The sequence below is a fragment of the Bacillus sp. AR4-2 genome (genome assembly GCF_008274865.1).
GTDB lineage: Bacteria > Bacillota > Bacilli > Bacillales > Bacillaceae_G > Bacillus_A > Bacillus_A cereus.
On sequence record NZ_CP031062.1, the window covers coordinates 4,991,029 to 5,106,371 of the forward strand.

Genomic DNA, 115,343 nt, shown 5'->3' on the forward strand with positions numbered 1-115,343 from the left:
AGAGTTTATAATAGTTTTGTTGGAACAATGAGTGAGAGAGATGAATATCAAAAACAAGAAATCAATAAAGAATTATCTGTAGCTGGAATTGGTTTATGGTGGCTAAATATGTTGGTAATGCTTATTATGTTACTTGTTGATACTATGAACCACACAATATCTATAGGAACAATATTCATTTTTCTATCTAATATGATTTATGCTAATTATTTAGTCTTTAAATTCAAGAAAAAAGGTTTAAGTGATACTGAATGTGCAACAAAAGAAGAATATTTACAACACAAGAAAAAATTAAGAAAAGCTGGCTTAAAAGCAGGTGTGCTTTGGGGCTTTCAAATGTTTGTTTTTATGAATTATATCCTTCCCTATGTAGGTTCAGAAGAAATCTCTATTTCTTTATTTAAGGTTGTAATTTTCATCTGTGGCGGTGGATTTTTCGGTCTAACTATGTACGTGATTGGTTTATTAAATCTAAAAAAATTATATTAAGTAACAAAAACCTTTTACACATTAAACTCCAATTTTACATACTGTTTGTTTTTTCTAAATAAAAATATAAAAGCTATCCAATATAACAATTGGATAGCTTTTTCAAATAAAATATTATACTACTTTAGAAGATTTTCTCTCATGTCCCATTTGAACAATCAGTAAGAATATTGTTGATAAAATACCGCCTGCTAACAGTAACATGAAGCAACCATCCCAGCCAGAACGATCAACAATAATACCAATTGCTGCGTTAGCTACGAAACTACCTCCAACATAACCGAACAGACCACACATACCAACTGTTGTACCTACTGCAAACTTAGGTACTAATTCCATTGCACTTAAACCGATTAAGAACTGTGGTACATAAATTAAACAACCAATTACAGAAACTGCAATACTTACAACAAGTATACTAGTTGCTTGCCAATATACAATCGTACCAACAACAACCCCAGCCATACTCATAACACATAATGGCATACGTTTTCCTTTGAATAATTTATCACTTAAAAAACCGACAATTAAAGAACTTGGAATCGCTGCTGCTTCAAATATTGAATATGCTGCATGTGCTTCTGTTTTCGTAAAACCTTTAACTGTTGTTAAGTAAATCGGTACCCAGTTAATAACACCGAAACGAATTAAATAAACAAATGCATTTGCAATACATAAGAACCAAACAAATTTATTCTTCACTACATACTTCATTAAAATTTCTTTTGGTGACATCTTATTAGCATTATCTGCTTTTTCAAGATTTTCATAGTCATTACGATACTCGTCAATTGGCGGAAGACCTTCAGATTCTGGCGTATCTTTCGCATTAATCCAAACAAGAACTGCAATTACCATTGCGATAATCGCTGGGAAAATAAATACGCCACCTTGCCAATGACTTTCACCGAAGATACCTACACCAATTCCAATGAATGGTGGAACAAGTAATCCACCAACGTTATGTGAAATATTCCAAAGACCTGTTTTCGTCCCACGTTCTTTCTTTGAAAACCATTTCGTCATAACAATACTACAAGGTGGTGCTCCCATACCTTGTACAATACCGTTTAGAACAAGTAATGTTAAAATCATCCCAAAGGAAGATGCATAACCGAAACAAATATTAACAAGCCCAGATAAAAATAAACCTACTGCAATAAATCGTTGAGCAAATGCCTTATCCGATAAATTACCCATAAAGAATTTACTAAGTCCGTAAACAACAGCCATTACTGCACCTAATAATCCGATTTGTGTAGTGCTAAATCCGAACTCGTCTACTAAATACGTAGTAGATAAATTAAAGTTACTACGAACTAAATAATAAGCAGCATATCCAACTGAAATGCCGATTAACACACGAATACGTAGTAATCGATATACACGGTCGATCATATCCGCTGGCAATCTTTCAATTGCAGGTGCTGGCTTGAGCCATTTAAACATATATTTTCGTCTCCTTTTCTCACTTCAGAGAGAGACGCTGTCTATTCCATATCTCGATTATTCCGCTATTTGATATATTTTGGTTTGTTCTTCTAACCGGCTGTCCTTCTATTTCTTTCTCATTCTTCGCAAACATCGTTGGTACGCCAAACGACACTTTTTCTAAAATATGCCCCGCTTCTTCTGATAAACAATAATCAATAAATAAATCCGCAATAATACCACTCGGTGCACGTTTTAGTTTCGAAATCGCATTAACAGATAACCCTGTTTGCTCAGGTTCGTTACTTAAAATCGGAAAACCTTGTTTTTGAAGCATTCTCTGATCTCCCATAAAGTTGATGCCTATCATATATTCACCGCTCGCAACAAGTTCTGCTGGGATGTAACCATTCACTGTTACTTCTCCAACTTGTTCCGCCAGATTCTTCACATATTCCTTCGCTTCCTCTTCACCTAACGTATCAATCAGTGATTGAAAAAACGTATATGCTGTACCTGAAACATTTGGATCGGGCATGACAATCTTTCCTTTATATACTGGATTCAATAAATCTTTCCATCTTAACGGATACGAGAGACCGAGCGGCGCTATTTCCTCGTTCCACCGCTCTTTATTAATCGCAATTGCCAGCTTCTCCACTTCATAACCGTACCAATAACCATCTTTATCTTTAACAGTTTTTGAAATACGATTTGCATGTTGGCTTATCACAGGAATAGAAAGATTTTTTTGCTTCATCATTTGATGCGCATCTACTGTACCGCCAATAATAATATCCGCCTTCGGATTTCCGGCTTCTTCTTCCACTCTACGAAGAAGTTCTTCTGTTGAAAGACGAATAAATTCATACGTACATCCGCGCGGCTTACAAAATGATGAAAGTAACGCTTCACCAACTTCCTCACGAGCCGCTACATACGCAACAATATGACGATCATCCAAAATAGGGAGACCATTTTTACTATATTTAATAGAGGTTGTATCTCGAGAGCAACTAGACATCGCTCCTCCAATTACTAGCAAAAAGAAGAAAAAGGCTATCTTTCTCATGACGCATTCTCCTTTACGAATAACTCTGCTAGAGAGCTTTTCATATACATGACATTTCCGTTATTATCACCGAGATATTGCACAACAAAGTACGATGGATACACAGAAATCGTAAGAATATCTTCACGATCATTCTTTACACGCTTACCTGTTTTATAAGCTGTAATATAAGCAATCGGTTCATTCTGCGATTGTAATAACTTCTGAATTTCTCCGTAATCTGTAATTTGCTTTGCGTATCGAATAGAATCAAGTATGTGCGTAAGATTGATAGTACGTACCACATCACCTTGACGTACTACGATATCCTTTGCTGAAGCAAAGAAATCACTAATACGCTCTGGTGTGTAATACAGGCTTAATAAATACGTTTGAAGTGCTGAAATCATCGGATCCATGCCATTCTTTCCGTATACATTTTCCCCATACTGGAACAAGTCACCCACTGCAAAAGTACGCTTATGTCCATTCAAGTACGTTACTTCTCCAGTAAATACTTGTTCTTGGCTCTTAACGCCCTCAGGCTCTATTCGAATTCGGTCAAAGAATGAAACAATCGTATGCAAACGAACTTCATCCGTTACAACAATTTCTCCCCACTTTTCATGTCTTACTTTCACTTCAATTGGAAGAGATTCATTCACCCTTTGTAAAACGGCTTGTTTATCATTTACAATGTTGATTCGATTATAGATTTGCTTCTCCATAACATAAAACAAAACAAGAGAAACAATTATACAAATGACAAACATAAGAATTTGAAATGATAGCCTTTTCATTTCTGCCTACCTCCAAGATAAAAAAACGTTGTTTCGAAAATACCGCATAATTGTTTCATAAATGTATCATTTAACCGCTTTCAAGTTTTTTATGTCTTCCATCCTTCTCGGAAGCAAAAATGTAATGAATATTGTAGTACCTATTTCTTCACTACTCTCAATCCGCATGCTTCCGCCCTGCTTACTCATAATCTCCTGACAAATATACAAACCATAACCATTCCCGTAACTAGAAGGAAGTGCCTTTCCTTTCGGAGACTCATTCCACTCTGCAAGCACCACTTCATCTATACCAATCCCATCATCATGAACAAAAACCTTCGCCTCATGCTCATTTACAATTACATTCATACGAATGTGCGAAGCATCACTATACTTAATTGCATTATCAAGCACATTTAAGAAAATTTGCTTCGTCTTATCAAAATCCGCAACAACATGTACATCCGTTAACTCATTTATCACTTCAATTTCAAACTGATTTAGGCGAGGTTTCACAATTGAAATTGCTTCCTCTGCCAATTCCTTTATGTTCACAACTGTAGGTGACACTTCAAACGTACTCGTTCCATATTTCGAGGACTTAAGCAGCTCCTCTACAAGTGATAATAAACGCTCACTTTCCACAGCCACATAACGGAGACTTTCCTGTACATCTTCTTTCGATTGTAACTTCGGAATTAAATCAACATAACCGATAATTGCCGTTAGCGGTGTTTTTAGCTCATGCGTAATGCGGTCTAGGAAATCTTTCTGCTTCTCTTTCTCCTCCTGCAATTGCTTAATATGCAGCTCAATTCCATCGGCCATCGCGTTAAAAGATGCTGAAAGCTGAGCGATTTCTACGTACTCATTTAACTCAATCTTACTCTTATAATCACCATTCGCGAGCCTCTGTGCCATTTGTCTCAATTGATCAATTGGTTTATGAAGAGACTTCGCCAAACGAATCGCAAAGAAAATACCGGTAGCTACTAGGCAAAGAGATGTCATTAAGAACGTCCAGCTCACATTTGTTAAAACTTCCTTCTCACCCGTTAACTCATTTATAAAACGAATACTTCCAATGACATCGTTTCCATAATAAACCGGGCTTGAAAACAAAAGAATAGGAGCTGGATCCGCCTCCTCAAAAACGTAAGACTTCTTCCCCTTCAAAGAACTCTCAATGTCGATGTTACGGTGAAGCAATGCTCCTTTTTGTGTATCTGCAACAACATCGCCATTCTTCCCGATCATCTGCACACGGACATCCATACGCTTCGCTAAATACGACGCAATTAAAAGTGAATTCGGACCAAGCGTATCTACTTCTGCTTCCTTCTCTAAATAATTCATCGTATAAATTTGTGCTTCTACACTTAACTTTTCTAAAGAATCTGCTGCGTTATGATACATATTCTTTTCTAACGTAATATAAACAACTGCATATAAAAGAACAAAAATCGGAATTAACAGCCCAACTATTCCAAACACCATATTTCGTTTTAAAGACATACCATCACCACTTAACAATCCAGTTTATAGCCAACGCCATAAATTGTCTTAATATATTCTCCGCTCGTCCCAAGCTTCTTGCGAAGTCTCTGCACCATAATATCAACTGCTCTCGTATTTCCGATATACTCAAATCCCCATACTTTCTCAAGTAACTCATCCCTCATAAACACACGCTGCGGATTTGAAACAAATAACTGACATAAATTAAACTCTCGGTACGTTAACTGAATCTCTTGTCCACTCACATGTACCTTTCTTTCCTTAGGACAAACCACTATCTCTCCAGCCTCAATTACTTCATGACTTACAGCAGCCTCCGCCTTCTTTACACGCCGCGCCATATTCTTAACCCGAAGAATAAGCTCCGCATAATTAAACGGCTTCGTCACATAATCATCAGCACCAAGCTGCAAGCCAAGCAACTTATCATTCATCTGACTCTTTGCCGTTAACATAAGCACCGGAATATCCCTATCCCTCTCACGGAACAAACGAAGCAACTCATACCCATCCGTATCCGGAAGCATAACATCCAAAATCAATACATCCGGCCCTTCATTCCATCTCTCTAAAGCTTCTCTCCCATCAGCCGCTGCCAATACTTCATAACCTTCCATCTCCAACTGCATCCGAATCAAATTACGAATACTCGATTCATCATCAACCACAAGTATTTTCATCATTCTCCTCCTTCCACCAGGTATTATAGTACAGTTTAGTATAGCAAAAATCCTATAAAAAAAGAGAGGGTATTGTCGAACATATTTTGTCGACGATACCCTCTCCCCTTTTATTATTTAGCTACAAAATAATCCGTTACATATTGTGCCCAAACTTCATGACCTTTAGCAGTTGGGAAACCAAACTCTTCTTTTAAGTATGGTAGGATAGCCTTTGTCGATGCATCCGGCCATGCTCCCCAATGATCAATATATGTATAATTATTTTGCGCCGCAAATTGTTTTAATGCTTCAATTGCTTTCGGATAATTCTTCGCACCATACACTGGATTTGATGGTTGAATCATAATCGTAGCACCCTTTGCACTAGTAGAAAGTGCTTGAACGAACTTCTGTGTATTTGCGACAGAGTTCCCATTACCAGTTTTACCGTTATCAGTAATAAATGGTGGCTCAAATAAAATCACATCTGGATTCTCTTTCGCAATCTCTTTATCACGCTTATTCGCAATTAACTCTTCTGTGCTTTCACCCTTATATTCCTTTACAGTCACATTCCATAAACCTTTACCGTAAGCAGTTTCTAAATTAGACGTTAACTTAGCTGCCCAAGCACCTTTTTCAGATGAAGAACCTTCATCACCAACAATAATAAGGTTTACTGCCTTTTTATCCTGGGCAGCTTTCTTTAACTTCTCTTTCACTGCATCTGGCAAGTTCTTCGCGTATGCCTCATTAAAAGATGACTTCGCATCTTGTTTTTTCTCTTCCTTTTTCTCTTCTTTCTTCGCTCCGCTATCTTTCACTTCAGCCTTTGTTTTCGTTACTTCACTCGTTTGTCCTGTTGCATTTGCAACTTTCTTATTCCAGTACAATTTACCGCCCACAATCGAAGCAACAAACAATACAAAAACAACAAGGACAAGTACTGCTTTCTTATTCATCGATTCACCTCATCTATTAATCTCACAATATATAATACTAATATAAATCCATGCAAAAATAAACCCAACTCCTTCCAAAGGAGTTGGGTTATTACATATTATTTAGTCACTTCAAGATGCGCTCTTAATTTATTCGTTAAATCTTGTTTTGCAGCATCTGGAACATAGTAGTACCAAATACCATCAGCTGCTATGTGACCGTCACCTGAGATTTGGATATCTTCACTATTCTGCAGACAATCTTTATAATTCTTTTGCATATCAAACATTTGATCTTGCGTTAAGTTTGTTTTCACGTTCTTTTGAATTGCTGTTAACACATCACCATAGCTCGATAAAGAAGAGAAGCTTGCACCTTTCTTAATAACAGCCTGCATCACTTGACGTTGACGCATTTGACGACCGAAGTCACCTCGTGGGTCTGCTTTACGCATACGTGTGAATGCTAAAGCTTCATCACCTGTTAAGTGTATATTTCCCTTGACGAAATGGTGCTTATCTTGTGTAAATTCTAAATCATTATTTACATCTACACCTCCAACTGCATCTACAATATCTTTAAACCCTTCCATGTTCACTTCAATATAATAGTTAATAGGAATGTTCAAGAATTTTTCCACTGTCGCTACAGACATGTCTACGCCACCAAATGCATAAGCATGATTAATTTTATCACTTTTCCCTTTTCCAACGATTTCTGTATATGTATCACGAGGGATACTTACTGTTTTCATTGAATTATTTTTAGGGTTTAATGTGATGACCATTAAAGAATCTGAACGTCCTTTGTCTTCACCACGTTCATCCGCCCCTAATAATAGGATTGAAACTGGTGCTGATTTACTGATTTTTTCTTCTTGTTTATTACCTTCATCACGCTTTAATGGTTTATGAACTTCATCTAATGTTTTTGAGACTTTTGAGTACACATTATAAGCATATACTCCACCACCTATAATCATTACCCCTATAATCCCTAGTATCCATAATAGGATTTTCTTTTTCATTGCTATAGACCTCTTCTTTCATTTATTCTGAATAAATGCTCAGATAATACTAAAACTAAATTAGTCTATTATACTAAGAATGGAATTCTATAACTAGTATATTCTCTGCTTAGTAACCAAGCTTTTAATCATGTTACTTTATAATAATCTACATACCAATTAGCAAATTCTTGCAAACCTTTTTCAATAGATGTCTCAGGTTTAAAATCTACAGCTTTCTGCAATAAATCAGTTGATGCATAAGTAGCTGGTACATCTCCGGGTTTAATAGGCTCAAATACTTTTTCAAATACAACTTCTCTTCCTAAAGCTTTCCCTAACGCTTTCTCTAATGTCTCAATAAATACCATTAACTTTTCAGGATTGTTATTCCCTATATTAAACACTTTATGCTCCACATCACCTTTAGGCGGATTACTTAAAAGACGTTGGATTCCTTCAACAATATCATCTATATAAGTAAAATCACGATATAAGTCATTTTCAAAATCACCATTATTAAATATATTAATTGGTTCCCCAGCGAAATATTTATCAGCAAATCCAAAGTACGCCATGTCCGGACGTCCCATAGGACCGTATACCGTAAAGAAGCGAAGTCCGGTAGCTGGAATCTTATACAAGTGACTATATGTATGAGCCATAAGTTCATTTGATTTCTTAGTAGATGCATAAAGTGATACCGGATTGTCTACAAAATCTGTTTCCTCAAATGGAACCTTTTTATTAGCACCATAAACAGAACTTGATGATGCATATACAAGATGATCTACTGGATAATGTCTACACGCTTCTAGGATATTATAAAAACCGATAACATTACTTTGAATATATACATCTGGATTTTCAATAGAATACCTTACACCTGCTTGTGCAGCTAAGTTTACAACAATATTAGGCTTGTACTCTTTAAAAATCTGAGTAATTATATCCTTATCAGAAATATCACCTTTAATAAAAGTAAATTTCTCACATGGCTTAAGTTGCTCTAAACGAGCATATTTAAGATTCACATCATAATAATCATTTACATTATCAATACCTATTACTTTGCAACCTTGTTCTAGCAATCTTTTAGATAAGAAGTATCCTACAAAACCTGCTACTCCAGTAACAAGATATACTTTACCATTATCTAGAGGCTTGTAATTCAATATTATCCGACTCCCTCATACGTTTTCTACTCGTAGCTTTTCTTCCGATAGAATGATACTCTATACCTATTTCTTGCATAGCTTGAACATCATATATGTTTCTTCCATCATAAACTAGAGGTGTTCTCATCAACTTTTTATACATTTCTGGAGTTAATGCCTTAACTTCTCCCCATTCTGTAAAGATAAAGCAAACATTTGCATCTTCTAATGCCTGTTCAATATTTGTAACGTATGTGATATTTCCATTTTTATTTTTTCCCTCTGGGTACACTTTTGCAAAATTATTTGCACCGACTGGATCAAATGCATAAATATCAGCACCTTGCTCTAACAATAGAGGAATATTTTCAAGAGATGCAGCTTCTCTTAAATCATCTGTACCAGGTTTAAATGTTAAACCTAACACTGCTACTTTAAGACCGTTAAAAGTAATTAACCTTCGACTTGCTTTTTTGTATAATAAAGTCTTTTGATCTTTGTTCACATCAATTGCAGCCTTTACTGTTCTTAACTCATAACCATTTTGTCTAGCTAAATATTCTAATGCTTTCGTATCTTTAGGGAAGCATGATCCTCCAAAACCGATACCTGCATTTAAAAACTTACTTCCAATACGCTCATCAAAGCTCATACCCTTTGCAACATCTTGAATATCCGCTCCGACCAATTCACAAAGATTTGCAATATCATTCATGTAAGAAATTTTAAGAGCTAGGAAATCATTAGATGCATATTTAATCATTTCAGCTGAACGTCTGTTTACTGAAACAATAGGTAAATGAAATGGCTTATAAAGATTCGTTAATACCTCTTCTGCCCATTTACTTTCTGTGCCTATAACAATTCTTTCTGCATATAAAGTGTCATGAACAGCAGAACCTTGTGCTAAAAACTCTGGGTTCGATGCCACTTCTACCTTGACATCGTTAACTAAAAAGTCTTGAATAAACTGCTCCACCTTATCATTTGTTCCAATTGGAACAGTTGATTTTACAACAACAAGACAATCTTTTTCCACACTTTCAGCAATTTGTTTTGCTACAGTTGCAATATATGAAAGGTTTGCAGAACCATCATTTTGTTCTGGAGTACCAACCCCAATAAAAATTGCGTCTGCATCTTTGTATGCTGATTTGTAATCTATTGTATAATCAATTCTTCCAGCAGCATAATTTTTCTGCATTAAACCTTCTAAATCCGCCTCGTAAATTGGTGAGATACCAGATTTCATTAGCTCTACCTTTTTTTCATCAATATCAACGCAAGTTACTTGATGTCCAACTTCGGCAAAACATACACCAGCTACTAATCCAACGTATCCTGTTCCAGCTACTGCTATTTTATACATAACTATATCCTCCCTTTTCTTGTTTAGGGATAATTAATCATTAATACATTCCTTATAAGTTCTTTCAATTTATACGCTTATACTGATTCCCTCTAATCTTTCCTAATATACTTCCAAAGGGCCAACAACTAACAGTTAATACTTTCAAAATAATATCTTTTTCAGCTATAACCTTTTTCAGAGGGATTCCTGCCCTTTGAGCGGCATAGGTCATTCTAATTGCACCCAATAATATTTTTTTAGGTGCATACCTAAAGTACCTTATCGTAGTTTGAAGAAGCTTTTCTTCACACAAAAATACTCCTAACGGATGTCTTTCTGTTGTAAAAGGTATACTTAATGAATCCGTACTGTTTAAATAATATGTTCTTAAAGCCTCATTAACATATAAAGTTTTATAATTCTCTGCAATCTGAAACCAAAAATAATTTTCTGAAATAAATTTCACATTTGGAAGATCAACTAGTAAATATTTCTTTAATATATCTGTCTTTAATATCCCCCACTTTTCTCCTTGAACATTATGGACGTACTCTATTTCAATATTATTAGAAATCATCGGTGAATTAGGATATAAATCCCCGACTATATTTCCAGAATTCTCATATTTACACAAACATGATACACCACTAAAAAGAGATCTTTCATTTTTGTTTATACCATCATAATACTTTAAAAATGTCTCAATCGTATTATTTTCAAATTCATCATCACTATCTGCAATTAGAAACAATTCACCGTTCGCGTACTTAACACCCTCTATAAGAGCCGTATGCTTCCCGCCATTTTCTTTCTTATAATAATTAATTTTAAATGCTGCCTCTTCCATATATCCTCTAACTACCTCTTGAGTATTATCAGTTGAGCCATCATCTACTATAATCCATTCAAAACACATAACATTTTGTTTGGATAAACTATTATATACTCTATATAAAGTATGAGCTCTATTATAGGTTGGGGTAAAAACAGTTACTCTTATCATAATCTATTACCTCTCCTTATTTAATTTTCCAGTACTTAAAATAGAGTAATACATTGTAATTACATAAACAATTGCACTGACTATTTGCGCAAAAATCAATCCATTTACTTCGTACATTGGAATTAGAATACCTGAAAAAATTATTAATATTACCCCTGTTATCATAGCCCCGTTTCTTAATAATTTCCCATTCCCTTTAGAACTAATGAGCCTATTAAAATAATCTCCTATTCCCATCATTGTATAATAAAAGACAAGAATATTTGCATATGATATTGCCTTAACATATTTTTCTGAAATAAAAGCATTTAAAATGTTGTTTAAAAAAATATAGTATATAAATAGTACAACACTCGTTATTACTATAGTTACCAACAGTTCTTTCTTATTAATATGATCAGCATTAACATTTTTTTTAAATTGAACCGTTCCCATTGAAGCTGCTACCAAAGTCATTGGTGCTGCAAAACTAACACCTAATGAATAGAATGCATATTCTTCTAATCCACTTAATTCAGCCACTAGTAAACCTAAAAACTGAGCAATAGTGACACTAAATAATGACCCAAAATATAATTGTAAACCAAATTTAGAATTGGCTTGGACCATTTTTTTTAATTCTTTTCTTATATTAAATGTTATTCCTTGTTCAACTAGAAAATAAATTAAAACTACTAGATTAGATAAAATAAAAACGGCTACTGCTAAATTTATTTCAAGCAACTGTTTCTTCATCATTATAATAAGGAAAAAAATCATAATAAATAATTGTGGTAAAACAGTCATAATTGAAAAACTTACTATTCTATTTTCACCCTGTAGTTTTTGTTGAATATAGTATTGAAACATAATAACACCTGTAAATAACGAAGCAACCATAAAGTGATTTGGTAGGTTATTTCCTGTAGCCATATGATAAAATTTAGACATCAATAATACAATAAATAAAGATACCAATGACAACCCAATAATCACCATAATCCCAGTAGAATTTAATCTTTTTTTCTCTTCTCTGGTATCTAACATCGCAAATTGTCGACCTAACGTATAATGAAAACCCAATATTGAAAAGCTTGCAAGCATTAATAGAGAACTAACAAACGCCTTATAAAATCCATATGACGTTGTAATCATAATATTAGTTCCAATTATATTAATAAAAAAACCTAAACCCATAGATAATATATTGGCTCCAAGAACTATAGTGTACTGCTTAGAACTTTTATTTACTAGCTTCACTCCGTTTAACCCTCCGTCTAGTTAAAATATAAGCGATTGACACAAAAATGGTGCCAAACAGCGATGCTCTAGATTGAAAAATTTGTGCATTAGCCGGAAGATATAGCGCCATAATAAATAACTGCGTTAACAATGCTAAACTAAATACATCCTGAAATTTTTTAAACCTTTTTTCAACGCTTGCTAAAACCCATCCATATATCATCATGATAATTGGTAACCCAAAAAATGTTACAGCTGAAGCAAACCAAGTAAATGCTGATGGCCAATATATTCCATTAGGCCATCCATATACCTGCTCAATCATCGCTGGATATGTTTGCGTTTGAAGACTAGTTCCTAAATATTGATCAGCATATTCAATTAAAGCACGTGAAAACCCTAGCCCATAAGTATTATTAAAAGGTAATTCTAACGCATATGCTAATCCTGTATAACCATGTGATACATATACTCCTATTTTATCAATTAATGATGTTATTGCAGTATTTCCAAAAATAGTGTCATAAAAAGTGAAATTCCTAACATCTGCAAAACTACCGTATGGATTAAACGCTTTAGAATAACTAATATTTGTAGCAGAATCACGCATCATTTGTATTATATAAAACATCGAAAAAAACAGCGTAACCGTTAACATTATCTTCCACTTTTTATTAATTTTTCTCAAATGCCCAAAACTATTTAGTCTATATTTTTTCTGAATAAGCATACACAATATAAATACAAGTGTAATATCTCCTATATTTTTACTTATCCCCATATTTAAAGATACTAGTGAATCTACGAGTATTGTAATAAACAGTAATAATTTTCCTCGCCACGTTAACTGTTTAAAGAAATAGAATCCAATGGGATATGCATACAACGTAAGACCCCATAGCAACGTTCGAATTTGCATAGAAAAAACTTTATTATTACCAGTTGAAAAATCTAATCTTTCATAATAGTTCTGACCAATATTTGAAAAAGCATCAAATACATCAAATTTCCCCAGAACCGTTTGTACCCACATTACTTGAAAAAAAATGATAGATATACAACTAACTATGAATAATATGTTAGTATTCTTACTAAATGAAATTTTTTCATATTTATATTTAATGTCCATTTTGTTTCTCGTATTACTATTGACTCTTGGTATTCCCATCTTCAAAATATATCCAATATTTAGCGAAATAATAATTATTATAAAATAAAAGATGAGTTTAGGATCTGATGGAATATTCCAACTGTATCTCCCTGTAAAATAGTATATTATGGTAAATATTAAATATAAATTAACATATTTTAATATCTTATTTCCTTGTATCATTTTATTATTCCTCGCTATTTATTTTAAATCCTCAAAATTTTAAATTACAAGTCTAACATTTTTTTACACATTTCTTCTGCTCCAAAGTTTTTTATTGCGAATTCTCTTCCATTTCTACCTACAATTAAGGCCTTCTCATAGTTCTCAATTACATCTATTATTTTTTGTGCAAAGGCCTCTGTATCATTTGGCTTTACTACAAATGCATTTTGATTATCCTCTAAATATCTGCCTATATCACCAGTATTAGTCACTACTGTAGGTGACCCTGAAAGTAAATATTCCCCCAACTTAATAGGAAATCCAGCTTTAGAGTACTCAGCATCAATACGAGGAAGAAGCATAATCCCTCCCTTTCCTATAATCCCAGGGATTTCATTGGACTCAATAGCTCCTGTCCAATCGATTTCTAAATTTAAATCTCGATCTTTCCCTTTTATTTCCTTTTCTAATTCATCAGATATAAACCTACCTACTATTTTCAATTTCCAATCCTTATGCTGTTTATGCGCAATTGAAAAGGCATCAAGTAATTGATGTAATTCTTGTCGATAATTTAAGGTCCCCACGTAAATTAAAGTTTTATCTTTGGGAAATAACTTAATCCCTTCATACATCCCTTCATCAACGATAATAGGTAGCACATTAATATTTTTATTTTTAAAAAAATCCAACATTTGTTCTCTTAGATACGTAGATATTACAATCATAGATGAAAATAAATTATATATATACCTTTCCTTTATTTTCCAAATTTTACTCTTTGTTCTTTGAGTATCGGAGAAACTAGATTCTGTCTTAATTCCAATACATTTTATGCCTAACAAAGAACATACTATCTGGATCATTAACGTTGAAATAAAATAGTCCGGAGAGTAAAAAAACAACCTATCTATAATTTTTCTATTTTTAAAGAGATATTTTATTCCATTAAATACACCTATTAAATATAACCATTGCCTTACAATTACATTTGGATGTGTATATACTGTCCCACATAAATATTCAAATTCCACATTATTGTGTAATCCTTTAGATTGCGTATTCACCATAGTATTCTTTTCTCTTTGCTCTGAAGGCCTTAATAGTAAAATTGAGGTATTAAAGCCATTCTTTAAAAACCCACTAGCATATTTTCTCAAAATGCTCGAAGCACCAAACCCATTAGGGTATCCAGCTCTTGCAGTCATAATAATAACTTTTTTCATGTTAACTGCCAATCCTTCCGTTATATATAGTAGAAATCACTCCAAATAATTTAAAGTATCTAACAATAAATGTATTATTAATTCTAAACATACATATTTACTATTTATTAATAGACATCCTATCCTATCATCTAAATTCAACGTTAATATACCCTATTTAACTTGTAGCTGGTCCTCATTCAAATATACATCAATGAACGAATTAAATTCACTCCTACATCTAGCATATGTAAAATCCTGTGACCTTTGTAGTGATTTTTCGGCATAATAATTTACCTTATCCTGATTATTTATTAAGTCCAACATTGCCATCGCTAGTATTCTATCACCTTTATCATAAAATGAGCTATCCCAGTTTTCTTCAGATTCCAGTTCTGGAATAAGTACCCCGTAGTCTGCATAAGTAATTTCGTTAATATTACTTATTAAATCTGATTCGCTGATTAATATTTCTCGTGGACCTGACTGACAATCAGCTGCAATAACAGGGCACCCACAAGCCATTGCTTCTACTAAAGCATTTGGGAATCCCTCGAATAATGATGACAATACATATATTTTACTATTTCTTATAAATTTAAAAGGATTTTGATTATATCCGGTTAACAAAACACTTTCCTCAAGTCCCAAAGAAGTAATCATATTTTCTACACTGTTACCTTCATCTCTTCCTACAATAAGAAGTCTTGCTTCACTATCCTTATCATGCACTAATTTAAAGGCCTTCAGCAAATGCCAAAAGCCTTTTTGGTATGATTGACGCCCAACACTTACAAAAATTTTATCTGAAGACATAAAGTCTCTATATTCTTCTTCTATAGGTTCAAGAGATAATTTTTCTATCATTTTAACATCAAACGGGTTATAAATTGTTTTTATGTTCTTCTCATTTACTCTATAACTCTCTATTAGAAATTCTGTAATTTGCTTTGATACTGAAATTACTCCATCTGACTGTTTATACAGTTGTTTCATTATAATATTACTTATCTTAGTAATTCTTGAAGTTTGTTTTTCTTTACCTAAAAAATTTCGTACAGACACAATAGTCTTACAATCCTTATTTTTAGATAATATATTCACAAGATTCGGGCTATCCAGAAAACTTATTACTAAATCTAACTTTTCTTCTTTCTTAATTTTTCTTAGAATCCTCACTCTATTTAGTAACAAACTTATTTTTGAAAAAGCATTTCCCTTATTTGCTCCTACATTCATATTAATAAGTCTGCCACTATACTCATAATTTATGCTACTTGCATCAAAGAGAATAACATGTATGTTATAATCTTCTTTTAAAATAGTCGATAATCTCGATACAACTCTTTCAGCCCCCCCACCATTGAGGTTCGATATCAGAAGTCCAACATTTTTTTTCATCAATCTTTCTTATCTCCATTCTCTATAAAATTTATCCTTTTTATAAAATTTCATCATAAATACTAAACAGTTTCACCATAACCTTTTCAACTGTATAATTTTCTCTTACTTTATGTATGTTCCAATTCGACATTTTTGTTCTTATTTCAATATTTTTTAATTTTTCAATCGCTCGCACCATTCCATGCACATCTCCTACCGAAACAACTACTCCGCCACACTCTTCGATCATATCTGAATTCGCACCAACCCTAGTTGTTATTATCGGAATTCCACGTGCCATTGCTTCAGTGAGTGCCATTGAAAATCCTTCGCTACGTGTTGGAAATAAAAAAACATCTGCTGAATCTAATAAAGCTTGCACATCTTTTTGCTCTATAGCGCCTAATAATTTTACATTTTTGGATACTATTAAACCATCATTATTAGATTTCACTGGCCCTGCAAGAATAAATTGAATGTCTGGGTACATTTTGGAAATTTCAAAAATATCTTCAACACCTTTTGCTGGTTGAACGTGCCCTATAAATATTACCTTTTTAACTTCTTTATTTATTTCCTTCTTATTCTTTAGAATCCAATTTTCTTGGATAAAATTTGGGACTACTTGGCTTTCCACGCAACATGTTTCTTTAACATATTCTTTGGTATCTTTATTTAATACCAATACTTCACTTGCTAGCTTAACTGCTTTATTAAAAAAATGTATAGCTAATTTACTTTTCAATTGGTCTGCTGCATTACAATGTAAATGAAGAATAACTGGTATTTTTTTCTTTCTAATCAAATTAATAACTAGATAATCACGTATAATTCCTAATGAACCACATGAGCTATTAATATGAACAATATCCGCTTTGTTCATTTTTAAGTATCTAAATAGGGCTACAAATATATTCTTCATTCTAAATATTTCATCTAAAAGATTGCGCTTACTATTGATTTTTTTTGCACGTCTACCTGTTAAAGCCGTATTAATAATATCCACGAAGTGGCCACTTTTTTTACAATGTTCATTATATATTTTTGTCCAAGTTGATATCCCACCTTCTGGTGGTGGTAATGATGAAATAAGTAATATTCTCAACTTTATACCTCCTACTGATTCAAATGATTTCTTTGATTTTTCATACTATTCATTTGTATAAACTAAATCATATTCGATTAATCTATTTTCTAAAATATATAAAATTAAAGACTATACAAACTCTAAATTAATTTTAAAACTGCTTAATTAATGCGTAGAACCCATAATTAATATCGGGTTTTATACGTTTTTTGTCAGAATTATAAATTTATAACAAAAGAGAAATAACGGATATTACTTAGCCACCTTAAAATAAAGCATAGACTTAAGAAAATATCCGTTATTTTTGATTTGTCTTCAATTCAAAAGATCAAAAATTTAATATATTATTTGTCCCAAACAACCCTATTAATATAATCTGTATATGAGAGAATTATTCTAAGTACTTTATCTGACACATTTGGCATACTATAATCCCCTACCAGCCTTAATGTGTTTTTCTCTTGGGTTTCTAGTACTTCTAACCCTTGGATTATACGCTCTTTTCCTAAACCAACCATCATAACAGATGCTTCTTCCATTGCTTCTGGTCTTTCATGAGCTTGTCTAATATTGAGCGCCTTAAAGTTAAGAATCGAGGACTCTTCACTAATAGTACCACTATCGCTAAGAACTGTTTTTGATTTGATTTGAAGTTTCACATAATCATTGAATCCTAATGGTTTCAAGGTTCTTACTAACGAATTAAATTTAACTCCTTTCATATCAATCATATTTTTAGTCCTTGGATGTGTACTTACAATTACAGGCATATTATACTTTTCTGCAATTGCATTTAGGCTATCTACTAAATCGAAGAAATTAGTTTCCGAATTGATATTTTCTTCCCTATGAGTAGATACTACAAAATATTTATCCTCTTCTAGTCCTAATCTTTCTAATACATCTGAGTTCTCAATATCATCTTTCCTTGAATTTAAAACTTCAAACATTGGACTTCCTGTTTTAATAATCCTATCTGCTGACATTCCTTCTCGTAATAAATACTCCCTTGCTATATCACTGTATGTTAAATTAATATCTGCCGTGTGATCTACGATTTTTCTATTGGTTTCTTCAGGTACTCTTTGATCAAAACATCTATTCCCAGCTTCCATATGGAAAATTGGAATATGTCTCCTTTTAGCTGCAATAGCACATAAGCAACTATTTGTATCACCTAAAACTAAAAGTGCATCTGGTTTAACTTCCTCCATAATAGGGTCAATCTTCACCAATATATTTCCAATGGTTTCTACAGCAGTCCCAGTTGCCGCATTTAAAAAATAATCAGGTTTCTTTAATTTAAAATCAGTAAAAAACACTTCGTTTAACTCATAATCATAATTTTGTCCTGTATGAACAAGAATATGTTCCACTGCATTCGATTCTTCTAACTTGTTAATGACAGCTGATAATCTTATAATTTCAGGTCTTGTACCAACAACTGTCATAACTTTTAATTTTTTCATCAACTATACCTCCAAAAAATAAGTATCTGGTTTTTCCGGATCAAAACATTCGTTTACCCACATTACTGTAACGAGATCATTTTCTCCTACATTTACAATTGAATGTGTATATCCAACCGGTATATCAACAACTTGTAATTTTTCTCCACTCACTCGATATTCAATAATATCATCTGAGTCTATATTTCTAAATCGAATTAAACCTTCACCACTCACTACTAAAAACTTCTCATTTTTAGTGTGATGCCAATGATTTCCTTTAGTAATTCCTGGTTTTGATATATTTATAGAAACTTGCCCTCGCTCCGGTGTTCTAATAAACTCTGTAAATGACCCTCTATGATCGCTGTGCATTTTTAAATCGTATGCAAATTTATCCTCTGGTAAAAAACTTAAATATGTACTATAAAGTTTTTTAGTTAGGGCATCTCCCATATTTGCAACACTTAAATTCTCTCTACCTTCTTTAAAGCTTTTAATAACATTAGCTAACTCACCAAGTTTAATGTTATGCGTTACAGGCACAAAACAATAATCACCCTGTATAGTTGGGGTATGATTTAAAGCTTTGAAAAATTCCTCTAACACATCATCTATATAGCAAAGATTCAGTTCTACATCTGGATCATTCACTTGAATATCTAACCCTCTAGCAATATTATGACAAAATGTAGCTACCACCGTATTGTAATTAGGTTTACTCCACTTTCCAAATAAGTTAGGAAGTCTATATACATAAGCTGTAGCACCAGTTTCTTTAGAGTAATTGAATACCGCCTCTTCACCAGCTTTTTTACTTTTTCCATAAGGATTATTATTTTCTGCCTGAATAGAAGAAGTAATAAGTACAGACGCCTTATTACCATGCTCTTTTAATAAATTTAGCATTTGAGATGTAAAATCAGCATTTCCTTCCATAAATTCATTTTCATCCTTAGGCCTATTCACACCAGCTAAATGAAAAACAAAATTACATTCTTTTGTATACCTTTCAAGTAATGTAACATCGTCTTCTCTAGAAAATTCGAATATATCTTTATACCCCTGATTTTTAAGTTCAGCAACAAGGTTTTTCCCAAGAAAGCCCTTTGCACCTGTAACAAGAATTCTCATTAGTTATCCCGCCCTCTAATTCATTGAATAAATATTCGTCTTATTCCATTCCTCAAGTTCTTGTTTTACATAATCTAATTCTAATAATTTTTCTTTAATTTGTTCAATATCAAGGACTTGTGTATTATCTGAATTATATTCTCCAACAGTAGTAAGTTTTTGATTTCCTTCTGCAAAATACTTATCATAGTTAAGATCTCTTCGATCCGCAGGAACCCTAAAGAAACCTCCTAAATCTTCCGCTACCACGTATTCTTCCTTCGTTAATAAGGTCTCATAACGCTTCTCTCCGTGGCGTGTACCAATTACTTTAATTTCATTATCAACATTAAATAATTCCTTTACAGCTTGAGCAAGATCACCAATGGTACTTGCAGGAGATTTTTGAACCATAATATCCCCAGCTACAGCATTTTGAAATGCAAATACTACTAATTCTACTGCCTCTTCTAAACTCATTAGGAATCTTGTCATATTAGGATCAGTCACAGTTAAGGGTTGGCCCGCTTTAATTTGCTCTATGAATAGTGGAATAACTGATCCACGTGAAGCCATAACATTACCATATCGAGTACCACAAATAAGTGTGTTCTCTGGAGATACTGTTTTTGATTTTGCCACAAACACTTTTTCCATCATCGCTTTCGAAATACCCATAGCATTGATTGGATAAGCTGCTTTATCTGTAGATAAACAGATAACTTTCTTCACATCATATTCTATAGAAGCCGTCAGTACGTTATCGGTACCTATAATATTAGTCTTTACTGCTTCTAATGGGAAAAATTCGCATGAAGGAACCTGTTTTAATGCAGCTGCATGAAAAACATAGTCTACACCATGCATGGCATTTTTAACGCTTGCTAAATCTCTTACATCCCCTAAGTAAAATTTCAGTTTGTCATTGCTATAAAGTTTTCGCATATCATCCTGTTTTTTTTCATCACGTGAGAAAATACGAATTTCTTTTATATCAGTATCTAAGAATCTTTTCATTACCGCATTACCAAAAGAACCTGTACCACCTGTTATTAATAAAGTTTTATCCTTAAACATATTAGTTGCCTCTTTTCATATTATTTGAAATGATTCATTATTATTTCATATGAGTTTCTTGCTGTATAATTAGCCTCTAAGTATCTCCTAGCATTAATCCCCATAGATTCTCTCGATTCTCTGTTACACATTTGATTTAGCTTTTCATTAAAGCTCTCACTATTACTACTCTCGCACCACAGACCAAATCCACCATCTTCAATAATTTCTCCAATATCCGTATTTATATCAGTTGCTGCTAAAATAGGCATCGAAGCTTGCATATATGATAGAATTCTTGAAGGAAAGTTAGGTATCGTAAATCTTTTATCAAGAAATATTAACCCAACATCACAGGAATTTGCTAGAATATCATACTCATCCTTTGGTAGTTGAGAAAATAATTGTGTATTAGTTAAATTCTCTTTATTAATACATGTTTTTAATTTAGGGAACTCCGTCCCCGCTCCAACTATAACAAAGTGCACTTGATTATTATTCTTATTAGCTTTGAGACACTCTATTAAAAAGTCAATTCCTTGTGGCTTCCCAAGATTTCCTCCGTAAATAAAGACTGTTTTATCAATTGGTATCTTATATTTAGCCTTAATTTCATTACTCTTCCTTATATCCTTTTTTACAATTAAAGGTTCTATGCTATTTGGACATACTTCAACAATATCTGGAGATATTTCTGGATTATTTTGTAATAAGAAATTCACATTAGCTTGTGACATACATCCAATATAGTTTGAGATGCTATACAATTTTTTTTCCTTAGTCCGAAAATATTTATAAAGTAAACTCCCCATCCCTTTTTTCTTTATCATACCTAAATCTACTGCATTTTGAGGGAAAATGTCTTTTAGCAATAAATATGTTTTTGCATTATCTCTTTTTTGTACATATTCAACCGCCTTTTGAAGCGTTATTGGCGGTGTTGAATATAACACTAAGTCAAATTTAACATCTGAAAAGTAATTTTTAATACCTTTTAAAAACTTAGATTCCAAGGTTAAAGTCGAAATACCCTTTTCAATCATGTTAGTTTTTTGAATATTACCGATTTGTAATTTTAATATTTTACAATTTCCCTCATCAATCAAATTTGTTTTTTGTCGTTTTCTCTTTTCAGTCGGAGAAATAATATAGACGTTATTTCCGTTATTTGTAAACTCTCGCATCAAATCAGTGTATATGCCCTTTTCTTTAATTGTTGAAAAATCTAGAAGTGTTAAAAATAAGACATTCATAAATTAAATTCTCCTCACCGGAACCCCTACATAAGTTCTAGATTCAGTTATATCTCTAATTACCACGGCACCTGCACCAATTTTACAGCTATGTGTAATATTTATATTATTACTTACTACACTACCAGCTCCCAACCAAGTACCTCTTCCAACTTTCACTGTCCCAGCTAAATGGGCTCCCGGTGATACATGAACATAGTCTTCAATTACATTGTCATGATCCACCGTGGAAGCAGTATTAATAATGCATCCTTTTCCGATTTTAGTACAACAGTTAATTACCGCTCCTGCCATAACTACAGTTCCTGCTTCCAAATAAACCTGTTCTCCAATAATTGCACTCGGATGAATTAAAACCGGGATACTCGCCTCTTCAGCTTCAAGTTGTCTCTGTATCTTCTCTCGTATAACATTATTACCAATTCCAACGAAAAAATCGTAATCATCTATATACTTTGAGATACTTGCTGATTTATCAATTATTTGTATTCCCATTGAAGATCCTACATTTTCATTATCATCTAAAAAAGCAATGCTCTGCCATTTATTCATTTTCAGTGCGATATCAGCTATGACTCTTCCGTGGCCACTAGCTCCTATTATAAGAAGTTTTTCTTTCATAATTTTATACTTCCTTTTCCATTTCCTTTAAATGGTTCCATCGTAGCAGCAGTTTCTGAATTAATCCCTTCTCTAATAAAAACCTTCTTAATTGTTAAAAGAATAATCTTCCAATCTGTAGTAAAACTTACACGATCTACATACTCTACATCATAATTAAATTTCTCTTCCCAACTAATAGCATTACGCCCATTAACTTGCGCTAACCCTGACAACCCAGGCCTAACTTCGTGGCGACGCTTTTGATGTTCATTATATAATGGTAAATACTGAACTAATAAAGGCCTTGGTCCTATAATTGACATATCACCTTTAAGGATATTGAATAAACCTGGTAACTCATCAAGTGATGTTGAACGTAAAAAATTCCCGAACTTAGTAAGTCTTACACTATCAGGTAGTAGCTCACCTTTTTCATTCTTTTCATCCGTCATAGTTCTAAATTTATACATTTTAAAAATAGTTCCATGCAACCCTGGTCGCTCTTGTTTAAATAATACCGGGCTACCCAATTTAGTTTTTACAAGAAAAGAAACTATAAGAAGTACTGGACTCAGCACTATAATAGCGATTAAAGACAGGATAAAATCCATCGGCCTTTTTATAAACCTACCATAGATACCAACTTTAGAACCCCTCATTACGCTATCCACAACCCTTTAATAATTTTCACAACTTTTTCTAGATCTGCTTCTGTCATCTTCGTATCGCTTGGTAAACATATACCATTCTCAAAAAGTTTTTCTGATACATCTGTACCAACAAAATCATATTTCTCAAAGAACGGCTGCACATGCATTGGCTTCCAAACTGGTCTAGATTCAATATTTTCTTTTTCAAGGGCTTCCATCACGTCAATTGGGCGAATCTTACCGTTCAATGTCATAGAACTTAACCAATAATTCGGCTCATTCCACTCATTACTAGGCATAAATTCAATTCCTTCAAGATTTCCTAATTCTCTCTTATAAAAATCAAATATGTATCTTTTCTTCTGAACTCTTTGATCTAATACTTTAAGTTGCCCTCTACCAATTCCAGCAACTACATTACTCATACGATAGTTAAAACCTAATTCACTATGTTGATAGTGTCTTGCTTGGTCTCTACTTTGAGTAGCCCAAAATCTTACCTTTGAAACTCTTTCTTCATCATTAGAAACAAGCATACCGCCACCAGAAGTAGTAATGATTTTATTACCATTAAAAGAAAAAATACCATACTCTCCAAAACTACCTGTATGTTTACCCTTATAATAAGTTCCCAAAGATTCCGCAGCATCTTCAATTAAAGTAACATCGTATTTTTTACAAAGTTCAATAATCTTATCCATATCCGCGGACAGACCATAAAGGTGAACTACTATAACTGCCTTTACATTGGGATACTTTTTAAAAGCCTCTTCCAATGCTTTAGGACACATATTCCACGTTTCATAATCACTATCTATGAAAACCGGAGTAGCATTTTGATAAATAATAGGATTTGCTGTAGCTGAGAAGGTAAGTGTTTGGCAGAAAACTATATCTCCCTCTCCTACTCCAGCTGATTTTAAAGCCAAATGAATTGCTGCTGTCCCAGAAGATAGTGCCGCAGCTGCTTTAGAGCCCACCTTCACTGCTAGTTCTCTTTCAAATCCATTCACATTTTCCCCAAGTGGTGCAATCCAATTTGTATCAAAAGCTTCCTTAACATACTGCATTTCATAACCTTCATCACTCATATGCGGTGATGACAGCAATATTCTATCTCCCATTATAAAAACTTCCTTCCAAAAATTAATTTTCAATACTAACTTTATTATTAGCAATACCTAATAATCGTTCTCGTATTTCCTCTTTACTCATTTCACCAAAATCATTCATAAACTGTCTTAGAATTACTTGATCTATCAAAACAGCTTTTCCTATGTGAATTTTAGGGAATATTTGTTCCGGATGGATTTCACCTTCATTTAATAACTCTTCATACATTTTTTCACCTGGTCTTAATCCAGTAAATTCAATTCCGATTTCTTCAATAGAAAAACCTGAAAGAGTAATTAAATTTTTTGCTAAATCTACAATCTTCACTGGGTCTCCCATATCGAGAACAAATAATTCCCCACCTCTAGCTAACGTACCAGCTTGAATCACTAATCTAGAAGCTTCTGGTATTGTCATAAAATAACGAATCATATCTGGGTGCGTAACGGTTACGGGTCCACCCTTTTGAATTTGTTTCTTAAACAGAGGAATTACACTTCCCCTACTTCCAAGAACATTACCAAATCTAACCGCAACAAAACGCGTACTAGTACTTACAGATGCCATATGCTGCACAATCATTTCTGCAAATCGTTTTGTAGCCCCCATTACATTTGTCGGATTTACAGCTTTATCTGTAGAAACCATTACAAACGTATTCACTTTAAACGTATCTGCCGCTTCAGCTACATTTTTCGTACCAAAAATGTTATTTTTAACAGCTTCTTCTGGATTACGCTCCATTAAAGGAACATGCTTATGTGCCGCAGCATGATATACGATATATGGTTGATGCCTTTTCATTATTTCAAAGATTTTATGACGATCTTGTACGTCAGCAATTTCTGTTGTTATTTCCACAGAATCTTTATAAGTAACTCTCATTTCCATCTCAATATTATAAATGCTGTTTTCACCATGTCCTAAAAGAACAATTTTAGCTGGTTTGTATTTCATTACTTGACGACAAATTTCTGATCCAATTGATCCACCAGCGCCCGTTACTAAAATTGTTTTACCTGTAATCTTTTCCCCAATTCCAGCATCATCTAGCTTTATTGGTTCTCTCCCTAATAAATCCTCTACTTGCACATCACGGAATTCATTAACAGAGAGTTTTCCATCTAAAAGATCTTCAAGCATCGGTACAATTTGTGTTTTTGCCTTCGTTTTTCTACACTTCTCAAAAATCTCGTTTATTTGACCTCTATTTAATGAAGGGATTGCAATAATAATATGTTCTATATCATTCTCTTCTACAATTTCTTGAATGTGATTTGTTGTACCAACAACCGGCACATTATAAATTTCCAATTTCTGCTTATTTTTATCGTCATCAACAAATGCAATTGGATATAAATCAGCTTCTTTATTATGTTGTAACTGACGTACTACCATTGTCCCTGCTGAACCAGCACCAATAATTAATGTTCGTTTTTTATCAGTAGTTTTTGTAATGTATGTATCACGGAACATGCGCCATATGAAGCGAGAACCACCTATTAATAATAAATGTAACATCCATGCGATTGCTAAAATACGAACATAAATATCGTGATTTATAATCTGTTGAACAATTGCTGTTACTACGATTGATAGCGTAACCGCCTTAAATATTTGCTTTAATTCTCCAATACTTGCATATTCCCACGCCTTGTTATACAACTTATAAATAGCTGCAAAAATATGATGACTACACAATAATGTAATAGAACTAATAACTACTGTTGTAGGAATTTTGCTTAATACATTTGGATGTATAAACCAATAACTTAAATACACGGCAGTTAATACGATAAATGAATCCAATAAAATTAATAATGAGAGCCGTTTTCGATAACTCAATATATCTTTTCCCTTCTTTATATAATTCTTATCTTATTCGTAATAAAAAAGGACATTCTATTATGAATGTACCTCTTCCTTTTTTACAAGTTCCTGCATATACTTCATTAACTCTGCATTTAACTCTTCATTTTGAAGCGCCATCTCAATCGTCGTCTTAATAAACCCAAACTTCTCCCCAACATCATAACGAGTACCTTCAAAATCATAAGCAAATACACGTTGAACTTCATTTAATCGTTGAATTGCATCTGTTAATTGAATTTCCCCACCAGCACCTGTTTGTTGATCTTCAAGGAGCATGAAGATTTCTGGTGTTAATACGTAACGCCCCATAATTGCTAAATTTGATGGTGCCGTTCCTTGAGCTGGCTTCTCCACAAATTGACGTACTTGATAACGGCGATCGCTTTGTTCAATCGGATCGATAATACCGTAACGATGTGTTTCGTTTTCAGGCACTGTTTGTACACCAATAACTGACGACTGTGTATATTCATATTGATCCATTAATTGACGTAAACACGGTGTTTCTGCTTGTACAATATCATCACCAAGTAATACCGCAAATGGTTCATTTCCAATAAATTTACGCGCACACCATACTGCGTGTCCCAGCCCTTTTGGTTCCTTTTGTCTTATGTAATGAATATTAATTTTTGAAGAAGCTTGTACTTTTTCTAGCATCTCATGCTTCCCTTTTTCTAGTAAGCTTTGCTCCAATTCAAAAGAATGATCAAAATGATCTTCAATCGCACGCTTTCCTTTTCCAGTAACAATAATAATATCTTCAATTCCTGATTCTATCGCTTCTTCTACTATGTATTGAATTGTTGGTTTATCAACAATTGGTAACATTTCTTTCGGCATTGCCTTTGTTACCGGCAAAAACCTTGTCCCCAGTCCCGCAGCTGGAATAATTGCTTTTCTTACTTTTTTCAAATCTAGTACCCCCAAATATATCATTATATGCATATGTAACAATAACAAAAACCCTACTTATAGGGTCGTCTTTACAACTCCATAAGTAGAGTTTCTATCATAAATAAATTATGGGCATCTAACCCACCCTCACGTCATACTCCCGACGACAAGCGTCTAAGGTAGGTTCGAAATAAAAATTTCTACCCACAGCACGACCGAGTGCCCCCGTTGATAACGGTTAGGAGGCATCACCAATTCTCTATTTAAAAAATACCAAACAATTTTTTACGACGAATTTGTTCTGGATCTTCCTTATAAATTGCTTTACCGCTAATTAATAAATACGGATTTTCTTTTAGGTCGCTCATAACATTCATTCCGAATTCTTTCTCAATTAATTCATAGCTTTCCGCTAAATGAAATCCTCTTGATGTTATGTTATGTGCATCTGAAGCGACCATATGTGTTAAATTATATTCTACAAGTTGAAGTGAAAACTTTTTAATTTTTTTACCGAATTTCCCTAATAAACTACCTGCCGTTACTTGCGTTAACGCACCTTTATTTACAATGTTATATAACTTATCTGGCCGCTCGATTAACTCGGCATTACGTTCCGGATGAACAATAATTGGGATCATTCCCTTTACACGTAGTTCATATAATAATTGTTCTGCATAACGAGGTACGTGATTAGATGGAAATTCAATGAATATATATTTATTTGTTTCATTTAAAGTAACGATTTTACCAGCTTCATAGTCTTCTAATAAATCGCCATATAACCTGACTTCTTGCCCAGGTAAAATGGTAAGTGGAATATTGCGTTGTTGTAGTTCATCATTTAGTTGTTTTACGTGATGAATAATTGAGGTACGTTCATTTACATATTTTCCATTTTGATGATGCGGCGTTGCGACAATTGTATGTATTCCTTCTGCAACAGCTTGTTGTGCCATTGCTAAACTATCTGTTACTGTCTGTGCACCATCATCGATACCAGGTAAAATGTGACAATGTAAATCTATCATTTGTTTCATCCTCCCTCTCTCCTATAAAGATCTTTTTTCCCTTGAATATGAGATATCGCTCATACTCAAGGGAAAAAAGGAGATATGTTTTTACCATATCTCACTTTAAAACTAGTTTGCACCATAGTAATAATATAAGCCTTGTTCACGTTCACGATCGTTTAAAACAACACCTAACAATTTACCTTTTGCAGACTCCAATAATCCTTTTGCTTTTACTGCTGTTTCTTTCTCTGTTGATTCACTACGAACAACAAGAATAGAAGCATCACATACATTTGCCATAATTTGCGCATCCGTTACAGCTAAAATTGGCGGCATATCAAAAATAACTAGATCGTACATACTATATGCTTGTCCAAGAAGTTCTTTCATTGATTTTGAACCTAACAATTCGGCCGGATTTGGTGGAATTGGACCACAAGCTAAAAAGTGTAGATTGTCTACAGATGTCATTTGTACACATTTTTCTAAACGTTCACTATGTGTTAATACATTCGTTAATCCAAAAATGTTATCTACTTGGAACATTTGATGCATCGCTGGTTTACGCATATCTGCATCAATTAATAATACTTTCTTTCCTTGTTGAGCAAACACAACTGCCATATTGGCTGTCGTTGTCGTTTTCCCTTCACTTGGGTTTGCAGATGTTACCATTAATGAATGTAAATTCGTATCAATAGCTGCAAATTCAATATTCGTTCGAATATTACGATATTGTTCTGAAATTGGTGATTTTGGTTGTTGATGAGCAATTAATTGACGGCGTTGACGATGATTCTTTTTCTTTTTAAATAAATTAAGAGCCAATTGTTTGTCCCCTCACTTTTCTTGATGATGGAGCGTGTGATTTCACGTTCATTGTTTCTTCATCCATACGAGCTACAATTCCTAATACTGGTAATCCAAGTAAATTTTCCACATCTTCTTCTTTTTTCACTGTGTTATCTAAGTACTCTAGTAAGAATGCAAGACCAACTGAAGCCATTAAACCAACAACGAAAGCGATCGCTACATTAAGCATTGGAGCTGGTTTAATTGGAGATTGATTTTCCATAACTTCAGCTTTAGATAATACCGTTACGTTATCGACATTCATAATTTTAGAAACTTCGCCTTTAAATACGTCTGCCGTTACATTCGCAATATCACGAGCTACTTTTGGATCTTTATCCTCAACTGTAATAGAAATAACTTGTGAATCTTTTTCATTCGTAACATTAACCTTCTTTGCTAAAGGTTGTGCTGTCATATTTAAGTTCAATTTTTCATTCACTTGTTCTAAGATTACTGGACTCTTAATAATAACCTTATATGTATTCGTTAATTGAATATTTGATTGAATTTCCCCTAACTGAATTGCTGCCCCTTCTTGCTTCTTCTGATTCACAAGAATTTGCGTCGAAGATTGATAGATTGGTGTCATAAAGAAGAAGCTAATGATAGCACTTACAATAGCTGCACCAAAGGCGATTACGAGGATCATTGCTAAACGTTTTTTTAAGATATGAAATAACTCTTTTAGACTAATTGTTTCTTCCATAGGTTCCTCCAACTTTCTAAAATTTACACATAGGAAAAATTATAACATATAAATCTTACATTTTTTATTTTTAATAATTCATTTTTATATTTGTTCACAAGAAACAAGTTTAATCTTACAAAATTATCTTAAATATGACAACACATTCCAATGATTCCCCAAAAATTTTATCATATCATGCTTTTTACAATGTATAACTTGATAAACAATTTTCAGAAATCAAAAAAAGCCAACAAATTTTTGTTGGCCTTTTCATATTTTAGTAATAACCATACTGCTCTTTTTCTTCTCTTTTATCGTTTAAAACAACTCCAAGTATTTTTCCTGATGCTTTATCTAATATTTGTTTCGCTTTTATGATTTTATCTCTTTCTGTCTTTTCACTTCGTACAACGAGTACGATTCCATCACATTTATTCGCTAGTATTTGTGCATCTGTAACCGCAAGGACAGGTGGTGTGTCGATTAATATAATATCAAACATGTTATATGCTTCGAGCAACGTCTCGTCCATTGCCCGGCTCCCTAATAGTTCTGCTGGGTTTGGCGGAATTGGACCCGCTGCCATTAAGTATACGTTCTCTATATCTGTTTTTTGAATGCATTGCATAAGTTTCGCTTGTCCTGATAATAAGTTCGTTAACCCATTTGAACTATGAATAGCAAATAAGTTTTGTATCGTCGGCTTACGCAAGTCAGCTCCAATTAATAAAACTTTCTTTCCTTGTTGTCCGAAAACAACTGCTAAGTTTGAGATTGTTGTTGTTTTCCCATCACCTGGATCGGCTGAAGTAACAATAATAGAACGAACATGATTATCTACAGATGTAAACTCAATGTTTGTACGAATGTTACGGTATTGTTCTGTAATACGCGATTTAGGCTCTTTATGTGTAATTAATTGTCGTAATGGTTTTCTTTTCTTTCTCCCGAACATATTCATAATCTCCTTTTGTGAAATGCGACATTTCCCTTTTCTCTCTCTTATGCTCGATTTCATACGTCTAATTAATATTCTTGCTGATTTCCCCACATTTCATCATAATCAATAACATTCTACTTTGTCTTATTTAAGTACCTTAACAATATGACAATGCCCTTATTTCTTTATTACCTTTATCACTTATCCTGTTTTCTAGATAAACAATAAAGTAAGTATATGGTAATTACCATCTATTTACAAGGTGTTTTCTGATTATTTTGTATATTATCATCCCATCGTTATATAGCAGAAATTAAAAAATCTCCTTGTCTTTTCACAAGGAGATTTTTTTAGTACTATCTATTCTTTTTTATCACCAATCGCAAATGTAATTTCTGCCTCACATGCAACTTCACCATCTACTGTTGCGATTGCTTTTCCTTTTCCAATTTGGCCGCGTACGCGTGTCATTTCTACTTCTAGACGAAGCTGATCACCTGGGCGTACTTGTTTTTTGAAACGGCAATTGTCGATACCTGCAAAGAAAGCAAGTCTTCCGCGGTTTTCTTCTTTCTTTAATACTGCAACTGCTCCGACTTGTGCTAATGCTTCTACAATAAGTACACCAGGCATAACTGCATAGTCAGGGAAGTGTCCGTTAAAGAATTCTTCGTTTGCGGATACATTTTTAATTCCAACCGCTCTTTTTCCTTCATCTACTTCTAATATTTTATCAACAAGTAAAAATGGATAGCGGTGAGGAATGATTTCTTTAATTTGTTCTATATTTAGCATGTAACAATCGCCCCTTTTGTAATATTGGTCTTACCACTTGGACATATTGCTATTATCCCATTTTGTTTATTGTTTGTCATTACAAAGTAACATTTTATATTTAGCACAACTTCCAAAAAAAAATGCACACACTCTATTCCATTAAAATAGTTGCACATTTTTGCAACTGACACGGAGGTGGAAAGGAGTGCATGCCAAAATTAGGGAAAGGCAATATGTATTGAAACATTATTTGCCTTAATGTCGTATTCGACTCATTATATTATAAACGTTTTCAATTAAGGAAATATTAAATTTAACCATATATATGAATATTTTACCTGTTTCCTTCACATTTCTCTATTTTCCTTCCATTTTCGCAAAAAAACAAAATAAAAAAATACAAAAACGAAAAAAAGAACTAAGGCGTCAGCCTTAGTTCTTTCAAATTATCTCAAAGCACGCTTTGGTAATCTGTCGATATTCTCTAACATAATGCCTGTACCAACCGCAACGCAGTGCATTGGATTTTCAGCAATTAATACTGGTACTTTTAGTTCTTCTGCTAGAAGCATGTCGATACCGTGTAGTAAAGCTCCACCGCCTGTTAGAATAACACCGCGGTCGATGATATCTGCAGATAGTTCTGGTGGTGTGCGCTCTAATACGCCTTTTGCAGCTTGTACAATAACAGCTGCATTTTCTTTTAATGCTTCTGTAATTTCTTCAGAGCATACTGTAATTGTACGTGGTAAGCCTGTTACCATGTCACGTCCGCGAATTTCAAGTTCTTCGCTACGTGCACCTGGGAATACTGTACCAACTTTAATTTTAATATCTTCTGAAGTACGTTCTCCGATTAATAGCTTATACTTACGTTTAATATAGTTTAAGATCTCCATATCAAACTTATCGCCAGCCATTTTGATAGAGGAAGAGGTAACAATATCACCCATAGATAGTACAGCGATATCTGTTGTACCTCCACCAATATCAACAACCATGTTACCGCTTGGTTGGAAGATTTCCATACCAGCACCAACTGCGGCTACTTTTGGTTCTTCTTCTAAAAATACTGTTTTACCACCTGAACGTTCAGCAGCTTCACGAATTGCTTTTTGTTCTACTGATGTAATATTTGTTGGACAACAAATTAAAATACGAGGTTTTGAAAAGAAGCTCTTTACGTCCAATTTGTTAATGAAATACTTTAACATTGCTTCTGTAATTTCGAAATCTGCGATTACACCATCTTTAAGTGGACGAATTGCTACAATATTACCCGGCGTACGTCCCACCATACTTCTTGCTTCTTCACCTACTGCTAATACTTTACCACTATTACGATCAATTGCCACAACAGATGGCTCATTTAATACAATACCCTTACCTTTAACATGAATTAATACGTTAGCCGTACCTAGGTCAATTCCGATATCTCGCGCAAACATTCCCGTTTTTTCCTCCTCGATATTCAAAATCAGGTTACACCCGAATTCTTTTCACCTAATTTCTGATTTTATCATAAATTTAACAGAAACGTAATATTCGCAAAAAGAATTCTTCTGAAAAATATTACCGAATGTGAACGGAATGTTTGCTACTGTAACATTATTGACGTACAGGCTTCTCTACATCTTCTTTTCTATACTTTTGCTTTGTTGCTTCTCCACCTCTTAAATGACGAATAGACTTATGATAATCAAGAATTTCTTTCACTTCATTTGCGAGCTCTGGATTAATTTCTGGTAGACGTTCTGTTAAATCTTTATGGACTGTACTCTTTGATACCCCAAATTCCTTTGCAATGACACGCACTGTCTTTCTTGTCTCCACGATATACTTACCAATCTTGATAGTTCTCTCTTTGATGTAATCGTGCACACCACTCGCCTCCCTAATTTGGATGTGAGAAGGGTGAAATGAGCCTCGCTGCATACGACTAAGAAGTAAGTGTGAGTGCTGTTTGTAAGCGTTAAACATTCTTGGATTTATAATGAAATGATTCACGATTTCTCACCTCAAACACTCTCTTTGCTTTGGTTTATACCATTGTATTGCCCGCACTACTGATATATGCTACATGTTCACTATTTTTGCGGACTAAGTTAAGAAAAATTACGTTTTTTTGTGAGAAATACGTTAACAGTGACTATTTTGGCGAAAAAAATGACACCTTATATGTAAGGCGTCATTCTTCTCTTTCAAACTCTTCTTCTAATAATTGATGGTGGGGAACCTCTTTCTTACCGGCAATATAATAATATAAGGTGAATAAAACAAACAATAAAATAATAGCAGTCGACAGAACAAATAAAAATGACACAGTATCCCCTCCCTTTTGTAATATATATTCGAGAATCTCGTCATTTTTCCTTGTTTTTGCAACTTTTTTCTCGAAATTGAGTATTTTTATATAAAAATAAAAAAATCAGCTCCCCTAGTGGGAACTGATTTTTTCACTTTCTTATTCTTGTGAAGAAGAATCGTTAGATGATTCTGTAGAACCATTTGTTGATTTTTCTTCTTTCTTCGGTTCTTCTTTTTTGTCACTAGTTGAACCGCTTGTTGATTTCTCTTCTTTTTGAGACTTGTCTTCTGTTTTACTTTCAGGTTTCGTGCTCGTTGACTTCTCTTCTTTTTGAGATTTGTCATCAGCTTTTTTACCAGAAGCATTCGTAGCCTTTGCAGCACCTGCATCAGCTTTAATTTCTGTTACTGATTTATTTAAGTAACGTTCAGGGTTCACAGCCACATTGTCTTTACGTACTTCAAAGTGAACGTGAGAACCTGCCTCTTTATTCATTGCACTTAGACCGGATGTTCCTAATACTTCACCTTGTGCAACTCTTGCACCTTTTTCTACTTTCACACTGCCTAAGCTTTGATAAGATACCGCTACACCATTTCCACTATCAACTGTTACAACATAACCAAGAAGTGAATCTTTTTCAGCTTTCGTTACTGTACCACTTAAAGCAGCAGCAACATTGAATTCTTTTCCATTCTTCGCAGCAATGTCAATTCCTTTGTTCGGGGAATATGTGTTGTTATAAAAGACAAGTGCTTTTTCTTGTTCCGCCTCAGTTGCTGCATCTTCATAGAATTTCTTTTGTACGACTACTTCCGCATTCGCGGCAGCTGGCATTTTCACTACTTCTGAAGATTTCGTTACTGGTACTGCTGGATCTTCCGATTGTGTATACGGTGTTGCTTGATCGTGGTTTGGAGTCTTCTTCGGATTAGCTCCTTGGAACCATAGCGCAACCATTAAGATTACCGCTGCACAAGCAATGTATAGTGCCGGAAACACCCATCTTTTTTGAAATAAATGTACTACCTTTTGCGACTTTTTATTATTTCTTCCTCGCATTCCATCATCACCTCAGCAATCATTTTGAACAATATTCACGTATCCTATACAACGTATAACTAATTACTTTTCGACAAAATCTGTAAAAATATGTATAAGAACTGTAAAATTTCCGAGGAAATGATAGAAAAAAGAAAAAACTGAGCGTTTTGGCTCAGTTTTTAGTCTAATTGTTTCTTTTTATATACGATTAAACATACAACGAGCGATATAATAAGCCAAACTGCAACATTTAATACATGCCCACTAATACTACTAAATCCCGCCCCACCTACTAAGCTTTTAAGTGCTTTCACAATATGAGATGTTGGAAGATATCCAATCATCGTCTTAATTACTTTATTTTCAACCATTGGCTCAAACTGTACAGCCAAATACATCGTCATTAATATCGGCATTCCAATTATTGATGTTTGTGGTACAGAAGATGCAAGTAATCCGATCATTGTTCCAAGTACGATAAACAAAATAGTTCCGCATAAGAATATCAATCCTACCAATGGAAGATTAATATTTAACTGATCTAAAATGAATAAATTTGCAATACAAATGACCATCGTCAGACCCGATGTTAATAAACTCTTTCCAAGTAGAACTTCAACCGAAGATGCCGGTGATAGCATTAATACACGCAATGTATGTTTTTCTTTTTCTTCTGCAATTACCATAGATTGAACAAAGCCTGCGACAAATAGGAAGGCCGTTATAGTAGTAATACCTAACATTTCCTTTCCCACTCCAAATCTGCTAAACAAAAATGAAAGTATAATTGGTAAAAATGCCATTAACAACACTTGTGAATTTGTCTTAAAATCTTGTACTTCTTTTCTAAAAATAGCTGATACACGTCTCATTGAAAATGTCATTATAATCCCCTCCCAGTAACTTCAATAAAAATATCGCCTAAAGTTGGTTCGTGTGAATGAATGGATAGTAATTCTCCTTTGTTCATCCATTCTGAAATACGTTTTGCACCTAATTCATCTTTTTGCACTACTTCTTTTTGCTTATCCTTTAATACGACTTGTATATGATCCTTAGCGTATTTTAAGCGCAGGTTCTCTGGCGTATCAAGCGCTACAATTTCTCCGCCACAAAGGAAGGCAATACGGTTACAAAGCGTTTCTGCTTCATCCATGTTGTGAGTCGTTAAGAAAATCGTCGTTCCTTCTTCATTTAAGTCTTTTAAGATTTTATGAATGTTTTGTACGTTTACTGGATCAAGTGCAGATGTTGGTTCATCTAAGAAGAGGATATCTGGTTTATGAAGGATTGCTCTCGCTAGTGTGACGCGCTGCTTCATTCCCTTTGATAATTTTTTTACTGGTGTTTTTTTATCATCTAATAAATTCACTTGTGCTAGTACTTCATCGATTCGTTCTTTTTTACAATCGTATAAGTCACAAAATAATAGTAAGTTATCATAAATGCTAAGTCTTTCATATAAGCCGCTGTTATCTGTTAAAATACCAATTCGTTTATAATCGATGCTACTTGGTCCTGTAATATCTTTCCCTAATACTCTTACTGTTCCAATACTATGAAGCAATTGAGAAGTTAAAATTTTTACTGTTGTCGTCTTACCAGATCCACTCGGTCCGAGGAATCCGAATATCTCTCCTCGCTTCACCTCAATATTTACATTTCGAAGTGCCGTTTTTCCGTCGAAACTTTTCATTACATCTTTCATTTCAATTGCCAATGTCATTTCTTCATCCCCTTTGTTTTTCTTCTTTATAGATGAAAGTCGCTTTAGCGCTTTTCGTTCGTTTGTTTCACTTTTCTTGACTCAATCATATGAAAAACAAAGGGTAGTCGCATTAAAATACCGGTAAAAGGAGTATTTTTACCGGTGAATGAATCGCATGTTGAGCTTATTGGAACACTTTTTATAGCCCAATCACGCCTTTTAATTCATCCATGCGTCCTTTTGAAAGCGGAATTGAACTTTTTCTTTCGTCATCCAAAATTAAACTAAAACTGTTACGAGTCCAAGTAATCACTTCTCGCACTCTTTGTAAATTTACAAGGTACGAGCGATGACATCTAAAGAAACCAAAACCTGTTAACCTTGCTTCTAGTTCGCTTAATGTTAATGTACATACGAAATCCCCTTCACGAACGTGAATATGTGTCACTCCGTTTTGTGTTTCAATGAAATGGATTTCCATCGGATCAAGTAAAATGATTTTATCGTTCACTTTCGCAGGTATTCTTTCTAACTTCATTTGCGGAATTATTTGAACGACCTTCTCTTCATCGACTTCTTCCACTTCCTCTTGTTCAATTTCTACTTTTTTCACACCATCGTTGTTTAATATGTATACATCCTCTGTTAACGAAAGGGCATCCGATAGGAAAGATGACGTAATAAAAATTGCCTTTCCTTGTTCTTTCATTTTCATAATTGCTTTTCGAATAATAACCGTACTCTCTATATCTACATTTTGCTCCGGTTCTTCCAAAATGATTAAATCCGGATTATGAATCATCACTCGCCCAATATGAAGACGACGCTTCTCTGAAAATGATAGTTTTTCTATTTTAACGTTTAGCTTATCTAGGAGACCAACAGACTGCACAACTTCTTCTATACTTATCTTTGATTCATAAAGCCCTATTAAAAACTTAAAGTATTCCTTCACCTTCAAACGATCATATGCTTCATCCTTCAAAAAACAAAAGCCTATGCGGGAATAATTTTTCTTTCCAATTGCTTCCCCTTCAAACAGTACGTTGCCAGTTGAAGCTTCTTCTTGACCAATAATAATGCGGTGTAACACTTTAGCTGTATGATTATTGCATTGCAAAACAATACATTGCCCTTTTTCAACCTTTAGCTCCATTTCCGGTAACTGGTTCGCCTTCCCTAACTGTTTCAACTCTAGTAACGCCATTTCATTTCCCCCAAATGCCTTTTTATCCTATTATATCAAACAGTTAATGGAAAATTATGATATTTTAAACAAAAAAATAGGTGCCAGAGTTCTGACACCTATTTCTTCACCATCAGTTTTCCTTCATAATCATTCATCGTCTTTATTTCAACGCCTTTATAGTAATGAGCGACGATATCTGTATATTTCTTTCCTTCCGCTGCCATGCCGTTCGCCCCGTATTGACTCATACCAACGCCGTGACCGAAGCCTTTCGTTGTAACGATGATTTTATCTCCTTGTTGTTTCCACGTAAAATCAGAAGAACGTAAATCTAACTTTTCACGAACTTCTTTTCCAGTTAATGTTTTTCCTTGAAAAGCTACATCCTTTACGCGCTTTCCTTCCGTAAGGTCTTTAATATTTCCAACCTTCCCGTCTGCTAGCACTTTCACACCGAGACGTTTTTGAAAATCAGCTACTGTAAATGTTTGCTCGCTCGTAAACTTTGGAGAGGCTTGATCCCACGGACTATCTACACTTTTCAAGTACGGATAATCATTTCCCCAATAGTCAGCTGCATTTTCTGTTCGACCATTACTCGTTGAAAAGAAGGATGCTGAAATTGGTTTTCCATCATACGTTAAAACTTGTCCTGCTGTTTTCGAAACGGCTTCTTCGATTTTCTTCAAATTATTTTCGTAGTTATTGCCCCATTGCTTCTTCAATTCATCTTTGCCTTTGTACACTTGATCTTTCACCGTATCTGTCACGTCCGCATTATTTTTCTTTCCTCCGCTTAGCATACGTTGTACTACAAATGTTCTCGCTGCTAATGCCTGCGCCTTTAGTGCCTCTATTTCAAAACTGGCATTCATCTCAGAAGCTACTACACCTGTCACATACTCCTCCACTGGTAATGTTTCTACCTTCTTTTGTTTTTCGCGATATACAGCAACTTGAACAGCTGTATCTACTTTTCCTGGAGCTGGTATGCTTTCTATCGCTGGAGGAGTTTTAGAGGCCGTTTCTTCCCCTACTTTTGCTTTCGCAAATGGAATAACAAGGGCTGCAGGTACAATGATAACGAGCGCTATTAAGAGCGCTACTGTAATAAAAAGTGGCTTTGAAAATTTCATCCTATTTTCCCCCAATATAAAAGCTTTACTCCATTCATTCTTATGGAACAACTCTTTCTTTTAGAACATACTTAAGGGGAAGAGCATAAAACAGAAATTTTCTAAATATTTTTACTGGTACGTGCATAAGTATAGAATTTATTGACTATAACAGTAATAACCCAAAAAAATAGCCCCTATGTCAAAAGACATAGAGACTATTTCAATTAAGCGTGAAGATCAGAAACTTCTTGTTCTTTCACTTCTTCTACTTTTTCGTTTACACGTTCAATAGTTGCACCTAATGCAGCTAATTTCTTATGGAAGTTTACATAGCCACGGTCAAGATGTTTTAACTCAGTTACACGAGTATAACCTTCTGATACTAAACCAGCTAAGATTAATGCAGCTGCAGCACGTAAGTCAGTTGCTGCTACTTCAGCACCTTGTAAGCTGTTTGGACCGTTCATAATAACAGAACGACCTTCAATTTTAATATCAGCATTCATACGACGGAATTCTTCAACGTGCATAAAGCGGTTTTCGAATACCGTTTCTGTAATCATGCTTGTTCCATCAGCTTGTAGTAATAATGCCATCATTTGTGATTGCATGTCTGTTGGGAAACCTGGGTGAGGCATAGTTTTAATATCAACCGCTTTTAACTTATCTGGGCCGATAACACGTACACCTTCGTTTTCCTCAATAATTTTAACACCCATTTCTTCCATTTTCGCTGTAATTGAGCGTAAATGTTCAGGTACAGCATTTTCAATTAAGATGTCTCCACCAGTAATTGCTGCTGCAACCATGAATGTTCCCGCTTCAATACGGTCAGGAATAATAGAGTGGTTTGCACCATATAATTTATCAACGCCTTCGATACGAATCGTTCCAGTTCCAGCTCCGCGTACTTTCGCTCCCATCGCATTTAAGAAGTTAGCTAAGTCAACGATTTCTGGTTCTTTCGCTGCGTTTTCAAGAATTGTTGTCCCTTTTGCTAATGTAGCTGCAGACATAATGTTTTCTGTCGCGCCTACGCTTGGGAAGTCTAAGTAGATTTTAGCTCCTTTTAGTTCTCCCTCAACATATGCCTCAACAAAACCGTTACCAACCTGTACTTTTGCTCCCATTGCTTCGAAGCCTTTTAAATGTTGGTCAATTGGACGTGAACCAATTGCACATCCACCAGGAAGTGCAATACGAGCACGACCGTTACGTGCTAATAATGGTCCCATTACTTGAACAGATGCACGCATTTTACGTACATATTCAAATGGTGCTTCAATATTTAGTTCTTTAGAAGAATCGATTGTTACTTGATTATTTTCAAATACGACTTCAGCATTTAAATGACGTAATACCTCATTAATTGTGTATACATCAGACAAAACTGGTACTTCAGATAGTACATTCTTTCCATCACTCGCTAATAGGGCTGCAGCGATTATAGGTAATACAGCATTTTTTGCGCCCTCAACACGCACTGTGCCGTTTAACCGCTTTCCGCCACGGACGATGATCTTTTCCAAATTATTCCCCTCCGTGTCCTTTTTTCAGTATCTATTCACTCAATACTCAGAAGTTATGATCGGTGTGCCAACCACAATTGTATCTTTGTTGTCTGTAGAACGTATTGCTATTTGCACATTTATTTTCTCTCTATTTGTTGAAAGAGCGTCATCCCACTTTTTATTGTATGCGGAGACTGACACAAATGCTCTTTCTTCTACTTGTTCGATCGCTCTTGCTGAAAGATCTTTCAAAACCTGATTGGTTTTATTTTGCAAAACACCTTCAATCTTATCATTCAGTACACCTTGAACACAAGTGTAAATTATAGGTTTTTCACTAAAAATTTTATTCATGTTTTGAACATACTTCGGGTCCCATTTCGCCCCACTTACTTCAAAGATAATGAAAGTGTTTTCTTTAGTATTTTCTTTACTCCAAGTTACTACTACTCGTTCTTCATAAGAAGAAAGCTTTTTATAGGATGTAGCTTTATATCCATCTGGAGATTGCTCTACTTCCCACTTTTGAATATTTGCCTTTTCCTTCACATCGTTTAACAACTTTTGAAACGTATGTATGTTAGAAATTGTTTTTGTTTCTCTCGCTAACCATGACCATTTTTTTACTTTAGCATCATTTTTCTCTAAAGCCTTGATCATGCTCTCCATTTTCTGTTCATCGCTTATCGGTTTCATCTCTCTATATCCAACCAAAAATAAAACAACACTAAGTGCAACAATAAGAATGGCTTTAAGCTTCAATTTCATCCCCTCCTATCCCCATTGTTAACGGAGATTTGAGGTTCTATACACTTACTTTACTAAATACGTTAAACTCTTCGAATAGCCTAAATAATCAAGGAAAAAGTTACTTACAGATGTCCCAATTGCAATTGTAATTAAGATGAGTAATACTCGCGTCTGCAGCACTTTTCCGGACTTCATTAAACGCTCAATGTGAATGCCTTGTAAGGCCCACCACGTAATGGTAATAAACAATAAATGCGAAACAATGGCAATCAGTGCTTGTTGCCCTAAAAGTTGTGCCAAAAAATCGACCCCTTTTTACTCAGCTACTACTTATGAAAGAATATAAAAACGATACCATAATAAGTAGGAGCTACACTTTTTCAAATGCACATAGACATCTTACATTTTACATCGTGATTTTCTTTCCAAAAACGTATATCTACATTACAAGTTAACACAAAATAAAAAGCGCAGAGTACTGACTCCACACCTTTTATTTTCACTATTGTACCACGTTCCCTAAGAAGAAGAAATCTTTCATTAATGGAAAATATTCATAAAAGAAATTGTACCCAATCATCGGCATAATCCCTAGTATTACAATCGAAATTGCACAAAGACTCATAACAACCTTTATATTTAACGGTAACCGTATTCTCTCTTCTGTCTCTCCGGTGCGGAAAAACATTTGTTGTAAAATACGGAAATAATATACGAATGAAACAACTGTCGTACCCATCATAATCGAAGCTAGTACGTAATGTGCTGGCTCTACATGAAGTGCGCCTAAAAAGATATTAATCTTTCCAATGAAGCCAGCCGTTCCTGGTATCCCAGCCAACGATAAAATAAAAATTGTCATCATTATCGCTGTAAATGGCGACCTTTTATATAAACCTGTGAAAATTGTTATATTTTCCTCATTACTTTGTAAGATTAAGCCGTGGATGATAGCAAATGCCCCTATATTCATAAGCATGTATGCCAGCATATAAAACCACATGCTATCCATCGTAAATGGTGATAATGCCACAAGTGGAACGAGTAAATATCCTGCATGAGCAATGCCCGAATAAGCAAATAAACGCTTTATATTGTATTGTTTTAATGCGACTACATTCCCAACAATCATCGTAATACTTGCTAGCACCGCAATATATATACTCATATGCCCATATAAAGATTGCATATCTCCTTGTATTAATACACTTGCAAAGATCATAAGGAACAAACGAATAATGAGTAGGAACCCGGCAATTTTAGAAATCGTTCCAAGAAAAGCAGTAACAGGTGTAGTCGCTCCTTCATACACATCAGGTGCCCACATATGAAACGGCACTGTGGCAATTTTAAATGAGAGACCAACTAGCAATAAAAGAAATGCGAGAGCTAACAATAACTGAATACCACTAGCGAGCTCCCCAGTGATTACCTTTTGCATATCTACAATGTTAGTTGAACCTGTAATACCGTATAAATAACTCATTCCGAAGAGCGTAATCGCCGTTCCAATTCCTCCGCTAATGACATATTTCATTGCCGCTTCATTTGATGCACGGCTCTTTTTTCGTATTCCTACTAAAATATAAGAAGAAAGTGAAAGTAACTCCAAACCAACGAAAAGGGTAATAAAATCAACACTAGAAGCCATGAACATTGCACCAAGAAGCGCCATTAAAAATAAGTAATAATATTCGCCCTTATCTTCGATTGGATTCTTCTTATCATCGCTCATCGCGGTGCATAAAATGAGGGCTGAGGCGCCTAATAGCAACGTTTTAAACCCTTTTGAAAATCCATCTAACACAAACGATCCATTTAAAATATCTCCTGCCGGTTCGCTATATAGAGTAATTAATGACACGATTGCTAATACGATGGCAGCAATCGCACCAAGAGCTACATATCTATGGTTCAGCTTAAAAAACAAATCACATATGGAAAGAAGGATGGCGGCGCCGAGAATAATAAATTCTGGCACCATTAGATGCCACGATAAGCTAAGTAACGTATTCATATCCATCCTACTTCACCCCCAATGTTTTCAATGTATTTTGAAGCGGATCTCCTAGTATCTCTGGCATAACTCCAATTGCAATAATACAAAAGATAAGTAGTAAAACAGGGACATACTCCCATCCGTGTATATCAGATTTTGCTTCCCACTCTTTCTTTCCAAATGTCACTTGAAGTGTCGCCCTTAATACATACACAGCGGTTAAAATGATGCCAATCACACCGACTGCAGCAATGACGGGCTCTCCTTGAAATAAACCGAGAAAGGCAAGAAATTCACTAACAAACCCAGACATCCCTGGTAATCCAAGCGATGCCATTCCTCCTGCTAAGAAGAAGCCGCTAAGTACTGGGACACTTTTTGCGAGTCCACCAAGCGCTGTAATGTCTGAAGTTCCAAATCGTTGTTCTATAACACCCAGTAGGAAGAAGAGCAAGGCTGCAATTAAACCATGTGATACAACTTGGAATAACGCTCCTTGTGTCCCCGGTGCATTAAGTGCCGCGAGCCCCATTAAAACAATTCCCATATGCGAAATACTAGAGTAAGCCAGTACTTTCCTAAAGTCTGTTTGGATGAGCGCTAAAAAGGCACCGTATAATAAATTAATTACGCCTAATATCGCAATTAGTGTTGCAACATCGTGAAAATATTCTGGGAATAGCCCTTTCCCGAAGCGAATAATACCGTACGCTCCAATCTTCAGCAAAACACCCGCATGAAGCATAACTACAGCTGGATGCGCTTCTATGTGTACATTGACCATCCAGCGGTGCAACGGAAAAACAGGTAGTTTAATTGCAAAAGCAATCATTATGGCAATAAATACACTAAGCTGCAAACTACTTGGGATGACGAGTGCTCCCTCTGCGTTTACGCTTCTTAATATCTCTTTCAGCTCCACAATATTTGTTGTACCTGTTTTCGCGAACAAAATTGAGAAAACAATGAGCAAAATAGCTGAGCCAATACCGTTATATATTAAATAACTATACGCAGCCTTTTCACTCGACAATTTTCCCCACTTTCCAATTAATAAGAACATTGGTGGCAACGTAATTTCAAAGAAGATAAAAAACAACATTAAGTTTTGAGCAGCAAAGACGCCGAGCATTCCTATTTCTAGCATGAGTAACAGCATATAAAATGCTTTTAAATTTCTTTTAATAGAAAAGGCTGCAATTGCTGCAAGCGTTGCTAGAAGAGCCGTCAGTACCATCATGACAAGCGACAAACCATCAATACCGAGCTCGTAATAAATAGAAAACCACCTTTTATCTACCGCTGTAAAATCGCCGAACTTAATCCATTTCATCTTTTCATCGAATAGTGACAAATTCTTTCCAGAAGCATATGTACAAGCGAGGACGATAGCGATTCCAAATGGAAGTGCCGTCCCAAATAAGCCAAGCGCTCGCACTGTACGCAATTCCTTTTTCGGTGTTAATACAAGCAATAAAATTCCTAAAAGCGGGGAAAAAATGAAGAACGTTAACAACAAATCATTCATCGTAAATCCCCTCCCGTATAGAGCAAAATAATGACGAGTACAGCGAGCGAAACCGCCGTTACAGTACCGTACACTTGTACATTCCCGTTTTGAAGTTTCGATCCAAGATTACTTGTGCCTTTCACTACACTTGCAATTAAAACTGCAATTCCTTCGACTACATACACTTCAAATAAGCGAAGCACATGAGCGATTCCTTTCGTAATAGGGATCACCGTCATGTTGTATAGTTCATCCACATAATATTTTTCTTTCAAAAGATTATAAAGCGATGTTTCCGTACCCCCAGCCCAATTCCCAGAAATTGATTTCTTCCTATATATGAAATATGCAAGAGCGATTCCCGCAAATGAAACGAGTGTCGCAACAATCATAATCCAAACTGGTCCATGCGTTTCTTCAACCTTAAACCCTACATCTTTCGTCAACCAATCTCCGAGAAACGTCCCAAACCATGGTGTATTTATATATCCTGCCACTACTGCGAGAACGCCGAGAACAATCATTGGATACGTCATAACGCGAGGCGATTCATGCACTTCTTCCTTCGTCTTCGTTTCTCCAGTAAAGACAAGAAAGTAAAGGCGGAACATATAAAACGCTGTTAAAAACGCCGCAATTACCGCTAAAGTAAATAAAACGTAATTGCCATTCATCCACGTCGCCGCTAAAATTTCATCTTTGCTGAAAAAACCGGAAAGCAGCGGAACACCGCTAATGGCAAGGGTACCTATTAAAAATAGCGTACCAGTTACTTTCATCTTCTTCTGTAAACCGCCCATTTTATTAATGTTTTGCGTATGCACAGCATGAATTACACTTCCTGCCGCCAAAAATAGTAGTGCTTTAAAAAAAGCATGTGTCGTTAAATGGAATATACCAGCTACATAACCGGCAGAACCTAACGCGAGCATCATATACCCGAGCTGGCTAACTGTAGAATAAGCAAGCACCCTCTTTATATCTGTTTGCACAAGACCGATAGAGGCCGCAAAGATTGCAGTGAAAGCTCCAACGATTGCCACTGTCTGCATCGCCACTGTACTTGCTGAAAATAGAGGGAACATCGTCGCTACTAAATATACGCCAGCTGCGACCATCGTCGCCGCGTGAATAAGTGCCGAAACGGGTGTTGGCCCCTCCATTGCATCTGGCAACCACGTATGAAGCGGGAACTGCCCTGATTTCCCCATCGCCCCGATAAAAATTAATATCGCTGTTATTGTAATCATGTAAGGAGGTAGATCCCCTGTATAAATCGCCCTAAATATTGCGTCATATTCAAAACTACCTGCGTACCAAAAAATTAAAATCATCCCGATAAATAAACCAACATCCCCAATACGGGTCATAATAAAAGCCTTTTTTGCAGCAGCCTTCGCTTCTTCTTTAAAGAAATAAAAACCGATAAGTAAAAATGAGCCAAGGCCGACTAATTCCCAAAATATATAAAGCTGTAATAAATTCGTTGATATAACAAGCCCTAACATCGCAAATGTAAAGAGTCCTAAATATGCGTAAAAGGTCGGTAATCGTTCATCACCTTTCATATAACCTTTCGAATACACATGTACAAGTAGACTCACAAGCGTCACGATAAATAACATTAAAGCTCCTAATGCAGTCACTTCAAAGCCGAATGATATATCCACATCTCCAGCTCTAAGCCACACCCACTTATGCTTCACGCTTGCTTCTGAAAACCTTTCTATTAACACAAGTACCGCAAGTATAAAGGAGAGAAAGACGAAAAAAATACTAAGTACGCTGCTTCCTTCTCTAATTTTCTTCCCGAATATAATAAGTAACAAAAACGAAACGAGTGGGAAAAGCGGTATGAGCCATGCATAATCGATCATTGTTTCCTTCCCCCTTTTTCGGTCACAATGCTATCCTTTGAGCGTATCCATTTCATCCACCTGAACTGTCGTACGATTACGATATAAAGCAATTAAAATAGCGAGTCCTACCGCCGCTTCCGCTGCCGCTACAACCATCGTAAACAGTGAGAAAATTTGACCTGTTAAATTCGGAAATAAGCCTAATTTACTAAACGCCACTAAGTTTAAATTGGCAGCATTCAGCATTAATTCGATACAAACTAATACGATTACTGTATTCCGCTTTGTTAAAGCTCCAAATAGACCGATGCAAAACAAAATAATCGCAAGTGTTAAATATGCAGAAGCTGGAACGCTACTCATTGGAATCCTCCTCTTTCTCGTCCTTTTTCGCAAGTATAATTGCGCCAACGAGTGCTACAAGTAAAATAACTGAAGTTAGTTCAAATGGAATAATATATTTTGAATAGAGAAGTGTACCGATTTGAAGTGTGTTGTTTTCATGGAGAGGTAAACTTCCTTGTGTGCTTTCATTTGCAAAATCAACATTATTAACAGCGAAATACATAACCGCTCCAAATGCTACAACTGCAAAGAAGATAATCCATTTTCGAAGAGTAAGACGCGATTCATTTTCCGCGTTATGTTTCGTTAACATAATGCCGAAAATCATAATAATTGTGATTGCCCCAGAGTAAAGTAAAATTTGTGCAACGCCTATAAATTCGGCTGACAAAAGAAAATACAAACCTGCAATGCTGAGAAATGTCAGAACGAGAGCTAGCATCATGTGCATAACTTTCGTTAAGTTCAACATAAGAACACCGCCGATAATTGCAGACAAGGATAGTATAAAGAATGCTACAAACTCGCCATTCATGCCTTATTCTCCTTCCTGACGTTTTCGTCGTTTTCGTCAAGCCACTGCAAATTTTTAAATAAGTCATCACGTGAATATTCCGCGAGTTCAAAGTTATTTGTCATGACAATTGCCTCTGTCGGACAAACTTCTGTACATAAATCACAAAGAATACAAATTTCAAAATTAATATCATACGTGTCGATAATTTTTCCTTTTTTCGTAGGATCCGGATGTTTCTTTCCTGTTAACTGAATACAGTCTGTCGGACAAATGTTAGAGCACTGATTACAAACAATACATTTCTCCGGATAAAATTTTTGAATCCCCCGAAAACGGTCTGGCAACGGCAACGGTTGATTTGGATAATCATACGTTACCTTCTTCTTGCTCAAATTACTTAATGTATATTTTAACCCTTTAAATAGTCCTTTCATCTCTTACTGGCACCCCCCTCATAGATTAGAAGAATAACTCCTTAATCAATGCCGTTAAGAAAATATTTGCAAGTGCAATCGGCAATAATACTTTCCATCCAAACTCCATTAACTGGTCACCTCTTATACGCGGGAACGTAACGCGGAACCAAATTAATAGAAAGACTACACTGCTAAATTTCAAAGCAAACCATACGGCACCTGGGATAAATCCAAGAAACATGACTGGATTCCATCCGCCTAAAAAGAGCACTGTAATTAACGATGCCATCCCGAAGAAATATACGTACTCTGAAAGCATGAAAAACGCCCAGCGAAAACCTGAGTATTCCGTATGATATCCAGAAACAAGTTCTGACTCCGCTTCCGGCAAATCGAATGGCGTCCTATTTAACTCTGCAACTGCTGCGATTAAGAAAACGACGAAGCCAATTGGCTGTACGAAAATGTACCAGACCTTCTCCTGCGCCGCTACAATCTCATTTAAATTCAGACTACCAGCTAGCAAAACGATACCAATTACACTCATTACGAGCGGAATCTCATAAGAAATCATTTGCGCCGCCGCACGCATCCCTCCTAAAAGGGAATATTTATTATTCGATGCCCATCCCCCAGTTACAACACCTATCGTCGTAATACCGGAAACAGCAATATAATAAAGTAGCCCGACTCCAATATCTGCAAATTGAAATTTATCAGTGAACGGGATAACCGCAAGCACCATAAATGCTGGTGCAAATGCAATGACAGGCGCTAATATAAACAGCGGTTTATCTGCTGCTTTCGGAATACTATCTTCTTTCAATAATAGTTTTAAAACATCAGCTACCGTTTGCAGTAAACCGAATCGGCCTCCAACCTGGTTTGGTCCAATCCGCCCTTGCATAAATCCCATCACTTTCCGTTCTGCCAAGATTCCATATGTAACGAAGCCAAGGACTGCAAATAGTAGAAGTACCGCTAATCCGAAAAAAATGAAGAAATTCGTCCAGCTTGAAGGTGATTGTAAGAGCGTCTCAATCATTAGCCATCAACCTCCCCAAGTACAATATCAACTCCACCTAAAATCGTAATTAAATTAGCGATGTTTTCACCTTTCAATAACTTCGGTAAAATTTGCAAGTTATAAAAAGATGGCCTACGAAACTTCAAACGGTACGGCTCTTTCTTTCCGTCACTTGCGATATAACAACCAATCTCTCCGCGCGGCGATTCGATACGTACAAATGCTTCTCCCTTAGGTGCCTTAATAATTTTCGGTACTTTTGCCAGCACAGCTCCATCTTTCGGGAACTGCTGAACCGCTTGCTCAACAATCTTTAAAGACTCCTCGATTTCTTGCATTCGGCAAACGTAGCGATCCCAAGCATCTCCCACGCTTCCAACAGGAATATCAAAATCAAAACGATCATAAATCGAATACGGCTCATCTTTGCGAAGATCCCAGTTTACTCCAGTGCACCGCAGATTTGCTCCGCTTAAAGAATACGAGATCGCTTCTTCCGCGCTATATATACCAACGCCTCTCAAACGATTTAAGAAAATCTCATTACCGCTAACAAGATCATGATAACCTGCTAATTGCTCCCTCATATACGGAACAAACTCTTCCACCTTTTCAATCCAACCATCTGGCGCATCCCACTTCACACCGCCAACTCTCATATAGTTAAAAGTAAGCCGTGCCCCGCATAATTCATTTAATAAATTTATAATCATCTCTCGTTCACGAAACGCGTACAAAAACGGGCTGACCGCTCCTATATCAAGAAGATTCGTCCCCCACCAAACGAGATGGCTCGCAATTCTTCCTAGTTCCATCGCAAGTACTCGCAAGTATTCGGCACGCTCTGGAATTTCAAGCCCCATCATCGTCTCTACAGCATGGCAAATGACGTAATTATTCGTCATGGCTGATAAATAGTCCATTCGATCTGTATAAGGGATAATTTGCGTATACTGTAAGCTCTCAGCGATCTTTTCCGTCCCGCGATGCAAATATCCAATAACAGGTGTAGCTTCTTTAATAATTTCCCCGTCAATCTTAATTACGAGCCTGAACACACCATGTGTACTCGGATGCTGAGGTCCTACATTCAAAAGCATCTCTTCCGTGCGGATCATAGCTACACCTCCACATCATACGGTTCATAGTCTTTTCTAAGCGGATATCCTACCCAATCATCTGGCATTAAAATACGCGTTAAATTCGGATGCCCTTTAAATACAATGCCGAGCAAATCGTATGCTTCTCGCTCCGGCCAGTCAGCTCCTTTCCAAAGCGCTGTCACAGATTCGACTTGCGGCGCTTCCCGGTCTAGCTTTACCTTCACTGCTACCGATTGTTTCTTGCCATATGAAAACAAATGAACATACACTTCCATATGTGTCACAAAATCCGTCGCATGTAGCTCTGACATATAATCAAAAGCAAGTCCCTCATGGAATCGCAGTGACTCCATCACTTCATAATACTTTTCGGGATCCACCACAAGAGTTGGCACATCCTTTGACAGTTTATTAATGTAGGAATCTACTAATGCACCCTCTCCTAACTTCTCCCTAATAGCCTCAACATACTGATTTAAATACGGCTGATTTACGGACGGTTCTTCCTGCTTCGGCTCATCCTCTTTCTTACCTTCAGCTCCCTTTGTCTTCGCTCTTGCAGCCGCTGCTGCTTTCGCTTTTGCCGCTGCAATTGCCTTTGCCTTTTCATTTCCCGAATCCCCATCACCTTGCGAGGCTTTCTGCTTCGCCAATGCTGCCGCTTTCGCCTTTGCCGCCGCCACCGCTTTTGCCTTGGCTTTCGCTTTTTCTTCTTCCGTTACTTCTTCTGTCCCTTCTCTTTTCTGCTTCGCTAATGCCGCCGCTTTTGCTTTTGCGGCTGCTGCTGCCTTCGCCTTGGCTTTCGCTTTTTCTTCTTCCGTTACTTCTTCGGTTCCTTCTCTTTTCTGTTTCGCTAACGCCGCCGCTTTTGCCTTTGCAGCTGCTGCTGCCTTCGCCTTGGCTTTCGCTTTTTCTTCTTCCGTTACTTCTTCGGTTCCTTCTCTTTTCTGTTTCGCTAACGCCGCCGCTTTTGCTTTTGCGGCTGCTGCTGCTTTCGCCTTGGCTTTCGCTTTTTCTTCTTCCGTTACTTCTTCTGTCCCTTCTCTTTTCTGTTTCGCTAACGCCGCCGCTTTTGCTTTTGCGGCTGCTGCTGCCTTTGCCTTGGCTTTCGCTTTTTCTTCTTCCGTTACTTCTTCAGTTCCTTCTCTTTTCTGTTTCGCTAACGCCGCCGCTTTTGCTTTTGCGGCTGCTCCACGTCGCTTTGCTTCTTCTATAGTAATATCATCATTTTTTGGTAGCGCTTTCTCTTTTTCTCGATCTTCCTCCTCAAGTTCACTTATTTCCGCCTCGTGTTTCGCTACAAGGCGTTTTCTCGCTTCTTCTTTCGCACGCCTAGCTGCTTCTTTTTTCAGATCCTCTAAATCTTTATTTGGATTACTCATTTATTCGTCACCTGCTTTCCGGTCTTTGCCTCGTAACGAATTTTCTCTTTTAATTTATTAATTCCATAGATTAAAGCAGCTGGATTTGGGGGACAACCAGGAATATACACATCAACTGGTACGATTTGGTCTACACCTTTCACAACAGCATATGAATTTACATACGGACCACCTGCTGTCGCACAAGATCCCATCGCAATAACCCATTTCGGTTCGGGCATTTGATCATATAAACGCCGAACAATAGGAGCCATCTTCTTCGTTACTGTTCCCGATACAATCATGACGTCCGATTGCCTTGGTGAAGTTCGAAAAAATGACCCAAATCGATCTAAATCGTAATGTGATGAGCCTACCCCCATCATTTCAATTGCACAGCATGCCAGTCCGAATGTCATCGGCCATAAAGAGTTGCTCCTCGCCCATCCTTTCAACTGTTCCAATGTAGAAAAAAAGATATTTCGTTCTAATTCTGCTCGCTCATTTGGATGTAATTCCTCAAAATTTATAACCATTGTAACACCTTCTTTTTCCAAGCATACGCTAATCCAACTAGCAACATTACAACAAAGATGAGCATTTCAATTAATGCAAATAAACCTAGCTTGTCATACGCAACAGCCCAAGGATATAAAAATAAAGTTTCTACATCAAAGATCACAAATAATAAAGCGAAAATATAATAACGAGCATGAAACCGAATATTTGCATCATGAAAAGGCTCAATTCCACTCTCATACGTCGTCGCCTTTGCTGCACTTGGTTTATTTGGGCGCAGCATCCTTCCTAATGTAAGAGCCACTACCGGCAGCAATATACCTAATAGCAAGAAAATCAAAACGATCATATAACTATTTTCATATACACTTGCCATTGTGAAACCCTCCCCCCTAAATTAAGAACAAGTTCACATAGTAAACAATATGTCCTAGTTGCAGTAATTATTATTTTTAAATTTTTCTAAATAATGCAACTATTCTAATCATTATAGCAAACTTCAAATTCCTATGTCGATATGTTGGGAGACAGAAACAAGAATTATTAAAATCTATCTTTACAACTTGCTATAATTGTGCAAAATAAATATAAAACTTATATATGCTTTTCAAGAAACCGTAGGTGATATAAATGAAAAAACAAACACATGTAAGTATTCTTATAAGCATTGTATTGCTGTCTATAACGCTTCACTATGTAGCAATGCCTTTTGTATATGAATACTCATTTCCTTTTCAGCTATTAATCGGAACGAGCACCCTATTAATTGATATTATCGCTTGTAGTTATATACTTTATTTTTCAAACATGAAAGAAGGGCTATCTCGTTTATTTTGGATCATATTATCTGTTGGAGCTCTCTCTTATTTTATCGGTGATATAGTCGTTGCCTATCAGCGTTTAATTGTAAAGGACTTCTATACGTTCGTTGATCCATCTGACTTTTTTTACTTACTTTTTTTAGTTAGCTTTACGTTTGCCTTTCTATACGAAATCATTTATAACCGAGATTTATTAGAAAAACTTTTTATGCTATGTGATATTTGTATTATCGTTACAGCCCAATTTACTTTAAGTTACTACTTACTTATTGAACGAACTATTCATATCTTTACAACATCCTATATCGACATATTTGTTCAACTTACCTATCCAATGGCTGATTTACTCTTTCTCTTAATAGGAATCAACCTTTTATTCAAACCACTATCCTTATTACCTAAAAAGGTCGGTGCACTTCTTGGCAGTGCTTTAATTTTATATGCTACTACAGATGCGATTTATGCTTATATAAAATACTTCATACCAGAGTATTCTATGTTTACAGTTACTCCTTTCTATCAAGTAACCTTAGTACTAGTAGCAATCGCCTGTATTCTCCATACAAAAAAGCCTGAAAAACAAGAACAAGTACTACTAACACCTAAAATTGGCGAATCAATCCGATTATCATTACCGTATATTTCGGTAGTAATGCTTATTGTTTTTATATTAGTTGAATACGTTTTTGCGCCTATTATAGTAATCGGACTTATAATAACTTTTTCTTTCGTTCTCATACGTCATAGTTTAGTTCGAAAACAAAATAAAATATTATTGATCGCTCAAATGCAATTCAACTCAGAACTCGAGAAACAAATTAAACTACGTACAGAAGATTTAGTAGAACAGAAAAATGAACTCTATCATAATCAACAAATGTTTAAATCTTTATACGAGCATCATCCAGATCCAATTTTTACATTAGATTTGTACGGTAATTTTCTCAAAGTAAATAACGCTGGTACTACTTTACTCGGTTATCAAACGAATGAATTATTAAACCAGCCTTACTATTCACTCATATACGAAGAAGATTTAGAAGAAATGATTAACGCCTTTCATCGCGTGAAAAAGGGATATTCTATTTCTTTAGAAATACGGGCTTACCATAAAAACAGAGATATTTACTACTTGCACGTTACCGCCGTACCGATCTTTTTAAAGGAGAAAATTTCTGGGGTTTATTTAATGATTAAAGATATTACGGAAAGCAAACAACAACAAGAACAAATCAACTTCCTAGCATACCATGATACTTTAACAGAGCTTGCAAATCGACGTGCATTTCATCAACATTTAGAACAGGCAATTGCACGAGCAAAAATATCGAAAAAGCCTTTTGCTGTTATGTTTCTCGACCTAGACCGTTTTAAAGTTATTAATGATACCCTCGGTCATCGAGTAGGAGACCTATTGCTCATCGCAGTAGCAAAAAGGCTCGAAAGAATAGCAACATCAAATATGAAACTCGCGCGGCTAGCTGGGGATGAGTTCACAATCCTTATCGAGAATTACAAAAAAAAGCCAGATGTCCAAAAAATAGCTGATAGGATTGTAGCGGCCATGAATGAGCCATTTGAAATCGAAAATCAACATTTACAAATCTCACCGAGCATCGGAATTGCAATATATCCTGAAGCAGGTGAAGATGCGCTATCCATTTTGCAGCATGCTGATATGGCCATGTACGAGGCAAAGAATAAAGGAAAAAACGGTAGCTCTCTTTACACGAAAGAACTATATAAAAAAATGGAACGAAAAGCTCGAATTGAAAAAGATTTGCCAATCGCTTTAGTAAACAAAGAATTTTATCTCGTTTATCAACCACAAATTGATACGACAACAAATAAAATTATCGGTGCTGAAGCTTTAATACGATGGAAACACCCGCTATTAGGTGACATTTCACCATGTGAGTTTATTCCAATTGTAGAAGAGACGCCACAAGTAGTCCCACTTGGACATTGGGTATTACAAGAAGCTTGTCTCCAATTAAAAATATGGCATACCTTTGGCTACCAAAATTTAAAAATAAGTGTTAATTTATCCGCAAAAGAATTCCGGCAAGATCAATTAATCGAAAACATTTCACAAATATTAAACGACGTGCAAGTCAACCCAAAATATGTAACACTTGAGTTAACAGAAAGAATTGCAATGATTGACGAGAAAGAAACGTTATTGAGACTGAAGCAATTAAAAGAGTACGGTATCCAAACTTCCATTGATGACTTCGGTACTGGGTACTCTTCTCTTGCTTATTTATCAATTTTTCCAATCGACACATTAAAAGTACCGAGAGAATTTACACAATTAGCTGATCATCGTCCTGAAGAACGAGCCATCGTTTCTACAATTCTTTCCCTCGCGAATACTTTAAATCTTTCAGTCGTTGCCGAAGGAATTGAAACCGAAAAACAACTTAAGTTTCTGCAAAAACATAACTGTAAATATATGCAAGGTTACTATTTCAGTAAACCACTTACTAGTAATCAATTTATAAAGTTTCTACAAAAAACCCCCAGTATGAACAAATAATTCATACTGGGGGTTTTATAGTGCTAAATTTTTTTCTCATAATATTCTTCTGCAATCTCTTCGTAAAAAGCTGCAGATGTCGTATAGAAATATGGAATTAACCATAAGAATCCAATCCCTAACGTAATACAACTTAATATAAACCAGCCAATAAAACTTAAACATAAAATGAAATACTCCATCTTATGTCCATCCATCATACGACGACTTTCTGTAATAGCTTGGTTCAGTGAATACTCAGGATGATCGTTTATAATAAAGTACGTCATCGCATAAGAAAATGATTTAATAATACCTGGAATAATGAACAATAACGTCCATAAGAAAAGATAAAGATTTACTAATAAATATAATAAAAATGATTTTAGAAATCTCTTTCCCTCTGAAAACCAAATGAATACATTACCAATACTAGCTTGCTTTTCACGAAGGATATTTAAACCAAGGTAATATCCACCTAAAGTTAACGGTCCAGTAACAAAAAATGAAAGAATATTCGTTGAAAGTGAACCATTTGTTTTTTGCCAACCGAAAATTAAAGAAAATCCCCAATCAACACTAAAACTAAAAGCCGTGATAAGAATTGAAATGAGTAGTGTAGCTCCAACAGCTAATCCCCATTTCCCTTCTAATGAATCTAGTGCTTCTCCTTTTAAATCACTAATCATGCGTAGCCTCGCCTCCTATACACAATAATTCTATTAGTATAGCATGTTCCTATTGAAATTCACCTTTTGAAATGTAGCGATAAAAGTGTGCTGTCGTCGTACTCATATACGGACTAAGCCAAAGAAATCCTATTCCAAAAGTAAGCAGCGCTAAAATAGCCCATCCTATGAAGCTCAGCCATAAAAGAAACAAATCTAACTTATGACCCTTCATAAGATTCTTACTTTCCTTCATCGCCTGCGAAACACTATATTCTGGATTTTCAATCATCACATAGTACGTCAGTGCATAAGAAAAATACATCACAATCATACCAACAATTGAAATTGCTAATAGTACGAAGAAAGCTATTGCAAATGACGTATTCCCTTCTTCACCTAACAATGCAAATAAGCCTATTAACAGCATCGGAATCCATGTACCTGTATATAACAAAATCGCAAGCATTGCCCACATTGTTTTCATCATTCTTTTAAAGCCACGAAATCCTTCGAATAAGTAATCTACTTTAGCATCTTCTCGTTTACTAATCTGTAAAAATACATTTGTATAACCATATGACGTAATCCCATACGATGCGTTACTCAAAATTATCATAATGCAATAAAAAATTCCAAAGGTAATACCTGCTCCAATTGACATCGTTTCCTCTTCAAATGATCCAGTTAAGCTTACAACTGAGAGAAATATAATAATTCCTGGAATTAATAGTATAAGCATTGCAGCCAGCGAAACAACATAACTTAAAATAAAATATAAAATTGTTGATCCAACACCTAGTCCCCATTTTCCCTTTAAAGAGTACAATGCTTCTCGCTTCATTTCACCAATCATTGATCCATCCCCTTTATGAAATATAAATTGTTGTACACTTCTACTTATACAAGCATCAATATAATTATACCAGTTTTGTAAAATTATCCATAAAATACACAAAAAAAAATCCGTAAAGGCAAAGCCCTTACGGATTTTTTTACTTCATATCGGAAACGTTCAAACGGTTCACAGCACGTTGTAATGCCATTTCTGCACGTTTAAAGTCAACATGTGCTTGTTTATCTTGCAGACGTTGCTCAGCGCGACGCTTCGCTTCATTTGCGCGATGGATATCGATATGGTTTGCTTCTTCAGCAGATGATGATAATACAGTCACTTTATCTGGACGAACTTCGATAAAGCCACCGCTTACTGCTACATAATCAGTGTGTCCACCATTTTTCAGACGAACTGCACTAATTTTTAATGGTGCAACAGTTGGAATGTGGCCTGGTAAGATCCCCATTTCCCCACTCTCTGCTTTTACACTTACCATTTCTACCTCTTTTTCGTAAACCGGTCCATCAGGAGTTACAATACTGACTGGAAATGTCTTCATACTTCGTCCCTCCTAAGGCCTTACGCCATCATTTTCTTCGCGTTTTCAATAACTTCTTCAATGCCACCTACTAAGCGGAATGCATCTTCTGGAAGGTCATCATATTTTCCTTCTAGAATTTCTTTGAAACCACTAACTGTATTCTTTACAGGTACGTAAGAACCTTTTTGACCTGTAAACTGCTCAGCTACGTGGAAGTTTTGAGATAAGAAGAATTGAATACGACGAGCACGATGTACAACTAACTTATCTTCTTCAGATAACTCATCCATACCTAAGATAGCGATGATATCTTGAAGTTCTTTATAACGTTGTAAAGTTTGCTGTACTTGACGAGCTACTTCATAATGCTCTTCTCCTACGATTTCTGGAGAAAGTGCACGAGATGTAGATGCTAATGGATCTACGGCTGGGTAAATACCCATTTGCGTTAAACGACGCTCTAAGTTTGTTGTTGCATCTAAGTGAGCGAACGTTGTAGCTGGTGCTGGGTCAGTATAGTCATCGGCTGGTACATATACCGCTTGGATAGACGTGATAGACCCTTTATTTGTAGATGTAATACGCTCTTGTAATTGACCCATTTCTGTTGCAAGTGTTGGTTGGTAACCTACCGCAGATGGCATACGACCAAGAAGGGCAGATACTTCAGAACCCGCTTGCGTGAAACGGAAGATGTTATCGATGAACAGAAGTACGTCTTGTCCTTGCTCATCACGGAAATGCTCAGCCATTGTTAAGCCTGTTAATGCAACACGTTGACGTGCTCCAGGTGGCTCGTTCATTTGTCCGAATACCATCGCAGTTTTCTTGATTACGCCAGAATCGCTCATTTCGTGGTATAAGTCATTACCCTCACGAGTACGCTCACCTACACCAGCGAATACAGAGATACCACCGTGCTCTTGTGCGATGTTGTTAATTAATTCCTGAATTAATACTGTTTTACCTACGCCGGCACCACCGAATAGGCCGATCTTACCACCCTTAATGTAAGGAGCAAGTAAGTCTACTACTTTAATACCAGTTTCAAGAATTTCTACTTTAGTAGATAATTCTTCGAATGCAGGTGCTTGACGGTGAATTGGATCACGATGTACATCTGCAGGAACCTCACCATCTAAGTCAATTGCATCACCTAATACGTTAAATACGCGACCAAGTGTTACATCACCAACTGGTACAGAGATTGGTTTACCAGTATCTTCTACTTCTGTGCCACGAACAAGTCCATCTGTGGAAGACATTGCAACTGTACGAACTGTATCATCACCTAAATGAAGTGCAACTTCAAATGTTAAGTTAATACTTCCGTTTTCGTTGCTTTGTTTTACCGTAAGGGCGTTGTAGATTTCTGGTAGCTTTCCGCCATCAAACTTAACGTCTACAACCGGACCCATGATTTGCGTAACGCGCCCTTTATTCATCGGGTTCCCTCCTAGCTTTCTTTTAATTAGCCAACTTTCTACGAGCAGCTAGCTTTTAATTTTTTATTGGTTTATAGCTTACGCGACTCTTTTGACAGAGCCGCTTCCGCTTTTTAATACTATTCTAACGCTGCTGCTCCACCAACGATTTCCGTAATTTCTTGCGTAATCGCTGCCTGACGCGCACGGTTGAATGAAAGTGTAAGTGAATCGATAACTTCCATTGCGTTGTCTGTAGCACTCTTCATTGCTGTCATACGCGCTGCGTGTTCACTTGCTTTACCGTCTAGTAATGCACCGTACACTAAGCTTTCTGCGTATTGTGGCAATAGTACTTTTAAAATTTCTTCTTCAGAAGGTTCGAATTCATAAGCTGTCGTCGGTTTGTCAGACGCCACATCAGTAAGCGGTAAAATTTTATTTTCCGTTACCTCTTGTGAAATTTTACTTACGTAATGGTTGTAGTAAATGTACAGCTCATCATAAGCACCATCTGCAAACATCGCAATTGCTCGAGAAGCAAGGTCTTTAATATCAGTAAATGATGGGTGGTCAGATAATCCAACTACTTCATCAATAATGTTAAAGCCGCGACGTTTTAAATAATCACGTCCTAGTCGTCCAAGCACAATAATAGAATATTGGTTTGAATCCATATTATGACGTTCACGAATTACGTTACTTACTGTACGTAATACGTTACTGTTATAACCACCTGCTAGTCCGCGATCAGACGTAATAACGATGTATCCTGTACGCTTTACAGGACGCGCATTTAGCATTGGATGATTAATCCCTTTGCTTCCTTGCGCAATGCTCGCTACTACTTCTTGAATCTTTTCCATATACGGAACGAAAGATTTAGCATTTTGCTCTGCACGGTTTAACTTAGATGCAGATACCATCTCCATCGCTTTCGTAATTTGACTCGTTTTCTTTGTCGAGTTAATCTTCGCTTTTATATCGCGTAAAGATGCCACAGGTTTTCACCACCTTTTTTCCGGAAGTTGGCACGATTAGTAAGAATCCTCTTCCTAATCTACGTTGCAAGATATTCTTGCTCATGATTGAAGGAAAAGAATAGGTGCACCTACTCTTTTCCTTTACATGACCTTTAGCAATCTCAGAGCCCGAGATGCCTTTTATATATACTATCTAGCTCCAGCGGCTTGAATGCTCGGTGGCTTCACTTCTTCCTACGAGGCAAACACCGCCTCTTCGTCAGAAGCTCCATCCCCCTCACATTCAGAACGAGCCGCTTCCGCTTTTATTAATCTAGTTCCGCCTCCTAGCCCCTTTCGTCTAAGAACCTTCCCCACAAGAAGGTAAAAAGCACCTTCTGTGAGAAAGAACCTTAGCCGATGGGGCTGAACAGTCGGCTTCACTTTTTATTATTATTCAGAAGCTACGAATACTTTTTTAAATCCATTGATTGCTGCTGCAAATTTGTCGTCATCCGCAAGTTTCTTAGTTGTACGGATTTCTTCTAATAAGTCAGTCGCATTAGAATCTAACCAAGCATGGAATTCTTCTTCAAAACGAGTGATATCTACTACTGGGATATCATCTAGGAATCCACGTGTTAAAGCGTAAAGAATGATAACTTGTTTCTCTACACGTAATGGTTTGTGTAATCCTTGTTTTAATACCTCAACAGTACGAGCACCACGGTTTAATTTCGCTTGAGTTGCTTTATCAAGGTCAGAACCGAACTGAGCGAACGCTTCTAACTCACGGTAAGATGCAAGGTCAAGACGAAGTGTACCTGATACTTTACTCATTGCTTTAATCTGAGCAGATCCACCTACACGAGATACAGAAGTACCCGCATCGATCGCTGGACGTACGCCAGAGAAGAATAGGTCAGATTGTAAGAAGATTTGTCCATCCGTAATAGAAATTACGTTTGTTGGGATGTATGCTGATACGTCCCCTGCTTGTGTTTCGATGAAAGGTAGTGCAGTTAAAGAACCGCCGCCTTTTGCATCACTTAATTTTGCTGCACGCTCTAATAAGCGAGAATGTAAGTAGAATACATCCCCTGGGTAAGCTTCACGACCTGGAGGACGACGTAATAGTAATGACAGCTCACGGTAAGCCGCTGCTTGTTTTGATAAGTCATCATATACTACTAATACGTGTTTACCATTGTACATGAACTCTTCACCCATTGTTACACCAGCGTAAGGAGCTAGGTATAATAATGGAGCTGGTTGAGAAGCAGATGCAGTTACAACGATTGTGTACTCTAATGCACCGTGCTTACGTAGTGTTTCTACTACGTTACGTACAGTTGATTCTTTTTGTCCAATTGCTACATAGATACAAATCATATCTTCATCTTTTTGGTTAATGATTGTATCAAGTGCAACCGCTGTTTTACCAGTTTGACGGTCACCGATGATTAACTCACGTTGACCACGGCCAATTGGTACAAGAGCATCGATCGCTTTAATACCTGTTTGAAGTGGCTCATGAACAGATTTACGATCCATTACACCTGGTGCTGGACTTTCAATTGGACGAGTGTTTGTTGTATTGATTGGGCCTAAACCATCAACTGGTTGACCTAATGGGTTTACAACACGACCAATTAGTTCTTTTCCTACCGGTACTTGCATGATGCGACCAGTACGACGAACTTCGTCACCTTCACGAATTTCTGTGTAAGGTCCTAAAATGATAATACCTACGTTGTTTTCCTCTAAGTTTTGTGCTAGTCCCATAACGCCGTTAGAGAACTCTACAAGTTCACCAGCCATAACGTTATCAAGACCATGAGCACGCGCGATACCGTCACCAACTTGGATAACTGTACCAACATCACTAACTTCGATTTCAGACTGATAGTTCTCGATTTGTTGCTTTATCAGTGCGCTAATTTCTTCAGCTCTGATGCTCATGTGCTTCACCCCTATCTATTCTTCATTAATTCACGCTGAATACGTGCTAATTTTCCTTGTAAACTTCCGTCATAAATGCGATTTCCAATACGTACTTTAATGCCGCCTAGTAAATCTTCATCTACAACATTTTTCACGCGAATTGCATCTTTTCCTGTTCTCTTCGCAAATGCTTCTGCAATGTTAAGCTTCTCTTCTTCTGATAGAAGACGAGTAGAATATACAGTTGCGTCCGCTACGTTACGTTCTTCATTAGCAAGAACAACATATTCATCTGCAATTTCAGGTAAGATATCAATGCGTTTGTTATCAATTAAAATATATAACGTATTTAAAATAGATTCAGAAACAGATCCGAATACGTTTGCAAGAAACGTTTTCTTTTGTTCCTTTGAAATGTTCGGTTGCGTTAAAAAGCTATGTAGTTCTCCGTTCTTTACATAAACGTTTTGTACAAGGCGTAATTCCTCTTCAAACATTTCTAATACGTGTTTTTCTTTAGCAATTTTAAAAAGAGCGACAGCATAACGTTTTGCTACAATCCCATTGCTCATCGCGCTTCTCCTACTTCTTTAATATAATCGCGAATTAACTTCACTTGATCTTCTTCTTTTAACTCTTTTTCAATTACTTTAGAAGCAATTTGAACAGATAAAGAAGCAACTTGTTCTTGTAAAGCAGCAATTGCTTGCTCTTTTTCGCGTTGAATTTCTTGTACAGCAGATGCTTTAATTGATTCTGCTTCTTCTTTCGCAGCAGCAACAATAACATCTTTTTGATCTACAGCTTGCTTTTTCGCTCTTTCGATTAACTCTTGTGCTTCAACACGTGATTGTTTTAACATTTCACGTTGTTCTTCTACTAATTTCTTCGCCTCAGCATTACTTCTTTCTGCAGCGTCGATTTCATTAGTAACATGCTCTTCACGTTCTTTCATAATTCCCATTAAAGGACCCCACGCAAATTTGCGTAGCATTACTAATAGAAGTAAGAAAATGAACAATGTATAAGCAATCGTTCCAAATGGAATGGCAGCACCTAATAATAAAGTTGGCACAAGGATTCACTCCCTTCAAAATATCTAAATTGATCATATGAAAAAAAAAGACATACGTTTCATTCATAAAGCAATGGCGAAGAAAGTTCGGAAAAACACTCTTCGCCATCTATGTAAGGGGAGTCTCCCTTATTTGTTCATTACGATGAATGCAATAACTACACCGATGATTGGAAGTGCCTCAACTAAAGCAACCCCGATGAACATAATTGTTTGAAGTGCGCCTTTTAATTCTGGTTGACGAGCAACACCTTCGATTGTACGTGATACGATAAGACCGTTACCAATACCTGCACCTAATGCTGATAAACCAATTGCAATTGCAGCTGCGATTACACCTAAACTCATTTAATTTGTCCTCCTTTGTATTATAAAAAAATAAATTTTTTCTTACTTAAATTATATTAATGGTCATGGCTTACTTTATGAGCCATATAAACCATCGTTAACATAACGAAAATAAATGCTTGGATTGATCCAACGAATACACTGAATCCCATCCATGCTAACATTGGTACAAGCGCACCTAATGCCCCAAGGACTGATGCTCCGCCCAACTTAGCAAGTAATCCTAATAAGATCTCACCTGCATAAATGTTACCAAATAAACGAAGACCTAACGTTAATGTGTTAGCAAACTCCTCAATAACCTTTAATGGGAATAAGAATTTCATAGGTTGGAAATAACCTTTTACGTACTCTTTCGTACCCTTCATCTTAATTCCATAATAATGGGTGAGGGTAACTACCATCACGGCTAATGTTAATGTAACTGCTGGATCAGACGTTGGTGATCTCCACCATGCAATATGTTCGCCAGCTTCAGTTGCTGAATACATGAATGGTAAACCAAGGAAGTTCGATACGATGATAAACATGATAAGCGTAACGCCAAGCGTTAAGAAACGTCCACCTGTTTTCCAGTCCATCGTACTATTGATAATCCCTTTCACGAAGTCAAACACCCATTCCATGAAGTTTTGCATCCCGGTTGGGCGAAGAGCTAAGCTGCGAGTTCCGATAACAGCGATTAAGAAAACAATAACTGCTGCTACAGTAACCATCATAACTGATGACAAATCGAACGTTAAACCTAGAAATTCAACTAATTTACCGTGTTCCACTAGTAATTCACCTCTCTTCCCTGCTCTTATACTCTAAATAAAGAAAATCTATGATCATGACAAGGTATCCTGTCAGCAATCCTACACCTAGGCCCCACATCGCGATTAACTCTTGATATTTGGCTGCAAATAAAATTAATAACCCAATCGTGGCGAATCTTGAATATGTACTTACCGCTGTTGCCTTGAACTTCACGTTTTCTCCATTTGTTACGCGATCTAGCAGCTTGTCTGTTCTACGTGCAATGATGCGCAAACTAAGAAAACTGAAAATCGTCCCGATAATCAGTCCAAGAAATACATCCTTGTAAGAGGTAAATCCCCATCCTAGCACTAGAAGCGCAAGCAAGTAGTACATATATTTCTTTTGTCTTTGGACAAGTCCATGTACGTCTATCATCATTGCTCTCCCGAATAGTAATGTCGAATGAGTCGAATCATTGCGTATACTCCTGTTCCTAGTCCGAGTAATAACCCTATAATAAGAAACAACGGAAACGTTCCAACCTTATTATCAATCCACTGCCCACCAAAGATTCCAACAAGAATAGAACCGACTAATTGAGCAAGAATACCTGACATTAAAGCATAAGCTTTTATATGGCTGCGATCGTTTTTTTGCAAGGATTCATCCCTCCAATATGTAACCCTCATTCACGATGTGTTAATAATAACTCATTTTTTTGCATAAATCCTATACAAAACAAAAAGTTTACATTTTCGTCACGGAATAGATGTAATTTTGTCACTGAAAGCCCTACCATCTATCCCCGTTGTTAGCATACAATAGGGTATTAACAGTGTCAACGAGAAATCGTAAAAAATCTAAAAATTTGAGTATTAGGCATTTCCTCCCAAAAATGAAAACGTTCCCCTTCTAAATACTGGTTACATATATGCAATTTCTAACAGTTTTCTCTTTATAATAGAAGGAAATGTTCACAAGTTTGTCACTATTATATTTTCGAGATATAACGCTTTTCTTCCATAATATAGTGTTCCTCAGACGTAAGACTTCTATATTATATGTGAGGTGTATGCAACTTATGTTGTATATACGATGTATATTTATCCTCTCCCCCTCCCCTACTTGCTTACAGCAAAAAAGACGAGCAGGGGAATCTCCCCTGCTCGTCAGTTGTCTTACTTCGTTCCGAATAAACGGTCACCAGCATCACCAAGACCTGGTACTACATATCCGTGGTCATTTAATTTCTCATCTAATGCTGCTACATAAATATCAACATCAGGATGTTCTTCTTGTACTACTTTTACCCCTTCTGGAGCTGCAACGATACACATTAATTTAATTTGTTTCGCACCGCGCTTTTTCAGAGAGTTAATTGCTTCAGCCGCAGAACCACCTGTTGCTAGCATCGGATCTAGTACGATAAAGTCACGCTCTTCTACATCCGTTGGAAGTTTCACATAGTATTCTACCGGTTGCAATGTTTTAGGGTCACGGTATAAACCAACGTGTCCTACTTTTGCTGCTGGAATTAATTTCAGAATTCCATCAACCATTCCTAAACCTGCACGTAAAATCGGAATTAAACCAAGTTTTTTACCAGCGATCACTTTTGTTGTCGCTTTGCTTACAGGTGTTTCAATTTCAATGTCCTTAAGTGGAAGGTCGCGAGTAATTTCGAAAGCCATTAAGCTTGCTACTTCGTCCACTAATTCACGAAAATCTTTCGTACCTGTATTCTTATCGCGAATATATGTAATCTTATGTTGAATTAACGGGTGATCAAATACATACAGTTTTCCCATGTGAATCTCTCCTTTAGATGATATTCATGCGTTTGCACGCTTTTTTACACTATTTACGATTGTAAAGAAAACGCTACTAATATTCAAGGGCAAATTTGGCAAAATCATGATTTTACAATGAATCTATCTAGTATCTTTACCAATTATGGGAGCTGTATCCTTCATTATATCGCCAAAATTTATTCATCATTTGTATACATACTTTAAAAATAATATATGTCCAAAAAAAAGACCGCCAAAACAATTAAGTCTCGGCAGTCTTCTTCAATCTATTATAGATTTGGATACATTGGGAATTTGCTAGTTAACGCTTCTACACGCTTACGTACTTCTTCTAACGCAGCTTCATTTTCATGATTTTTTAATGTATAAGCAATAAGTGACGCAATTTCATCCATTTCTTCTAAACCGAAACCACGAGATGTTACAGCTGCTGTACCGATACGTACACCACTTGTTACAAATGGGCTTGCTGTTTCAAATGGAATTGTATTTTTGTTCACTGTAATACCAACTTCATCTAATACGTGCTCTGCTACTTTACCTGTGATTTCTAAGTTACGAACATCAATCAAGATTAAGTGATTGTCTGTTCCGCCAGAAACAAGTGTAAGTCCTTCTTTTTGAAGACCTTCAGCTAAGCGGTTCGCATTGTTAATGATATTTTGTGCATATGTTTTGAAATCATCTTGAAGTGCTTCACCAAATGCAACAGCTTTTGCAGCGATTACGTGCATAAGTGGACCACCTTGAATACCAGGGAAGATTGATTTATCAATTTGTTTTGCAAATTGCTCTTCACATAAAATCATACCACCACGCGGACCACGTAACGTTTTATGTGTTGTCGTTGTAACGAAATGTGCATGTGGTACTGGATTTGGATGTAAACCAGCAGCTACTAAACCTGCGATATGTGCCATATCAACCATTAAATAAGCGCCCACTTCATCTGCAATCTCACGGAATCGCTTGAAATCGATAACACGAGGGTATGCACTTGCACCTGCAACGATTAATTTTGGTTTATGTTCTTTCGCTTTTGCTAATACATCATCGTAATTAATACGGTGAGAGTCAGCATCCACGCCATATTCTACGAAATTATATTGTACTCCACTGAAGTTAACAGGGCTTCCGTGTGTTAAGTGACCACCATGAGATAAGTTCATACCAAGTACTGTATCGCCTTGCTCTAAAATCGTGAAGTATACTGCCATGTTCGCTTGTGCACCAGAGTGTGGTTGAACATTTACGTGCTCTGCGCCGAAAATTTCTTTCACGCGATCACGTGCGATATCTTCTACTACGTCTACGTGTTCACAGCCACCATAGTAACGTTTTCCAGGATATCCTTCAGCATACTTATTCGTTAAAACAGAACCTTGTGCCTCCATTACTGCTTCACTTACGAAGTTTTCCGAAGCAATTAACTCAATCTTTGAACGCTGTCTTCCTAGTTCTGCCTCAATTGCAGCAAATACCTTTTCATCTTGACGTTTTAAATGATCCACCAAAATCCCCCTTTTCTGAACGAATTACATCGATTCCCAACAGTTTTTTCTTATTTATTCAGAAAAAACGAAAATTCAGGTTGTAATTCTTTCGAACCTTCATGTTTTCAACTACATTCTAACATGACTTTCTATATCATAAAAGAAAAAAAAGACCGAAAATCGGTCTTTTCTTTCTTCTATTATAAAGTCAGACAACATACCTTTTACCTTATGATAAACAGGTACTATATGACTTTCTAATTTCTCATATTTAACGGCAAGTGGTAGTCTCTTCCACTGCCGCATAGACAGCACGTGCTCCACCAATTAGTTTTCCACGTGTTTTGGCCATCGTTACATGCGCACTTCCAATTTCCTTCACACTTGTACGAACCGGAACAGCTACATGCTTTAAATGCATACCGATAAATGTATCACCAATATCCATTCCTGCATCAGCTTTAATAAACTCAACTACTACCGGATCTTTCAAATTGTGATACGCGTATGTCCCCAATGCACCACCTGCTGATCTAACAGGCGTAACTGTTACAATTTCAAATTGATATTTTATCGCTACTTCTCTCTCAACTACTAAAGCACGGTTTAAATGCTCACAACATTGAAACGCTAATTCAATACCTGTTTGCTCTTGAAATTGTTTTAACTCAGAGAAAATCGCCTCTGCTACTTCCATCGTTCCTGATGTTCCAATTCTTTCGCCTAGCACTTCGCTCGTGCTACAACCCACTACAAAAACTTGACCGCTTTGTAATGAAGCTTGTTCTTGGAAATCAGAAAGCGACATTTGTAGCTGTTCTCTTACCTTTACGATTTCTGTCATTACGCCTCTTCCTTTCACAGGTTGGTTCACCAAATTATATTTCACACTACTGATAGTTAGAATCTATTACTTTGTTTCGTATGTTTTAATTTTTCCTACGCGGTTTTCGTGACGACCACCTTCATAATCAGTTGTTAACCAGATTTTCGCGATATCACGCGCTAAACCAGCACCAATTACACGCTCGCCCATTGCTAGCATGTTAGTGTCATTATGCTCTCTCGTCGCTTTCGCGCTGAAAGTATCATGAACTAACGCACAACGGATACCATTTACTTTGTTTGCTGCGATTGACATACCAATGCCTGTCCCACAAACTAAAATACCACGATCTACTTCACCATTCGCTACCATTTCAGCTGCTGGAAACGCAAAGTCAGGGTAATCAACAGAACCAGCTTCACATTCACAACCTAAATCAATATATTCAATATTTAACTCTTCTAATAAACTTACAAGTTCTTTGCGGATATTCATACCGCCGTGATCAGATGCTATTACTACTTTCATTTTTACCCCTCCAAAGTTTCAATCAATTATCTTCATTTCACACTCGCTACCTCATATAGGAAGAAGTGATCTCCAATATCGTATTATACACGAAACATCAACCTACTGAATGTTTTTTCAGTAAAGTTTGTACAAGTTTTTCCATCTCATCTAACGTTTCTTTATAAATAGAAAGCGAGCCTCCAAATGGATCTGAAATGTCCTTGCCTATACCTTCAGTTAATCCATATAACGTATTTAATTTCTTTTCAACGCTCGGATAATGCCCAAGTACAATTTGCTTATGGTTTTCTGTCATCGTTACGACAATATCAGCCCAATCAAGCAAAGTTTCATTTACTTGCTGCGCCGCATGATCAATTGAAATTCCTTTTTCAGCTAAAGCTTCCTTCGCATGTACCGATGCATCGCTCCCAGGATAGGCGAAAACACCAGCAGATTGCACTTCAAACTTATCTCCTCCGTGATGACGAAGCAACGCCTCAGCCATTGGACTACGACATGTATTGCCAGTACAAACAAATAACACTCGTTTCATTCAAACCCACCCCTATATTCGATTTCTTATCATTCATCATAACTTACATTAGAATAGAACAAAAGAAATGTGAATATACAAAAGGCGCATTTCTCTTATATTTTTTCTAAGAAAAATGCGCCTTATCCACATATATGTGAAACCCTATTTCCAAGTGCCTAGAGTATTTTAACATACATACTGAACACGCAACAAAAATAAGGAATCCATTTCATACGAAACGGATTCCTCTTATATTGCAATTATTTCATTGTAACTTTCATTACTTCTGTTGAACCTTTTGTAGCTGCTACGCCTACAGTTGTCTTAATAGACTCAGCTGCATCTGTGTTTGTAATAACAATTGGAGTAATTGTGCTTTTCGCTTTTTCACGGATTAATTCTAAGTCGAATGAGATTAATTTATCTCCAGCTTTTACAGCTTGGCCTTCAGAAACGTGAGCTTCGAAACCTTCGCCTTCCATTTTTACAGTTTCTAATCCAACGTGGATTAAAATTTCTGTACCGTTTTTCGCTTTAATTCCGATAGCATGTTTTGTGTGGAATAATTGTACGATTTCACCATCAACTGGAGATACAACTACACCTTCAGTAGGATCAATTGCAACACCGTCACCCATCATACGACCAGCAAATACTGGATCTGGTACTTCTTCAATATTTTTCACTGCTCCAGTTAATGGAGCTACGATTGTTTCTTCATTTGTTTTTGAACCAAGACCGAATAATTTTTTAAACATAGGATAGTCCTCCTTATAATTTACCTAAAAGTTTATAGGGCAATCCCTAGTAAAGCTCGGGATACATGTAAGACTTCATACTTCGAATATTATACTGTAAAAACGCTTTCGAAATAAATTACGTCATTACTAATAGACTCTTATTGTAGCGCTTCACAAAATTCCAGTCAATTCTGATTGTCTGAATAACAATTAGAAGTTAACTTCTATTTATATTTTCTCTTTTTTTGCCCAACTTGTCTAGAGGTCTTTACTACATTTTATTTTTTGTTGTTAATTTGTAAAATTTAATTCAAACTTTTTTCAAAATCTACTTGACTATAGTAAGTAACTATTTTATTATTACTTACATAAGGTAAGTTAATAACTTTTAGGAGGTTTTTAAAAATGATGGATTTCGGTCTACTTATTATTCGTCTTATTATAGGAATTACATTCATGGGTCATGGCGCTCAAAAATTATTTGGTTGGTTCGGCGGTTACGGTTTAAAAGGAACAGGTGGCTGGATGGAGTCAATCGGTTTACGTCCTGGTGTATTTATGGCATTTATGGCTGGCGCAACTGAATTACTAGGTGGTTTCTTATTCGCATCAGGTATTTTCATTGTAGTTGGTTCATTATTTATCGTTGGAACAATGTTAATGGCTATCTTCACTGTTCACGGAAAAAATGGTTACTGGGTAACACAAAACGGATATGAATATAACTTAATGTTAATCGCTGTTGCTGTTGGTGTAGCTTTAATCGGACCTGGCGCATACGTTTTACTTTAATTTTTATCTCAAATTTGAGATTCTTGAAAAAGAACTTACTTCATTACAATTGAAGTAAGTTCTTTTTATGAAACAAAATATTATTTCCAGCAGGATTTTCTCATCGTTATCTTGTAAACAAACAATAAGTATTCATATTTAGAAAGGGGATTACAAGCATGTTATCCATTAATCCAAATGAACAAACTGAAAAAGATAATTACAAATTACTTACTGGAAGTATCATCCCTCGTCCTGTCGCATTCGTTACTTCTGTAACAAAAGAAGGTGTACTAAACGGAGCACCATATAGTTATTTCAATATTGTCGCTGCTAATCCACCACTTATCTCAGTATCTGTACAACGAAAAGCAGGAGAAAGAAAGGACACTTCCCGAAACGCAATTGAAAAAGGAGAATTTGTCGTACATATTTCTGACGAATCATATGTAGCAGCAATTAACGAAACAGCAGCTAACCTCCCGCCAAATGAAAGTGAAATTGAACTAGCAAAACTAACACCAATTGAAAGTGAAGTCATCTCCGTTCCAGGTGTAAAAGAAGCAAATATTCGAATGGAATGCGTATTAGAACGTGCAATTCCACTTGGCGGAACGGAAGACTCACCAGCTTGTGATCTACTAATTGGACGCGTCGTTCGTTTCCACGTTGCCGAACATCTATATGAAAAAGGGCGCATTCACGCCGAAGGACTCAAACCAATAAGCCGCCTAGCAGGACACAACTATGCAAAATTAGGAGAACAATTTGAATTGGTTAGGCCAGTTTAAAAGCGAAAGCGGCTCGCTCAGAATGGGAGGGGGATGGAGCTTCTGACGTAGAGGCGCTTTTTGCCTCGCAGGAAGACGCGAAGCCACCGACCATTCTAGCCGCTGGAGCTAGATATATCTAAAAGCGGAAGTGGCTCGCTCAGAATCGCAGGGCACTTCAAGCTCTCGACCTTGAAGCGCTTTTTGCTTCATGCGAAGAGCTAGCCGCTGGAACTGGATATATTTAAAAGCAATGGGGCTAGATTCCTCCCATCACTCAAATATAAAATCCCCTGCTTTTTAGCAGGGGATTTTATATTTGTAATTCTTCCTTCTTTTCCTCTAAAGTAGGCATTTTCTCTTTTTTCGGCTTCCCTAGCTTAATTACGAAGAAGTATAGGGAAAGCAATGTAATAAGAAAAACAATTAAAAACGGGTACGGAGAGTAAAAGGCACGCGCCGCCTCAGTCTTTCCCGCAACAAATTTCAATGACTCAATATCTAAAAACTCAGCAAACATTTGTACACCGAGCATACTAAACCAAAAAACAAAAAAACTAATAATAATACCAAAAACTTGCTTCAATCTCGTCATTCATCTCATCCTTTCTATATCTGTAATTTTTAGCGTAATAAATATAGTACAAACAAAATATTCACAGAAAGGAACTATCTCACCATTCACGAATTAACTTAATCCAACCTAACATCGAAATTTGCAAAATAATACCCCAAATTATAAGTCTTCTTAGCCATCGAGGAAAGAAGGTTAAAAATTTAACATACCATTCCAATAGCTTGTTCATAATTCCCTCCTACATAAAATTATATAGGAAAAAGGATATATAATCCAAACCCAACCAAAATGATACCACCTACTATCTCACCGTATGTACCGAGCATATCTTTCGCATGTCTCCCAATTAATAAACCAATCCACGCTAATAACATGCTAACAAATCCAAACAGTAAAATCGTAATAATTGTCTGTGCTCCATAAATACCAAGACTAAGCCCTACTGAGAAACTATCTATACTGACGCCAAATGCAAATACGAATAAACTAATTCCAATAGGGGCAGTTCTAGTCTCTTCATTTTGTAAAATGGTCGAATATACAATATAAAACCCTAGTCCGATTAATAAAATAGCACCCGCAAAATGTGCGATATCTCCATATTTCTCTGATAAAAAACGACCTAGTACCATTCCTATAAACGGCATAATAATATGAAATATACCTATCGTCATACCAATATACAGGATTTGTCTTAACTTTAGGGGCATCATCCCCATACCAAGACTCACCGAGAACGCATCCATCCCTAAGGCGAATGCCATAATTATTAAAGGTATTAGCTGTTCAAACGTCATTCATGCCCCTCCTTGGACGTGCTACTTCACAATATGCTTATCCAAGGAGAAATATTCTGTTTGCTAATCTTACCTTATCATTCAATAATAATATGATGTCCTGCCGCTTTTGTTAAACGATTCATAATTGCATTCCCTATTCCTTCATTAGGGAATGACTCACTAAAAATAACATCCACTTCACTTGCATCAAATGTTCTAAGTACATCATATAATTTAGTCGCAACGCTAGCTAAGTCACTTCTAACACCACAAGATAATATAACATCTGCACTATATACATACTGGTACTCTTCTGTCGTTAATACGCCTACTTTAAATCCTTCTTTCTTTTTCTCATCCACAAGATGCTGAATAAACTCACGTGAGCCCTCAACAATACTAAGTGGTGCTTTCGGCGCATAATGTGTGTATTTCATTCCAGGCGATTTCGGTTTTTCCTTCTCATCCTTTAAAGCTGGATCTAAAGAAACAGTACCTATCACCGCTTCTAATTGTTCTTTCGTAATCCCACCTGGACGTAATATTGTTGGAACCGTGCTTGTACAATCAATTACAGTTGATTCAACGCCTACTCCAGTTGCACCACCATCAACAATACCTGCAATCTTCCCATTCAAATCTTCATATACGTGAGAAGCTAATGTTGGACTTGGACGCCCTGAACGATTCGCACTTGGTGCCGCAACAGGTACATTCGCCTCTTCAATAAGAGCAAGTGCAATTGGATGATCAGGCATTCTTACTCCAACCGTATTAAGTCCTGCCGTCACCTTCTCTGAAATTCCTTCTTTTCTCGGCAAAATAATTGTTAATGGTCCTGGCCAAAAATGCGCCATTAACTTCTCTGCAACTGGTGGAATTTCTTTCACAATCCCATCTAACTGAGATTTTGTACCTATGTGGACAATGAGTGGATTATCACTCGGTCTTCCTTTCGCTTCGAAAATTTTCGCGATTGCTTCATCATCCATCGCGTTTGCCCCTAACCCATATACTGTTTCCGTAGGGAAAGCAACCGCCTCATTTTCTCTTAATAATTTTGCTGCTTCTTGTAACTGTGGATAATATTTTTTTCTTTCCACAACATTATCCACAACCCACATATTTGTATGCATTTTTTTCCACGTCCTTTTCTAGCCTTAAATACTTGTCTATTTTTAGTTTACTATGAGATTTATCCAAAAGACAAACAAGGTTTATCCACAAAATGTGGATAAACCTAATTAATCCGTGGATAACTTTGTGAATAGCTGACAATTTAGTATTATTGCATTCTGCTCTTTTATATTTTTACAAAAATGTTCTAGCTGTTGAATTCCCTCTGGAACCTCATCCTTTTCTATAGTAAAAAAGTCAAAGAACTGAAAGATCGGTACAGATTGTGGATGATTTGTTAGTAAGTACAATTGTTGAACACTTTTTTCTTTCATATACTGCAAAAACATTTCAAAAAAATATAAGAAAGTCTGTTTATCCACATGAGGTGTGAATAAACAAGAACGAATAAGTACATCTTCCCCACTTTGTTCATAACCAATTACAGCTCGTATTTCTTCCGCCTCTTCCAAAATCATAAATTGTGCGTACAACTCATTTATTTTATCATCTTTTTTATTAGCTTGTCCGAAAAAAGAATGTAATCTTTCCACATCTGCTTTCGTAGCAAAATACACTTTCTTCATAATAAATCCCTCCTCATTTTTATATATGAGGAGGGATTTATTAATAGTACTATTTAGAGAATAAAGATGTAAAAGCTTCTACAATAAACAATTTAACTTCTGGCTTTTTTTCTTCCTCTTCTACTTTTACATACTCATTTTGCTTTTCTTGTTTTTTCTCCACAGGTTTCTCCACTTTTTCCACATTTTTTGTTTCTTCTTTACTTACAGGCTGCTCTTCGACTTTTGTTTCATTTTTCACTACTTTCTTTTCAGAAGCTGTTACTTTTTTTACTGCTTCCCGCTTTACAACTTTCGTTTCTTTTACCTTATCCACTTTATTCTCTTCTGTATCTACTACTTCCTCATCTAGTTGTACCTGCTCCTCTTCAGGAGATTCCGCCTTCACAACGTGCTCTTCTTTTCTTACAGCTGTCCCGCTCGAAAAATCTAAGAAACACATCGGTGGAAATAATACACACCACCAGTTTGCCCCTTCACCTTCCCCAATTGTAATTAAGACTGCTTCATATTCCCCTGCCGGATAAATAAAATTCCCATATACCTTTGTAGGAAACTTTACATTCTTACTAAATTTCACTTGAAATGAATCTTTACTTCCTTCTCTTTTTAACGTATTTTCCACCGTTTTCTCGATTTCTGGAATATGACTTTGAATTACTTTGCGTGCCTCTTCAAATGAAGTTAAATCCGCTACCCATCCATCAATTTGTGCTTTTACTTCATCACGCACTTTACGCTTCAATGCCTGGTCTTTATCTGAATCACTATTTGCTAAAATTCTTAATCGAACGGCCTCTTTCGGAATAACTGAAGGCCCTTTCGCATCAGCTTTCATATATCCAAACTGCACAAGTAACTGTGCACCAATTAATAGTATAAGAAGATAAGCAATAACTTGTTTTTTCATTTCCTCCACCGTCCCTTCTACAAACAGTGTGGACAGACTTTCATCTTTCTAAACTATTAAATTCAAAATCTATATGAATTTTCCCACAAAAAAATAGAGTAAGGTGTGAACCTTACTCCATCTCTGCAAATACCATACGATCTTTTCCGTTAATATCGAAAACAACCTCAACATGAGCATGTGGAAAAGCTTGTTGTAACAATCTTTTTACATCCTCACCTTGTCCTACTCCAATTTCAAACGCCACAATCGCTTTCTTCTGCAACACATTCGGCAATTCTTCCATAAAACGGCGATAGAAATCTAATCCGTCTTCACCACCAACAAGTGCTCTCTTCGGCTCATGCTCTTTCACAACAGGAGAAAGACCACGCCAATCCTCTTCCGGTATATATGGAGGATTTGAAACAACAACATCTAGCTTTTGACCCGTTTTATGAAATGGTGACAATAAATCACCGTGATAGAACGTTACTTCTGCACCTAAAGCTTTTGCATTTTCTTTTGCAACTTCAATCGACTCTTGTGCAATATCTACTGTATACACATGAAGATTTTTATTTTCTAAAGCAAGCGTAATAGAAATCGCTCCACTACCTGTACCTATATCTGCTACATGTAGTTTCTCATCACCAAAATGGCGCTCGATTCTTTCTAATACTCCCACTATAAGCTCTTCTGTTTCCGGCCTTGGTATTAATACTTCTTCATTCACAAAGAAAGACCGTCCATAAAACATTTCATAACCAATCATATATTGAATAGGAATACCTTCTACATGCTTATGGATAAACTCCGTAAAGCTTTTCTCTTGTTCCTCAGTTATTTCTTCACGCATATTCATAAGTAATCCTGTTCTGTTCACCTTTAATACATGACAAAGGACAATTTCTCCCGCATTTTCATCTCGTCCATTTTCCTGTAAAAAAGAAGAAGCCCATTTCAGGGCTTCATAGACACGCATTACTCAGCTGCCTCCATCTTTTGAGCCTGATCTTCCATCACTAAGGCATTGATGAAATCATCTAACTTACCTTGTAAGATTTGATCTAGCTTTTGAATCGTTAAACCGATTCGATGGTCTGTAACACGGTTTTGCGGGAAGTTATACGTACGAATACGCTCTGAACGATCTCCCGTACCAACAGCTTGTTTACGGTTTTGATCATACTCAGCTTGCGCTTCTTGTCTAAACTTATCATAAACACGTGCGCGTAATACTTTCATCGCTTTTTCTTTATTCTTGATCTGTGATTTCTCATCCTGACAAGATACAACTACACCAGTCGGTAAATGCGTTAAACGCACCGCTGACATCGTTGTATTAACGCTCTGTCCACCAGGTCCACTAGAAGCGAATGTATCAACACGAACATCTTTCTCATGAATATCAATTTCTACTTCTTCTGCCTCTGGTAATACAGCTACAGTTGCTGTAGATGTATGAATACGTCCACCAGATTCCGTTTCAGGAACACGTTGTACACGGTGAGCACCATTCTCGAATTTCAGCTTCGCGAAAGCACCTTTACCATTAATCATAAAGATAATCTCTTTATATCCACCTAACTCTGTATAGCTAGCCTCAATAATCTCCGTTTTCCAGCCCTGTACCTCAGCGTAACGGCTATACATACGGTATAAGTCACCAGCAAATAAAGCTGCCTCGTCTCCACCAGCAGCTCCACGAACCTCAACGATAACGTTCTTATCATCATTAGGGTCTTTTGGAACAAGTAAAATTTTCAGACGCTCTGATAATGTTTTATCTTGTGATTCTAACTCAGAAACTTCTTCTTTTACCATTTCACGCATTTCTGCGTCTAACTTATCTTCTAACATTGCTTTCGCATCTTTTAATTGCTCACGAACATCCTTATACTCACGATACACCTCTACCGTTTCCTGTATATCAGACTGTTCCTTTGAATATTCACGAAGCTTATTTGAATCACTAATAATCGCTGGATCACTTAACAATTCATTTAACTTCTCATAACGATTTTCTACAGCTTGCAAACGATCTAACACATCATTCACCTCTACATCCTAGTATCTAATACAAATAGTATATGGTACTTACTCAAAAAAACGCAAATTATATTTAAAAGCGCAAGCGGCTCGCTCAGAATCGCAGGCCATTGGAGCTCTCGACCTTGAAGCGCTTTTTGCTTCGAGCGAGAGAGCGAAATGGCCGGAGATTCTAGCCGCTGGAGCTAGATAATATATTTAAAAGTGGCGGTGGCTCTTTCAGCTCTGACCAACTAAGGTTCTTTCGACCTAAAGGTGCTTTTTACCTTTCGGGCGGAAGGTTCTTAGATGCGAAGAGCTAGCCACCGGAACTAGATATATTTAAAAGCGCAAGCGGCTCAAACCGCTCATTCTCTCTATTTTGAAAAAAACCCGCCTTGCGCAGCGAGTTTTACTTATCTTTGTTTGCAGGTACTGCATGACAATGACGACAACGTGGTTCATACGATTCTGAAGCTCCAACTAAAATAATTGGATCATCAAATGCCGCTGGTTCTCCATCAATTAATCGTTGTGTACGACTTGCTGGAGATCCACATACAGAACATACTGCTTGTAGTTTTGTCACATGTTCAGCAATCGCCATCAGCTGAGGAACTTGTCCAAATGGTAGACCACGGAAATCTTGGTCTAAACCAGCTACAATGACACGATAGCCACGATTTGCCAATACTTGCACCACTTCCACAATGTCCCCATCAAAAAATTGCACCTCATCGATTGCAATAACATCCAGCTCTTCTGTAATATGTTCAAATATATCCTTTGAAGCTGAAACAGGAACTGCTTTTACCTTTAATCCGTTATGTGATACAACATCTTCTTCACTATATCGATTATCAATACATGGTTTAAATACAATTGCATGTTGTTTTGCAAATTGCGTACGGCGCACACGGCGGATTAGCTCTTCTGACTTGCCAGAAAACATACTACCGCAAATCACTTCAATCCAGCCATTTTGATTTATTAAGTACATGAAGCTCTCCTTTCATCTACTTTTCAGTTAAAAGTAGGGTAAAGGTATAATATTTTCGCAAAAAAAACAGACAAGCGAATACATACACTTGCCTGTTTTATGTTTTTATTACTTAAGACCGTATTTCTTATTGAAGCGGTCAACGCGTCCGTCTGCAGTAGCAAACTTCTGACGTCCAGTGTAGAATGGGTGAGAATCAGAACTGATCTCAACTTTTAGTAATGGATAAGTGTTACCATCTTCCCACTCAACAGTTTCGTTAGATCCTTTAGTAGATCCGCTTAAGAATTTGAAGCCTGTGTTTGTGTCCATGAATACAACTTTCTTGTAATCTGGGTGAATTCCTGCTTTCATTCTTTTCATCTCCTTCCGCCCTGAATCATTTTCGAAACAGAGTTTTTCATCTTCAGCTGCATACACAACTATATTGATGAAACACATATGATGAAATTATAACAAGGCTAACTTCATTTTGCAACTACCTGTTTTTGTCTTTTGAAATTAAAAGTGTAGACGGCTCGTTTAGCTCTGACTGGCTAAGGTTCTCTCGCACAAAAGGTGCTTTTTACCTTTCGGGCGGGAGGTTCTTAGACACGAAGAGCTAGCCGTCGGAACTAGATACAATTTAAAAGCAGAAGCGGCTCGTTCAGAATGGGAGGGGGATGGAGCTTCTGACGTAGAGGTGCTTTTTACCTCGTAGGAAGACGCGAAGCCACCGACCATTCTAGCCACTGGAGCTGGATATTATCTTAAAAGTGGAGGTGGCTCGCTCAGCTCTGACCAGTTAAGGTTCTTTCGCCCTAAAGGTGCTTTTTACCTTTCGGGCGGAAGGTTCTTAGATGCGAAGAGCTAGCCACCGGAACTGGATATCATTTAAAAGCAGAAGCGGCTCGTTCAGAATCCAGGACACTTCGAACTCTCAACCTTGAAGCGCTTTTTGCTTCATGCGAGAGAGTGAAATGACCGGAGATTTTAGCCGCTGGAGGGAGCTCATCCAGCTCTGACTGGCTAAGGTTCTCTCACTTATCTCTCTCTTTAATATCACCTAAACAGCATAAAAAACTCGCTTACTATAAAATAAGCGAGTCCTGATTTTTTTCCCTTTACTTAGTTGTTACATACCTTTTCGAGTCTGCAACAATGTTTTGTAAAAACTCTTCATTTGTCTTCGTTTGACGAAGCTTACGTAAGAAACTTTCAACAAAGTCTGGTGTATCACGCATTGTCTTACGAATGCCCCATAACTTGTCTAAATGTTCTTTTGGAATTAATAGATCTTCTTTACGTGTACCAGAACGACGAATATCAATCGCTGGGAAGATACGACGTTCAGCTAATGAACGATCTAAGTGAAGTTCCATATTTCCAGTTCCTTTAAATTCCTCGTAAATAACATCGTCCATACGTGATCCTGTATCAACAAGGGCTGTTGCTAAAATTGTTAAGCTACCGCCTTCTTCAATATTACGTGCAGCTCCAAAGAAACGCTTCGGTCTATGGAAGGCAGCTGGATCGATACCACCTGATAATGTTCTACCACTTGGTGGAATAACGAGGTTGTAAGCTCGAGCTAAACGGGTAATACTATCCATTAAAATGATAACATCTTTCTTGTGCTCTACAAGACGCATCGCACGTTCTAACACAAGCTCAGCTACTTTAATATGATTTTCTGGTACTTCATCAAAAGTAGAACTTACAACATCTCCTTTAACAGAACGTTCAATGTCTGTTACTTCCTCTGGACGCTCATCAATTAAAAGTACAATTAGTTCTGCTTCCGGATGATTTGTTGTAACACTGTGCGCGATTTCTTTTAATAGACTTGTTTTACCAGCCTTTGGAGGCGCAACAATTAAACCACGTTGTCCAAATCCAACTGGTGCGATTAAATCCATGATGCGTGTCGGTAACTTTTTCGGTTCCGTTTCCAATTTCATTTGGCGATCTGGGTATAATGGTGTTAATGCAGGGAAATGCACACGCTCTTTTGCTGAATCTGGATCATCTCCGTTTACAGCTTCAACTTGTAATAACCCAAAATAGCGTTCATTTTCTTTCGGAGGTCGTACTTTACCAGAAACCTTATCTCCATTACGTAAATCGAAACGACGAATTTGCGAAGCTGAGATATAAATATCTTCTGAGCTTGGAGAATAGTTGATAGGACGTAGGAATCCAAATCCTTCTGATTGAATAATTTCTAATACGCCTTCCATGAAAAAGAAACCTTCTTTTTCTGCTCGAGCTTTCAAAATAGAAAAAATCAGCTCTTTTTTCGTTAACTTGCTATAATACGAAATCTTAAATTCTTTCGCAAGCTCGTATAACTCTTTTAATTTCATGTTTTCTAATGCTGCAATTGACAAATTCATTCAGACACCACACTTTAACGTTATTCTCTTTTTTCATGGGTAAAGGGAAAAAATACGGAAGGCAAATAATTAATAATGAAAGGCAATAAGTTCAAGTAGGGTAATATTCACTATTGTAACCCTTTTATCTAGTTTTAATCAATACGTTGGAACACAAATACAAGAAGCGAAGACAAGAAAATTTGTCTTCGCTTCTTATTTAATTTAGTTCCAGCTCCGATAGTTAGAAAGATCGACCATTTTAACCTTTCTGAAGGAGCTGCTTACGCTTTTTATTTAATCTAGCTTCAGCAGCTAGAAGGGTCGGTGGCTTCACTTCTTCCTCCCATTCTGAACAAGCTGCTTACGCCTTTTATTTAATCCAGCTTCAGCAGCTAGAAGGGTCAGTCATTTCACCCCTTCCTGCGAGGCACAAAACGCCTCTTCGTCAGGAGTTCCAATGCCTTCCCCTTCTGAGCAAGCCACCTCCGCTTTTTACTTAATCCAGCTTCAGCAGCTAGAATGGTCGATGGCTTCACTTCTTCCTACGAGGCAAAAAGCGCCTCTACGTCAGAAGCTCCATCCCCCTCCCATTCTGAACGAGCTGCTTACGCTTTTTATTTAATAACCAAGTTTGGTTTTTTATTCAAGCTATGACGTCCATCCACGAAGCGAACTGTGCCTGATTTTGCGCGCATAACAAGGGATTGCGTTGTTCCTACGCTACCTTTAAATTGAACACCGCGTAATAGTTCTCCATCTGTTACGCCTGTTGCTGCAAAGATTGCATCGTCACCTTTTACTAAGTCCTCCATGCGAAGGATACGATTAATGTCTTCTATGCCCATTTTTTTACAACGTGCTAATTCAGCTTCGTTTTGTGGCAATAGTTTTCCGTGAATTTCTCCACCTAAACATTTTAAAGCAACTGCTGCTAATACACCTTCAGGTGCTCCACCAGACCCAAATAAAATATCTACACCTGTACGATCAAACGCTGTATTAATCGCTCCAGCTACATCTCCATCATTAATCAATTTAATGCGCGCACCAGCTTTACGAATTTCTTCGATAATTTCTTGATGACGTGGACGATTTAAAACTGTCGCTACAACATCTTCAATATCTTTATTTTTCGCTTTCGCAACTGCACGTAAGTTATCAATAATAGGCGCATCAATGTCGACCGCCCCAACTGCTTCTGGGCCAACCGCGATTTTATCCATGTACATGTCAGGGGCATGTAACAAATTACCGTGGTCTGCAATTGCAATGACAGCAAGAGCATTCCAGCCACCAGCTGCTACGATGTTTGTCCCTTCTAAAGGATCAACCGCAACGTCTACACGTGGTCCATATCCTGTACCTAATTTCTCTCCGATATATAGCATTGGTGCTTCATCCATCTCACCTTCACCAATTACAACTGTACCTTTCATCGGAATTGTATCAAATACATCACGCATAGCTGATGTTGCTGCACCGTCTGCCTCATCCTTTTTCCCGCGCCCCATCCAACGCGCTGATGATAAAGCTGCAGCCTCTGTTACACGTACTAACTCCATAGATAAACTTCTTTCCACGATAATCCCTCTCCTTTAAGCCTTTATATTTCTGCCGTATTTTGTGAACCGTGTTTTTCTATAAAGTGTACTTCCGCAAGTAGTGATGCTTCGCTTCCCCCTTGCGGAAGTATCACTTATGCGTTCTTCATTTCTTCAATTTCTTGCTTTGTCATTTGTTCTCGCCAAATGTTTGCACCAAGCCCTTTAAGCTTGTCCACTATATTCTCATAACCTCGATCAATATGCTCAAGTCCTGTTACTTCTGTAATTCCATCTGCCATTAACCCTGCAATAACAAGTGCCGCTCCTGCTCGTAAATCACTCGCCTTCACTTTTGCACCTTGCAGTAACACAGGACCAGTTACAATTGCCGAACGACCCTCTACTTTAATTTGAGCATTCATACGACGTAGTTCATCAATGTGTTTGAAACGGGCACCGTAAATTGTATCTGTTACAACTCCCGTCCCGTGTGCCTTTGTTAAAAGCGTCGTAAACGGCTGTTGTAAATCCGTTGGAAAACCTGGATATACAAGCGTTTTGATATCAACTACTTTTAACTTTCTATTACCGTTCACCGTAATTTGATCATCGTTCGTTTCAACTTGAACACCAGCTTCTCTTAGCTTTGCAGTAACTGATTCTAAATGCTGAGGAATAACGTTATCAACCGTTACTTCTCCTCCTGATGCAGCTCCTAGAATCATATACGTACCAGCTTCAATACGATCTGGAATGATAGTATGGTGACAACCATGTAAAGAGTCAACACCATCTATTCGGATTACATCAGTACCAGCACCTTTAATACGTGCTCCCATGCTTGTTAACAATGTAGCTACATCAATGATCTCAGGCTCTTTCGCTGCATTTTCAATAACAGTTCTACCTTTCGCTCGTACAGCTGCTAGCATAATATTAATCGTAGCTCCTACACTAACAACATCTAAATAAATACGTGCCCCGCGTAGCTCATCTGCTCTTAAATAGATGGCACCTTGTTCATTCGTAACATGTGCACCTAGCGCTTCAAACCCTTTAATATGCTGATCAATCGGCCTCGGTCCTAAATGACATCCACCCGGAAGCCCAATAACAGCTTTTTTAAAACGGCCAAGCATTGCACCCATTAAATAATAAGAAGCGCGCAATTTTTTCACTTTTCCATTTGGCAAAGGCATTGCAACCATGTTAGAAGGATCGACTACCATCTCTTCCTCCTGTCCATAAGTTACTTTCCCTCCAATTTCCTCTAGTAAGTCTCCTAACATTTTCACGTCCGAAATATTAGGGACACCACCAATAGTTACTGGAGTATCTGCTAAAATTGTCGCTGGAATTAATGCAACGGCACTGTTCTTTGCACCACTTACTCGAATTGTTCCATTTAAAGCTCTTCCGCCTTCAATTAGCAATTTTTCCATATTGAGCTCCCTTCTTGTGAATGTATTTACTTTCTATCTTTTTATAGAAAGCTCCCCTTAAGAATCTCAATTACTCTTTCCATCCCAAAACTCAATAAATAGGAAACCATTATCTTCATTTCTCCTGTAGCACGAATAGATAAAGATCAACTATTCATCGAATTCACTTTATCAATTTAGATACGTTATCACATTTATTAATAGGACTATGCACATTATTTTCTATTTAAAAACCAAAAATGATAAAATCTTTAGACTTGTTCACGCTTTCATTATACAACGAAAGGAAACCGTCTAAAAGACTAGACGGTTTCCAAAACGGAATTTTATTCTTACGCTTTACCGTTAGAACCGAATTCGCGAATTTTACCAATAACAGTTGCTTTGATAGCGTCGCGGCCAGGTCCGATAAATTTACGAGGATCGTAAACTTCTTGGTCTTTGTTTAATACTTCACGAACAGCTTTTGTAAACTCGATTTGGTTCTCAGTGTTTACGTTGATTTTTGAAGTACCTAAAGAGATAGCTTTTTCGATATCAGCAGTTGGGATACCAGTACCACCATGTAATACTAAAGGTACGCCAGTGAAGTCACGAACTTGTTCCATTTCAGCGAATCCTAAGTTAGGCTCACCTTTGTAAGGACCGTGTACAGAACCTAAAGCTGGAGCTAGGCAATCGATACCTGTTGCTTCAACAAGGTGCTTACACTCTGCTGGGTCAGCGTAAATTACGCCTTCAGCGATTACGTCGTCTTCTTGTCCGCCAACTGTTCCAAGCTCAGCTTCAACAGATACGTTACGAGCGTGTGCGTATTCTACTACTTGTTTAGTAGTTTCAACGTTTTCTTCGAATGGGTGGTGAGAAGCGTCGATCATTACAGATGTGAAACCTGCATCAATTGCTTCTTTACATTTTTCGAAGCTTGAACCATGGTCAAGGTGAATCGCTACAGGAACAGTGATGTTCATTTCTTCGATTAAAGCTTTAACCATAGCTACAACTGTTTTGAAACCAGTCATATGACGAGCTGCACCCTCAGATACACCTAGGATTACAGGAGATTTTTCTTCTTCCGCAGCAGCTAAGATAGCTTGAGTCCACTCTAAGTTGTTCATGTTGAATTGACCAACTGCGTATTTTCCTTCTAGTGCTTTGTTTAGCATTTCTTTCATAGAAACTAAAGGCATGGTGAATCCTCCTAAAAAACGTTTTTTGTATCCGATAAGTTCTTATCGCTGGTAGTATGACCAGAATAAGGTAAAATATGTATATCTACATACCGGACTTTTTTCTACACTCAATAGGATAACAACTTGTACTCAAAAACTCAACCGTATTCACCTGCACAATAGTCCATGTAAACGCTTTTTTCCATATTTTTTATAAAAAATTCATTTTTACGCCTCTACAGCGAGCTCATTTCTCACAGCTTGACGAATTTCATCAATATCAAATGGTTTAGCAAAATGCATTAAAGCTCCTAAATCTTTTGCTTCTTGGATCATATCAAGCTCTCCATAAGCAGTCATTAAAATTACTTTAATACTCTCATCAATTTCTTTTACATGCTTTAAAATCTCTATACCATCCATGCCTGGAATTTTCATATCTAACACTACTAAATCTGGATTATCTTTTTTCACGATATCTAAAGCTTGAAATCCATTCGCTGCTTGGAATGTCTGATAACCTTCTTTTTGGAACACTTCATGTAATAACACACGAATCCCATATTGATCATCAACGATTAAAATTTTACCTTCCATAATTCCCAACCTTTCTGTGTAAGTACAAGATTTAAAGCTTCTTATATCTTAACGATTTATTTTCGCTATTCTTTGGCAAATTCCTTCCTATTCTTTCTTATTTTACCGTTTCCTATTTTGTTATGCTACCCTACGATTTCACCTTTCTAAAAAAATAAATTATAATGAAAGCCGGCAAACACGTACGAAGGGAGTAACATTATGTTAAAAATTTTTTCAACTCAATTAAGTGGTTATTTCTCCAGAGTTTCTCAAAAAGAAGAAATGAATATAGAAGATAGCGCTCGTTTACTTGCTCAAGCACTAGTTGGCGATGGTTTCATTTATTTACATGGTACAAATGAAATGGAGGGCGTTGTTGCCGAGGCACTATTCGGTGCTGAACCAATGAAGCAAGCAAAACGCTTATTTGAAAATGGTAAAGAAGTAGAAGTAACTTCTGCAGATCGTGTACTTCTTATTAGCCGTTTTTCAACAGATGAAGCGGTTGTAGAAATTGCAAAAAAACTACAAGAAGAGGGACACTCTATTGTCGGCATTTCTGCTCTTCAAGAAGGTACGGAATCACTCGAACGATATACAGACGTACATATTGATACAAAACTGTTAAAAGGTCTTATTCCAGACGATGAAGGTAATCGCTACGGATTCCCAAGTTTAATAGTAGCTTTATTTGCTTATCACGGAATCAAATTTACAATCGATGAAATGTTAAATGAATATTAAAAAAAGCGCCTTATTTCAGGCGCTTTTTTTATTACTTGCTCTCTTTATTCGTAATAGAAGCTCTTACGAAGTCATGGAACAATGGTTGTGGACGGTTTGGACGAGAAACAAGTTCTGGGTGGAACTGTGCTGCCACGAACCAAGGGTGGTCTTTTAATTCAATGATTTCAACTAGACGGCCGTCTGGGCTTGTACCAGAGAATACAAATCCTTCTTTTTCCATATCAGGACGGAACTGGTTGTTGAACTCATAACGATGACGATGACGCTCATATACAACCGGCTCATTATAAGCATTGTAAGCATTTGTTTCTTCAGCAAGCTTACATGGGTATAGACCAAGACGAAGTGTACCACCTAGGTCCTCTACATCTTTTTGTTCTGGTAATAAGTCGATGATTGCATATGGTGTGTCAGGGTTGATTTCAGAAGAGTTAGCACCTTCTAAACCTAATACATTACGTGCGAATTCGATTGATGCAAGTTGCATACCTAAGCAAATTCCTAAGAATGGAACTTTGTTTTCACGAGCATATTGAATCGCAACGATTTTACCTTCTACACCACGATCGCCGAAGCCACCTGGTACAAGGATACCATCTGTATCGCCAACTAATTCTTTTACGTTTTCTGCTGTTACATGCTCAGCATTTACCCATTTTACTTCTACATCTGTGTCGAATGAGTAACCAGCATGACGAAGTGCTTCTACAACAGAAATATAAGCATCTTGAAGTTCTACATATTTACCAACAAGAGCGATTTTTGTTTTCTTAGAAAGATTACGCACTTTGTTAACTAGCGCAGTCCACTCTGTCATATCTGCAGCTGGATTGTCTAATTTTAAGTGATCACAAACGATTTGGTCCATGTTTTGTTCTTGAAGAGATAATGGAACCGCATATAAAGTATCTGCATCGCGAGCTTCGATAACTGCTTTTGTATCGATGTCACAGAATAATGCAAGCTTGTCTTTCATATCTTGAGAAACAGGCATTTCTGTACGAACAACGATAATGTTTGGTTGAATACCTAAGCTACGAAGTTCTTTAACACTATGTTGTGTTGGTTTTGTCTTCATTTCACCCGCTGCTTTTAAGTACGGGATTAACGTACAGTGAATGTACATTACATTGTCACGACCGATGTCGCTCTTAATTTGACGGATTGCTTCTAAGAATGGTAGAGACTCGATATCACCAACAGTTCCACCGATTTCTGTAATAACAACATCCGCATTTGTTTCACGGCCAGAACGATATACGCGCTCTTTAATTTCGTTAGTAATGTGAGGAATAACTTGAACTGTTCCTCCTAAATATTCACCGCGACGCTCTTTTTGAAGAACTGAAGAGTAAATTTTACCTGTTGTTACGTTGCTGTATTTGTTTAAGTTAATGTCGATGAAACGCTCATAGTGACCAAGGTCTAAGTCAGTTTCAGCGCCATCATCTGTTACGAATACCTCACCGTGTTGGTATGGGCTCATAGTCCCTGGGTCTACGTTAATGTATGGATCAAACTTTTGAATCGTTACGTTTAAACCACGATTTTTTAAAAGTCTTCCAAGAGATGCTGCTGTAATACCTTTTCCTAAAGACGATACTACACCGCCTGTTACAAAAATATACTTAGTCATGAAAAAGCTCCCTTCTATTTTGCTGTTATATAATCACCGTTGCAAAGCGCAACGTATGTAGATAACACTGTATCCATCTTATTGTTAGACTCTTTTTATTTTCTAAACAAAAAACAAAAAAGAAAATTGCTCCCCTCATCACAAAAAGTAATAAGTAGGGAGCAATTTTCTTTTATATTTACACTTTAAAAGTATTATCGTCCTTTTTTAAAGAGCCCAAAAATGATTCTACATGGACGATAATGAAAAGTCAAGAACTACAGTTCTTCCTCTTCTTCTTCTTCAGTTTCATCATACTCAAGTTCTTCTTCAGCGAAGTCGTCGTCATCTTCGTCTAAATCATCAAGATCGTCGTCATCTCCGTCTTCTTCTTCAAGAACCTTGTCCAAATCTTCTACATCGTCTTCATCTTCACTTACGTCTGCATCGTCGAAGTCATCTTCGTCTTCTTCAATGTAGTCGTCAAAACCGTCTTCTTCAACTTTACGTTTCTTCTTCGGTTTTGGTTGAGGCAAGATTTCTTCATCAATTTGCTCATATGGGTACCAGCTGCGTAGTCCCCAACGATTTTCTCCTAAATTAATGAAACGTCCATCGATGTTTAAGTCTGTATAAAATTGTGCGATTTTCGCATTAACTTGCTCTTGAGATAGTCCCAGCACTTGAGCGATTTCTTGAACCAACTCGTTGAATGTCGTTGCTTGTTTTTTATCCCCTAAAACGCTATGTACAACTTCAATCATTGAACATTCTTTTAGCTCTTCTGGTGAATATTGCTTAAAATCCACTTATGCGGCACTTCCTTTCATCAAATATAACCTTATATATAACGGCCTGCTTAAAAAAATCCATACTATTCATTATAAACAAAAGTCGCACAAATATGCTACAAAAAAAAACGGGAAACTTTTATAGGGTAGTAAAATTATAATTTGTCTGTTCCTTATTTCGGAAGCATATGGGCCCCTTGCAATACATACCTAATTTGCATTTCTGTATATTCTTCGAGCGTATACAGTTTTTGCAGCGCCCAGCGTCTAAATCCCCACATCTGTCCTTGTATAAAAATATTATGCGCAAGAAGCTGTATTTCTTTTTTATTTAATGTAAATGTTCCATTTTCCGTACACTGTTCTAAAATATTCTCGAACATTCCTACCATTTGAAACTCCTTTTCTAATACATACGGAAGTGATTCTTTCGGTAAAAAGCGTACCTCTTGATACATTATCAATACTTCTTCCTGTAATTCGTCCATCACTTTAAAGTAATTCGTTATTGCTATCTTTAAACTTTCTATACTCCCTTTTTCTGTACACACTACTTCCTCTAATCTTTCTTTTACATGTTCATATATACTATCACAAACTAAATATAAAACATCATCTTTGGTACGAATGTACTCATAAAGTGTCCCTATACTAAACCCAGCCGCTTTTGCAATCTCTCTCGTTGTTGTACGCGGAAATCCTTTTTGTTTAAACAGTTGCACCGCACCTTTAATCATTTGTTCACGTCTTAACGCAACTAATTTTTCATCTTTCACCGATGCATGCACATTATGTTTAACCATTCCCTTCACCTCTCTCTATTATTTTTTGGAAGGAAAAAGCGTAGGAAAATACCTACGCTTTCGTTCCTACTTCGTTAACATACGAGAAATTACAAGCCTCTGAATCTCTTGTGTTCCTTCATATATTTGTGTAATCTTTGCATCTCGCATATAACGCTCTACTGGATAATCTTTCGTATAACCGTAACCACCAAATACTTGCACCGCTTCAGTCGTCACCTTCATCGCTGCATCGCCTGCAAATACTTTTGACATCGCTGATTCTTTTCCATACGGAAGCCCTTCTGATTCAAGCCAAGCCGCTTGATATGTTAAAAGGCGTGCTGCTTCTACATCTGTTGCCATATCCGCAAGTTTAAAGCCAATCCCTTGCTGCGCCGCAATTGGTTTTCCAAACTGATGGCGCTCCCTTGCATATTCTACAGAAGCATCTAAAGCCCCTTGTGCAATCCCAACAGCTTGCGCCGCAATACCGTTACGACCTCCATCTAATGTTTGCATCGCAACTTTAAACCCTTGCCCCTCTCCTCCAAGTAGATTCTCTACAGGAATACGGCAATCTTCAAACATAATTTCAGTCGTTGGTGAAGAGCGAATCCCTAGCTTGCTCTCCTTCTTCCCAACTGAAAATCCCGGTGTATCACTTTCTACAATAAATGCACTCGTACCGCGCTGCTTCGATTCAGGATCAGTTAGCGCAAAAACAACATAAATATCAGCAATACCGCCATTTGTAATGAAAATTTTTGATCCATTTAAAATATAATGATCGCCATCTCTCTTTGCGATTGTCTTCATTCCACCAGCATCCGATCCAGATCCTGGTTCCGTTAAGCCGTATGCACCAATTTTCTTCCCTTCAGCCATCGGCCGTAAAAACTTTTGCTTTTGCTCTTCCGTCCCAAATTTAAAAATTGGCCATCCCGCAAGTGAAGTATGCGCAGACAGTGTTACACCTGTTGAAGCACAAACGCGAGATAATTCTTCAATAGCGATTACGTATGCTAAGTAATCGCTTCCAATTCCACCGTACTCTTCAGGCCATGGAATACCAGTTAAACCAAGCTCTGCCATTTGATCAAATAACTCTCGATCAAATCGCTCTTCTTCATCACGCTCAGCTGCTGTTGGTGCCACTTCATTTTTAGCAAAATCTCGAACCATTTTTCTTATCATTTCATGTTCTTCTGATAGTTTAAAATGCATCTCCGTCTCCCCCTCGCCCTTTTATAAAGCACGGCTAATAACAAGTTTCTGTATTTCACTTGTTCCTTCATATATTTGCGTAATTTTCGCATCACGGAAAAATCGTTCTACTGGATAGTCTTTCGTATAACCGTAACCACCAAATACTTGCACCGCCTCAATCGCGACTTCAACCGATGTCTTAGAAGCAAATAATTTCGCAATAGATGCTTCTTTACCGCATGGTAATCCTTGTGCCCTAAGAGATGCCGCTCTATATACGAGTAACCTTGCTGCCTCGACACTTGTTGCCATATCTGCAAGCTTGAAGCCAATCCCTTGCTGCGCCGCAATTGGCTTCCCGAATTGCTCTCTTTCTTTTGCATAATCAATTGCACAGCCAAGCGCCGCTTCAGCAATTCCTAAAGCCTGCGCACCGATTCCAATTCGCCCAACATCTAAATTCGCCATCGCCACTTTGAATCCTTGTCCTTCTTCCCCAAGTAAATTCTCAGCTGGCACTTTCATATCTTCAAAAGTAAGTTGTACTGTACGAGAACCGAGAAGTCCCATCTTATGTTCATCTTTTCCAATGATTAAACCAGGTGTATCTTTCTCTACTATAAATGCAGAAATACCACTTTTTCCTGCCTCTGGATTTGTAGAAGCGAATACAATGTATGTACTTGCTTCACCACCATTTGTAATAAACACTTTCGATCCATTAATAATATAATGATCACCTTTTTTCACAGCTCTTGATTTCAAACTCCCTGCATCTGATCCTGCATTTGGCTCTGTTAAAGCAAATGCACCTAAATATTCCCCGGTTGCAAGTTTAGAAACATATTTTTTCTTCTGTTCTTCTGTTCCAAAATATAAAATCGGATTCATTCCAACTGACGTATGTACAGCTAAAATTACACCAACTGTTGCACTTACCTTTGAGATTTCCTCAATTGCTAGAATGTAAGAAATAAAGTCCATTTCTGCCCCGCCGTATTTTGCAGGCGCTGGAATACCCATTAATCCAAGCTCACCCATCTTTTGCAAAATCTCTTTCGGGAACACCCCTTGTTCCATACTAGGAACAAAGGGAGCTATTTCCTTCTGTGCAAAATCCCGAACCATTTTCCTCATCATTTGCTGCTCTTCATTAAAACGAAAGTTCATATATTCCGCCTCCATTTGCTATATATCCTTTAAATAATTTGGTAAGACCACTATGTTGTAACAAAGGGGGCATTTATTCGTAAACGTAGAATCCACGACCTGTTTTACGCCCTAACCATCCTGCATTCACATACTTACGTAATAACGGACATGGGCGATATTTACTATCTCCTAATCCTTCATGCAACACTTCCATAATGTATAAACACGTATCTAAACCGATAAAATCGGCGAGTGTCAAAGGCCCCATCGGATGGTTCATACCAAGCTTCATGACTTCATCAATTGCTTCTTTCGTCGCTACACCTTCATATAACGTATAAATTGCTTCGTTAATCATCGGTAGCAAAATGCGATTTGATACAAAACCTGGGAAATCATTCACTTCAACTGGTACTTTCCCAATTTTTTTCGTAATATCTTCAATTGCTTCATATACCGCATCATCGGTAGCCAAACCACGAATAATTTCAACAAGCTTCATAACTGGAACTGGATTCATAAAGTGCATACCGATTACTTTTTCCGGACGCTTCGTTACCGCTGCAATTTCTGTAATTGGCAGAGATGACGTATTCGTCGCTAAAATTGCGTGTTCTGGAGCAATTTCATCTAGATTCGCAAAGATTTTCTTTTTAATATCCATTTTCTCAACAGCTGCTTCAATAATAAGATCCGCTTCTTTCACACAATCTAAATCAAGCGTTACTGTAAGACGATTTAATGTCGCTTCCTTCTCTTCTTCCTTCATGCGTCCTTTTTCTACTTGGCGCGCTAAGTTTTTCGTAATGATAGCCATTCCTCTATCTAATTGCTCTTGCTTTAAATCTTGTACCTTCACGTCATATCCTGCCATTGCACATACTTGTGCAATTCCTGATCCCATTTGCCCTGCACCAATTACAACAATGTTTTGTACACCCATTTTTTCTTCCCCCTTAATTGTTAATAAATTTTATACCCTCGAACTTTAATTAGTGGACTTCAATCATCACTGCGTCCCCTTGACCGCCACCGCTACAAATCGAAGCAATTCCAATTCCGCCGCCGCGCTGCTTAAGTGCATGGATTAGTGTAACGATAATGCGCGCTCCGCTTGCTCCAATTGGATGTCCCATCGCTACCGCGCCGCCATTTACATTCAATTTTTCCGGATCAATTCCTGCGATTTCTGTACTTGCAATTGCTACCGCTGCAAATGCTTCATTAATCTCGAATAAATCGATGTCTTCAATTTTCTTGCCTGTTTTTTCAAGCAATGCGTTAATTGCATAACCTGGCGTTCTTGGGAAATCTTTAGATTCCACTGCAATTGCTGTATGCGCCAAAATTGTCGCTAATGGCTTTCTTCCTTCTTGCTTCGCTCTGTCTTCGCTCATTAATACAAGTGCGGCACCACCATCATTTAGTCCCGGCGCATTACCAGCTGTCACCGTCGCTGTCTTATCAAATACAGGTTTTAACTTTGCTAACTTTTCAATCGTTGTATCTTCACGTGGCGCCTCATCCTTTGCAACGACAATAGGATCGCCTTTTCTTTGCGGAATCGTTACTGGCACGATTTCCTCTTCAAAACGCCCTTCTTTATGCGCTGAAACCGCACGCTGATGGCTACGATATGCCCATTCATCTTGCGCTTCGCGAGAAATTCCATCTTCCTTCGCAACTTCTCCGCCATAAACGCCCATGTGTGTACCTGAAAATGCGCATGTTAAACCGTCAGCAACGTTTAAATCAACAACTTCGTTATTGCCCATTCTGTATCCCCATCTTGCTCCGCGTAAAATGTAAGGACTGTTACTCATCGACTCCATACCGCCAGCTACAATTAGTGATTGATCGCCAGTACGAATAATCTGATCCGCCAACGTAACCGCACGAAGTCCTGATGCACAAACTTTATTCACTGTTTCCGTCTGCACTTCCCATGGGATTCCAGCAGCCCTTGCAGCTTGGCGCGATGGAATTTGCCCCTGTCCACCTTGAATAACCGTTCCAAATATAACTTCTTCAACATCACTAGCCGCAACATTTGCTCTTTCAAGCGCTGCTTTAATTGCAATTCCTCCAAGTTCCGCCGCTTTTACATCTTTTAAAGATCCTCCAAATTTTCCAACTGGTGTTCTTGCAGCACTTAAAATAACTGTTTTACTCATGTTTCTTTCCCCCATTTCATTTTTTAACACTGAGCGCTCGCTCGGTATCCCTACGTTGAGAAGAGGTGCAATCATTGCACCTCTTTCTAAAGTTGTATACATTCTTACAAACTACATCGCTTCTTTTTTCTGTCCGATAACAGATCGTTCTAAAATCTCTGTCACATCAAGAGTTTGAACCTTCTCTTCTACCTCTTTCGCTTTCGTTCCATCACTGATCATCGTTAAGCAATATGGACAACCTGTACCGATAATGGATGGCTGTACAGCTAATGCTTGTTCTGTACGAGCAACGTTAATACGTGAACCTGTTGTTTCTTCCATCCACATTAAGCCACCACCTGCGCCACAGCACATTCCCGTTTCACGGTTACGTGCCATTTCTACAAGATTCACTCCAGGAATCGCTTTCAAAATGTCACGTGGCGCTTCATACACTTCGTTGTATCTTCCTAAATAACAGGAATCATGGTACGTAACTGTTTCTTCAATAGCGTGAACAGGCTTTAAGCGCCCTTCTTTCACCCACTGAGCTAACAATTCTGTATGATGATAGACTTCTGCTTGCAAGCCAAAGTCCGGATACTCATTTTTAAATGTGTTATAAGCATGAGGATCAATCGTAACGATTTTCTTCACTCCTGCCTTTTCAAATTCTTCGATATTCTTTGTCGCCATCTCTTGGAATACAAATTCATTTCCAAGGCGGCGTGGTGTATCTCCAGAATTCTTTTCTTTATTACCGAGAATTGCGAATGAAATGCCTGCTTCGTTCATTAACTTCGCAAACGATATCGCAATCTTCTGACTACGATTGTCGTATGATCCCATTGAACCAACCCAGAATAAATACTCGAATTCCTCCCCAGCTTTTGATTTTTCTTTTACAGTTGGAACTGTTACTTCGTCATCACCTTGGCGCCATGTTTCACGCTCTTTACGGTTCAGCCCCCACGGATTTCCTTGACGCTCGATATTTGTCATCGCGCGTTGTGCTTCCGCGTCCATTTTTCCTTCAGTCAAAACGAGATATCGACGTAAGTCAATAATTTTGTCAACATGCTCATTCATAACTGGGCATTGATCTTCACAGTTACGGCACGTTGTACATGCCCAGATCTCTTCTTCTGTAATAACATCTCCGATTAAACTCGGATCGTAAGCGAGCGTTGTAGACGCTGATTCTTGTTGCCCTTTTCCAGCTGCCATCATCGCTAACTGATTTCCTTGTGTATTATTGAAGGCAACTACTGGAACCCACGGTGCTTTTGATGTTACCGCAGCTCCTTTATCAGTTAAATGATCGCGAAGTTTTAAAATTAAGTCCATCGGTGATAACATTTTTCCTGTTCCTGTTGCCGGACACATATTTGTACAACGGCCACACTCTACACAAGCGTATAAGTCAATAAGTTGATTTTGTCTAAAGTCTTCAATTTTACCAACACCAAATGTTTCTTGCGTTTCATCTTCAAAATCAATCTTTTCAAGCTTCCCTGGGTTTGAAAGACGACCGAAGAATACATTAGCTGGTCCTGCAATTAAATGCGCATGTTTTGATTGTGGAACATACACTAAAAACGTTAACAAAATTAGTAAATGCACCCACCAAGAAAAATAGAACACTGAAATGGCTACGGTTTCATTTATCCCGCTAAAAACGTAAGCGATTGCAGAAGCAATTGGTTCACTCCATGAAAGCTCCTCGCCATGCCATATAAGTCCCATACCGTTACCAAGTAGCACAGAAATCATTAAGCCACCGATAAAGATAAGAACAAGACCTGATTTGAAGTTACGTTTTAAACGAACAAGCTTTTCTACATAACGTCTATGAAAAGCCCAAAATACTGCAATTAAAATAACAAGTGTGACAATTTCCTGGAAGAATGTAAATGCAGGGTATAGTGGTCCAAGTGGAAGATGTGATCCTGGTGCGAGTCCTTTCCAAACGAAGTCAATTGCTCCAAATTGGACAAGAATAAATCCGTAAAAGAACATAACGTGAATGATGCCGCTTTTCTTATCTTTCAGCAGCTTTTTCTGACCGAAAACATTGACCTTAAGGAGATCCCAACGCTCTTTAAAACGACGGTCAAATTCAATTTTTTTTCCTAATTGTATGTAGGCCATTCTCGTCCGTATAAGATATACAAACAAATATCCTGCATAAGCAATAACAGCAATGGCAGCCAGCCAATTAATGATCAGTAAGCTATTCATTTTTATGCTACCCCTCTCTTCGTAAGCCTTCTTTCTTTTTTGAATCTTCAAAAATATATAATTTTCTGAATTATATCCCCTATCCCCATTATATAATGAGTGAGCATTCAGTCAACAGTTTTTTGTTATAGAACAACACATTTTTTCATAAAGCTGTTTATTTCGGTGAAACTATAAAGTGAAACTTTAATCAGCAGGGGGGGTTCATCCCCCGCTGATTATTAGTTGAACCAATCGGGCTTTTACGGGCAGTTGATTTCCAAACTAGCTTCTGCTTATTCATCAATTTTTGAAATAGGAAGCTTACTGCCCGTTAAAGCGGGATAAAGTGACACTTTAACCAGTACAAGATCTATCCTCTAAAGAAATTTATAATAACAGCCGTGCTACCCGTATCATTTGTAACACACTGAAGGTGAAAAGAATGCGAAGGAGGGAATTCACTAATGCTCTACTTATCTCTTTTGTTAATATCCGTTGCTCTTTGGATTACAATTGACCTTTCATACGGGAGACTTCTTCATTTAAAACGAGTAAGCTCTCGCACTTTCCCTTTACGTCAAAGTGATTTTCACCTTTATACATACGGGAAAGATTTGTATGACGCTTTATTTACTGATATAAAACAAGCACAGCATCACATTCATATTTTATTCTTCATTGTAAAAAACGATAAAATCAGTCGTGAATTTTTAAAATTGCTGATTGATAAGGCTCAGGAAGGAATTGAAGTACGACTTTTACTTGATCGATTTGGCAGCCATTCTTTATCAAACGAAGCTATTCGCTCCCTGCAAAAACATGGTGTATCTTTTTCATTTTGTCATAAGGTAAAATTTCCTCTGCCTTTCTTTTCTGCCAATCAACGAAATCATAGGAAAATTACAGTGATTGATGGGAAAACCGGCTATATCGGGGGATTTAATATCGGTGAAGAGTATCTAGGGCATAATGAATATTTAGGATTATGGCGAGACTACCATTTACGTCTTACAGGAGAAGGGGTTCAAGATTTACAAAAGCAATTTTTGCATGACTGGTTTGATGATACGAAACAAAATTTATTAGATGCTTCTCTTTATTTTCCAAAACAAAACCCAGGTACCATCCTGCATCAATTTATTCCGACTGATGGGGCTTATTTACAGCATACTTTTTTACATTTAATTAACGCGGCAAAAAAAGAAATCTGTATCGGTACACCATATTTCATTCCTGGAAAAAAAATTATGAATGCCTTATTAAAAGCAAGAGAAAGAGGGGTTCAAATCACAATTCTTGTTCCAGAAAAAGCTGATCACCCTCTTGTTCGAGAAGCCAAATTTCCGTACTGCCGAAAATTAATACAGGCTGGTTGCAATATTTATGCATTTCAACAAGGTTTTTTTCACGCCAAAATTATTATAGTAGACGATGATATTTGCGATATCGGAACAGCAAACTTTGATATGAGAAGTTTATATATTAACCATGAAATAAACTGCCTGTTATATAATAAACATTTCATTCAAACAGTAAAAAAGAAATTCCATGAAGATCTAGAGAATGCATCTGTACTTTCCTATAGCGATGTAAACCCGCCTTCTCTTATCGATAGAGGAAAGGAATGGATTGGAACAATGTTTGCTTTCTTTTTATAGGAAAGACAATGAATAAAAGAGGTGTATCTCATATGCTTATACGGTTTGGATATGTCTCACATGCAATGGCACTCTGGGACTGTTCTCCTGCCAAAACAATGACGTTTACAAGCTTTAAGAAACTCAGCAAGCAAGAGCGAGAAGACAAACTGTACCATGTTACAAGGCAAAATTTAGAGCACACAATACGTATCCTTCATTACAATATAGCGCATGAAATCCCACTATATCGCCTATCGTCTTCCATCGTCCCACTTGCAACACATCCCGAAGTCGAGTTTGACTATATTGGGGTGTTCACACCACTTTGGCGTAAAATAGGGGCTTTAATTAAAGAACACAATTTACGAATAAGTTTTCATCCAAATCAATTTACGCTATTTACAAGCGACAAGCCACATATTACTACTAACGCTATTACGGATATGACTTATCATTATAAAATATTGGATGCTATAGGCATTGCAGATTCTTCTTACATTAATATTCATGTAGGTGGAGCCTATGGAAATAAAGAAAAGGCAATTGAGCGCTTCCATGAAAACATAAAAAAACTTCCTACACATATAAAAAAACAAATGACTCTTGAAAATGATGATAAAACCTATACAACCGCTGAAACTTTATCAATTTGCCAAAAAGAAAATATTCCATTTGTATTTGATTATCATCATCATATGGCCAATCTTTGCGAGGAACCACTAGAAGAGTTGCTTCCTGCAATTTTTGAAACTTGGTCACATACAAATATCTCTCCTAAAGTTCACATTTCCTCCCCGAGATCGGAAAAAGAATTTAGGGCTCATGCTGAATATATCGATTTAGAGTTTATTAAGCCTTTCTTACACATTGCAAAAAAACACAATCATAATTTCGATATTATGATTGAAAGTAAACAAAAAGACTTAGCATTATTCCAATTAATAGATGAACTTTCTGCTATAAGAGGAATTAAAAGAATAAGTGGTGCAATGTTACAGTGGTAAATTGTAACTTTGCACCATTTTTTCAAAAAAGTAATTTTTATAGTAAAAAACATCCTATTTTATATGCTATTATTTAAATTAGCATTCCCTCGAGATTCAACTTTATTGAAACGGAGTCATAATATGATTAATCAAAAAAAATATGTACAATTTGTCATAATATACATATCTATATTTGCTCTTTGGATACTCTTTATTCCAAATGAGTCGCATATAAAGGAAATTGGAATTCTTTTCTTATTCTGTTTCGCTGCACTTTTTTCTTGTCACTGTTTATATAAAGCTATTAAGAGAATGAAACGCAGTGATAAACTATTTTGGATTTTATTACTATGTACTTGCCTATGTGGATTAGTTATGGAGATAACCCTATTTCTTAGTTCACTTTCTATACATGATCAATCTATATTTTCATATAAAGCATTACCTTTTTTTATCATACAATATATTTTGCTCTTTGTTGGATTTGCTATAAAGTTTATAAAAAATTATTCTATTAAGGGGCTTTCTCAATTTTCATTCGATAGCATCTTTATTATTATTATGAACATTTATTTCACCTTAACTTTTATCTTAGACCTTTCAAGCTTCCGCATGTTAACAAAGGATACTTGGATTTTAATTGGGTATTTCATTGCACAATCATTAGTAATTTACGCCGTTATTAGCCTATATAGAAGAGAACAATATTCTTCTAGTAGAATTGCATTAATTATCGGTTTCACTATTATACTCGTATACGGTTATATTCATCTGTTTCAATTGAATTTTGGGATGAAAACTTCTGCTGAAATTAATTATTTAATACACACTGCTTCTATTTTATTAATTGGACTTTCTTCCATACTATATATTTTAGATAAACCAATGCAGCATGAAACGAAAACAAAATATTATCGATTCGATTATGTACGTTTTATACTACCTTATTTTAGTATAATTATTACTTTTTCTTTTATTATCATTCAACCTTGGGATGATAAATTCATGTTAATCGGTCTCGTATTATCACTTATTTTGTTATTCTTGCGGCAACTTTACATGTGGAAAGATAATCAAGCACTAATTCATACATATGAACAGTTGACTACACAACTAGAGGACGAAGTTGAAGAAGGTGCATTTGCATTATCAAAAAGTGAACAACGTTATAAATCTTTATTCGAGGACCATCCCGATGCCGTTTTCTCTTTAAATATGAATGGCATTTTTCAACAATCTAATAAGGCGTGCGAAAGCTTATTTACTGCCTATTATTGCGAAGTGGCAAGCTATTCTCTGGTACACTTCATTGATTCAAAAGACCACGAACTACTAAAGAAGGCTTTACAAATTACAAAGGAAGGTAGGCCACAAACGTTAGAAGTTCGTACAAAAGAACAAGAAGGCTATTATTATTATCTCCATATTACACTTATCCCTACTTTTATAAACAAAGAAGTGGTCGGAATGTTTGGGATAGCACGTGATATTACCACCTTATATGAAAAACAAAAACAAGTAGAACATTTAGCCTTTCACGATGCACTTACTGGATTACCAAATCGTCGAAAGTTCGAAAAAGATTTAAAAGCCATTTTAAATATAGCCCAAACTAACGCAAATGATGTCGCCGTCATATTCCTTGATTTAGATCGATTTAAAAAAATTAACGATAGACTTGGCCATGACGTTGGAGATTTATTATTAATTGAAGTAGCAAAAAGATTACGCGGTTGCTTGCGTTCAAAAGATATCGTCGCTCGCCAAGGTGGAGATGAGTTTACAATTCTATTACCAGAAATGTACTCAGAAAAAAGTGCAATTTTTATAGCTGAACAGATTTTAACTATTTTAAACAAACCATTCTTCATTCAAGGCGAAGAACTCTCTATTACACCAAGTATCGGAATTGCGATGTACCCTGATTATGGAACTGATGTAAATGAGTTAATGAAAAATGCTGATATGGCTATGTATCGTGCGAAAGCAAATGGAAAAAACAGATTTGTTTTCTTCTCAAAAGAAATGAGTATCGCTCAAAATGAAATTCAATTCTTAGAAGGTGAACTTTCAAAAGCATTACAACAAAATGAATTTTTCCTTGAATACCAGCCACAAGTAAGCACAAAAACAAAACAAATTATCGGTTTTGAAGCATTAATACGTTGGAAGCATCCAAAACTCGGTATCGTATCTCCTGCCCAATTTATCCCTCTAGCAGAGGAAACTGGTTTTATTATTGAACTTGGCAATTGGATTTTACGTACTGCTTGTTTAGAGGCAAAAAGATGGCATAATCAAGGTTTCTCTCACTTAAAAGTTGGTGTAAATCTATCTGTTGTTCAATTTAACCATGCAGATTTAATCCCAACTATTTCAAAGGTATTGGAAGAAACAGAACTGAAACCAGAAGCACTAGATATTGAAATTACGGAAAGCATCGCAATTAATCAAAATCAATCTGTAGTTGCAAAACTCGAACAACTTCAAAATCTCGGTATTCAAATTTCAATCGACGACTTTGGAACTGGTTATAGTTCTTTAGCTTATTTAACAAAATATCCAATCAACACATTAAAAATCGCTCGAGAGTTTATTTGTGGAATTACAACTAGCCCTTTAGAAGAAGCAATTGTCTCTTCCATTATTACACTATCAAAACAACTAAATTTAAAAGTGATTGCAGAAGGTGTAGAAACGGAAGAAGAATGGGAATTTTTACATAAACAAAATTGTGATCACATTCAAGGATTCTTTATTAGCAAACCTGTTTCTAGTAAAGACGTTTGGATGTTACTCCATAAAAAAACAACCGTCTAAGTAAGACGGTTGTTTTTTTTTAAAACTCAAAAGGCATATCTGAAGCTAATTGTACCTCTTGATCATCATGAGAAATTACTTGGCTTTTCTCTAAAGCTGTATCCGCTAATGAAATACCCCATGTCATTGCTAACGTTAATAGACTACCGATAAGTAGTTTCTTCATATTCCATCACCCACATTTTTTCTTTTAATATATCATGAAAATTTATCCATACATTATGCAATTATGCATATTTAGTTTTTGCGTTATTTTATTTCGTCATTTTTTTCATAAACTTTTCTTTATACGTATGCATTTCTAGTATATCAAAAAAGAAATAAGCTTTTTCATAAGCTTCTTCACTCTCTACCTCATCGTAGCCTAGCTTTTCTAAACATTCACCTTTTTGATAGTATAGCTGCCCAATCAATGCCATACTATTAATTCGACACGATATTTCAATAGCTTTATTTATTTGATAAAGAGCCTCTTCATATTGATTATCTAAGTATAATGTTTTCGCATAATTATGTCTTACCTTCACATCAAACTCTTTATTTTCAGGTAATGCCTCTAATTGCTTTAATATACCTTCAAATAACTCCATGCCCTTCTTAAAGTAACCATTTTCAGCATAAATATTTGCAATTGCATTCTCTATATAAAGATTTTGGTACACATCAATCCCAGTTAATTGTTGATTTAACAATTTTTTCAATTCTAAAATACAATATTCATAATCACTTTTCTTCAATACATACGCTGCTACATGATATTGCCATTGAAGAAATTGCTGAAACTCAGGATGATATTCTTCCTTTTTCAACTCATTCCATACTTTATTATAAATTTCTTTATATTTCTTTTGCTTACAAAGCATAATGATTTGATCTTTTAACTGCTTTTTCCTCTCAATATCGGAATAAATGAGTACCTCATAAAAATGAATAATGGGAACTTGTAACTTTGCTGCAATACCTTGCAATATATCCATACTTGGGTATACCGCACCCGATTCAATTCTGCTCACTTCCGATTGATGACATATGTTCTCGGATAACTGTTTTTGTGTTAATCCTCTCAACACTCTAATTTTCTTAATTTCACTTCCTAATTTCTCTGCGTGCATACTTACTCACCATCCCATTATAACAATCTAATTTGTTAAGTTGTCATACCACTACAATAATGTGAATTCGACAATTTTTGATATGAAATAATGCATAATATATATAAAATTCGGCAAATTTTTCATACAATTCATCTCACATACAATAATAGATTAGGAGTGTTATAGATGAATTATAGAAAACTTGCTAGTGCTTTCGTTACATTCGGTCTTCTTTGCCCTTTATCAACAGAAGCTATTCATGCTCAAGAATTAGACAAAAGTGCAGTCAAAGTTGAAATTGCTCAGCCTGGTTTAACAATCGGGAAATTAACACAACCTCAAAATGATACGAAAGAAAATATTGCTAAAAAGTATTTAAAAGGTGAGGTAAATGGGGCGAAAGCTCAACAAGAACAAGTCACTACTGAAAAAAATGTAGATTTCCAACCTACCAATAAAGAAACCAAAGAAAATCAAACCGAAGTTCGCCTTGCACAAACATATAAAAACTATAAAGTATATGGCCAAGATCTCATTGTAAAAGTAGATAAAAATGGAGTGATCACAACTGTTAGTGGTAAAGTTGTTCAAAATTTAAATCAACAACCTAATCTTACTATAACAAATTTTTTGTCGAAAAATGAAGTAAAATCTAAATTACGCGATATAGTTCAAATTCCAAGCGATGCAGTTGAGACTGAATTCTCTAGCGAAACCGTTGTTTATAAGAAAAAAGATGGCTATTATACATTCGCAACTGTTATTACATTTACTTATGAAAACAATGAACAAATTATAAACGGCAATGCTATCGTTGATTTAAAAACTGGCGAAGTACTTTTTCAAGAAAAATTTATTAAAAACAAAGAGAATAAGACTATAAATCAAGTAACATCACCTAGATTATCCCCTGCAAGTGAGCAAGGAACTGGAAAAAATGCACTTCAAGAAAACATCTCTTTCAATATTGCCAAAGGAACTGATGGAAAATTTTATTTAGCGGATTTATCACGCGGAAATGGTATTTATATTTATAATGCAAACTACGCCGATTCCCTCGGAGGATATAGTCAAGCTGGTTATCCAGGGACACTAATTTCAAGTAGTACTCCTAATTTTGCAGATAAAGAAGCCGCGGGCGCTATGAAGAACATGAGTGATATTTACGATTACTTTAAGAAAGAACATAATCTAAAAAGTTACGACAATAAAGATTCAAAAGTTGTTGCTAGTGTACACGGTTTTGATTCTACTGAAGTTAGTGATGGTGTAAAAGAAGACTATGTAAATGCATTTTGGCATCCCGCTTGGAACCAAATGGTATTTGGTGATGGTTTAGACGGAAAACTAACATCCGCTCTTGATGTAACAGCTCATGAATTTGGACATGCTGTATTCAGTGGCACGACGAAAAATAAAGTTGTGAGATATCCAAGCGCTGAAACATCTGCACTAAACGAGGGATTAGCGGATTTCTGGGGTACACAAATCGAATATTACGTAAAGAAAGATAAAGGAAACTGGATTATGGGCGATACATTAGGTGGCCTAACAATTCGTGATATCCCAAGGGAAATTGGTGACGGCGGTCATAAACTATATACAAATTTACAAGATTTCTATAACGATGGTAATAATCAAGAATCACACGTGAATTCTGGTATTATCAGTCACGTATTATATCAATTAGCTGAAGGTAAAACATATAACGGTATTGCTGTTCAAAAACAAGGAAATGAAAAAGTAAGTAAAGTTGTTATGCGTGCATTGCAAAATTATGCAACTTCCGCTGAAGACTTTGAATCACTTCAATCTCATATCGTACAAGCTGCAAAAGATTTATATGGCACTGCCGTATCAAATGAATTTGCAAAGGCATTTGAAGCACACGGTTACAAACCGTTACAAAAAGTAAATCAAGTAATAGAAGTACAATAATTATAAAAAGAAGGTTACCTCTCATAGGTAACCTTCTTTTTATATCCAACCCTTTTCTTCCGCAATTGTAATTGCCTCAATTCTATTTTTCGCATCAAGCTTCGCTAATACTTCAGAAATATAATTACGTACTGTACCCGGCGAAAGATAAAGTGCCTTCGCAATTTCGTTTGCCGTCTTTCCTTCTTTCGCAAGCAACAGTACTTCCTTTTCGCGATCTGACAACGGATTTTGCTCCTGCCATAAGCCAAACATTAAATCTTGGGAGACCTCTCGTTTCCCCTTCATTACATTACGAATTGCTGCCGCTAAATCTTCACTTGGGCTATCCTTTAATAAATAGCCGTGCACACCAGCTTTCATTGCTCTTTCAAAATATCCCGGCCGTGCAAATGTTGTTAAAATCATTACTTTGCATGATGATTTTTCTTTCTTTAAAGTCTCAGCGACATCCAATCCACTTTGAATCGGCATTTCAATATCCATAATACTTACATCTGGCTTTAACGATTCAATTAATTTTAATGCCTCTTCCCCGTTCGCAGCTTGCCCAATTACTTCGATATCATCTTCTAGATCAAGCAGGGCCCCTAATGCACCACGAAGCATCCGCTGGTCTTCTGCAATAATAATTCGAATCATGCCCTCACCTCATCTTTTCCTGTTCTAATAACAACTGGAACTTTTACCGTTAATAACGTCCCTGGATTGATTGTACCTAGTTCAACAAATCCATCAATAAGAGCAATTCGTTCTTTCATGCCGCGAATACCATTTCCATCATGATTTTGATCTGTTAAACCGATTCCGTTATCTTCTACTTTCAAAATCAGTTCACCTTGTGATTCTAATACAGAAACTGCGCACCGCGTTGCCTTACTATGTTTTACAACATTTGTAACGGCCTCACGTAAACACATACCGACAATATTTTGTTCAATTGGTGATAACGAGCTCGATCTTGCTTCTTGCCTCACTTCTAATTCAATATTAGCTGCTTGTAAGATCGCTTTTATTTGCTCTAGCTCTTCTTCTACCGTAATCATACGCATATCAGAAATTAATTCTCTAAGCTGTTTTAAGGCGGTACGAGAAGTTTGTGTAATTTCCTTCGCTTCCGCACTTGCACGCTCTGGATTTTTCACAATTAACTTCTCAACGAGCTGGCTTTTTAAAGTAATAAGAGATAACGTATGCCCTAATGTGTCATGAAGATCTCTTGCAATTCGCTGCCGTTCTTCACGTTTTACTAAATCTTTAATTTGCTCGTTCGCCTCATCTAATTGATTTCTTAACATCTTTTTCTGATTAAAATTACGCATACCAAATGGCGTAAGAAGCATTAAAATAAACATCGGAACGATATTTACTAAACTTGTAGTTGTTAGTTGATTCATATTTACAAATAAAAATGCTCCAAGCATTATAACTAACGAGCATAACAGCACTCGAAATACTTTCTTATTTGGCGCAAATCCCATCGCACTTGCTGTGAAAAAGCCAAAAAATATCATAAAAGGATTATAAAATAAAGCAAATAAAAAGATGAGTATCATTTGAATGCATGCCCATAAAATAAACGTCTTCTGAACAAAATATAGCTGACGGTATGTGATAATAAAAAGTATCAACATACCGCTTCCTAGCACAAGCTTCCATCCTGATGCTTGTGCTAAATGATAAATTGGAAATAATAAATATACAAGCCACATGTACGGAAAAAATCCCATATGTTTTGGAAAAATCTCAATCCTCTTCTTCTCTATCATTTATACCGCTTCCTGTCTTTTTCTTATATATATTGATACTACAACAAATATAAGGAAATAACCTCCTAATACCGCGATATTTTCCCATCCAATTGATTTTCCAGCTACAATATCCCACGCACCACTTCCGAAATGGTATGTCGGTGTCCATTCACCAATCGTTCTTAATATTTTTGGGAATATTTCAATCGGCATCCACAACCCGCCAACTATAGCTAAACTCATATTTAAAATATTTGCTAAGCCAGCAGCTGCGTCCGCCTTCTTAATGGAACCTATTACTGTTCCTAACGCTAAAAATGGTGTTACCCCTAACAATAACCATAACCCCGCACCAATCCATTGCCCTACCGTTAACTCAACATGATTAATTAGTATCCCTGCAATAAAGATAACTAATATTGAAAAAGCATTTACTACTATTTGAGCGATAATTTTTGCTGTTAAATATGCTCCCTCTGGAAGCGGTGTAATTTTTAGAAGATGTGTCCATCCTTGCCCTCTTTCCTGAGAAAGTCTCACACCGAAACTAAAGAGTGCAGTCCCTACAATACTGAAAGTTGCCATCGAAATTAAATAATGTGCTTTCCACGCATCTCCGTTTTGTGGTACTTGAACAACATTTGTGAAAATGTAGTAAAACATAACAGGCATTAATAATGAGAAAAAGATAAATAATTTATTGCGGAATGTACGTAAAATTTCTATTTTGCACTGCATCCATAACGCTCTCATGCGATTTCCTCCTTCTGATTTGCAACGAATTGTTCAAATGCCTCATCAAGACTTCCACGTTCAACTGAAACATCTGTTACAGGTAAACTCCTTTGATAAATGGCTTTTAAAGTTGCATCCGTATCCTCCGTTGTTAAAATGAAGCGTCCTTCGTTTGACTTTACTTCTGTTACATTTGGTAATTCCTTTAGTAATTTTGTAGGAATGCTTTCCTTTGAGTAAAATGTGATTGTTTTTCTCGAAATTGTTGCTTTCATTTCGTCTGGTGTACCATCTGCGATAATCTTTCCGTTCGCAAATAATAAGATACGATTTGCTAAAGCATCTGCTTCTTCTAAATAATGCGTCGTTAAAATAATCGTTTTCCCTTCACTTGCTAACTTTCGAATCGTTTCCCAAAACGTTCTTCGAGACGTAATATCCATTCCGACTGTCGGCTCATCTAAAAATAACAAATCTGGATTTCCCGCAAGTGCAAGCGCAAAGTTTAACCTTCTTTTTTGCCCACCTGATAACTTCTCACATCTTTGCTTTCGCTCTGATTCTAAATTTGATAACTGCAGTAACGTTTCTTTCGCTATAGGATTCGTATAATAACTACGGAATAACTCAATTGCCTCTTCCACCGTAATACTATCAATGACACTTACTTCTTGCAGCATCGCACCGAGGCTATTACGAACATCTCTATGCTTTGGACTCTTTCCAAATATAAAGACCTTACCTTCTGTTGGGTCCTTTAATCCAAGCATCATCGACATCGTCGTTGTTTTCCCCGCACCATTCGGACCAAGTAACGCTACTATTTCCCCTTTATTTACATGAAATGAAACATTATTTACTACGTTTTTATGTTTAAATGTTTTAGAAACACCATTTACTTCAATAATCTTTTCCATCTCTCCACCCCCGCTGTTTCTTATATTTACATTGTATTACTTGGAAAACTTAGGAAACAGTATGATGCGTCATGACATCGATATGACAATTGTCATGTATTCTTTATGAGAGGAATCAACCCGCATACCGCAAGCGAGTAGCAGGACGAAAATAAACATGATACAATCGGATAAGATATATATTCGAGGAAGGACAGTGGTTTTCATGATTATTCGTAATGAACAAGATTTAGAAGGCTTACGAAAAATCGGCCGCATCGTTGCGCTTGCACGTGAAGAAATGAAAAAACAAGCGAAGCCAGGTATGACAACGAAAGAGCTTGATTTGATCGGTAAAAAAGTATTAGATGAGCATGGTGCTATTTCTGCACCTGAAAAAGAATATGATTTCCCAGGTGTAACTTGCATTAGTGTAAATGAGGAAGTTGCTCATGGTATTCCAGGAGATCGTGTATTAAAAGAAGGCGACTTAGTAAACGTCGATGTATCTGCTGCACTTGATGGCTATTATGCAGATACAGGCATTTCATTTGTTCTTGGAGAAGACGAGGCAAAAGAAAAACTTTGCCAAGCAGCAGTTGATGCATTTTGGGCAGCAATGAAAAAGGTTAGAGCTGGCTCAAAACAAAATCAAATTGGTCGTGCTGTTTCAAACTTCGCACATAAAAGTGGATACAATGTTATTCAAAACTTAACTGGTCACGGCATTGGTCTTAGCTTACATGAAGCACCAAATCACATTTTAAGTTACTATGATCCAATGGATAATGCGCTTCTAAAAGACGGTCTTGTTATCGCTGTAGAACCGTTCATCTCTATGAAAGCTGATCATATTATTGAACGTGGTGACGACGGTTGGACATTCGTTACACCTGATAAAAGTCTTGTTGCACAATGTGAACATACTGTTGTCGTAACACGCGGCGAGCCAATAATCTTAACAGAAATCTAATACCAAAAACGGCTGTTTTGTAGATTTATTCCACATAAAACAGCCGTTTTTATTTTTGGGAAAATATGTGAACCATTGTTGAACTCTTTATCATTTAAGTATATAATCTTTAGCGGAGGTTACTTAAGCTTATCTTTACTAAAAAGATATTGTAACTAAGGAGTAAAACACCTTCTTTCTTATTGTTTAAACAGGCTCAAAAATGACCGTAGTAACGTGTTAGTCGAATATTCTGTAATCCTTATATTTCTCTAACAATGTAAGAAACTATCACCTTTCAACTTCGGTCCACTAGTCGCACAACTCTCTTTAGACAAAATAAATGACTATTTTCAAAGTACATATTGTCTTCATTCTGACCAAAACCAACCCTATCTAGATTTTTATTTCCACATAACTTTAAGGCAAAAATAAGCCTTCACAAAGGGATACACTACCTTGGTTAGTATGTATCGTAAAACTTACCTTTATAACCATTCTTTTTTACTAGATATACATGAAAACTATCTCACATATAAAGGTCTGATATCATTATTTATATCAGTATTTTTTTCGGCATTTTTTGTCGAATTGTGTATATTTCCATAGAACTGTGTAAATATACATTTTGTTTTACGTTAAATAATATTGCTTTGAACATAATTCTGTTTGTCTGAGAACGCGTATAGAAACGGAGGGATAACAAAAATAAATAGCTTATAACAAATACTTTTAATATTCCATTTGTTCATGTGGAATAAGTCCCCAATGGACAAATGAATGTTCAGAGGAGGAAAAATGAAAAAACTTTTTAATGTATGTTTAATTGTATTCGTACTATTTTCGCAACTTGCTAGTTTTCCATACAATCAAGTAAGAGCGGAAACCTTAACAGGAGATTCCTTATTTGACACTGTTGAAATGAAAGATGCAACGAATCATATTATTGACGAATCAAAAAATCCTAACAATTTAATAAAGATAGGATCAACCATTCAAGTAGAATACGCTTGGTCAATAAAAGATCAACAAGTTGCACACGCAAATGATACAGCAGTAGTTCAAATACCACTTGCATTAAAAGTATCTAAAGATTTGCAAGGGGATTTAGTAACAGATCAAAAAAATATTGGTCAATATTTTATAACAGCTAAAGATAATAAATTAAAATTAATATTTAATGATCAAGTAGAAAATTTGAAAGACGCTAAAGGAAAAATTAAAGTTGATACCGTGTTTAACTCAACTTTAAAACCTGGGGAAAAATCAGTTCAAATCGCTTTTCCTTTAGGAACAATGGTTCAGCCTATATCAGTTCCTGTTCAAGTAGAAAACTCTAAAGAAGATGGCACCAAACAGGATACTAATAAACAAGCGCAAGATCCAGTAGCTAAACCTGTTACTGACAATCCGGAGCAAGATCCAGCAACTAAAACTGTTACTGATAATCCGGAACAAAACCCAGCAGCTAAAACTGCCACTGATAATCCGGAACAAAACCCAGCAACTAAAACTGTTACCGATAATCCGGAACAAAACCCAGCAGCTAAAACTGCCACTGATAATCCGGAACAAAACCCAGCAGCTAAAATTGCTACTGACCATCCAGAACAAAAGCTATCAAGCGACCCTGCTGAGAATACAAATTCAGGTCCAAAGCAAATAACAACAAACATTTTAACCAGTGTAAAGTTGACGGATAAAGACGGAAAACCATTTACAGAGGATAACCGTCCAAGTACAGATTCCCCTGCCAATATTGAGTTTACATGGGAACTTTTAAAATCAATGAATGTGAAAAATGGAGATTACTATATTTTTGATCTTCCTAAACATTTTAAGATTTACAATACAATTAACAGTCCTTTATATGATAGTGAAAACCATCAAATTGGTAATTTTACTGTTACAAAAGATGGAAAAGTCACGATGACATTCAACGATTATGTTGAAGAGCATCCAGATGTTGCTGGTAACCTACAATTAAAGACAGAATTTAATAAAGCTGAAATTAAAGGTACAACAACACAAGAAATTCCTTTCCCGATTAAAGATAAGGATGTTTCTATTACAGTTGACTTTAAGCCTAATGTACAAACAGCTACGAATAAAAAGGGTTTACCTGATAGACCAATTAATACAAATGAAATTAATTGGAAAGTAGAGATGAACAAAACGAAAGACACCCTTAAAAACGCTGTTTTTAAAGATAACATTCCACAGGGTACAAGCTTAAATAAAGATTCTATTAAAGTTTATTATTTAGAAGTTGATGTTAATGGGAATGTAACGCGTGGTGCAGAAGCTGAGCCAACAGATTACAATATTATTTCATCAGATGGCTCAAAATTGGAGATTGCTTTCAAAGATTCTATCAATAAAGCATATCAAATCGAATATGCCACAAAAATTACTGATGAAAATATTAAAAGTTTCCGAAATAACGTTACGATAACGAGTGATAATCAAAAGCAACAAAACGCAAGTTCTACTGTAACGGTTTCTCGTGGTACACACTTAAATAAAACAAGTAAATATGATCCAAAGACGCAAACAATTGAGTGGACAATTACTTACAATGGTGATCAAAGAGAGATCAAAAAAGCAGATGCGATTTTAAAAGATATTTTTGACGATACACACGAACTAGATGCAAATTCTATTGTTGTAAAAAACGCTTCATATAATGAAAAAGGAACGCTTGTAACAGGAGACGCTGTTAATAATTACACTGTAAGTAACAAGAAGAATGGATTCGATTTACAGTTTAATGATGATATTAATAGTGCTTATGTGATTACCTATAAAACCAAGCCAACTAATAAAGTTATAGACGATGGAAAAGTAAAAAATAAAGTTACAGCTGATAATGATTCAAGTAAAGAAAATGAAGCTAGCTTCAAGCAGCAAAATATTATTAAATCTAATAATAAAGCTGAAACAAATTATAAAGACAAAACAACAACTTGGACAATTATAGTAAATAATAACAACTATCCATTAAGCAACGCGATTATTACGGACACCTTTGATCATGGTGGATTACAATTAAAAGATAAGAAACTAGAAATTAAAGACGGAAATTATACCCTTCAAGCTGGGACTGACTATGTTTTAGATGTAACAGATAAAGGCTTCAAAATTACTCTTATAGGTACGTATCAGTCTAATATGACAAAGACATTAGTCGTAAAATATACGACAGACTTTGATTATACAAAGCTAGAAAGTGGTAAAACTTCATTTAAAAATACAGGTAACCTTTCTTGGATAGATACGGATTCTAATCCACAATCAAATAAAGTTGAAGCTAATTTCGATCCTGATACTTTCACAAAGGCAAATGGTTATAAATACGGTTCTTATAACGCCCAAACGAAGGAAATTACTTGGATAATAGGCTTTAACTATAATAATGTTGAGATTAAAGATCCTTATGTTATAGACGTAATACAAGATAAACAAAAATTAGTGCCTGGATCCATTGAAGTGCGCGATATGATTCTAAATGGAAATCCTGATAATGCACAACCTGGTAATGCTGTACCAACTGAGAAATATGAACTTGAAGAACCTACAGAGAAAAATAAAAACACCCTAAAGGTTCATTTCAAACAATCAATTAATTCACCTTACTATATTATCTTTAAAACAAGCCTTGATGGTGAACTTATCCAAGGCACCTACAAAAACGAGGCAGATTTAAAAGATGGCTCTAAAATCGTAAACACCCTTACAGGTGACACTCAAGTAAATAAAGGTGGTAGCTTCGTTACTAAAAAAGCTGTGCAAGACGACAACTATATTAATTGGAGTATCGCAATTAACGAAAGCCAATCAACCATTGCAGATGCCGTTGTAACAGATGACCCAACCGAAAATCAGGTAATTGTGGAAGATTCATTCCACTTATATCCTACAACTGTTGATCCATATGGAAATTTAACAAAAGATACAGTAAACGAATTAAAAGAAGGAACAGACTATAAACTCAAAATAACAACAGACAATAATACCGGAAAGCAACATTTCGAAATTGCCTTCTTGAAAAAAATTGATCGAGCTTATATTTTAGAATATCGCTCACTTATTAATGCAGACGATAAAGAAAAAGTAAGTAATAAAGCGAAAATCACAGGCAATAAGTTGACAGTTAAAAACACAGAAACTACTGAAACGATTGAAGTGAGAATGTCTTCTGGTTCAGGCGGAGGATCTGCTACTAAAGGCCGTGGAAACCTTGAAATTATAAAGGTAGATAACGACAATAAGAACGCACTATTAGCTGGGGCAGAATTTACTTTATACGATCGTACAGGTAAAACTGTTATCCGTAAAATTACAACAGACAAAGACGGTATCGCTAAATTTAATAATTTAAAACGCGATAAATATTTATTAAAAGAAACAAAGGCTCCTGAAGGCTATGTAATTAGCTGGGATTTAAAACAAGGGAAAATTGTTGAACTTGGTACACAAGAGACTACAACATATAAACTTGCAAATAAGAAGTTTGTCGGTAAAGTAGTTTTAACAAAGTCTGATGACCTGAATAAAAACGTCACACTGCAAGGTGCCGTTTTCACACTACTTGATAAAGACAAAAAAATAATTTCAGAACACGAAAAATTAACAACAAATGATCAAGGACAAATTACTGTAGATAATTTAAAACCAGGAACTTACTACTTACAAGAAACAACTGCTCCTGAGCATTATAAATTAGACAGTACACCTATTCAATTCACAATCAAAGAAGATCAAACAACAGTAATAAACCGAACTGCAATAAACAGTTTGATTCCAGGATCGGCCATTTTAACAAAATTCGATAAAGATGGAAAAACTTTAGCAGGTGCGGAGTTCAGTGTACGCGATCGATATAACAAAGTAATTCGTGGATATGAAAAATTAACGACAAATGATCAAGGACAAATCGAAGCAAAAGATTTACGCCCTGGAGACTATCAATTTGTCGAAGAAAAAGCACCTAAAGATTACGACATAGATAAAAAACCAATTGAGTTTACAATTATAAAAAGTCAAAAGAAAGCAGTTACTGTTACTGCGACGAATCACCTCATTAAAGGTGGTGTCACTTTAACAAAAGTCGATGATGTCGATGGCACTGCCCTTGAAGGTGCTGTATTTAAAATTGTCGATGCGAATGACGAGAAACAAGTAATTCGTGAAAATATAAAAACAGGTTCAGATGGAAAAGTTACCGTTAAAGATCTAGAGCCTGGTGTTTATAAATTTATCGAAACAGAAGCTCCTAAGGATTATACGTTAAGTACAAACCCTATCGAGTTTACAATTGATAAAAGCCAACAAGCTCTTGCTACTGTTACGGCAAATAACAGCTTAAAAACGGGCGAGGTTGAATTATTAAAAGTTGATGAGTTTGGTGAGAAAAAACCACTAGAAGGTGCTGTATTCAAACTTGTCGATACAAATAATAATGACGTTTCCCCTCACACTAACTTAACTACTGATAAACACGGTAAAGTTAAAGTTAGTAACCTACGTCCTGGTACGTATAAATTTATTGAAATAGCTGCTCCTGAACATTACGTTTTACGAGCAGAACCTATTGAATTTACAATCGATAGAAGTCAGAAAGAAACTCTACTTGTGAAAGCTGAAAATGCTTTAAAACCAGGAGATGTTGAATTAACAAAAGTTGATGATATCGATGGTACAGCTCTTGAAGCTGCTGTATTTAAAATTGTTGATGCAAATGATGAAAAGAAAGTTATTCGCGAAAATGTAAAAACTGGTGCGGATGGTAAAGCTATCGCTACTGGCTTACGCCCTGGCGATTATAAATTTATCGAAGTAACAGCACCGAAGTATTACGACAAAAATACAAAACCAATTAAATTTACGATTACAGAAAGTCAAACAACTCAGGCTACTGTTACCGCTAAAAACAGCTTAACAAAAGGCGGTATTGAGTTAACAAAAGTGAATGCTGCAGATGAAAAGGAAACACTTGAAGGTGCAGTATTTAAAATCGTTAATAGAGATACTAATGAAGATGTTCGTACGGACCTTGTTACGAATAGTAAAGGAATGCTAGTTGTAGATGACTTACGTCCTGGTAACTATAAACTTATCGAAACAAAGGCTCCAACTTATTACGATGTAAATGTAGAACCAATTGAATTTACAATCGAAAAAGGACAACAAAAACTTCTTCCACTTACATTTAAAAATAGTTTAACGAAAGGAAAAGTTAAACTGATTAAAGAAGATGATGTGGAAAGTAGTAAA

Annotated in this window: 110 protein-coding genes (2 of these 110 only partly in view); 11 read left to right on the forward strand and 99 right to left on the reverse strand. The window is 36.4% G+C overall.

What is annotated here, in order from left to right; translation table 11 throughout:
- Nucleotides 1–489, forward strand: partial view of a DUF3278 domain-containing protein gene (locus DN399_RS25890; RefSeq protein ID WP_149150055.1) — the 3' portion only. It extends 24 nt beyond the left edge of the window; only the last 489 of its 513 coding nucleotides appear in the window; its start codon lies beyond the left edge, outside the window; its stop codon occupies nucleotides 487–489.
- 114 nt (nucleotides 490–603) lie between these two features.
- On the opposite strand, the gene pgtP is transcribed toward DN399_RS25890, so the two are convergent.
- The 51 genes from pgtP to nuoA all read right to left on the reverse strand — a co-directional run bounded on the left by pgtP (nucleotide 604) and on the right by nuoA (nucleotide 52,544).
- Nucleotides 604–1,938: an MFS transporter gene (gene pgtP / locus DN399_RS25895; protein WP_025709692.1), complete on the reverse strand. Its 1,335-nt coding sequence runs from the start codon at nucleotides 1,936–1,938 to the stop codon at nucleotides 604–606.
- Between the two features lie 19 nt (nucleotides 1,939–1,957).
- Nucleotides 1,958–2,992, reverse strand: a complete 1,035-nt coding sequence (locus DN399_RS25900; protein ID WP_001225641.1) for an ABC transporter substrate-binding protein — start codon at nucleotides 2,990–2,992, stop codon at nucleotides 1,958–1,960.
- Entirely contained in the window at nucleotides 2,989–3,771 is a 783-nt protein-coding gene (locus tag DN399_RS25905) for a DUF3919 family protein (RefSeq protein WP_149150056.1), read from the reverse strand. Before DN399_RS25905 ends, DN399_RS25900 begins: the two co-directional genes overlap by 4 nt.
- 66 nt (nucleotides 3,772–3,837) lie before the next feature.
- Nucleotides 3,838–5,268, reverse strand: a complete 1,431-nt coding sequence (locus DN399_RS25910; RefSeq protein ID WP_149150057.1) for a HAMP domain-containing sensor histidine kinase — start codon at nucleotides 5,266–5,268, stop codon at nucleotides 3,838–3,840.
- 11 nt (nucleotides 5,269–5,279) lie between these two features.
- Nucleotides 5,280–5,951, reverse strand: coding sequence for a response regulator transcription factor (locus DN399_RS25915; protein ID WP_149150058.1), 672 nt, complete (start codon nucleotides 5,949–5,951; stop codon nucleotides 5,280–5,282).
- A 113-nt stretch (nucleotides 5,952–6,064) separates the two neighbouring features.
- Complete coding sequence (locus DN399_RS25920) at nucleotides 6,065–6,895, reverse strand: SGNH/GDSL hydrolase family protein (protein WP_149150059.1); 831 nt, start codon at nucleotides 6,893–6,895, stop codon at nucleotides 6,065–6,067.
- A gap of 98 nt (nucleotides 6,896–6,993) precedes the next feature.
- A complete protein-coding gene (tagU, locus tag DN399_RS25925; RefSeq protein ID WP_149150060.1) occupies nucleotides 6,994–7,902 on the reverse strand; it encodes a polyisoprenyl-teichoic acid--peptidoglycan teichoic acid transferase TagU in 909 nt (302 codons plus the stop codon).
- A 128-nt stretch (nucleotides 7,903–8,030) separates the two neighbouring features.
- On the reverse strand, nucleotides 8,031–9,056 hold the full coding sequence (locus tag DN399_RS25930; protein WP_149150061.1) for a GDP-mannose 4,6-dehydratase: 1,026 nt from the start codon (nucleotides 9,054–9,056) through the stop codon (nucleotides 8,031–8,033).
- Nucleotides 9,034–10,407 carry a UDP-glucose dehydrogenase family protein gene (locus DN399_RS25935; RefSeq protein ID WP_149150062.1) on the reverse strand — a complete coding sequence of 458 codons (1,374 nt, stop codon included), beginning with the start codon at nucleotides 10,405–10,407 and terminating at the stop codon, nucleotides 9,034–9,036. Before DN399_RS25935 ends, DN399_RS25930 begins: the two co-directional genes overlap by 23 nt.
- A gap of 64 nt (nucleotides 10,408–10,471) precedes the next feature.
- Nucleotides 10,472–11,392, reverse strand: a complete 921-nt coding sequence (locus DN399_RS25940) for a glycosyltransferase family 2 protein (RefSeq protein WP_098564859.1) — start codon at nucleotides 11,390–11,392, stop codon at nucleotides 10,472–10,474.
- Between the two features lie 6 nt (nucleotides 11,393–11,398).
- Nucleotides 11,399–12,631 carry a lipopolysaccharide biosynthesis protein gene (locus DN399_RS25945; RefSeq protein ID WP_149150063.1) on the reverse strand — a complete coding sequence of 411 codons (1,233 nt, stop codon included), beginning with the start codon at nucleotides 12,629–12,631 and terminating at the stop codon, nucleotides 11,399–11,401.
- Entirely contained in the window at nucleotides 12,615–13,742 is a 1,128-nt protein-coding gene (locus DN399_RS25950) for a hypothetical protein (protein ID WP_149150064.1), read from the reverse strand. Before DN399_RS25950 ends, DN399_RS25945 begins: the two co-directional genes overlap by 17 nt.
- Before the next feature lie 248 nt (nucleotides 13,743–13,990).
- The gene (locus tag DN399_RS25955; protein WP_149150065.1) at nucleotides 13,991–15,154 is read right to left on the reverse strand and encodes a glycosyltransferase family 4 protein; all 1,164 of its coding nucleotides are present in this window, start codon (nucleotides 15,152–15,154) and stop codon (nucleotides 13,991–13,993) included.
- A gap of 153 nt (nucleotides 15,155–15,307) precedes the next feature.
- Nucleotides 15,308–16,534, reverse strand: a complete 1,227-nt coding sequence (locus tag DN399_RS25960) for a glycosyltransferase (RefSeq protein ID WP_179953520.1) — start codon at nucleotides 16,532–16,534, stop codon at nucleotides 15,308–15,310.
- A gap of 40 nt (nucleotides 16,535–16,574) precedes the next feature.
- Nucleotides 16,575–17,621 (reverse strand): glycosyltransferase family 4 protein, encoded by a 1,047-nt coding sequence (locus DN399_RS25965; protein ID WP_149150067.1) that lies wholly within the window; start codon nucleotides 17,619–17,621, stop codon nucleotides 16,575–16,577.
- A 326-nt stretch (nucleotides 17,622–17,947) separates the two neighbouring features.
- Nucleotides 17,948–19,072, reverse strand: a complete 1,125-nt coding sequence (wecB, locus tag DN399_RS25970) for a non-hydrolyzing UDP-N-acetylglucosamine 2-epimerase (protein ID WP_149150068.1) — start codon at nucleotides 19,070–19,072, stop codon at nucleotides 17,948–17,950.
- A 3-nt stretch (nucleotides 19,073–19,075) separates the two neighbouring features.
- The gene (locus tag DN399_RS25975; RefSeq protein WP_149150069.1) at nucleotides 19,076–20,185 is read right to left on the reverse strand and encodes a capsular polysaccharide biosynthesis protein CapF; all 1,110 of its coding nucleotides are present in this window, start codon (nucleotides 20,183–20,185) and stop codon (nucleotides 19,076–19,078) included.
- A gap of 15 nt (nucleotides 20,186–20,200) precedes the next feature.
- Nucleotides 20,201–21,241 carry a polysaccharide biosynthesis protein gene (locus DN399_RS25980; RefSeq protein WP_048564269.1) on the reverse strand — a complete coding sequence of 347 codons (1,041 nt, stop codon included), beginning with the start codon at nucleotides 21,239–21,241 and terminating at the stop codon, nucleotides 20,201–20,203.
- Nucleotides 21,242–21,261: 20 nt separating this feature from the next.
- On the reverse strand, nucleotides 21,262–22,473 hold the full coding sequence (locus DN399_RS25985) for a glycosyltransferase family 4 protein (RefSeq protein ID WP_149150070.1): 1,212 nt from the start codon (nucleotides 22,471–22,473) through the stop codon (nucleotides 21,262–21,264).
- A gap of 3 nt (nucleotides 22,474–22,476) precedes the next feature.
- The gene (locus DN399_RS25990) at nucleotides 22,477–23,094 is read right to left on the reverse strand and encodes an acetyltransferase (protein WP_048564271.1); all 618 of its coding nucleotides are present in this window, start codon (nucleotides 23,092–23,094) and stop codon (nucleotides 22,477–22,479) included.
- Nucleotides 23,091–23,735, reverse strand: a complete 645-nt coding sequence (locus tag DN399_RS25995) for a sugar transferase (protein WP_048564272.1) — start codon at nucleotides 23,733–23,735, stop codon at nucleotides 23,091–23,093. Before DN399_RS25995 ends, DN399_RS25990 begins: the two co-directional genes overlap by 4 nt.
- Nucleotides 23,735–24,850 carry a DegT/DnrJ/EryC1/StrS family aminotransferase gene (locus DN399_RS26000; protein WP_149150071.1) on the reverse strand — a complete coding sequence of 372 codons (1,116 nt, stop codon included), beginning with the start codon at nucleotides 24,848–24,850 and terminating at the stop codon, nucleotides 23,735–23,737. Before DN399_RS26000 ends, DN399_RS25995 begins: the two co-directional genes overlap by 1 nt.
- A 22-nt stretch (nucleotides 24,851–24,872) precedes the next feature.
- Complete coding sequence (locus tag DN399_RS26005; protein WP_098364598.1) at nucleotides 24,873–26,684, reverse strand: polysaccharide biosynthesis protein; 1,812 nt, start codon at nucleotides 26,682–26,684, stop codon at nucleotides 24,873–24,875.
- A 60-nt stretch (nucleotides 26,685–26,744) separates the two neighbouring features.
- Nucleotides 26,745–27,626 carry a UTP--glucose-1-phosphate uridylyltransferase GalU gene (gene galU / locus DN399_RS26010; RefSeq protein ID WP_179953521.1) on the reverse strand — a complete coding sequence of 294 codons (882 nt, stop codon included), beginning with the start codon at nucleotides 27,624–27,626 and terminating at the stop codon, nucleotides 26,745–26,747.
- A gap of 245 nt (nucleotides 27,627–27,871) precedes the next feature.
- Nucleotides 27,872–28,639, reverse strand: a complete 768-nt coding sequence (locus tag DN399_RS26015; RefSeq protein WP_149150072.1) for a tyrosine-protein phosphatase — start codon at nucleotides 28,637–28,639, stop codon at nucleotides 27,872–27,874.
- A gap of 111 nt (nucleotides 28,640–28,750) precedes the next feature.
- Complete coding sequence (locus DN399_RS26020) at nucleotides 28,751–29,452, reverse strand: CpsD/CapB family tyrosine-protein kinase (RefSeq protein ID WP_098364600.1); 702 nt, start codon at nucleotides 29,450–29,452, stop codon at nucleotides 28,751–28,753.
- Entirely contained in the window at nucleotides 29,442–30,185 is a 744-nt protein-coding gene (locus tag DN399_RS26025) for a YveK family protein (protein WP_149150073.1), read from the reverse strand. The genes DN399_RS26020 and DN399_RS26025 overlap by 11 nt, the downstream gene beginning before the upstream one ends.
- 259 nt (nucleotides 30,186–30,444) lie before the next feature.
- Complete coding sequence (locus DN399_RS26030; protein WP_149150074.1) at nucleotides 30,445–31,122, reverse strand: CpsD/CapB family tyrosine-protein kinase; 678 nt, start codon at nucleotides 31,120–31,122, stop codon at nucleotides 30,445–30,447.
- Between the two features lie 345 nt (nucleotides 31,123–31,467).
- Nucleotides 31,468–31,902 carry a 3-hydroxyacyl-ACP dehydratase FabZ gene (fabZ, locus tag DN399_RS26035; RefSeq protein ID WP_149150075.1) on the reverse strand — a complete coding sequence of 145 codons (435 nt, stop codon included), beginning with the start codon at nucleotides 31,900–31,902 and terminating at the stop codon, nucleotides 31,468–31,470.
- Nucleotides 31,903–32,330: 428 nt separating this feature from the next.
- Entirely contained in the window at nucleotides 32,331–33,332 is a 1,002-nt protein-coding gene (gene mreB, locus DN399_RS26040; protein ID WP_000457978.1) for a rod shape-determining protein, read from the reverse strand.
- A 160-nt stretch (nucleotides 33,333–33,492) separates the two neighbouring features.
- Nucleotides 33,493–33,765, reverse strand: a complete 273-nt coding sequence (spoIIID, locus tag DN399_RS26045) for a sporulation transcriptional regulator SpoIIID (protein WP_000544012.1) — start codon at nucleotides 33,763–33,765, stop codon at nucleotides 33,493–33,495.
- 307 nt (nucleotides 33,766–34,072) lie between these two features.
- Nucleotides 34,073–34,207, reverse strand: a complete 135-nt coding sequence (locus DN399_RS26050) for a hypothetical protein (protein ID WP_000008901.1) — start codon at nucleotides 34,205–34,207, stop codon at nucleotides 34,073–34,075.
- Nucleotides 34,208–34,348: 141 nt separating this feature from the next.
- Nucleotides 34,349–35,254 (reverse strand): stage II sporulation protein SpoIIQ, encoded by a 906-nt coding sequence (gene spoIIQ, locus DN399_RS26055; protein ID WP_001214926.1) that lies wholly within the window; start codon nucleotides 35,252–35,254, stop codon nucleotides 34,349–34,351.
- Nucleotides 35,255–35,415: 161 nt separating this feature from the next.
- Complete coding sequence (locus tag DN399_RS26060) at nucleotides 35,416–36,120, reverse strand: ABC transporter permease (RefSeq protein WP_000144450.1); 705 nt, start codon at nucleotides 36,118–36,120, stop codon at nucleotides 35,416–35,418.
- Entirely contained in the window at nucleotides 36,120–36,962 is an 843-nt protein-coding gene (locus DN399_RS26065; RefSeq protein WP_149150076.1) for an ABC transporter ATP-binding protein, read from the reverse strand. Before DN399_RS26065 ends, DN399_RS26060 begins: the two co-directional genes overlap by 1 nt.
- Before the next feature lie 181 nt (nucleotides 36,963–37,143).
- Nucleotides 37,144–38,151: a LytTR family transcriptional regulator DNA-binding domain-containing protein gene (locus DN399_RS26070; protein ID WP_149150077.1), complete on the reverse strand. Its 1,008-nt coding sequence runs from the start codon at nucleotides 38,149–38,151 to the stop codon at nucleotides 37,144–37,146.
- Nucleotides 38,152–38,249: 98 nt separating this feature from the next.
- Entirely contained in the window at nucleotides 38,250–39,269 is a 1,020-nt protein-coding gene (gene spoIID, locus DN399_RS26075) for a stage II sporulation protein D (protein WP_000672659.1), read from the reverse strand.
- 206 nt (nucleotides 39,270–39,475) lie between these two features.
- A complete protein-coding gene (gene murA, locus DN399_RS26080; protein ID WP_000411274.1) occupies nucleotides 39,476–40,780 on the reverse strand; it encodes a UDP-N-acetylglucosamine 1-carboxyvinyltransferase in 1,305 nt (434 codons plus the stop codon).
- A gap of 39 nt (nucleotides 40,781–40,819) precedes the next feature.
- Entirely contained in the window at nucleotides 40,820–41,524 is a 705-nt protein-coding gene (locus DN399_RS26085; RefSeq protein ID WP_481747787.1) for a YwmB family TATA-box binding protein, read from the reverse strand.
- 51 nt (nucleotides 41,525–41,575) lie between these two features.
- Nucleotides 41,576–41,812, reverse strand: coding sequence for a DUF1146 family protein (locus tag DN399_RS26090; RefSeq protein ID WP_000057889.1), 237 nt, complete (start codon nucleotides 41,810–41,812; stop codon nucleotides 41,576–41,578).
- A gap of 202 nt (nucleotides 41,813–42,014) precedes the next feature.
- The gene (gene nuoN, locus DN399_RS26095; RefSeq protein ID WP_349237039.1) at nucleotides 42,015–43,529 is read right to left on the reverse strand and encodes an NADH-quinone oxidoreductase subunit NuoN; all 1,515 of its coding nucleotides are present in this window, start codon (nucleotides 43,527–43,529) and stop codon (nucleotides 42,015–42,017) included.
- 7 nt (nucleotides 43,530–43,536) lie between these two features.
- Nucleotides 43,537–45,039 (reverse strand): NADH-quinone oxidoreductase subunit M, encoded by a 1,503-nt coding sequence (locus DN399_RS26100; protein ID WP_016123878.1) that lies wholly within the window; start codon nucleotides 45,037–45,039, stop codon nucleotides 43,537–43,539.
- On the reverse strand, nucleotides 45,036–46,898 hold the full coding sequence (gene nuoL, locus DN399_RS26105) for an NADH-quinone oxidoreductase subunit L (RefSeq protein ID WP_149150080.1): 1,863 nt from the start codon (nucleotides 46,896–46,898) through the stop codon (nucleotides 45,036–45,038). The genes DN399_RS26100 and nuoL overlap by 4 nt, the downstream gene beginning before the upstream one ends.
- A 30-nt stretch (nucleotides 46,899–46,928) precedes the next feature.
- The gene (gene nuoK, locus DN399_RS26110) at nucleotides 46,929–47,243 is read right to left on the reverse strand and encodes an NADH-quinone oxidoreductase subunit NuoK (protein ID WP_098223495.1); all 315 of its coding nucleotides are present in this window, start codon (nucleotides 47,241–47,243) and stop codon (nucleotides 46,929–46,931) included.
- Nucleotides 47,236–47,760 carry an NADH-quinone oxidoreductase subunit J gene (locus DN399_RS26115; RefSeq protein WP_001012812.1) on the reverse strand — a complete coding sequence of 175 codons (525 nt, stop codon included), beginning with the start codon at nucleotides 47,758–47,760 and terminating at the stop codon, nucleotides 47,236–47,238. The genes nuoK and DN399_RS26115 overlap by 8 nt, the downstream gene beginning before the upstream one ends.
- Nucleotides 47,757–48,176, reverse strand: a complete 420-nt coding sequence (nuoI, locus tag DN399_RS26120) for an NADH-quinone oxidoreductase subunit NuoI (protein ID WP_000677191.1) — start codon at nucleotides 48,174–48,176, stop codon at nucleotides 47,757–47,759. Before nuoI ends, DN399_RS26115 begins: the two co-directional genes overlap by 4 nt.
- Before the next feature lie 25 nt (nucleotides 48,177–48,201).
- Nucleotides 48,202–49,203 (reverse strand): NADH-quinone oxidoreductase subunit NuoH, encoded by a 1,002-nt coding sequence (gene nuoH, locus DN399_RS26125; protein ID WP_000573426.1) that lies wholly within the window; start codon nucleotides 49,201–49,203, stop codon nucleotides 48,202–48,204.
- Nucleotides 49,203–50,303 (reverse strand): NADH-quinone oxidoreductase subunit NuoD, encoded by a 1,101-nt coding sequence (gene nuoD / locus DN399_RS26130; RefSeq protein ID WP_149150081.1) that lies wholly within the window; start codon nucleotides 50,301–50,303, stop codon nucleotides 49,203–49,205. Before nuoD ends, nuoH begins: the two co-directional genes overlap by 1 nt.
- A 2-nt stretch (nucleotides 50,304–50,305) precedes the next feature.
- Nucleotides 50,306–51,670, reverse strand: coding sequence for an NADH-quinone oxidoreductase subunit C (locus DN399_RS26135; RefSeq protein ID WP_149150082.1), 1,365 nt, complete (start codon nucleotides 51,668–51,670; stop codon nucleotides 50,306–50,308).
- The gene (gene nuoB, locus DN399_RS26140) at nucleotides 51,667–52,185 is read right to left on the reverse strand and encodes an NADH-quinone oxidoreductase subunit NuoB (RefSeq protein WP_000236331.1); all 519 of its coding nucleotides are present in this window, start codon (nucleotides 52,183–52,185) and stop codon (nucleotides 51,667–51,669) included. Before nuoB ends, DN399_RS26135 begins: the two co-directional genes overlap by 4 nt.
- Nucleotides 52,176–52,544, reverse strand: coding sequence for an NADH-quinone oxidoreductase subunit NuoA (gene nuoA / locus DN399_RS26145; protein WP_000179273.1), 369 nt, complete (start codon nucleotides 52,542–52,544; stop codon nucleotides 52,176–52,178). Before nuoA ends, nuoB begins: the two co-directional genes overlap by 10 nt.
- A gap of 254 nt (nucleotides 52,545–52,798) precedes the next feature.
- Here nuoA and DN399_RS26150 point away from each other — a divergent pair, with 254 nt between their 5' ends.
- The gene (locus DN399_RS26150; RefSeq protein ID WP_088859684.1) at nucleotides 52,799–55,528 is read left to right on the forward strand and encodes an EAL domain-containing protein; all 2,730 of its coding nucleotides are present in this window, start codon (nucleotides 52,799–52,801) and stop codon (nucleotides 55,526–55,528) included.
- 23 nt (nucleotides 55,529–55,551) lie between these two features.
- On the opposite strand, the gene DN399_RS26155 is transcribed toward DN399_RS26150, so the two are convergent.
- The 19 genes from DN399_RS26155 to DN399_RS26245 form a co-directional block, all read right to left on the reverse strand.
- Complete coding sequence (locus tag DN399_RS26155; protein ID WP_000622462.1) at nucleotides 55,552–56,196, reverse strand: DUF975 family protein; 645 nt, start codon at nucleotides 56,194–56,196, stop codon at nucleotides 55,552–55,554.
- 49 nt (nucleotides 56,197–56,245) lie between these two features.
- Nucleotides 56,246–57,031 (reverse strand): DUF975 family protein, encoded by a 786-nt coding sequence (locus DN399_RS26160; protein WP_000578820.1) that lies wholly within the window; start codon nucleotides 57,029–57,031, stop codon nucleotides 56,246–56,248.
- Between the two features lie 139 nt (nucleotides 57,032–57,170).
- Entirely contained in the window at nucleotides 57,171–57,572 is a 402-nt protein-coding gene (gene atpC, locus DN399_RS26165) for a F0F1 ATP synthase subunit epsilon (protein ID WP_000847211.1), read from the reverse strand.
- Nucleotides 57,573–57,592: 20 nt separating this feature from the next.
- Nucleotides 57,593–58,999, reverse strand: coding sequence for a F0F1 ATP synthase subunit beta (gene atpD / locus DN399_RS26170; RefSeq protein ID WP_001032593.1), 1,407 nt, complete (start codon nucleotides 58,997–58,999; stop codon nucleotides 57,593–57,595).
- A gap of 119 nt (nucleotides 59,000–59,118) precedes the next feature.
- Nucleotides 59,119–59,979: a F0F1 ATP synthase subunit gamma gene (atpG, locus tag DN399_RS26175; RefSeq protein WP_000157696.1), complete on the reverse strand. Its 861-nt coding sequence runs from the start codon at nucleotides 59,977–59,979 to the stop codon at nucleotides 59,119–59,121.
- A 414-nt stretch (nucleotides 59,980–60,393) separates the two neighbouring features.
- Nucleotides 60,394–61,902: a F0F1 ATP synthase subunit alpha gene (gene atpA, locus DN399_RS26180; RefSeq protein WP_000027518.1), complete on the reverse strand. Its 1,509-nt coding sequence runs from the start codon at nucleotides 61,900–61,902 to the stop codon at nucleotides 60,394–60,396.
- An 11-nt stretch (nucleotides 61,903–61,913) separates the two neighbouring features.
- Nucleotides 61,914–62,456 (reverse strand): F0F1 ATP synthase subunit delta, encoded by a 543-nt coding sequence (atpH, locus tag DN399_RS26185; RefSeq protein WP_000064683.1) that lies wholly within the window; start codon nucleotides 62,454–62,456, stop codon nucleotides 61,914–61,916.
- Nucleotides 62,453–62,959: a F0F1 ATP synthase subunit B gene (gene atpF / locus DN399_RS26190; RefSeq protein ID WP_001142618.1), complete on the reverse strand. Its 507-nt coding sequence runs from the start codon at nucleotides 62,957–62,959 to the stop codon at nucleotides 62,453–62,455. The genes atpH and atpF overlap by 4 nt, the downstream gene beginning before the upstream one ends.
- 129 nt (nucleotides 62,960–63,088) lie before the next feature.
- Nucleotides 63,089–63,307: a F0F1 ATP synthase subunit C gene (gene atpE, locus DN399_RS26195; RefSeq protein ID WP_000052064.1), complete on the reverse strand. Its 219-nt coding sequence runs from the start codon at nucleotides 63,305–63,307 to the stop codon at nucleotides 63,089–63,091.
- Nucleotides 63,308–63,363: 56 nt separating this feature from the next.
- Nucleotides 63,364–64,083 carry a F0F1 ATP synthase subunit A gene (gene atpB, locus DN399_RS26200; protein WP_000399871.1) on the reverse strand — a complete coding sequence of 240 codons (720 nt, stop codon included), beginning with the start codon at nucleotides 64,081–64,083 and terminating at the stop codon, nucleotides 63,364–63,366.
- A 7-nt stretch (nucleotides 64,084–64,090) separates the two neighbouring features.
- On the reverse strand, nucleotides 64,091–64,483 hold the full coding sequence (locus tag DN399_RS26205) for an ATP synthase subunit I (RefSeq protein ID WP_000567600.1): 393 nt from the start codon (nucleotides 64,481–64,483) through the stop codon (nucleotides 64,091–64,093).
- Complete coding sequence (locus tag DN399_RS26210) at nucleotides 64,483–64,707, reverse strand: AtpZ/AtpI family protein (RefSeq protein WP_001171223.1); 225 nt, start codon at nucleotides 64,705–64,707, stop codon at nucleotides 64,483–64,485. The genes DN399_RS26205 and DN399_RS26210 overlap by 1 nt, the downstream gene beginning before the upstream one ends.
- Nucleotides 64,708–64,733: 26 nt before the next feature.
- Nucleotides 64,734–64,847, reverse strand: a complete 114-nt coding sequence (locus DN399_RS26215) for a DUF4024 domain-containing protein (RefSeq protein WP_000232962.1) — start codon at nucleotides 64,845–64,847, stop codon at nucleotides 64,734–64,736.
- A gap of 379 nt (nucleotides 64,848–65,226) precedes the next feature.
- Complete coding sequence (gene upp, locus DN399_RS26220) at nucleotides 65,227–65,856, reverse strand: uracil phosphoribosyltransferase (RefSeq protein ID WP_000517539.1); 630 nt, start codon at nucleotides 65,854–65,856, stop codon at nucleotides 65,227–65,229.
- A gap of 272 nt (nucleotides 65,857–66,128) precedes the next feature.
- The gene (gene glyA / locus DN399_RS26225) at nucleotides 66,129–67,370 is read right to left on the reverse strand and encodes a serine hydroxymethyltransferase (RefSeq protein ID WP_000349806.1); all 1,242 of its coding nucleotides are present in this window, start codon (nucleotides 67,368–67,370) and stop codon (nucleotides 66,129–66,131) included.
- 253 nt (nucleotides 67,371–67,623) lie between these two features.
- A complete protein-coding gene (locus tag DN399_RS26230) occupies nucleotides 67,624–68,196 on the reverse strand; it encodes a TIGR01440 family protein (RefSeq protein WP_000136386.1) in 573 nt (190 codons plus the stop codon).
- Nucleotides 68,197–68,262: 66 nt separating this feature from the next.
- On the reverse strand, nucleotides 68,263–68,706 hold the full coding sequence (gene rpiB / locus DN399_RS26235; protein ID WP_000869542.1) for a ribose 5-phosphate isomerase B: 444 nt from the start codon (nucleotides 68,704–68,706) through the stop codon (nucleotides 68,263–68,265).
- Between the two features lie 97 nt (nucleotides 68,707–68,803).
- A complete protein-coding gene (locus DN399_RS26240) occupies nucleotides 68,804–69,244 on the reverse strand; it encodes a low molecular weight protein arginine phosphatase (protein ID WP_000832373.1) in 441 nt (146 codons plus the stop codon).
- A 242-nt stretch (nucleotides 69,245–69,486) separates the two neighbouring features.
- Nucleotides 69,487–69,984 carry a PTS sugar transporter subunit IIA gene (locus tag DN399_RS26245; RefSeq protein WP_000473665.1) on the reverse strand — a complete coding sequence of 166 codons (498 nt, stop codon included), beginning with the start codon at nucleotides 69,982–69,984 and terminating at the stop codon, nucleotides 69,487–69,489.
- Nucleotides 69,985–70,371: 387 nt separating this feature from the next.
- Here DN399_RS26245 and DN399_RS26250 point away from each other — a divergent pair, with 387 nt between their 5' ends.
- Both DN399_RS26250 and DN399_RS26255 read left to right on the forward strand, forming a co-directional pair.
- Nucleotides 70,372–70,758 carry a DoxX family protein gene (locus DN399_RS26250; RefSeq protein ID WP_000968616.1) on the forward strand — a complete coding sequence of 129 codons (387 nt, stop codon included), beginning with the start codon at nucleotides 70,372–70,374 and terminating at the stop codon, nucleotides 70,756–70,758.
- 158 nt (nucleotides 70,759–70,916) lie between these two features.
- Nucleotides 70,917–71,528 (forward strand): flavin reductase family protein, encoded by a 612-nt coding sequence (locus DN399_RS26255; RefSeq protein ID WP_000949055.1) that lies wholly within the window; start codon nucleotides 70,917–70,919, stop codon nucleotides 71,526–71,528.
- Between the two features lie 292 nt (nucleotides 71,529–71,820).
- Here DN399_RS26255 and DN399_RS26260 read toward each other — a convergent pair whose 3' ends face one another.
- From DN399_RS26260 to spo0F, 15 genes are all read right to left on the reverse strand, one after another.
- Nucleotides 71,821–72,102, reverse strand: coding sequence for a DUF3935 domain-containing protein (locus DN399_RS26260; RefSeq protein WP_000197473.1), 282 nt, complete (start codon nucleotides 72,100–72,102; stop codon nucleotides 71,821–71,823).
- Nucleotides 72,103–72,181: 79 nt separating this feature from the next.
- Nucleotides 72,182–72,313, reverse strand: coding sequence for a hypothetical protein (locus tag DN399_RS28505; protein ID WP_001037634.1), 132 nt, complete (start codon nucleotides 72,311–72,313; stop codon nucleotides 72,182–72,184).
- A 19-nt stretch (nucleotides 72,314–72,332) separates the two neighbouring features.
- Nucleotides 72,333–72,881 carry a manganese efflux pump MntP gene (locus tag DN399_RS26265; RefSeq protein WP_000142475.1) on the reverse strand — a complete coding sequence of 183 codons (549 nt, stop codon included), beginning with the start codon at nucleotides 72,879–72,881 and terminating at the stop codon, nucleotides 72,333–72,335.
- 77 nt (nucleotides 72,882–72,958) lie between these two features.
- The gene (locus DN399_RS26270) at nucleotides 72,959–73,999 is read right to left on the reverse strand and encodes an L-threonylcarbamoyladenylate synthase (RefSeq protein WP_000557354.1); all 1,041 of its coding nucleotides are present in this window, start codon (nucleotides 73,997–73,999) and stop codon (nucleotides 72,959–72,961) included.
- A 108-nt stretch (nucleotides 74,000–74,107) separates the two neighbouring features.
- Nucleotides 74,108–74,566 carry a GNAT family N-acetyltransferase gene (locus DN399_RS26275; protein ID WP_000758437.1) on the reverse strand — a complete coding sequence of 153 codons (459 nt, stop codon included), beginning with the start codon at nucleotides 74,564–74,566 and terminating at the stop codon, nucleotides 74,108–74,110.
- Between the two features lie 49 nt (nucleotides 74,567–74,615).
- Nucleotides 74,616–75,476, reverse strand: coding sequence for a stage II sporulation protein R (gene spoIIR, locus DN399_RS26280; RefSeq protein WP_048534681.1), 861 nt, complete (start codon nucleotides 75,474–75,476; stop codon nucleotides 74,616–74,618).
- 112 nt (nucleotides 75,477–75,588) lie between these two features.
- Nucleotides 75,589–76,440 carry a peptide chain release factor N(5)-glutamine methyltransferase gene (prmC, locus tag DN399_RS26285; RefSeq protein ID WP_001267065.1) on the reverse strand — a complete coding sequence of 284 codons (852 nt, stop codon included), beginning with the start codon at nucleotides 76,438–76,440 and terminating at the stop codon, nucleotides 75,589–75,591.
- Nucleotides 76,440–77,507: a peptide chain release factor 1 gene (gene prfA / locus DN399_RS26290; RefSeq protein ID WP_000887064.1), complete on the reverse strand. Its 1,068-nt coding sequence runs from the start codon at nucleotides 77,505–77,507 to the stop codon at nucleotides 76,440–76,442. The genes prmC and prfA overlap by 1 nt, the downstream gene beginning before the upstream one ends.
- 391 nt (nucleotides 77,508–77,898) lie before the next feature.
- Entirely contained in the window at nucleotides 77,899–78,486 is a 588-nt protein-coding gene (locus DN399_RS26295; RefSeq protein ID WP_000280859.1) for a thymidine kinase, read from the reverse strand.
- A 108-nt stretch (nucleotides 78,487–78,594) separates the two neighbouring features.
- The gene (locus tag DN399_RS26300; protein ID WP_000643433.1) at nucleotides 78,595–78,840 is read right to left on the reverse strand and encodes a type B 50S ribosomal protein L31; all 246 of its coding nucleotides are present in this window, start codon (nucleotides 78,838–78,840) and stop codon (nucleotides 78,595–78,597) included.
- 749 nt (nucleotides 78,841–79,589) lie between these two features.
- On the reverse strand, nucleotides 79,590–80,861 hold the full coding sequence (gene rho / locus DN399_RS26310) for a transcription termination factor Rho (RefSeq protein ID WP_001053903.1): 1,272 nt from the start codon (nucleotides 80,859–80,861) through the stop codon (nucleotides 79,590–79,592).
- A 596-nt stretch (nucleotides 80,862–81,457) separates the two neighbouring features.
- Entirely contained in the window at nucleotides 81,458–82,423 is a 966-nt protein-coding gene (gene glpX / locus DN399_RS26315; RefSeq protein ID WP_000442340.1) for a class II fructose-bisphosphatase, read from the reverse strand.
- A 116-nt stretch (nucleotides 82,424–82,539) separates the two neighbouring features.
- Entirely contained in the window at nucleotides 82,540–83,829 is a 1,290-nt protein-coding gene (gene murA / locus DN399_RS26320; RefSeq protein ID WP_000413254.1) for a UDP-N-acetylglucosamine 1-carboxyvinyltransferase, read from the reverse strand.
- Nucleotides 83,830–84,161: 332 nt separating this feature from the next.
- Entirely contained in the window at nucleotides 84,162–85,019 is an 858-nt protein-coding gene (locus DN399_RS26325) for a class II fructose-bisphosphate aldolase (protein WP_001131855.1), read from the reverse strand.
- 210 nt (nucleotides 85,020–85,229) lie between these two features.
- Nucleotides 85,230–85,598, reverse strand: coding sequence for a sporulation initiation phosphotransferase Spo0F (gene spo0F / locus DN399_RS26330; protein WP_000398594.1), 369 nt, complete (start codon nucleotides 85,596–85,598; stop codon nucleotides 85,230–85,232).
- Between the two features lie 201 nt (nucleotides 85,599–85,799).
- Between spo0F and DN399_RS26335 the strand changes: the two genes are divergently transcribed.
- Entirely contained in the window at nucleotides 85,800–86,324 is a 525-nt protein-coding gene (locus DN399_RS26335; protein ID WP_000912404.1) for a DUF2529 domain-containing protein, read from the forward strand.
- A gap of 31 nt (nucleotides 86,325–86,355) precedes the next feature.
- Here the strand turns inward: DN399_RS26335 and pyrG are convergent, their stop codons facing one another.
- The 8 genes from pyrG to DN399_RS26375 form a co-directional block, all read right to left on the reverse strand.
- On the reverse strand, nucleotides 86,356–87,963 hold the full coding sequence (gene pyrG, locus DN399_RS26340) for a CTP synthase (RefSeq protein ID WP_000170460.1): 1,608 nt from the start codon (nucleotides 87,961–87,963) through the stop codon (nucleotides 86,356–86,358).
- Nucleotides 87,964–88,220: 257 nt separating this feature from the next.
- Entirely contained in the window at nucleotides 88,221–88,751 is a 531-nt protein-coding gene (rpoE, locus tag DN399_RS26345; RefSeq protein WP_000346280.1) for a DNA-directed RNA polymerase subunit delta, read from the reverse strand.
- Between the two features lie 155 nt (nucleotides 88,752–88,906).
- Nucleotides 88,907–89,536: a TetR/AcrR family transcriptional regulator gene (locus DN399_RS26350; RefSeq protein ID WP_000238599.1), complete on the reverse strand. Its 630-nt coding sequence runs from the start codon at nucleotides 89,534–89,536 to the stop codon at nucleotides 88,907–88,909.
- A gap of 66 nt (nucleotides 89,537–89,602) precedes the next feature.
- Nucleotides 89,603–90,742: an acyl-CoA dehydrogenase AcdA gene (gene acdA, locus DN399_RS26355; RefSeq protein WP_000545545.1), complete on the reverse strand. Its 1,140-nt coding sequence runs from the start codon at nucleotides 90,740–90,742 to the stop codon at nucleotides 89,603–89,605.
- 21 nt (nucleotides 90,743–90,763) lie between these two features.
- Nucleotides 90,764–91,894: an acyl-CoA dehydrogenase gene (locus tag DN399_RS26360; RefSeq protein ID WP_149150083.1), complete on the reverse strand. Its 1,131-nt coding sequence runs from the start codon at nucleotides 91,892–91,894 to the stop codon at nucleotides 90,764–90,766.
- Nucleotides 91,895–91,967: 73 nt separating this feature from the next.
- The gene (locus DN399_RS26365; RefSeq protein ID WP_000538880.1) at nucleotides 91,968–92,819 is read right to left on the reverse strand and encodes a 3-hydroxybutyryl-CoA dehydrogenase; all 852 of its coding nucleotides are present in this window, start codon (nucleotides 92,817–92,819) and stop codon (nucleotides 91,968–91,970) included.
- Nucleotides 92,820–92,868: 49 nt separating this feature from the next.
- The gene (locus DN399_RS26370) at nucleotides 92,869–94,152 is read right to left on the reverse strand and encodes an acetyl-CoA C-acetyltransferase (RefSeq protein WP_002025101.1); all 1,284 of its coding nucleotides are present in this window, start codon (nucleotides 94,150–94,152) and stop codon (nucleotides 92,869–92,871) included.
- A 9-nt stretch (nucleotides 94,153–94,161) separates the two neighbouring features.
- The gene (locus tag DN399_RS26375; RefSeq protein WP_001086776.1) at nucleotides 94,162–96,273 is read right to left on the reverse strand and encodes a (Fe-S)-binding protein; all 2,112 of its coding nucleotides are present in this window, start codon (nucleotides 96,271–96,273) and stop codon (nucleotides 94,162–94,164) included.
- 446 nt (nucleotides 96,274–96,719) lie between these two features.
- Here DN399_RS26375 and cls point away from each other — a divergent pair, with 446 nt between their 5' ends.
- The 3 genes from cls to DN399_RS26390 all read left to right on the forward strand — a co-directional run bounded on the left by cls (nucleotide 96,720) and on the right by DN399_RS26390 (nucleotide 101,701).
- A complete protein-coding gene (cls, locus tag DN399_RS26380) occupies nucleotides 96,720–97,913 on the forward strand; it encodes a cardiolipin synthase (RefSeq protein WP_000966423.1) in 1,194 nt (397 codons plus the stop codon).
- Nucleotides 97,914–97,945: 32 nt separating this feature from the next.
- Nucleotides 97,946–98,899 (forward strand): UV DNA damage repair endonuclease UvsE, encoded by a 954-nt coding sequence (uvsE, locus tag DN399_RS26385; RefSeq protein ID WP_061113780.1) that lies wholly within the window; start codon nucleotides 97,946–97,948, stop codon nucleotides 98,897–98,899.
- Between the two features lie 123 nt (nucleotides 98,900–99,022).
- On the forward strand, nucleotides 99,023–101,701 hold the full coding sequence (locus tag DN399_RS26390; RefSeq protein WP_149150084.1) for a DUF4084 domain-containing protein: 2,679 nt from the start codon (nucleotides 99,023–99,025) through the stop codon (nucleotides 101,699–101,701).
- Nucleotides 101,702–101,720: 19 nt separating this feature from the next.
- Here the strand turns inward: DN399_RS26390 and DN399_RS26395 are convergent, their stop codons facing one another.
- Nucleotides 101,721–101,867 (reverse strand): quorum-sensing peptide PapR, encoded by a 147-nt coding sequence (locus tag DN399_RS26395; protein ID WP_000734744.1) that lies wholly within the window; start codon nucleotides 101,865–101,867, stop codon nucleotides 101,721–101,723.
- Nucleotides 101,868–101,955: 88 nt separating this feature from the next.
- Nucleotides 101,956–102,813, reverse strand: coding sequence for a helix-turn-helix domain-containing protein (locus DN399_RS26400; protein ID WP_000542908.1), 858 nt, complete (start codon nucleotides 102,811–102,813; stop codon nucleotides 101,956–101,958).
- Between the two features lie 168 nt (nucleotides 102,814–102,981).
- Between DN399_RS26400 and DN399_RS26405 the strand changes: the two genes are divergently transcribed.
- A complete protein-coding gene (locus tag DN399_RS26405) occupies nucleotides 102,982–104,733 on the forward strand; it encodes a M4 family metallopeptidase (protein WP_001109511.1) in 1,752 nt (583 codons plus the stop codon).
- A gap of 39 nt (nucleotides 104,734–104,772) precedes the next feature.
- On the opposite strand, the gene DN399_RS26410 is transcribed toward DN399_RS26405, so the two are convergent.
- From DN399_RS26410 to DN399_RS26425, 4 genes are read right to left on the reverse strand one after another with little or no spacing between them, the layout of a single operon-like run.
- The gene (locus DN399_RS26410; RefSeq protein ID WP_000619259.1) at nucleotides 104,773–105,375 is read right to left on the reverse strand and encodes a response regulator transcription factor; all 603 of its coding nucleotides are present in this window, start codon (nucleotides 105,373–105,375) and stop codon (nucleotides 104,773–104,775) included.
- Nucleotides 105,372–106,502: a sensor histidine kinase gene (locus tag DN399_RS26415; protein WP_044306574.1), complete on the reverse strand. Its 1,131-nt coding sequence runs from the start codon at nucleotides 106,500–106,502 to the stop codon at nucleotides 105,372–105,374. The genes DN399_RS26410 and DN399_RS26415 overlap by 4 nt, the downstream gene beginning before the upstream one ends.
- Nucleotides 106,503–107,237: an ABC transporter permease gene (locus tag DN399_RS26420; protein WP_149150085.1), complete on the reverse strand. Its 735-nt coding sequence runs from the start codon at nucleotides 107,235–107,237 to the stop codon at nucleotides 106,503–106,505.
- A complete protein-coding gene (locus DN399_RS26425; protein ID WP_149150086.1) occupies nucleotides 107,234–108,136 on the reverse strand; it encodes an ABC transporter ATP-binding protein in 903 nt (300 codons plus the stop codon). The genes DN399_RS26420 and DN399_RS26425 overlap by 4 nt, the downstream gene beginning before the upstream one ends.
- Nucleotides 108,137–108,293: 157 nt before the next feature.
- On the opposite strand from DN399_RS26425, the gene map reads away from it, so the two are divergent.
- Together map and DN399_RS26435 are read left to right on the forward strand one after the other, a co-directional pair.
- Nucleotides 108,294–109,088 carry a type I methionyl aminopeptidase gene (gene map, locus DN399_RS26430; RefSeq protein ID WP_003313889.1) on the forward strand — a complete coding sequence of 265 codons (795 nt, stop codon included), beginning with the start codon at nucleotides 108,294–108,296 and terminating at the stop codon, nucleotides 109,086–109,088.
- 777 nt (nucleotides 109,089–109,865) lie between these two features.
- On the forward strand, nucleotides 109,866–115,343 hold the 5' portion of the coding sequence (locus DN399_RS26435) for a SpaA isopeptide-forming pilin-related protein (protein WP_149150087.1). Its footprint extends 3,876 nt past the window's final position; only the first 5,478 of its 9,354 coding nucleotides appear in the window; the start codon lies at nucleotides 109,866–109,868; the stop codon falls past the right edge of the window.

What these genes read in the sequence shown, in the direction of transcription:
- DN399_RS26255 (WP_000949055.1), top strand. Translation starts at nt 70,917, where the DNA reads ATGTTATCCATTAATCCAAATGAACAAACTGAAAAAGATAATTACAAA.
- DN399_RS25920 (WP_149150059.1), bottom strand. Translation starts at nt 6,895, where the DNA reads ATGAATAAGAAAGCAGTACTTGTCCTTGTTGTTTTTGTATTGTTTGTT.
- DN399_RS26365 (WP_000538880.1), bottom strand. Translation starts at nt 92,819, where the DNA reads ATGGGTGTACAAAACATTGTTGTAATTGGTGCAGGGCAAATGGGATCA.
- DN399_RS26390 (WP_149150084.1), top strand. Translation starts at nt 99,023, where the DNA reads ATGATTAATCAAAAAAAATATGTACAATTTGTCATAATATACATATCT.
- rpiB (WP_000869542.1), bottom strand. Translation starts at nt 68,706, where the DNA reads ATGAAAGTAGTAATAGCATCTGATCACGGCGGTATGAATATCCGCAAA.
- DN399_RS26295 (WP_000280859.1), bottom strand. Translation starts at nt 78,486, where the DNA reads ATGTACTTAATAAATCAAAATGGCTGGATTGAAGTGATTTGCGGTAGT.
- DN399_RS25935 (WP_149150062.1), bottom strand. Translation starts at nt 10,407, where the DNA reads ATGTATAAAATAGCAGTAGCTGGAACAGGATACGTTGGATTAGTAGCT.
- nuoN (WP_349237039.1), bottom strand. Translation starts at nt 43,529, where the DNA reads ATGAATACGTTACTTAGCTTATCGTGGCATCTAATGGTGCCAGAATTT.
- DN399_RS26350 (WP_000238599.1), bottom strand. Translation starts at nt 89,536, where the DNA reads ATGGTTAAACATAATGTGCATGCATCGGTGAAAGATGAAAAATTAGTT.
- DN399_RS25990 (WP_048564271.1), bottom strand. Translation starts at nt 23,094, where the DNA reads ATGAAAGAAAAACTTCTTATAATAGGAGCTAGTGGCCACGGAAGAGTC.
- nuoA (WP_000179273.1), bottom strand. Translation starts at nt 52,544, where the DNA reads ATGGCAAGTGTATATGAAAATAGTTATATGATCGTTTTGATTTTCTTG.
- DN399_RS26405 (WP_001109511.1), top strand. Translation starts at nt 102,982, where the DNA reads ATGAATTATAGAAAACTTGCTAGTGCTTTCGTTACATTCGGTCTTCTT.
- nuoB (WP_000236331.1), bottom strand. Translation starts at nt 52,185, where the DNA reads ATGGTTATAAATTTTGAGGAATTACATCCAAATGAGCGAGCAGAATTA.
- pyrG (WP_000170460.1), bottom strand. Translation starts at nt 87,963, where the DNA reads ATGACTAAGTATATTTTTGTAACAGGCGGTGTAGTATCGTCTTTAGGA.
- spoIIR (WP_048534681.1), bottom strand. Translation starts at nt 75,476, where the DNA reads ATGAAAAAACAAGTTATTGCTTATCTTCTTATACTATTAATTGGTGCA.
- DN399_RS26240 (WP_000832373.1), bottom strand. Translation starts at nt 69,244, where the DNA reads ATGAAACGAGTGTTATTTGTTTGTACTGGCAATACATGTCGTAGTCCA.
- DN399_RS26160 (WP_000578820.1), bottom strand. Translation starts at nt 57,031, where the DNA reads ATGATTGGTGAAATGAAGCGAGAAGCATTGTACTCTTTAAAGGGAAAA.
- DN399_RS26230 (WP_000136386.1), bottom strand. Translation starts at nt 68,196, where the DNA reads ATGACAGAAATCGTAAAGGTAAGAGAACAGCTACAAATGTCGCTTTCT.
- uvsE (WP_061113780.1), top strand. Translation starts at nt 97,946, where the DNA reads ATGCTTATACGGTTTGGATATGTCTCACATGCAATGGCACTCTGGGAC.
- atpC (WP_000847211.1), bottom strand. Translation starts at nt 57,572, where the DNA reads ATGAAGACATTTCCAGTCAGTATTGTAACTCCTGATGGACCGGTTTAC.
- DN399_RS26245 (WP_000473665.1), bottom strand. Translation starts at nt 69,984, where the DNA reads ATGTTTAAAAAATTATTCGGTCTTGGTTCAAAAACAAATGAAGAAACA.
- DN399_RS25905 (WP_149150056.1), bottom strand. Translation starts at nt 3,771, where the DNA reads ATGAAAAGGCTATCATTTCAAATTCTTATGTTTGTCATTTGTATAATT.
- DN399_RS25915 (WP_149150058.1), bottom strand. Translation starts at nt 5,951, where the DNA reads ATGAAAATACTTGTGGTTGATGATGAATCGAGTATTCGTAATTTGATT.
- prmC (WP_001267065.1), bottom strand. Translation starts at nt 76,440, where the DNA reads ATGCGTGTCTATGAAGCCCTGAAATGGGCTTCTTCTTTTTTACAGGAA.
- DN399_RS26270 (WP_000557354.1), bottom strand. Translation starts at nt 73,999, where the DNA reads ATGCATACAAATATGTGGGTTGTGGATAATGTTGTGGAAAGAAAAAAA.
- nuoH (WP_000573426.1), bottom strand. Translation starts at nt 49,203, where the DNA reads ATGATTGAGACGCTCTTACAATCACCTTCAAGCTGGACGAATTTCTTC.
- DN399_RS25975 (WP_149150069.1), bottom strand. Translation starts at nt 20,185, where the DNA reads ATGAGAATTCTTGTTACAGGTGCAAAGGGCTTTCTTGGGAAAAACCTT.
- DN399_RS26065 (WP_149150076.1), bottom strand. Translation starts at nt 36,962, where the DNA reads ATGACATTGGCAATTGAAATGAAAGATGTAATGAAAAGTTTCGACGGA.
- DN399_RS26150 (WP_088859684.1), top strand. Translation starts at nt 52,799, where the DNA reads ATGAAAAAACAAACACATGTAAGTATTCTTATAAGCATTGTATTGCTG.
- spoIID (WP_000672659.1), bottom strand. Translation starts at nt 39,269, where the DNA reads ATGAAATTTTCAAAGCCACTTTTTATTACAGTAGCGCTCTTAATAGCG.
- atpD (WP_001032593.1), bottom strand. Translation starts at nt 58,999, where the DNA reads ATGAATAAAGGGCGCGTTACGCAAATCATGGGTCCGGTTGTAGACGTT.
- DN399_RS26400 (WP_000542908.1), bottom strand. Translation starts at nt 102,813, where the DNA reads ATGCACGCAGAGAAATTAGGAAGTGAAATTAAGAAAATTAGAGTGTTG.
- DN399_RS26115 (WP_001012812.1), bottom strand. Translation starts at nt 47,760, where the DNA reads ATGAATGGCGAGTTTGTAGCATTCTTTATACTATCCTTGTCTGCAATT.
- spoIIQ (WP_001214926.1), bottom strand. Translation starts at nt 35,254, where the DNA reads ATGCGAGGAAGAAATAATAAAAAGTCGCAAAAGGTAGTACATTTATTT.
- DN399_RS26370 (WP_002025101.1), bottom strand. Translation starts at nt 94,152, where the DNA reads ATGTATACAACTTTAGAAAGAGGTGCAATGATTGCACCTCTTCTCAAC.
- tagU (WP_149150060.1), bottom strand. Translation starts at nt 7,902, where the DNA reads ATGAAAAAGAAAATCCTATTATGGATACTAGGGATTATAGGGGTAATG.
- DN399_RS26100 (WP_016123878.1), bottom strand. Translation starts at nt 45,039, where the DNA reads ATGAATGATTTGTTGTTAACGTTCTTCATTTTTTCCCCGCTTTTAGGA.
- DN399_RS26300 (WP_000643433.1), bottom strand. Translation starts at nt 78,840, where the DNA reads ATGAAAGCAGGAATTCACCCAGATTACAAGAAAGTTGTATTCATGGAC.
- murA (WP_000413254.1), bottom strand. Translation starts at nt 83,829, where the DNA reads ATGGAAAAATTGCTAATTGAAGGCGGAAGAGCTTTAAATGGAACAATT.
- DN399_RS26215 (WP_000232962.1), bottom strand. Translation starts at nt 64,847, where the DNA reads ATGGTAGGGCTTTCAGTGACAAAATTACATCTATTCCGTGACGAAAAT.
- atpA (WP_000027518.1), bottom strand. Translation starts at nt 61,902, where the DNA reads ATGAGCATCAGAGCTGAAGAAATTAGCGCACTGATAAAGCAACAAATC.
- DN399_RS26410 (WP_000619259.1), bottom strand. Translation starts at nt 105,375, where the DNA reads ATGATTCGAATTATTATTGCAGAAGACCAGCGGATGCTTCGTGGTGCA.
- nuoL (WP_149150080.1), bottom strand. Translation starts at nt 46,898, where the DNA reads ATGATCGATTATGCATGGCTCATACCGCTTTTCCCACTCGTTTCGTTT.
- DN399_RS28505 (WP_001037634.1), bottom strand. Translation starts at nt 72,313, where the DNA reads ATGAACAAGCTATTGGAATGGTATGTTAAATTTTTAACCTTCTTTCCT.
- nuoK (WP_098223495.1), bottom strand. Translation starts at nt 47,243, where the DNA reads ATGAGTAGCGTTCCAGCTTCTGCATATTTAACACTTGCGATTATTTTG.
- map (WP_003313889.1), top strand. Translation starts at nt 108,294, where the DNA reads ATGATACAATCGGATAAGATATATATTCGAGGAAGGACAGTGGTTTTC.
- DN399_RS26000 (WP_149150071.1), bottom strand. Translation starts at nt 24,850, where the DNA reads ATGGGAGATAGAATATTGCTGTCATCACCGCATATGAGTGATGAAGGT.
- DN399_RS26015 (WP_149150072.1), bottom strand. Translation starts at nt 28,639, where the DNA reads ATGATAGATTTACATTGTCACATTTTACCTGGTATCGATGATGGTGCA.
- DN399_RS26335 (WP_000912404.1), top strand. Translation starts at nt 85,800, where the DNA reads ATGTTAAAAATTTTTTCAACTCAATTAAGTGGTTATTTCTCCAGAGTT.
- nuoI (WP_000677191.1), bottom strand. Translation starts at nt 48,176, where the DNA reads ATGAAAGGACTATTTAAAGGGTTAAAATATACATTAAGTAATTTGAGC.
- cls (WP_000966423.1), top strand. Translation starts at nt 96,720, where the DNA reads ATGCTCTACTTATCTCTTTTGTTAATATCCGTTGCTCTTTGGATTACA.
- upp (WP_000517539.1), bottom strand. Translation starts at nt 65,856, where the DNA reads ATGGGAAAACTGTATGTATTTGATCACCCGTTAATTCAACATAAGATT.
- DN399_RS26325 (WP_001131855.1), bottom strand. Translation starts at nt 85,019, where the DNA reads ATGCCTTTAGTTTCTATGAAAGAAATGCTAAACAAAGCACTAGAAGGA.
- DN399_RS25950 (WP_149150064.1), bottom strand. Translation starts at nt 13,742, where the DNA reads ATGGACATTAAATATAAATATGAAAAAATTTCATTTAGTAAGAATACT.
- DN399_RS25910 (WP_149150057.1), bottom strand. Translation starts at nt 5,268, where the DNA reads ATGTCTTTAAAACGAAATATGGTGTTTGGAATAGTTGGGCTGTTAATT.
- DN399_RS26425 (WP_149150086.1), bottom strand. Translation starts at nt 108,136, where the DNA reads ATGGAAAAGATTATTGAAGTAAATGGTGTTTCTAAAACATTTAAACAT.
- spo0F (WP_000398594.1), bottom strand. Translation starts at nt 85,598, where the DNA reads ATGGAAGGTAAAATTTTAATCGTTGATGATCAATATGGGATTCGTGTG.
- rho (WP_001053903.1), bottom strand. Translation starts at nt 80,861, where the DNA reads ATGAATTTGTCAATTGCAGCATTAGAAAACATGAAATTAAAAGAGTTA.
- DN399_RS25900 (WP_001225641.1), bottom strand. Translation starts at nt 2,992, where the DNA reads ATGAGAAAGATAGCCTTTTTCTTCTTTTTGCTAGTAATTGGAGGAGCG.
- DN399_RS26070 (WP_149150077.1), bottom strand. Translation starts at nt 38,151, where the DNA reads ATGGCGTTACTAGAGTTGAAACAGTTAGGGAAGGCGAACCAGTTACCG.
- DN399_RS25980 (WP_048564269.1), bottom strand. Translation starts at nt 21,241, where the DNA reads ATGTTTAAGGATAAAACTTTATTAATAACAGGTGGTACAGGTTCTTTT.
- DN399_RS25960 (WP_179953520.1), bottom strand. Translation starts at nt 16,534, where the DNA reads ATGAAAAAAAATGTTGGACTTCTGATATCGAACCTCAATGGTGGGGGG.
- DN399_RS26375 (WP_001086776.1), bottom strand. Translation starts at nt 96,273, where the DNA reads ATGAATAGCTTACTGATCATTAATTGGCTGGCTGCCATTGCTGTTATT.
- DN399_RS25985 (WP_149150070.1), bottom strand. Translation starts at nt 22,473, where the DNA reads ATGAATGTCTTATTTTTAACACTTCTAGATTTTTCAACAATTAAAGAA.
- DN399_RS26275 (WP_000758437.1), bottom strand. Translation starts at nt 74,566, where the DNA reads ATGAAGAAAGTGTATTTTGCTACGAAAGCAGATGTGGAAAGATTACAT.
- DN399_RS25940 (WP_098564859.1), bottom strand. Translation starts at nt 11,392, where the DNA reads ATGATAAGAGTAACTGTTTTTACCCCAACCTATAATAGAGCTCATACT.
- atpH (WP_000064683.1), bottom strand. Translation starts at nt 62,456, where the DNA reads ATGAGCAATGGGATTGTAGCAAAACGTTATGCTGTCGCTCTTTTTAAA.
- DN399_RS26360 (WP_149150083.1), bottom strand. Translation starts at nt 91,894, where the DNA reads ATGAACTTTCGTTTTAATGAAGAGCAGCAAATGATGAGGAAAATGGTT.
- DN399_RS26395 (WP_000734744.1), bottom strand. Translation starts at nt 101,867, where the DNA reads ATGAAGAAACTACTTATCGGTAGTCTATTAACGTTAGCAATGACATGG.
- pgtP (WP_025709692.1), bottom strand. Translation starts at nt 1,938, where the DNA reads ATGTTTAAATGGCTCAAGCCAGCACCTGCAATTGAAAGATTGCCAGCG.
- DN399_RS25995 (WP_048564272.1), bottom strand. Translation starts at nt 23,735, where the DNA reads ATGAGGGGTTCTAAAGTTGGTATCTATGGTAGGTTTATAAAAAGGCCG.
- DN399_RS26415 (WP_044306574.1), bottom strand. Translation starts at nt 106,502, where the DNA reads ATGATAGAGAAGAAGAGGATTGAGATTTTTCCAAAACATATGGGATTT.
- nuoD (WP_149150081.1), bottom strand. Translation starts at nt 50,303, where the DNA reads ATGATCCGCACGGAAGAGATGCTTTTGAATGTAGGACCTCAGCATCCG.
- atpE (WP_000052064.1), bottom strand. Translation starts at nt 63,307, where the DNA reads ATGAGTTTAGGTGTAATCGCAGCTGCAATTGCAATTGGTTTATCAGCA.
- mreB (WP_000457978.1), bottom strand. Translation starts at nt 33,332, where the DNA reads ATGTTTGCGCGAGATATCGGAATTGACCTAGGTACGGCTAACGTATTA.
- DN399_RS26060 (WP_000144450.1), bottom strand. Translation starts at nt 36,120, where the DNA reads ATGACATTTTCAATGAGACGTGTATCAGCTATTTTTAGAAAAGAAGTA.
- DN399_RS26025 (WP_149150073.1), bottom strand. Translation starts at nt 30,185, where the DNA reads ATGGAAGAAACAATTAGTCTAAAAGAGTTATTTCATATCTTAAAAAAA.
- fabZ (WP_149150075.1), bottom strand. Translation starts at nt 31,902, where the DNA reads ATGCTAAATATAGAACAAATTAAAGAAATCATTCCTCACCGCTATCCA.
- acdA (WP_000545545.1), bottom strand. Translation starts at nt 90,742, where the DNA reads ATGCATTTTAAACTATCAGAAGAACATGAAATGATAAGAAAAATGGTT.
- DN399_RS26260 (WP_000197473.1), bottom strand. Translation starts at nt 72,102, where the DNA reads ATGACGAGATTGAAGCAAGTTTTTGGTATTATTATTAGTTTTTTTGTT.
- DN399_RS26265 (WP_000142475.1), bottom strand. Translation starts at nt 72,881, where the DNA reads ATGACGTTTGAACAGCTAATACCTTTAATAATTATGGCATTCGCCTTA.
- DN399_RS26250 (WP_000968616.1), top strand. Translation starts at nt 70,372, where the DNA reads ATGATGGATTTCGGTCTACTTATTATTCGTCTTATTATAGGAATTACA.
- DN399_RS26420 (WP_149150085.1), bottom strand. Translation starts at nt 107,237, where the DNA reads ATGAGAGCGTTATGGATGCAGTGCAAAATAGAAATTTTACGTACATTC.
- wecB (WP_149150068.1), bottom strand. Translation starts at nt 19,072, where the DNA reads ATGAAAAAATTAAAAGTTATGACAGTTGTTGGTACAAGACCTGAAATT.
- DN399_RS26205 (WP_000567600.1), bottom strand. Translation starts at nt 64,483, where the DNA reads ATGATAGACGTACATGGACTTGTCCAAAGACAAAAGAAATATATGTAC.
- DN399_RS26155 (WP_000622462.1), bottom strand. Translation starts at nt 56,196, where the DNA reads ATGATTAGTGATTTAAAAGGAGAAGCACTAGATTCATTAGAAGGGAAA.
- DN399_RS26135 (WP_149150082.1), bottom strand. Translation starts at nt 51,670, where the DNA reads ATGAGTAATCCAAATAAAGATTTAGAGGATCTGAAAAAAGAAGCAGCT.
- DN399_RS26030 (WP_149150074.1), bottom strand. Translation starts at nt 31,122, where the DNA reads ATGTTCGGGAGAAAGAAAAGAAAACCATTACGACAATTAATTACACAT.
- DN399_RS25955 (WP_149150065.1), bottom strand. Translation starts at nt 15,154, where the DNA reads ATGAAAAAAGTTATTATTATGACTGCAAGAGCTGGATACCCTAATGGG.